At 65.7% G+C, this 114,260-nt stretch carries 101 protein-coding genes, 2 tRNA genes, 1 rRNA gene and 1 pseudogene (1 of these 105 running past the window's edge); 48 read left to right on the top strand and 57 right to left on the bottom strand.

All coding sequences use genetic code 11. The features are described 5' to 3' along the window. Positions 1-729: the 3' portion of a lauroyl acyltransferase LpxL gene (gene lpxL, locus HWX08_RS18095; protein WP_069257830.1), read on the top strand. 156 nt of this gene lie to the left of the window's left edge; only the last 729 of its 885 coding nucleotides appear in the window; its start codon lies off the left edge, out of view; its stop codon occupies positions 727-729. Positions 730-791: 62 nt separating this feature from the next. Here lpxL and HWX08_RS18090 read toward each other — a convergent pair. Continuing rightward, positions 792-1,055, bottom strand: a pseudogene (locus HWX08_RS18090) (HigA family addiction module antitoxin); the annotation flags it as partial. 420 nt (positions 1,056-1,475) lie between these two features. On the opposite strand from HWX08_RS18090, the gene dapF reads away from it, so the two are divergent. The 8 genes from dapF (at position 1,476) to hslU (ending at position 9,650) form a co-directional block, all read left to right on the top strand. Beyond that, positions 1,476-2,345: a diaminopimelate epimerase gene (dapF, locus tag HWX08_RS18085; protein WP_069257831.1), complete on the top strand. Its 870-nt coding sequence runs from the start codon at positions 1,476-1,478 to the stop codon at positions 2,343-2,345. Positions 2,346-2,382: 37 nt separating this feature from the next. Next, on the top strand, positions 2,383-3,111 hold the full coding sequence (locus HWX08_RS18080; RefSeq protein WP_069257832.1) for a DUF484 family protein: 729 nt from the start codon (positions 2,383-2,385) through the stop codon (positions 3,109-3,111). Positions 3,112-3,125: 14 nt separating this feature from the next. Then, complete coding sequence (xerC, locus tag HWX08_RS18075; RefSeq protein ID WP_069257833.1) at positions 3,126-4,046, top strand: tyrosine recombinase XerC; 921 nt, start codon at positions 3,126-3,128, stop codon at positions 4,044-4,046. A gap of 76 nt (positions 4,047-4,122) precedes the next feature. Beyond that, positions 4,123-5,337: a class I SAM-dependent rRNA methyltransferase gene (locus tag HWX08_RS18070; protein ID WP_069257834.1), complete on the top strand. Its 1,215-nt coding sequence runs from the start codon at positions 4,123-4,125 to the stop codon at positions 5,335-5,337. A gap of 202 nt (positions 5,338-5,539) precedes the next feature. Then, positions 5,540-6,613 carry a CobW family GTP-binding protein gene (locus tag HWX08_RS18065; RefSeq protein ID WP_226244298.1) on the top strand — a complete coding sequence of 358 codons (1,074 nt, stop codon included), beginning with the start codon at positions 5,540-5,542 and terminating at the stop codon, positions 6,611-6,613. A 495-nt stretch (positions 6,614-7,108) separates the two neighbouring features. Further along, complete coding sequence (gene dksA / locus HWX08_RS18060) at positions 7,109-7,525, top strand: RNA polymerase-binding protein DksA (protein WP_006477498.1); 417 nt, start codon at positions 7,109-7,111, stop codon at positions 7,523-7,525. 234 nt (positions 7,526-7,759) lie between these two features. Next, complete coding sequence (hslV, locus tag HWX08_RS18055) at positions 7,760-8,296, top strand: ATP-dependent protease subunit HslV (RefSeq protein WP_006477497.1); 537 nt, start codon at positions 7,760-7,762, stop codon at positions 8,294-8,296. A 10-nt stretch (positions 8,297-8,306) separates the two neighbouring features. After that, positions 8,307-9,650: an ATP-dependent protease ATPase subunit HslU gene (gene hslU / locus HWX08_RS18050; protein ID WP_174923006.1), complete on the top strand. Its 1,344-nt coding sequence runs from the start codon at positions 8,307-8,309 to the stop codon at positions 9,648-9,650. Positions 9,651-9,769: 119 nt separating this feature from the next. On the opposite strand, the gene HWX08_RS18045 is transcribed toward hslU, so the two are convergent. The 3 genes from HWX08_RS18045 to HWX08_RS18035 all read right to left on the bottom strand — a co-directional run bounded on the left by HWX08_RS18045 (position 9,770) and on the right by HWX08_RS18035 (position 12,060). Then, entirely contained in the window at positions 9,770-10,312 is a 543-nt protein-coding gene (locus tag HWX08_RS18045) for a response regulator transcription factor (RefSeq protein WP_021156278.1), read from the bottom strand. Positions 10,313-10,325: 13 nt separating this feature from the next. Further along, on the bottom strand, positions 10,326-11,744 hold the full coding sequence (locus HWX08_RS18040; RefSeq protein WP_175807106.1) for an ATP-binding protein: 1,419 nt from the start codon (positions 11,742-11,744) through the stop codon (positions 10,326-10,328). 91 nt (positions 11,745-11,835) lie between these two features. Next, positions 11,836-12,060: a cysteine-rich CWC family protein gene (locus HWX08_RS18035; protein ID WP_069257838.1), complete on the bottom strand. Its 225-nt coding sequence runs from the start codon at positions 12,058-12,060 to the stop codon at positions 11,836-11,838. A 318-nt stretch (positions 12,061-12,378) separates the two neighbouring features. On the opposite strand from HWX08_RS18035, the gene argB reads away from it, so the two are divergent. The 8 genes from argB to HWX08_RS17995 all read left to right on the top strand — a co-directional run bounded on the left by argB (position 12,379) and on the right by HWX08_RS17995 (position 22,468). Next, a complete protein-coding gene (gene argB, locus HWX08_RS18030; RefSeq protein ID WP_069257839.1) occupies positions 12,379-13,278 on the top strand; it encodes an acetylglutamate kinase in 900 nt (299 codons plus the stop codon). Beyond that, positions 13,275-14,066, top strand: a complete 792-nt coding sequence (locus HWX08_RS18025; RefSeq protein ID WP_069257840.1) for a pyrimidine 5'-nucleotidase — start codon at positions 13,275-13,277, stop codon at positions 14,064-14,066. The genes argB and HWX08_RS18025 overlap by 4 nt, the downstream gene beginning before the upstream one ends. Then, positions 14,033-14,698 carry a nucleoid occlusion factor SlmA gene (gene slmA / locus HWX08_RS18020; RefSeq protein ID WP_174921879.1) on the top strand — a complete coding sequence of 222 codons (666 nt, stop codon included), beginning with the start codon at positions 14,033-14,035 and terminating at the stop codon, positions 14,696-14,698. Before HWX08_RS18025 ends, slmA begins: the two co-directional genes overlap by 34 nt. A 236-nt stretch (positions 14,699-14,934) precedes the next feature. Further along, positions 14,935-17,862: an autotransporter family protein gene (locus HWX08_RS18015; RefSeq protein WP_244122774.1), complete on the top strand. Its 2,928-nt coding sequence runs from the start codon at positions 14,935-14,937 to the stop codon at positions 17,860-17,862. Positions 17,863-18,125: 263 nt separating this feature from the next. After that, positions 18,126-19,271, top strand: coding sequence for a homoserine O-succinyltransferase MetX (gene metX / locus HWX08_RS18010; protein ID WP_174921881.1), 1,146 nt, complete (start codon positions 18,126-18,128; stop codon positions 19,269-19,271). After that, entirely contained in the window at positions 19,268-19,876 is a 609-nt protein-coding gene (metW, locus tag HWX08_RS18005; protein WP_011658215.1) for a methionine biosynthesis protein MetW, read from the top strand. Before metX ends, metW begins: the two co-directional genes overlap by 4 nt. 119 nt (positions 19,877-19,995) lie before the next feature. Further along, entirely contained in the window at positions 19,996-21,417 is a 1,422-nt protein-coding gene (locus tag HWX08_RS18000; RefSeq protein WP_174921882.1) for an AmpG family muropeptide MFS transporter, read from the top strand. Continuing rightward, complete coding sequence (locus tag HWX08_RS17995) at positions 21,407-22,468, top strand: M48 family metallopeptidase (RefSeq protein ID WP_069257845.1); 1,062 nt, start codon at positions 21,407-21,409, stop codon at positions 22,466-22,468. The genes HWX08_RS18000 and HWX08_RS17995 overlap by 11 nt, the downstream gene beginning before the upstream one ends. 41 nt (positions 22,469-22,509) lie before the next feature. Here HWX08_RS17995 and HWX08_RS17990 read toward each other — a convergent pair whose 3' ends face one another. Then, on the bottom strand, positions 22,510-23,454 hold the full coding sequence (locus tag HWX08_RS17990) for an AraC family transcriptional regulator (RefSeq protein WP_069257846.1): 945 nt from the start codon (positions 23,452-23,454) through the stop codon (positions 22,510-22,512). Between the two features lie 227 nt (positions 23,455-23,681). On the opposite strand from HWX08_RS17990, the gene HWX08_RS17985 reads away from it, so the two are divergent. Beyond that, on the top strand, positions 23,682-24,734 hold the full coding sequence (locus HWX08_RS17985) for an NAD(P)-dependent alcohol dehydrogenase (protein ID WP_174921883.1): 1,053 nt from the start codon (positions 23,682-23,684) through the stop codon (positions 24,732-24,734). A gap of 129 nt (positions 24,735-24,863) precedes the next feature. Here HWX08_RS17985 and HWX08_RS17980 read toward each other — a convergent pair whose 3' ends face one another. The 5 genes from HWX08_RS17980 to gatC all read right to left on the bottom strand — a co-directional run bounded on the left by HWX08_RS17980 (position 24,864) and on the right by gatC (position 29,976). Next, on the bottom strand, positions 24,864-25,637 hold the full coding sequence (locus HWX08_RS17980) for an exodeoxyribonuclease III (RefSeq protein WP_069257848.1): 774 nt from the start codon (positions 25,635-25,637) through the stop codon (positions 24,864-24,866). 41 nt (positions 25,638-25,678) lie between these two features. Continuing rightward, entirely contained in the window at positions 25,679-26,518 is an 840-nt protein-coding gene (locus HWX08_RS17975) for a polyphosphate kinase 2 family protein (protein WP_069257849.1), read from the bottom strand. Positions 26,519-26,636: 118 nt separating this feature from the next. Further along, positions 26,637-28,112 carry an Asp-tRNA(Asn)/Glu-tRNA(Gln) amidotransferase subunit GatB gene (gene gatB / locus HWX08_RS17970; RefSeq protein WP_069257850.1) on the bottom strand — a complete coding sequence of 492 codons (1,476 nt, stop codon included), beginning with the start codon at positions 28,110-28,112 and terminating at the stop codon, positions 26,637-26,639. 4 nt (positions 28,113-28,116) lie between these two features. Continuing rightward, on the bottom strand, positions 28,117-29,607 hold the full coding sequence (gatA, locus tag HWX08_RS17965; RefSeq protein ID WP_069257851.1) for an Asp-tRNA(Asn)/Glu-tRNA(Gln) amidotransferase subunit GatA: 1,491 nt from the start codon (positions 29,605-29,607) through the stop codon (positions 28,117-28,119). Between the two features lie 69 nt (positions 29,608-29,676). Continuing rightward, positions 29,677-29,976: an Asp-tRNA(Asn)/Glu-tRNA(Gln) amidotransferase subunit GatC gene (gatC, locus tag HWX08_RS17960; RefSeq protein WP_069257852.1), complete on the bottom strand. Its 300-nt coding sequence runs from the start codon at positions 29,974-29,976 to the stop codon at positions 29,677-29,679. Positions 29,977-30,343: 367 nt separating this feature from the next. Here gatC and HWX08_RS17955 point away from each other — a divergent pair, with 367 nt between their 5' ends. From HWX08_RS17955 to rodA, 5 genes are all read left to right on the top strand, one after another. After that, positions 30,344-31,387 carry a rod shape-determining protein gene (locus HWX08_RS17955; protein ID WP_004189550.1) on the top strand — a complete coding sequence of 348 codons (1,044 nt, stop codon included), beginning with the start codon at positions 30,344-30,346 and terminating at the stop codon, positions 31,385-31,387. Between the two features lie 133 nt (positions 31,388-31,520). Continuing rightward, positions 31,521-32,552: a rod shape-determining protein MreC gene (gene mreC, locus HWX08_RS17950; protein WP_174921884.1), complete on the top strand. Its 1,032-nt coding sequence runs from the start codon at positions 31,521-31,523 to the stop codon at positions 32,550-32,552. After that, positions 32,549-33,061 carry a rod shape-determining protein MreD gene (gene mreD / locus HWX08_RS17945; protein ID WP_009687274.1) on the top strand — a complete coding sequence of 171 codons (513 nt, stop codon included), beginning with the start codon at positions 32,549-32,551 and terminating at the stop codon, positions 33,059-33,061. Before mreC ends, mreD begins: the two co-directional genes overlap by 4 nt. Before the next feature lie 114 nt (positions 33,062-33,175). Beyond that, on the top strand, positions 33,176-35,443 hold the full coding sequence (gene mrdA, locus HWX08_RS17940; protein WP_174921885.1) for a penicillin-binding protein 2: 2,268 nt from the start codon (positions 33,176-33,178) through the stop codon (positions 35,441-35,443). Positions 35,444-35,454: 11 nt separating this feature from the next. Then, a complete protein-coding gene (gene rodA, locus HWX08_RS17935; RefSeq protein ID WP_039353786.1) occupies positions 35,455-36,603 on the top strand; it encodes a rod shape-determining protein RodA in 1,149 nt (382 codons plus the stop codon). A gap of 95 nt (positions 36,604-36,698) precedes the next feature. On the opposite strand, the gene HWX08_RS17930 is transcribed toward rodA, so the two are convergent. The 14 genes from HWX08_RS17930 to def all read right to left on the bottom strand — a co-directional run bounded on the left by HWX08_RS17930 (position 36,699) and on the right by def (position 49,523). Beyond that, positions 36,699-37,475 (bottom strand): tetratricopeptide repeat protein, encoded by a 777-nt coding sequence (locus tag HWX08_RS17930; protein WP_069257855.1) that lies wholly within the window; start codon positions 37,473-37,475, stop codon positions 36,699-36,701. Further along, complete coding sequence (locus HWX08_RS17925; protein WP_174921886.1) at positions 37,472-38,257, bottom strand: HpcH/HpaI aldolase family protein; 786 nt, start codon at positions 38,255-38,257, stop codon at positions 37,472-37,474. The genes HWX08_RS17930 and HWX08_RS17925 overlap by 4 nt, the downstream gene beginning before the upstream one ends. A 312-nt stretch (positions 38,258-38,569) precedes the next feature. Next, positions 38,570-39,022, bottom strand: a complete 453-nt coding sequence (queD, locus tag HWX08_RS17920) for a 6-carboxytetrahydropterin synthase QueD (protein ID WP_011353563.1) — start codon at positions 39,020-39,022, stop codon at positions 38,570-38,572. An 18-nt stretch (positions 39,023-39,040) separates the two neighbouring features. Continuing rightward, the gene (gene queE, locus HWX08_RS17915; protein ID WP_069257857.1) at positions 39,041-39,673 is read right to left on the bottom strand and encodes a 7-carboxy-7-deazaguanine synthase; all 633 of its coding nucleotides are present in this window, start codon (positions 39,671-39,673) and stop codon (positions 39,041-39,043) included. 76 nt (positions 39,674-39,749) lie between these two features. Then, positions 39,750-40,484, bottom strand: coding sequence for a 7-cyano-7-deazaguanine synthase QueC (gene queC, locus HWX08_RS17910; RefSeq protein ID WP_107310506.1), 735 nt, complete (start codon positions 40,482-40,484; stop codon positions 39,750-39,752). A 347-nt stretch (positions 40,485-40,831) separates the two neighbouring features. Next, positions 40,832-40,907 (bottom strand) — tRNA-Phe (locus HWX08_RS17905). 61 nt (positions 40,908-40,968) lie between these two features. Continuing rightward, positions 40,969-41,670, bottom strand: a complete 702-nt coding sequence (gene esaR, locus HWX08_RS17900; RefSeq protein WP_069257859.1) for a response regulator transcription factor EsaR — start codon at positions 41,668-41,670, stop codon at positions 40,969-40,971. After that, positions 41,671-44,085 carry a sensor histidine kinase EsaS gene (gene esaS / locus HWX08_RS17895; RefSeq protein ID WP_069257860.1) on the bottom strand — a complete coding sequence of 805 codons (2,415 nt, stop codon included), beginning with the start codon at positions 44,083-44,085 and terminating at the stop codon, positions 41,671-41,673. Then, entirely contained in the window at positions 44,075-44,665 is a 591-nt protein-coding gene (locus HWX08_RS17890; RefSeq protein ID WP_069257861.1) for a DUF4390 domain-containing protein, read from the bottom strand. Before HWX08_RS17890 ends, esaS begins: the two co-directional genes overlap by 11 nt. Further along, positions 44,662-46,053: a 16S rRNA (cytosine(967)-C(5))-methyltransferase RsmB gene (rsmB, locus tag HWX08_RS17885; RefSeq protein WP_174921887.1), complete on the bottom strand. Its 1,392-nt coding sequence runs from the start codon at positions 46,051-46,053 to the stop codon at positions 44,662-44,664. Before rsmB ends, HWX08_RS17890 begins: the two co-directional genes overlap by 4 nt. A 234-nt stretch (positions 46,054-46,287) precedes the next feature. Next, positions 46,288-47,145, bottom strand: coding sequence for a zinc metalloprotease HtpX (gene htpX, locus HWX08_RS17880; RefSeq protein WP_006485774.1), 858 nt, complete (start codon positions 47,143-47,145; stop codon positions 46,288-46,290). A 100-nt stretch (positions 47,146-47,245) separates the two neighbouring features. Further along, positions 47,246-47,881, bottom strand: a complete 636-nt coding sequence (locus HWX08_RS17875; RefSeq protein WP_069257863.1) for a LysE family translocator — start codon at positions 47,879-47,881, stop codon at positions 47,246-47,248. A gap of 120 nt (positions 47,882-48,001) precedes the next feature. Further along, positions 48,002-48,985: a methionyl-tRNA formyltransferase gene (gene fmt, locus HWX08_RS17870; protein ID WP_174921888.1), complete on the bottom strand. Its 984-nt coding sequence runs from the start codon at positions 48,983-48,985 to the stop codon at positions 48,002-48,004. Positions 48,986-49,019: 34 nt separating this feature from the next. Beyond that, entirely contained in the window at positions 49,020-49,523 is a 504-nt protein-coding gene (gene def / locus HWX08_RS17865; protein ID WP_174921889.1) for a peptide deformylase, read from the bottom strand. A 185-nt stretch (positions 49,524-49,708) separates the two neighbouring features. Between def and dprA the strand changes: the two genes are divergently transcribed. From dprA to HWX08_RS17850, 3 genes are all read left to right on the top strand, one after another. Next, complete coding sequence (gene dprA / locus HWX08_RS17860) at positions 49,709-51,052, top strand: DNA-processing protein DprA (RefSeq protein WP_244122775.1); 1,344 nt, start codon at positions 49,709-49,711, stop codon at positions 51,050-51,052. Between the two features lie 36 nt (positions 51,053-51,088). Continuing rightward, the gene (locus HWX08_RS17855) at positions 51,089-51,469 is read left to right on the top strand and encodes a thioredoxin family protein (protein WP_069257867.1); all 381 of its coding nucleotides are present in this window, start codon (positions 51,089-51,091) and stop codon (positions 51,467-51,469) included. A 192-nt stretch (positions 51,470-51,661) separates the two neighbouring features. After that, a complete protein-coding gene (locus HWX08_RS17850; protein WP_069257868.1) occupies positions 51,662-54,259 on the top strand; it encodes a DNA topoisomerase III in 2,598 nt (865 codons plus the stop codon). Positions 54,260-54,391: 132 nt separating this feature from the next. On the opposite strand, the gene HWX08_RS17845 is transcribed toward HWX08_RS17850, so the two are convergent. Next, positions 54,392-55,441 carry a LysR family transcriptional regulator gene (locus tag HWX08_RS17845; protein ID WP_069257869.1) on the bottom strand — a complete coding sequence of 350 codons (1,050 nt, stop codon included), beginning with the start codon at positions 55,439-55,441 and terminating at the stop codon, positions 54,392-54,394. 429 nt (positions 55,442-55,870) lie between these two features. Here HWX08_RS17845 and HWX08_RS17840 point away from each other — a divergent pair, with 429 nt between their 5' ends. Next, positions 55,871-56,884 carry a D-2-hydroxyacid dehydrogenase family protein gene (locus tag HWX08_RS17840; RefSeq protein ID WP_069257870.1) on the top strand — a complete coding sequence of 338 codons (1,014 nt, stop codon included), beginning with the start codon at positions 55,871-55,873 and terminating at the stop codon, positions 56,882-56,884. Between the two features lie 44 nt (positions 56,885-56,928). Here HWX08_RS17840 and HWX08_RS17835 read toward each other — a convergent pair whose 3' ends face one another. After that, complete coding sequence (locus HWX08_RS17835; protein WP_174921891.1) at positions 56,929-57,795, bottom strand: patatin-like phospholipase family protein; 867 nt, start codon at positions 57,793-57,795, stop codon at positions 56,929-56,931. An 8-nt stretch (positions 57,796-57,803) separates the two neighbouring features. After that, positions 57,804-58,208, bottom strand: coding sequence for a PaaI family thioesterase (locus tag HWX08_RS17830; RefSeq protein ID WP_006477449.1), 405 nt, complete (start codon positions 58,206-58,208; stop codon positions 57,804-57,806). Positions 58,209-58,397: 189 nt separating this feature from the next. Between HWX08_RS17830 and HWX08_RS17825 the strand changes: the two genes are divergently transcribed. Both HWX08_RS17825 and HWX08_RS17820 read left to right on the top strand, forming a co-directional pair. Next, positions 58,398-58,473: transfer RNA gene (locus tag HWX08_RS17825), tRNA-Lys, on the top strand. Between the two features lie 479 nt (positions 58,474-58,952). Beyond that, positions 58,953-60,011 carry a DUF3592 domain-containing protein gene (locus HWX08_RS17820; RefSeq protein ID WP_174921892.1) on the top strand — a complete coding sequence of 353 codons (1,059 nt, stop codon included), beginning with the start codon at positions 58,953-58,955 and terminating at the stop codon, positions 60,009-60,011. Positions 60,012-60,027: 16 nt separating this feature from the next. Here HWX08_RS17820 and HWX08_RS17815 read toward each other — a convergent pair whose 3' ends face one another. Next, on the bottom strand, positions 60,028-60,642 hold the full coding sequence (locus tag HWX08_RS17815; protein ID WP_174921893.1) for a CGNR zinc finger domain-containing protein: 615 nt from the start codon (positions 60,640-60,642) through the stop codon (positions 60,028-60,030). 81 nt (positions 60,643-60,723) lie between these two features. Between HWX08_RS17815 and HWX08_RS17810 the strand changes: the two genes are divergently transcribed. Then, positions 60,724-61,539 carry an alpha/beta fold hydrolase gene (locus HWX08_RS17810; RefSeq protein ID WP_174921894.1) on the top strand — a complete coding sequence of 272 codons (816 nt, stop codon included), beginning with the start codon at positions 60,724-60,726 and terminating at the stop codon, positions 61,537-61,539. Positions 61,540-61,562: 23 nt separating this feature from the next. On the opposite strand, the gene HWX08_RS17805 is transcribed toward HWX08_RS17810, so the two are convergent. From HWX08_RS17805 to phnA, 5 genes are all read right to left on the bottom strand, one after another. Beyond that, positions 61,563-62,321 carry an amino acid ABC transporter ATP-binding protein gene (locus HWX08_RS17805; protein ID WP_069258096.1) on the bottom strand — a complete coding sequence of 253 codons (759 nt, stop codon included), beginning with the start codon at positions 62,319-62,321 and terminating at the stop codon, positions 61,563-61,565. After that, entirely contained in the window at positions 62,318-62,998 is a 681-nt protein-coding gene (locus tag HWX08_RS17800; RefSeq protein ID WP_174921895.1) for an amino acid ABC transporter permease, read from the bottom strand. The genes HWX08_RS17805 and HWX08_RS17800 overlap by 4 nt, the downstream gene beginning before the upstream one ends. Positions 62,999-63,012: 14 nt before the next feature. Continuing rightward, a complete protein-coding gene (locus HWX08_RS17795; protein WP_069258097.1) occupies positions 63,013-63,795 on the bottom strand; it encodes an amino acid ABC transporter substrate-binding protein in 783 nt (260 codons plus the stop codon). 179 nt (positions 63,796-63,974) lie between these two features. Next, a complete protein-coding gene (gene phnY, locus HWX08_RS17790; RefSeq protein WP_174921896.1) occupies positions 63,975-65,429 on the bottom strand; it encodes a phosphonoacetaldehyde dehydrogenase in 1,455 nt (484 codons plus the stop codon). Positions 65,430-65,458: 29 nt separating this feature from the next. Next, positions 65,459-66,697, bottom strand: coding sequence for a phosphonoacetate hydrolase (gene phnA, locus HWX08_RS17785; RefSeq protein WP_174921897.1), 1,239 nt, complete (start codon positions 66,695-66,697; stop codon positions 65,459-65,461). Positions 66,698-66,904: 207 nt separating this feature from the next. On the opposite strand from phnA, the gene HWX08_RS17780 reads away from it, so the two are divergent. The 5 genes from HWX08_RS17780 (at position 66,905) to HWX08_RS17760 (ending at position 73,561) form a co-directional block, all read left to right on the top strand. Then, entirely contained in the window at positions 66,905-67,960 is a 1,056-nt protein-coding gene (locus HWX08_RS17780) for a putative 2-aminoethylphosphonate ABC transporter substrate-binding protein (protein ID WP_069257877.1), read from the top strand. Between the two features lie 97 nt (positions 67,961-68,057). Continuing rightward, positions 68,058-69,149, top strand: coding sequence for a putative 2-aminoethylphosphonate ABC transporter ATP-binding protein (locus HWX08_RS17775; protein ID WP_174921898.1), 1,092 nt, complete (start codon positions 68,058-68,060; stop codon positions 69,147-69,149). Then, complete coding sequence (locus HWX08_RS17770) at positions 69,146-70,873, top strand: putative 2-aminoethylphosphonate ABC transporter permease subunit (protein ID WP_174921899.1); 1,728 nt, start codon at positions 69,146-69,148, stop codon at positions 70,871-70,873. The genes HWX08_RS17775 and HWX08_RS17770 overlap by 4 nt, the downstream gene beginning before the upstream one ends. A 48-nt stretch (positions 70,874-70,921) precedes the next feature. Then, entirely contained in the window at positions 70,922-72,052 is a 1,131-nt protein-coding gene (locus tag HWX08_RS17765; protein ID WP_174921900.1) for a 2-aminoethylphosphonate--pyruvate transaminase, read from the top strand. 120 nt (positions 72,053-72,172) lie between these two features. Continuing rightward, positions 72,173-73,561 (top strand): FAD-dependent oxidoreductase, encoded by a 1,389-nt coding sequence (locus HWX08_RS17760; protein ID WP_174921901.1) that lies wholly within the window; start codon positions 72,173-72,175, stop codon positions 73,559-73,561. Positions 73,562-73,677: 116 nt separating this feature from the next. Here the strand turns inward: HWX08_RS17760 and HWX08_RS17755 are convergent, their stop codons facing one another. Further along, the gene (locus HWX08_RS17755) at positions 73,678-74,403 is read right to left on the bottom strand and encodes a phosphonate utilization associated transcriptional regulator (RefSeq protein WP_069257881.1); all 726 of its coding nucleotides are present in this window, start codon (positions 74,401-74,403) and stop codon (positions 73,678-73,680) included. A gap of 161 nt (positions 74,404-74,564) precedes the next feature. Then, a complete protein-coding gene (locus HWX08_RS17750; RefSeq protein ID WP_174921902.1) occupies positions 74,565-76,736 on the bottom strand; it encodes a phosphocholine-specific phospholipase C in 2,172 nt (723 codons plus the stop codon). Between the two features lie 230 nt (positions 76,737-76,966). Here HWX08_RS17750 and HWX08_RS17745 point away from each other — a divergent pair, with 230 nt between their 5' ends. Further along, positions 76,967-77,884 carry a LysR family transcriptional regulator gene (locus HWX08_RS17745; RefSeq protein WP_174921903.1) on the top strand — a complete coding sequence of 306 codons (918 nt, stop codon included), beginning with the start codon at positions 76,967-76,969 and terminating at the stop codon, positions 77,882-77,884. 42 nt (positions 77,885-77,926) lie between these two features. On the opposite strand, the gene HWX08_RS17740 is transcribed toward HWX08_RS17745, so the two are convergent. Next, the gene (locus HWX08_RS17740) at positions 77,927-79,567 is read right to left on the bottom strand and encodes an L-lactate permease (RefSeq protein WP_069257884.1); all 1,641 of its coding nucleotides are present in this window, start codon (positions 79,565-79,567) and stop codon (positions 77,927-77,929) included. A gap of 637 nt (positions 79,568-80,204) precedes the next feature. On the opposite strand from HWX08_RS17740, the gene HWX08_RS17735 reads away from it, so the two are divergent. Then, positions 80,205-80,519 carry a DUF4148 domain-containing protein gene (locus HWX08_RS17735; RefSeq protein WP_174921904.1) on the top strand — a complete coding sequence of 105 codons (315 nt, stop codon included), beginning with the start codon at positions 80,205-80,207 and terminating at the stop codon, positions 80,517-80,519. A 105-nt stretch (positions 80,520-80,624) separates the two neighbouring features. Here HWX08_RS17735 and gshA read toward each other — a convergent pair whose 3' ends face one another. The 3 genes from gshA to ada all read right to left on the bottom strand — a co-directional run bounded on the left by gshA (position 80,625) and on the right by ada (position 84,745). Continuing rightward, the gene (gshA, locus tag HWX08_RS17730) at positions 80,625-82,238 is read right to left on the bottom strand and encodes a glutamate--cysteine ligase (RefSeq protein ID WP_174921905.1); all 1,614 of its coding nucleotides are present in this window, start codon (positions 82,236-82,238) and stop codon (positions 80,625-80,627) included. 459 nt (positions 82,239-82,697) lie between these two features. Continuing rightward, complete coding sequence (locus HWX08_RS17725) at positions 82,698-83,657, bottom strand: DNA-3-methyladenine glycosylase family protein (protein WP_069257887.1); 960 nt, start codon at positions 83,655-83,657, stop codon at positions 82,698-82,700. Continuing rightward, on the bottom strand, positions 83,654-84,745 hold the full coding sequence (gene ada / locus HWX08_RS17720; RefSeq protein WP_174921906.1) for a bifunctional DNA-binding transcriptional regulator/O6-methylguanine-DNA methyltransferase Ada: 1,092 nt from the start codon (positions 84,743-84,745) through the stop codon (positions 83,654-83,656). The genes HWX08_RS17725 and ada overlap by 4 nt, the downstream gene beginning before the upstream one ends. 432 nt (positions 84,746-85,177) lie before the next feature. Here ada and HWX08_RS17715 point away from each other — a divergent pair, with 432 nt between their 5' ends. Further along, entirely contained in the window at positions 85,178-85,591 is a 414-nt protein-coding gene (locus HWX08_RS17715) for a VOC family protein (RefSeq protein WP_069257889.1), read from the top strand. Between the two features lie 21 nt (positions 85,592-85,612). Here HWX08_RS17715 and HWX08_RS17710 read toward each other — a convergent pair whose 3' ends face one another. From HWX08_RS17710 to speG, 3 genes are all read right to left on the bottom strand, one after another. Beyond that, complete coding sequence (locus HWX08_RS17710) at positions 85,613-86,167, bottom strand: YaeQ family protein (RefSeq protein ID WP_069257890.1); 555 nt, start codon at positions 86,165-86,167, stop codon at positions 85,613-85,615. Positions 86,168-86,378: 211 nt separating this feature from the next. Next, positions 86,379-86,726 carry a surface attachment protein Sap1 gene (gene sap1, locus HWX08_RS17705; protein ID WP_059232871.1) on the bottom strand — a complete coding sequence of 116 codons (348 nt, stop codon included), beginning with the start codon at positions 86,724-86,726 and terminating at the stop codon, positions 86,379-86,381. 501 nt (positions 86,727-87,227) lie between these two features. Beyond that, positions 87,228-87,770: a spermidine N1-acetyltransferase gene (gene speG, locus HWX08_RS17700; protein ID WP_174921907.1), complete on the bottom strand. Its 543-nt coding sequence runs from the start codon at positions 87,768-87,770 to the stop codon at positions 87,228-87,230. Between the two features lie 139 nt (positions 87,771-87,909). Here speG and HWX08_RS17695 point away from each other — a divergent pair, with 139 nt between their 5' ends. The 3 genes from HWX08_RS17695 (at position 87,910) to HWX08_RS17685 (ending at position 89,955) form a co-directional block, all read left to right on the top strand. Then, positions 87,910-88,080, top strand: coding sequence for a hypothetical protein (locus HWX08_RS17695; protein ID WP_167375374.1), 171 nt, complete (start codon positions 87,910-87,912; stop codon positions 88,078-88,080). A gap of 157 nt (positions 88,081-88,237) precedes the next feature. Continuing rightward, entirely contained in the window at positions 88,238-88,486 is a 249-nt protein-coding gene (locus HWX08_RS17690) for a DUF2795 domain-containing protein (RefSeq protein ID WP_174921920.1), read from the top strand. A gap of 110 nt (positions 88,487-88,596) precedes the next feature. Further along, positions 88,597-89,955 carry a sensor domain-containing diguanylate cyclase gene (locus HWX08_RS17685; RefSeq protein WP_069257891.1) on the top strand — a complete coding sequence of 453 codons (1,359 nt, stop codon included), beginning with the start codon at positions 88,597-88,599 and terminating at the stop codon, positions 89,953-89,955. A gap of 403 nt (positions 89,956-90,358) precedes the next feature. On the opposite strand, the gene HWX08_RS17680 is transcribed toward HWX08_RS17685, so the two are convergent. Together HWX08_RS17680 and HWX08_RS34775 are read right to left on the bottom strand one after the other, a co-directional pair. Next, entirely contained in the window at positions 90,359-90,886 is a 528-nt protein-coding gene (locus tag HWX08_RS17680; protein WP_069257892.1) for a hypothetical protein, read from the bottom strand. A gap of 31 nt (positions 90,887-90,917) precedes the next feature. Continuing rightward, complete coding sequence (locus tag HWX08_RS34775) at positions 90,918-91,085, bottom strand: DUF6402 family protein (protein ID WP_425128494.1); 168 nt, start codon at positions 91,083-91,085, stop codon at positions 90,918-90,920. A gap of 272 nt (positions 91,086-91,357) precedes the next feature. Between HWX08_RS34775 and HWX08_RS17675 the strand changes: the two genes are divergently transcribed. Beyond that, positions 91,358-92,575: a DUF6402 family protein gene (locus HWX08_RS17675; protein ID WP_174921908.1), complete on the top strand. Its 1,218-nt coding sequence runs from the start codon at positions 91,358-91,360 to the stop codon at positions 92,573-92,575. Positions 92,576-93,070: 495 nt separating this feature from the next. Here HWX08_RS17675 and mnmE read toward each other — a convergent pair whose 3' ends face one another. Beyond that, positions 93,071-94,465, bottom strand: coding sequence for a tRNA uridine-5-carboxymethylaminomethyl(34) synthesis GTPase MnmE (mnmE, locus tag HWX08_RS17670; RefSeq protein ID WP_174921909.1), 1,395 nt, complete (start codon positions 94,463-94,465; stop codon positions 93,071-93,073). 335 nt (positions 94,466-94,800) lie between these two features. Here mnmE and HWX08_RS17665 point away from each other — a divergent pair, with 335 nt between their 5' ends. Further along, positions 94,801-95,232, top strand: a complete 432-nt coding sequence (locus HWX08_RS17665; RefSeq protein WP_069257893.1) for a transcriptional regulator — start codon at positions 94,801-94,803, stop codon at positions 95,230-95,232. Between the two features lie 108 nt (positions 95,233-95,340). On the opposite strand, the gene yidC is transcribed toward HWX08_RS17665, so the two are convergent. The 4 genes from yidC to rpmH form a co-directional block, all read right to left on the bottom strand. Next, on the bottom strand, positions 95,341-97,005 hold the full coding sequence (gene yidC / locus HWX08_RS17660) for a membrane protein insertase YidC (protein ID WP_174921910.1): 1,665 nt from the start codon (positions 97,003-97,005) through the stop codon (positions 95,341-95,343). 8 nt (positions 97,006-97,013) lie between these two features. Continuing rightward, positions 97,014-97,280 (bottom strand): membrane protein insertion efficiency factor YidD, encoded by a 267-nt coding sequence (gene yidD / locus HWX08_RS17655; RefSeq protein WP_006489939.1) that lies wholly within the window; start codon positions 97,278-97,280, stop codon positions 97,014-97,016. 75 nt (positions 97,281-97,355) lie between these two features. Then, on the bottom strand, positions 97,356-97,817 hold the full coding sequence (gene rnpA / locus HWX08_RS17650) for a ribonuclease P protein component (RefSeq protein ID WP_107310467.1): 462 nt from the start codon (positions 97,815-97,817) through the stop codon (positions 97,356-97,358). A gap of 15 nt (positions 97,818-97,832) precedes the next feature. After that, complete coding sequence (rpmH, locus tag HWX08_RS17645) at positions 97,833-97,967, bottom strand: 50S ribosomal protein L34 (protein WP_004198824.1); 135 nt, start codon at positions 97,965-97,967, stop codon at positions 97,833-97,835. Positions 97,968-98,388: 421 nt separating this feature from the next. On the opposite strand from rpmH, the gene dnaA reads away from it, so the two are divergent. From dnaA to HWX08_RS34615, 4 genes are all read left to right on the top strand, one after another. Continuing rightward, positions 98,389-99,960, top strand: coding sequence for a chromosomal replication initiator protein DnaA (dnaA, locus tag HWX08_RS17640; protein ID WP_217468052.1), 1,572 nt, complete (start codon positions 98,389-98,391; stop codon positions 99,958-99,960). Positions 99,961-100,128: 168 nt separating this feature from the next. Then, positions 100,129-101,235, top strand: coding sequence for a DNA polymerase III subunit beta (gene dnaN, locus HWX08_RS17635; RefSeq protein ID WP_174921912.1), 1,107 nt, complete (start codon positions 100,129-100,131; stop codon positions 101,233-101,235). Between the two features lie 193 nt (positions 101,236-101,428). Continuing rightward, the gene (gene gyrB / locus HWX08_RS17630; RefSeq protein WP_107313536.1) at positions 101,429-103,903 is read left to right on the top strand and encodes a DNA topoisomerase (ATP-hydrolyzing) subunit B; all 2,475 of its coding nucleotides are present in this window, start codon (positions 101,429-101,431) and stop codon (positions 103,901-103,903) included. 210 nt (positions 103,904-104,113) lie between these two features. Further along, on the top strand, positions 104,114-104,854 hold the full coding sequence (locus tag HWX08_RS34615; protein WP_279610514.1) for an HNH endonuclease: 741 nt from the start codon (positions 104,114-104,116) through the stop codon (positions 104,852-104,854). A gap of 151 nt (positions 104,855-105,005) precedes the next feature. On the opposite strand, the gene HWX08_RS17620 is transcribed toward HWX08_RS34615, so the two are convergent. From HWX08_RS17620 to HWX08_RS17590, 7 genes are all read right to left on the bottom strand, one after another. After that, the gene (locus HWX08_RS17620; RefSeq protein ID WP_174921914.1) at positions 105,006-105,452 is read right to left on the bottom strand and encodes a very short patch repair endonuclease; all 447 of its coding nucleotides are present in this window, start codon (positions 105,450-105,452) and stop codon (positions 105,006-105,008) included. 9 nt (positions 105,453-105,461) lie between these two features. Beyond that, complete coding sequence (gene dcm / locus HWX08_RS17615) at positions 105,462-106,556, bottom strand: DNA (cytosine-5-)-methyltransferase (RefSeq protein ID WP_089455288.1); 1,095 nt, start codon at positions 106,554-106,556, stop codon at positions 105,462-105,464. Positions 106,557-106,954: 398 nt separating this feature from the next. Continuing rightward, positions 106,955-107,818, bottom strand: a complete 864-nt coding sequence (locus HWX08_RS17610; RefSeq protein WP_208454954.1) for an HNH endonuclease — start codon at positions 107,816-107,818, stop codon at positions 106,955-106,957. Beyond that, positions 107,818-109,413 (bottom strand): ATP-binding protein, encoded by a 1,596-nt coding sequence (locus HWX08_RS17605; protein ID WP_174921915.1) that lies wholly within the window; start codon positions 109,411-109,413, stop codon positions 107,818-107,820. The genes HWX08_RS17610 and HWX08_RS17605 overlap by 1 nt, the downstream gene beginning before the upstream one ends. 18 nt (positions 109,414-109,431) lie before the next feature. Further along, complete coding sequence (locus tag HWX08_RS17600; protein ID WP_174921916.1) at positions 109,432-109,863, bottom strand: EcoRII N-terminal effector-binding domain-containing protein; 432 nt, start codon at positions 109,861-109,863, stop codon at positions 109,432-109,434. Between the two features lie 17 nt (positions 109,864-109,880). Further along, positions 109,881-111,410 (bottom strand): DEAD/DEAH box helicase, encoded by a 1,530-nt coding sequence (locus HWX08_RS17595; protein ID WP_174921917.1) that lies wholly within the window; start codon positions 111,408-111,410, stop codon positions 109,881-109,883. 1,195 nt (positions 111,411-112,605) lie between these two features. After that, complete coding sequence (locus tag HWX08_RS17590; protein WP_174921918.1) at positions 112,606-113,346, bottom strand: hypothetical protein; 741 nt, start codon at positions 113,344-113,346, stop codon at positions 112,606-112,608. Positions 113,347-113,556: 210 nt separating this feature from the next. Between HWX08_RS17590 and HWX08_RS17585 the strand changes: the two genes are divergently transcribed. Further along, positions 113,557-113,889 (top strand): hypothetical protein, encoded by a 333-nt coding sequence (locus tag HWX08_RS17585; protein ID WP_174921919.1) that lies wholly within the window; start codon positions 113,557-113,559, stop codon positions 113,887-113,889. Positions 113,890-114,132: 243 nt separating this feature from the next. Here the strand turns inward: HWX08_RS17585 and rrf are convergent. After that, a 5S ribosomal RNA gene (gene rrf / locus HWX08_RS17580) occupies positions 114,133-114,245 on the bottom strand. Positions 114,246-114,260: the final 15 nt, after the last annotated feature.

Here is a 114,260-nt window from a genome sequence, read left to right as displayed (position 1 = left end):
CTCTGCTTCCCGGACTGGAGCGACGCGCGGCGCGAGGAAGTCGCCGGGCAGCATTTCCGCCATGCGATCCGCAGCTACGTCGAGCGCAGCGTGCAGTGGTTCGGTTCGGAGAAAAAGCTCGCGAAGCTGATCCAGGTCGACAGCGCGGTCGATCTCGACGATCCGGACCTGCCGCCGACGCTGTTCCTCGGCCTGCATTTCGTCGGCATCGAGGCCGGCTCGATCTGGCTGAATCGTTCGCTGCACCGCCGCTGCGGGTCGCTCTACCAGCCGTTCTCGAACGCGGTGCTCGAGGAAGCGGCGAAGCAGGCGCGCGGGCGATTCGACGCGGAGATGGTCGGCCGCGCGGACAGCGCGCGCGTCGTGCTGCGCTGGCTGCGCGACCGCAAGCCGGTGATGCTCGGCGCCGACATGGACTACGGGTTGCGCAATTCGACGTTCGTCCCGTTCTTCGGCGTGCCTGCCTGCACGCTGACGGCCGTCGGCCGGCTCGCGAAGACGGGCCGCGCGCAGGTCGTGCCGTTCATCGGCGAGGTGCTGCCGAATTACAAGGGCTATCGTCTGAAGGTATTCAAGCCGTGGGATCACTACCCGACCGGCGACGACGATCTCGACGCACGGCGGATGAACGCATTCCTGGAAGAACAGATCCCGCTGATGCCCGAGCAATACTATTGGGTCCACAAGCGCTTCAAGACCCGCCCGGCCGGCGAACCGAGCCTGTACTGACCTGACGCCCGTCGGGCGAATCCCGCGGGCGCGCCGTCATGCGCGCGCCTGCGCTCTCGCCACCTTCGGCGCGCCTGCCAGAGATCGAACGCAACCTGCTGCGCGAGCCAAAGGTCGGCACGCCCGCCATTGTCTTCGCCCAGCCATGCCTCGAGACGCAATGCCATTTCCGGCGAGATGCTGGCATGGCCGTGCAGGATCCGCGACAGCGCCGCACGCGTCACGCCGAGCTGCGCGGCGGCCTCGGTGACGGACAGGCCCAGCGCCGGCAGCACGTCGTCGCGCAGCGCTTCGCCTGGATGGGGCGGATTGAAGATGCGTGTCATCGCTTGAATCACCTCAGTGGTCATCCTGGTAATTGACCAGGACGACATCGGAGCCGTCGAACCTGAACGTCAGACATCACCTTGTCAATGTGACCCGTACGAAACGTGCGTCCGGGTCGCCCTGTGCTTTTGCCGTACATCGGGCACGCATCGCCACGCCTCGCCTGGGCTGCGACAACGCCCGCCACACCGCGTCAATTTGTCCGCTCGCCGCTGACGCGACCAGTCGACCGATCGACAGATACCGCCCGTTCCTTCCCCGCCGGCGACGCGAAACGGCCGCCCGCGCGGGACGCCCCTGTCCGCTGCATGTATCATTTGCGGTTGAGATCAGCACGACGAACGACGAGGCCGCACCGCATGGCCGCCGGCCGTTCGCGTCGTGCCGACCGCCTTGTTCGCCATGGAAATCCGGACCCAGTGAAACTCTCGTTCACCAAGATGCACGGCGCGGGCAACGACTTCGTCGTGCTCGACGGCTATTCGCGCGCGTTGCCGCCGCTCACCGAAGCGCAGGTGCGTGCGCTTGCCAACCGCCACTTCGGTATCGGCGCCGACCAGTTGCTGCTCGTCGAGAAACCGACCGTCGACGGCGCGGATTTCAAGTACCGGATCTTCAATTGCGACGGCGGCGAGGTCGAACACTGCGGCAACGGCGCGCGCTGCTTCGTGAAATTCGTCAGCGACCGCGGCCTGACCGACAAGCGCAGCGTGCGCGTGCAGGTAATGAAGGGCCTGATCACGCTGACGATGCAGGACAACGGCGAAGTCGTCGTCGACATGGGTGCGCCCGGGTTCGCGCCGGCGCAGGTGCCGTTCGACGCGGCGGGCCTCGACGGCCGCACCGAGGGCCGCGACACGCTGTGGCCGCTCGACGTCGGCGGCGCGACGCGCTGGATTTCGACGGTGACGATGGGCAATCCGCACGCGGTGCAGGTCGTCGACGACACCGAAGCGTATCCGGTGCTGGAAGAAGGCCCGCTGATCGAACGCCACGCCCGCTTCCCGCAGCGCGTGAACGCCGGCTTCATGCAGATCGTGTCGCGCAGCGAAGTGAAACTGCGCGTGTACGAACGCGGCGCGGGCGAGACGCTCGCGTGCGGCACCGGTGCATGCGCGGCGGTCGCGGCCGGCATCCGGCGCGGCCTGCTCGATTCGCCCGTGACCGTGCACACGCACGGCGGCACGCTGACGATCGACTGGGACGGCGCGCGCGACGAACGCGCCGCGCTGATGATGGCCGGCCCCGCCACCACCGTGTTCGAAGGCGAGATCGACCTGCACGCCTGACCCTGCAACGTCCTTGATAACTGAACGCTCCCGCCACATGAACGATCGCGAAGTCGCCGACTACCTGCTCGCCAATCCCGAATTCTTCGCGCGGCACGCCGAGCTGCTCGCGACGATCCGTCTCGCGAACCCGCACGGCAAGGCCGCGATCTCGCTGCAGGAGCGGCAAATGGAAATGCTGCGCGACAAGAACAAGCATCTCGAGCGCCGCCTCGCCGAACTCGTGCGGTACGGCCACGAGAACGACAGCCTGTCGGCGAAGTTCAGCCGCTGGACCGCACGCGTGATCGCGGAACGCGATCCGTACGCGCTGCCGCGCACGATCGCCGACGGCATCGCCGACGTGTTCGACGTGCCGCAAACCGCGCTGCGCGTCTGGGACGTCGCCGACACCTACTCGCAGGCCGACTTCGCGCGCCAGGTCGGCGAGGAAGTCCGGCTGTTCACGAACGGGCTGTCGACGCCGTACTGCGGCGCCAACACGGGCTTCGAGGCCGCGCAGTGGCTCGTGCCCGCGCTCGCCGCGTCGGCCGCGAATGCGGCGGAAGGTGCGGAAGCCGCGCCGCCGGCCGGCGACGGCTCGGCCGCATCGGTCGCGCTGCTCGCACTGCGTGCGCCGCTCGCCGGCGCCGATGCGCCCGCGTTCGGCCTGCTCGTGCTCGGTTCGCCCGACCCGCGCCGCTTCCACGACGGCATGGCCACCGACTTCCTCGCGCAGATCGCGACGCTCGCGAGCGCCGCGCTCACGCGCCTGCTGCCGCACTGATCCGTCCGCACGCGATGACAGACGATCCGGTCGCCGCCTACCTGTCGAACCTGAAGCACGTCAGGCAGCTGTCGGACCACACGCTGCGCGGCTACACGCACGAACTCGACGAGCTGAAGAAGCTCGCGAACGGCCGGCCGCTCGAAACGCTGACGGCCGCCGACATGCGCGGCGCGGTCGCGCGCGCGCATGCGGGCGGGCTGTCCGCACGCTCGATCGCGCACCGGCTGTCCGCGTGGCGCGCGTTCTACCGCTGGCTCGCGCAGCGCATCGAGATGCCCGCGAACCCGGTCGCCGCGGTGCGCGCGCCGAAACGCGCGAAGACCTTGCCGAAGGCGCTGTCGGTCGACGACGCATCGGCGTTGATGGACGCTCCGCTTGCCGGCACGACCGAAGGCATCCGCGATCACGCGATCCTCGAGCTGTTCTATTCGTCGGGGCTGCGCCTCGCCGAGCTGATCGGGCTCGACGTGATGTACACGCAGGCCGACGGCTACCGGTCGGCCGGCTGGCTCGATCTCGCCGAAGCCGAAGTCACCGTGCGCGGCAAGGGCAACAAGGAGCGCAAGGTGCCGGTCGGCCGCAAGGCGATCGACGCGCTGAACGCATGGCTCGCGGTGCGCGGCGAATTCGTGAAGCACGATCCGCATCCGCTGTTCCTGTCGGTGCGCGGCAACCGGATGTCGCCGGGCGTCGTACGCGAGCGCGTGAAGCGCGCGGCGCTCACCGCGGGCATCCCCGCCAACGTCCATCCGCACGTGCTGCGCCACTCGTTCGCCACCCACGTGCTGCAGTCGAGCGGCGACCTGCGCGCGGTGCAGGAACTGCTCGGCCACGCGAGCGTTGCCGCGACGCAAATCTATACGTCGCTCGACTTCCAGCATCTCGCAAAGATTTACGACAGCGCGCATCCGCGCGCGAAGAAGCGCGACTGACGCGCGTCCCGTACGACCCGCCGCGCGCGGCGGCCGGCCACGGCCGGCGTCGCGCATGGCCCCTTTCGATTTCATCATGCAAACCGTCACCCTCAAGCCGTCCAAGGAAAAATCGCTGCTGCGCCGCCATCCGTGGATCTACGCCAATGCGATCGACCGCGTCGACGGCAAGCCCGCGCCCGGCGCGACCGTCGTCGTGCGTGCGCACGACGGCCGCTTCCTCGCGCGCGGCGCGTACAGCCCGCAGTCGCAGATCCGCGTGCGCGTGTGGAGCTTCGACGAGAACGAGCCGATCGACCATGCGTTCTTCAAGCGCCGCGTGCAGCGCGCGGTCGCGCACCGCACGACGATGGTGTCGGGCACCGGCGCGGTCCGGCTCGTGTTCGGCGAAGCCGACGGGCTGCCGGGGCTGATCGTCGACTACTACGTGGCCGACACCGCCGAAGCGGGCGCCACGCCGCGCGGCCAGCTCGTGTGCCAGTTCATGGCCGCGGGCGTCGAGGCCTGGAAGGATGCGATCGTGAAGGCGCTCGTCGGCGCGACGGACTGCCCGAACGTCTACGAGCGCTCGGACGTGTCGATCCGCGACAAGGAAGGGCTCGAACAGACGACCGGCGTGCTCGCCGGCGACGCGCCGCCCGCGACGCTGATCGCGAACGAAAACGGCGTGCGCTATCACGTCGACGTGCCGAACGGCCACAAGACGGGCTTCTACGTCGATCAGCGCGACAACCGCGCGCTGGTTGCGCAGTACGCGGCCGACCGCGACGTGCTGAACTGCTTCTGCTACACGGGCGGCTTCTCGCTCGCGGCGCTCAAGGGCGGCGCGAAGCGTGTCGTGTCGATCGACTCGTCGGGCGATGCGCTCGCGCTCGCACAGCAGAACGTCGTCGCCAACGGCTTCGACGCCGAACGCGCGACCTGGCTCGATGCCGATGCATTCAAGACGCTGCGCCGCCTCGTCGACGAAGGCGAGCGTTTCGACCTGATCGTGCTCGATCCGCCGAAGTTCGCGCCGACCCGCGACAGCGTCGATCGCGCGGCGCGCGCATACAAGGACATCAACCTGAGCGGCTTCAAGCTGCTGCGTCCGGGCGGCCTGCTGTTCACGTACTCGTGCTCGGGCGCGATCGACATGGACCTGTTCCAGAAGATCGTCGCGGGCGCGGCCGCCGACGCGAAGGTCGACGCGCGCATCCTGAAGCGGCTCGGCGCGGGCGTCGATCACCCGCTGCTCGCCGCGTTCCCGGAGGGCGAGTATCTGAAGGGCCTGCTGTTGCAAATCGTCTGATCGCCCCGATCTACGCGCGTAACCGTCAGCCGGCCCGCGGCCCCGCGCCCGGCGCATCCGCGCTCCCGCCTGTCGTTCGGACGACGGGCGAGGGCTTGACAGATATGTTTCAATGGATGGTTGTGCGCCCCGGCTGGTCAAGCCCCGGGGCGCGATGCACATCCTGGTTTTGACCCCGATTCACGAACCACAGGCGATTGACATGGCCACTCCCGTCACCATCCTCACCGGCTTCCTCGGCAGCGGCAAGACGACGCTGCTCAAGCGCATCCTGAACGAACAGCACGGCATGAAGATCGCCGTGATCGAGAACGAGTTCGGCGAAGAGAACATCGACAACGAAATCCTGATCCAGGATTCGAACGAGCAGATCATCCAGATGAGCAACGGCTGCATCTGCTGCACGATCCGCGGCGACCTCGCGCGCACGCTCGGCGATCTCGCCGCGAAGAAGCGCGAGGGCAAGCTCGACTTCGACCGTATCGTGATCGAGACCACCGGCCTCGCGAACCCGGGCCCCGTCGCGCAGACCTTCTTCATCGACAGCGAGATCGCCGACGATTTCCTGCTCGACGCGGTCATCACGCTGGTCGACGCGAAGCACGCGAACGCGCAGCTCGACGAGCACGAAGTCGTGCAGCGCCAGGTCGGCTTCGCCGATCGCCTGTTCATCACGAAGTCGGACCTGGTCGACGACCAGACGGTGGCCGGCCTCAAGCACCGCCTGATGCACATGAACCCGAAGGCCGCGATCAAGGTCGTGAATTTCGGCGAAGCCGAGATCAAGGAAATCTTCGACCTGCGCGGCTTCAACCTGAACGCGAAGCTCGAGATCGATCCCGACTTCCTCGCCGAAGACGATCACGCGCACCACCACCACGATCACGACCATGATCACGCCCATTGCGACCACGATCACGGCCAATGCGCGCACGATCACGACCACGGCCACCACCACCATCACCACGCGCACCACGACGACAAGATCAAGTCGTTCGTGTACCGCAACGACCGCCCGTTCGACCCGAACAAGCTGGAAGACTTCCTCGGCGGCATCCTGCAGATCTACGGCGAGCGGATGCTGCGCTACAAGGGCGTGCTGTACATGAAGGGCGTCGACCGCAAGGTCGTGTTCCAGGGCGTGCACCAGATGATGGGTAGCGACCTCGCCGCGAAGTGGCTGCCGGCCGAGAAGAAGACGAACAAGATGGTGTTCATCGGCGTCGATCTGCCGCAGGACCTGATCACCGACGGCCTCGACGCCTGCCTCGCCTGACGCGCGCGGGCCATCGCCGCGCCCCCGCCGCACGGCCGCCTCGCGGGCGGCTGCGGCGGTCGCGGGGCGCCTTTTGCAGGCAGGGTTTCGCCGTCATCGCTTTTTCGCGATTTGCGCGTTATATTTTCTAGATATTGGCGCAGCCGACGGGGATCGACCCGATACGGCGCCCGCTTGCGATTCAGTTACAATACGTGCCCGCTGGAGTACGGTAACAAACAGGCCCGGTTCTTGCTGAACCAGTTTTCCGGGCATCGCAACCGCGCCGGATCGCCCATCCGCCTCCCGGCCGCGGCCGATGCAATGTGCCGCGCAGCACACCGGTTCGCAGCGCGCGCCACTCCGCGCCAGGCCAATCCTGGTATTTGAGAACCGGTTTTCCAGAGGCTTTCGGCCCCGCGGCGGCAAATCGCAAATGATTGCAAGCGCAGTTGCGGGTAATCCCAAAGTGCAGGCAATATCTGTCGATTTGCCGCACATTGAAGAAGCAAGCAGATGACGAAGAAACTCTTGACCGAAGCCGAAATCCTGAAGATGAGCGACAAGGATTACATGAATGAGGATCAGCTCGCCTTCTTCAAAAATCGGCTCGAACAGTTGCAGGCGGACATCCTCAAGAATGCAGGCCAGACGACCGAGAACCTGCGCGAAACGGTGATCGTGCCCGATCCCGCCGATCGCGCGACGATCGAGGAAGAGCACGCGCTCGAACTGCGTACGCGCGATCGCGAACGCAAGCTCCTCAAGAAGGTTCAGCAGTCGCTCGCCCGCATCGATTCCGGCGATTACGGCTGGTGCGAGGAAACCGGCGAGCCGATCGGCATTCCGCGCCTGCTCGCGCGTCCGACCGCCACGCTGTCGCTCGAGGCGCAGGAGCGCCGCGAACTGCGCCAGAAGCTGTTCGGCGACTGATCGAGCGGCGTTCCGCTCAGACACGCTGCTTCCCGAAAGCGCGCGGCCTGCCGCGCGCTTTCTGTTTTTCCGGCACCGGTTCCCGGTCCGCCGTTTCGGCTCCCCCCTCTTGATATCCCGCCGCCCGCCCTAAAATGGAACGGACGCGCGCCGGGCCGCTTTCCGGCGCACTGCGAGTCACGCGGCGGCGCCACGCGCCGTCCGACTCTTCCCCGTTTTTCTCAAGGAACGCAGATGGAGCAATTTCACGGCACGACCATCGTTTCGGTCCGGCGCGGCGACAAGGTCGCGCTCGGCGGCGACGGCCAGGTAACCCTCGGCAACATCGTCATGAAGGGTGGCGCGCGGAAAGTGCGGCGGATCTACAACAACCAGGTGCTGGTCGGATTCGCGGGCGGCACGGCCGATGCGTTCTCGCTGCTCGACCGCTTCGAGGCGAAGCTCGAGAAGCACCAGGGCAACCTCACCCGTGCGGCCGTCGAGCTCGCGAAGGACTGGCGCACCGACCGGATGCTGCGCCGCCTCGAGGCGATGCTGATCACGGCCGACGCCACCACCACGCTCGTGATCACCGGCAACGGCGACGTGCTCGACCCCGAGGGCGGGATCTGCGCGATCGGCTCGGGCGGCGCCTACGCGCAGGCCGCGGCCCGCGCGCTCGTCGAGAACACCGAGCTGTCGCCGCGCGAGATCGTCGAGAAGTCGCTCGGCATCGCCGGCGACATGTGCATCTACACGAACCACAACCGCATCATCGAAACGATCGAGTAAGGACCGCCCCATGAGCACCATGACCCCTGCCGAGATCGTCTCGGAACTCGACAAGCACATCATCGGCCAGGCAAAGGCGAAGAAGGCCGTCGCGGTCGCGCTGCGCAACCGCTGGCGCCGCCAGCAGGTCGCCGAGCCGCTGCGCCAGGAAATCACGCCGAAGAACATCCTGATGATCGGGCCGACGGGTGTCGGCAAGACCGAAATCGCGCGCCGCCTCGCGAAGCTCGCCGACGCGCCGTTCATCAAGATCGAAGCGACCAAATTCACCGAAGTCGGCTACGTCGGCCGCGACGTCGACAGCATCGTGCGCGACCTGATCGAAATCTCGGTCAAGCAGACGCGCGAGAGCGAGATGCGCAAGGTGCGCAGCAAGGCGACCGACCAGGCGGAAGACCGCATCCTCGACATCCTGCTGCCGCAGCCGCGCGCGGTGGGCTTCGGCGGCAATGCCGATCACGCGAACGACGACAACAACGCGACGCGCCAGACGTTCCGCAAGCGCCTGCGCGAAGGCCAGCTCGACGACAAGGAAGTCGAGCTCGATCTCGAGCAGCCGTCGGCCGGCATGGACATCATGGCGCCGCCGGGGATGGAAGAGATGACCGAGCAGATCCGCTCGATGTTCTCGAACCTCGGCAGCGGCAAGAAGCAGCGCCGCAAGGTGAAGATCAAGGAAGCGCTGAAGCTGCTGACCGACGAGGAAGCGGCGAAGATGCTCAACGACGAGGAAGTGAAGACGAAGGCCGTGCAGAACGTCGAGCAGAACGGCATCGTGTTCCTCGACGAGATCGACAAGATCACGTCGCGCAACAACGAAGGCAGCGGCGGCGAAGTGTCGCGCCAGGGCGTGCAGCGCGACCTGCTGCCGCTCGTCGAAGGCACGACGGTCAACACGAAGTACGGGATGGTGAAGACCGATCACATCCTGTTCATCGCGAGCGGCGCGTTCCATCTCGCGAAGCCGAGCGACCTCATTCCCGAACTGCAGGGCCGCTTCCCGATCCGCGTCGAGCTCGATTCGCTGTCGGTGGAAGACTTCGAAGCGATCCTCGACGCAACCGACGCGAGCCTCGTCAAGCAGTACCAGGCGCTGCTCGCGACCGAAGACGTGCAACTCGAATTCGCCGACGACGGCATCCGCCGGCTGGCGGAGATCGCGTTCGCGGTCAACGAGAAGACCGAGAACATCGGCGCGCGCCGGCTGTACACGGTGATCGAAAAGCTGCTCGAGGAAGTGTCGTTCTCGGCCGGCAACCACGCCGGCGAGCGCGTGACGATCGACGCGACGTATGTCGACCGCGCACTCGGCGAAGTGTCGCAGGACGAAGACCTGTCGCGCTACGTGCTGTAACGCGCGCGGCGCCGGACGACAAACGGGCGGCCCCCTTCCGGGGCCGCCCGTTTTTTCATGGTCGTGCGATGCGACGCGCGAGGCCGCCCGGCGGATGACGCGCCGGGCGCAAACCGCGCTTACTGCCGCACCGGCTTCTTCGCGAGCTTGCGCTGCAGCGTGCGGCGGTGCATGTTCAGCGCGCGCGCCGTCGCCGAGATGTTGTTGTTGTTCTCGGCCAGCACGCGCTGGATATGCTCCCACTCGAGCCGGTCGACCGACAGCACGACCGGATTCTCGAGCGCTTCGTCGGCCTGCACTTCGGTCGCGTTGGTCTGCAGCGCGGCCAGGATCGACTCGACGTTCGCGGGCTTCGCGAGATAGTTGTCGGCACCTTCCTTCACCGCCTGCACGGCGGTCGCGATGCTCGCGTAGCCGGTCAGCACCAGAATCCGCGCATCGGGCTGCAGGTCGCACAGCGGCGCGATCAGGCTCAGGCCCGAATCCTCGCCGAGATGCAGGTCGACGGTGATGAACTGGAACTTGCCGCCCGCGGCGAGCCGGAGCGCCGCCTCCTTGTCGTGCGCCTGCTGGACCGCGTAACCGCGGCGCTCGAGGCCGCGCGCGAGCGTGCCCGCGAACACCTCGTTGTCGTCGATCACCAGGAAATTGTTCTCGCTCATGGGGTTTCTCCGTCTACGTGTTGGTTGAGGCGGCCGGCGCCGCGACGCGCACCGCCGGCAGTCGCAGCACGGCCCGCGTGCCGCGCGCGGCGCTCGTGCCGGCCGGGCGGCTGTCCGGCGCGCCGTGGGTCCGTTCGGTCACGCGCTGGCCCGCGCGCTGAGCCGAGCCTGCCGCGGCGTGACCATTCGCCGCACCGCTCGCCCGCCCGTTGCCGGCCGCCGCACGCGGCACGACATCGGACAGTTCGATCGCGCCGCCGAGCCGCGCGGCCGCACTGAACGCGAGATACAGGCCGACGCCGTGCCCGCCCTGCGTGCTGTCGACCGGCATCGCACCGAGCGATTCGCGCAGCGCGGCCGGAATGCCGGGCCCGTCGTCGCATACCTCGAATTCGATCTCGTCGGCCGTGCCGGCGTGCGCGACCTTCGCGGCCAGCGTCACGCGCTGCGGGCTCGCGCGCGCGGCGTTGTCGAGCAGGATCGTCAGGATCTGGCCGGCCGCGACCGTATCGTCGAGCGCGACGCCCGCCGGACGCGCACCGAGCAGTTCGAACTGCACGTGCGGATGCCGCAGGCGCCAGTGCTCGACGAACGTGTCGAGCCAGTCGTCCACCGGCTGGCGGCTTGCGGGCGCGCTCGCACGGATGCGCAGGCGCGCGAGCGCCGATGTGCAGAGCGTCATCTGTTCCTCGAGCACCTTCAGGTCGGCTTCATAGCGGGCCAGCCCCGGATCGGCGCGCGCCGCGTCGCGCAGCTCTTCGGCGAGCATCGCGATCGTCGACAGCGGCGTGCCCATCTCGTGCGCAACGGTGGCGGCCTGCACACCGAGCGCGACCGCCCGCTCATCGCGCAGCAGGCGCTGCTGCGCTTCGCCGAGCGCCGAATCGCGCTGGCGCAGCGCATTCGACATGCGCGCGACGAACCATGCGATCAGCCCGACGCTGACCATGAAGTTCGCCCACATCCCGGTACGGTAGTAGTCGAACAGGTTCGCGGGGTTGTCCATGTTGAGCGGCACCGAATCGAAACCGAGCGCCGCGTAGCACGCGACCGCGAACGCCGCGAGCCAGATCATCAGGTGCCACGGCAGCACGGCCGCCGCGATCGCAAGCGAAGGCAGGTACAGCGACACGAACGGATTGGTCGTGCCGCCCGACAGGAACAGCAGCGCGGACAGCGCACCGAGGTCGACCCACAGCTGGCCGAGCAGCTCGAAATTGGTCTCGGGCCGCGCACGCAGCACGCGCACCCAGGTCAGCGCGTTGAAAACGATTTCGAGTGCGATGACCATCAGCATCGCCGGCAACGGCAGATGCACGCCGAAATAGGTCTGTACGACCCCGATCGTCACGAGCTGGCCGATGATCGCGAGATTGCGAAGCCAGAACAGGTGACTGAGGTTGACGCGCCCGGTGGTGGTGATTCGTTGCATCCGAGCAGTTTACCCGTTTAGCGTGGAGCGCCTCTAGTGGGGCCGGATCGGTGCGCGTCGAACGGAACGCCCGCGTACGCGGCTGGTGCCGTCAGCCGGCCGCGCCGGCCATCCGCTGCGCGATTTCGTCGGCCAGACACTCGGGGCACCGGCAGCGCGCGCCAGCCGCGGGCGGCGTACCGCCGGGCACGACCGGCATCGACGCGCACCAGCATTCGAACGGCTGCGTGAGCGCGCCGCAGTCAAAGCTGCGCCCGCAGTGCGGGCAACGCGCGCGGCGCGGGGTGGAACGGGCGTCGGCGGCGGAATCGGTCATGGCGAAAGCGCGGAAGCGGGCGGGAAGCCGCCCTACGCGACAAGCATAGCGCGGCGAACGGATTTTGCACGCCGGCCGTTCGGCGGATGGCCATCGCGAATGCTCGCGAGCCACCCCGCCTCCACTGCCGTCGCACCGCTGCCCACACTACTGCCCGTACCGCGGCCTACATCGCGCCGCGCCATAGCCGGCGGGCCGCCGCGTGCGGCGCCCGGGCCGCGCCGCCGGCGTTCCGGCCCGCCCAAAAACCCGATGCTGCGCTGCGCCACTCCTGTACAATTCGCCGTGTTTCAACCGTTCCCAGCCTGAGCCGCCGCCATGTCCGAGCCCATCGACCTCTCGCAGATCGCCCCCACGCTGAAAGCAGAAATCCTCGCCGAGGCGCTGCCGTACATCCGCCGTTACCACGGCAAGACCGTGGTCATCAAATACGGCGGCAACGCGATGACGGAAGAGCGGCTCAAGCAAGGCTTCGCGCGCGACGTGATCCTGCTGAAACTGGTCGGCATCAACCCGGTGATCGTCCATGGCGGCGGTCCGCAGATCGATCAGGCGCTGAAGAAGATCGGCAAGGCCGGCACCTTCATCCAGGGCATGCGCGTCACCGACGAAGAGACGATGGAAGTCGTCGAATGGGTGCTGGGCGGCGAAGTGCAGCAGGACATCGTGACGCTGATCAATCACTTCGGCGGCCACGCGGTGGGCCTGACGGGCAAGGACGGCGGCCTGATCCACGCACGCAAGCTGCTGATGCCGGATCGCGACAACCCGGGCCAGACCATCGACATCGGCCAGGTCGGCGAAGTCGAGGCGATCAACCCGGCGGTCGTGAAGGCGCTGCAGGACGATGCGTTCATTCCGGTGATCTCGCCGATCGGCTTCGGCGAAGACGGCCTGTCGTACAACATCAACGCCGACCTCGTCGCGGGCAAGCTCGCCACGGTACTGAACGCCGAGAAGCTGCTGATGATGACCAACATCCCGGGCGTGATGGACAAGGACGGCAACCTGCTGACCGATTTGTCCGCGCGCGAGATCGACGCGCTGTTCGAGGACGGCACGATCTCCGGCGGCATGCTGCCGAAGATCTCGTCGGCGCTCGACGCGGCGAAGAGCGGCGTGAAGTCGGTGCACATCGTCGACGGCCGGATCGAGCACTCGGTGCTGCTGGAAATCCTGACCGAGCAGCCGTTCGGCACGATGATCCGCTCGCATTGAGCGCGCGCCGCAAGACCGCCAGCCCCGACCTGCCGGCCCCGCTGCGGCGCCGGCGCATCTCGCGCAGCCGGCCGCGTGCCGGCGCGCCCGTCTGGCTGTTCGATCTCGACAACACGCTGCACCACGCATCGCACGCGATCTTTCCCGAGATCAACCGTGCGATGACGCAATACATCATCGATGCGCTCAAGGTCGAGCGCGCCGAAGCCGATCGCCTGCGCAACGGCTATACCGAGCGCTACGGCGCCGCACTCCTCGGCCTCACGCGCCATCACCCGATCGATCCGCACGACTTCCTGCGCGCGGTCCATACGTTCGCCGATCTCCCCGCGATGGTGCGCGCCGAGCGCGGCCTCGCGCACATCATCGCCGCGCTGCCGGGCCGCAAGTTCGTGCTGACCAACGCGCCGGAGAACTATGCGCGCGCGGTGCTGCGCGAGTTGCGCATCGAGCGGCTGTTCGAGCGCGTGATCGCGATCGAGCACATGCGCGACCGCCGCACGTGGCGCGCGAAACCTGACCACATGATGCTGCGCCGAACGCTGCGCGCCGTGCATGCGCGGATGACCGACGCGATCCTCGTCGAGGACACGCGCGGCCACCTGAAGCGCTACAAGCGCCTCGGCATCGGCACGGTCTGGATTACCGGCCATCTTCCCGGCCACCTGCCGGGTACCGGCCGCCCGCATTATGTCGATCAGCGGATTCGTTCGTTAAAATCGCTGCGACTGGGCACTCGATCGGGGCGACAGAAATGCAGCCGACTCACCCGCAGGACCACGCCGTAACGGAAGACCAGGCCACGCCGTCCCGCCCGCGCCCGAAGCCGGGCGAGCGCCGCGTGATGATCCTGCAGACGCTCGCGACGATGCTCGAGGCGCCGAAACGCGAGAAGATCACGACGGCCGCGCTCGCGGCCCGGCTCGACGTGTCGGAAGCGGCGCTGTACCGCCATTTCCCGAGCAAGGCGAAGATGTACGAAGGGCTGATCGAGTTCATCGAGCAGTCGCTGTTCGGGCTCGTCAACCAGATCGTCGAGAAGGAGCCGAACGGCGTGCTGCAGGCCCGCACGATCGCACTCACGATGCTCAATTTCGCCGCGAAGAACCCGGGAATGACGCGCGTGCTGACCGGCGAAGCGCTGGTCGGCGAGGACGAACGGCTCACCGAGCGCGTGAACCAGTTGCTCGATCGCATCGAGGCAACGGTCAAGCAATGCCTGCGGGTCGCGCGCACGGAGGCGAACGCGCCGCGGGACGGCGCGACACCGCTCGTGCTGCCTGCCGACTACGATCCGGCCGCCCGCGCGAGCCTGCTCGTCAGCTACGTGATCGGCCGGTGGCACCGCTTCGCAAAGGGCGGCTTCCAGAAATCGCCCGGCGAGCAGGCCGACGCGCATTTGCGGCTGATCCTGCAGTAGCGCCGCGCCGGCCGCATCCGGCCACGCCTGCCGGTCGCGCGCATTCGACGACGGATGGTGCGGTCGCCCCGTCAAGGGGCGGCGTCGATTCGCACCTTGCCCCCCTTCTGCCAGCGCTCAATACCTCGCGCCAATTCGAACTCGTCCAATTTCATGCCGCCGCCTCACGCGTTAAATTTGTCTCGTTATAGACAAATTCAGGTGAGATGGTGAAACGCAGATTCCGACCTTCCCGGATGAGGGCAGCCCGACGCCTCGCCCATTCGGCATTGCTGGCGGGGGCGGCAGTGCCATGGCCGTCGGCCGCGCAGGTGACCAACGGCGAGCCGCAACAGGCGGACGGTGTCGTGCTTGAAATCGCACCGGGCGAATATTCGACGACGCGATTGGGCGAGGCCGTGCTTTCCGCCGTCAATGGCGGCACGCTGGTGACGACCGGCAAGACACGCGTGTTCACCACCGCCCCTCTCGCGGCGGGCGCGACTGCGCTAGGCGCGGGCTCGAGCGTCAGGCTGAGCGATACGGAAATCCGCACCCGCGGCGGCTCCAGTGCCGGCATCGACCTCCGATACGGCGGCAGTGCGACCGCGGAACGCATCTCGATCGATACCGACGGCGACTACGCGCACGGCGCGGCCGTCGACAGCGCCGGCGGCCGGCTCCGCATCGCCGACAGCGTCATCGTCACGCGCGGCAAGGAAGCGTATGGCATTTCGGTGAACTACGTGCCGGGCGGCGTCATCGACGTCACCGACACGCTGATTCGCACCAGCGGCCTGTTTGCCTATGGCATGGCCGTCAGCTACGAGGGCGTCCGTGCGACGTTGAACCGCTCGGATATCCGGACGGACGGCGGCTACGCATCGGCGCTGTACCTGCCCGGCGCATCGGCTGTCTCGTTCGCCGACAGCCGCCTCGAAACCAGCGGCGATTACGCGCTCGGCGTGGACACCCGCGAAGGGCGCGTCGAGCTCGCGCGCACGCAAGTCGTCACGCACGGCCGCAGCGCACACGGGCTGTATGCGTCGAAGGAATACGCCGACACACCGACCATCGACGCGATCGATACTGAAGTGACCACCACCGGCGCCCGTTCGATCGGCGTACTGGCCCGGCTCGGCGGCCGGGTCACGATGACACGCGGCGGCATCGTGACGACCGGCGAGCGCGCGCGCGGTGCGATGTCCGCCGGTGCGGGGTCGGTTGCGTCGCTCGTCGACGCAACCGTCGAGACGCGCGGCAACGAGGCCGCAGCGCTGTATGCAAGCGCCGGCGGCAGCATCGACCTGCTGCGCACCGATGCCCGCGCGACCGGTGACGCCGCGTCTGCGGCGAGCGTCCACGGCGGCAAGCTGACAGCCGACGGCGGCTCGCTCTTCAGCGAACGGCATGCGGCCATCGACGCGTCCGACGCCGACATCACGCTGCGGAACGGCGCCCGCGCCGCCAGCGGCACCGGCACGCTGCTGTCGGTCCTCGCCCAGTCGGGCGCGCCCGTGCGCCTGACGCTCGACACCGGCGCTCAAGCGGCAGGCGATATCGTGAACCAGCCGGCCGACGACGGCAGCCCGACTTCCGCCGTGACCGACGTCGCCCTGTCCAACGCGTCGACATGGCGCGGAGCAACTGACGCTGTCCGCACGCTGTCGCTCGATACCGACAGCCGCTGGATCGTCACCGCCGATTCGTCGGTCGGATCCGTCGCGCTGAACGACTCGACGATCGCATTCGCCGCGCCGGAGGCCGGCGCGCCGCCCACGCCACGCACGCTGGTCGTCAACGGCGACTACGCGGCCCGCAACGGCAGGCTGGTCGTCCATACCGCGCTGCGCGACGACGCGTCGCCCACCGACCGGCTCGTGATCGACAGCGGCCACGCATCCGGCCATACCGGGATCGTCGTGAAACGCACGAGCGGCGAAGGCGCGCAAACGACGGTCGGCATCCCGATCGTCGAAACCCGCAACGGCGGCACCACGGATGCCGCGGCCTTCGCGCTCGACGCAGCATCGGACGGCTACCGGCAAGGCTTCGGCACGCTGTCCGCGGGCGGCTACGACTACATGCTCAAGCGCGGCGGCCAAGCCGGCCAGGAGGACGACTGGTATCTCGTTTCCGCGGCCAAACCCGTACCGCCGCAACCGCCCGGCCCGGTGGACCCGGATCCGCCGATCGAACCCGAAACCAGGCCGCCTGCGCGCACGGCTGCCCCGGAGCCCGACGCATATCTGGCGAACGCCGATGCAGCGTCGACGATGGCGATCCACACGCTGCATCAGCGCGATGATCGCTCGCTTCGCACCGAAGCAAGCGGTCCGCTCGACAGTGCGGTTTGGCTGCGCGCCGAGGGCCAGATGACGTCGATGTCGGGCGGCAGCCGCAGCGTATCGGGCAACGGCCGTCTGATTCACGCGGGCGCCGACGTGCTCCGCTTCGACGACGGTCGCGGCGGCAGCGTACGGGTCGGCGCGATGGGCCTGTACGGCAGCCAGACGAACTGGTCGACCCGACCGCTGTGGAACGCGACCGAACAGCGCATCGCGAACGCCACCGCGCGCGGCAGCGTGTCGGGCTACAACGTCGGGGTTTACGGCACGTGGTACGGCAGTCGCGACATCCTGTCCGGCCCGTACGTCGATGCATGGTTCATGTATGGCGCTTATGCGAACAGCGTCGGCGGCAGTCTGGCTGCTGACTCGTACCGGTCGCGCACCCTCACGGGCTCGATCGAAACGGGCTATTCATTGCCGTTCTACGAGCGAGGCGACTCGCGCTTCTTCGTCGAACCCGAAGTGCAACTCGTCGTATCGGACTACCGCGCAAACGCGCACGCCGCGCCGGGCGGCCGAATCGACGGTCAAGGCGCGACCGACGTGCTGACCCGCGTCGGCGTGCGTGTGCACGGGGTCACCGCGATGCCGCATGGACGCGAACTTCGACCGTTCATCGAAGCGAACTGGTGGCATGGCCCGGGTTCGCGCGCGCTAACGCTCGACGGCAATGCGTTCTCGTTCAGCCTGCCGCGCGACCGGGCTGCCGTCCGGATCGGCGCAACCGGCCAGTTGAACCGTCGCTTCTCGGTATCGGCTAGCGTCGGCGTGGAAGGCAATCTGTCCGACTACTCGGTAGTCCGAGGGCAGCTCTCGGCAAAATACCGCTGGTAAGCCAAGCAAGCCGACGGCGGTGCGCGAAATCCGCGCCCGCCGAATTCCGCTATACTTTGCCGACTTGCCGCCTCGTTGGCGGCAGGTCGGAAGCGCGCCGATTTGCTGACTCGATTGCGGGCGCGCGAACCGGCCGGGGTGTGGATGTTGTGTCCTTGTCCCGGCGGTTCACTACAAATGCGGCTAAAGAGGTCGTCAGCCGCGCATCTCCGACTCCGCGCCTCGCCGACACCATTTAGCTGCCCAGTCATAAGGCGGAATGAATGGAATCGATCGGCATCGTCGCTCCACAGACCATGCACTTCGCCGAACCGCTGCGCTTGCAAAGCGGCAGCGTGCTCGGCAACTATCAGCTCGTCGTCGAGACGTACGGCGAACTCAACGCCGCGCGCTCGAACGCGGTGCTCGTCTGCCACGCGCTCAACGCGTCGCACCACGTCGCCGGCGTCTACGCGGACGATCCGCGCAGCACCGGCTGGTGGGACAACATGGTCGGGCCGGGCAAGCCGCTCGACACCAACCGCTTCTTCGTGATCGGCGTGAACAACCTCGGCTCATGCTTCGGCTCGACGGGCCCGATGAGCATCGACCCGTTGACCGGCAAGCCGTACGGCGCGAGCTTCCCGGTCGTCACCGTCGAGGACTGGGTGCACGCGCAGGCGCGCGTCGCCGACGCATTCGGCATCGAGCGCTTCGCCGCGGTGATGGGCGGCAGCCTCGGCGGGATGCAGGCGCTCGCATGGAGCCTGATGTATCCGGAGCGCGTCGCGCACTGCATCGACATCGCGTCGACGCCGAAGCTGTCCGCGCAGAACATCGCGTTCAACGAGGTCGCGCGCTCGGCGATCCTGTCCGATCCCGACTTCCACGGCGGCGACTACTACGCGCACGGCGTGAAGCCGAAGCGCGGCTTGCGCGTCGCGCGGATGATCGGCCACATCACGTATCTTTCGGACGACGACATGGCCGAGAAATTCGGTCGCGCGCTGCGCCGCGCGGACGGCGCGCTCGACGCGTACAACTTCAGCTTCGACGTCGAGTTCGAGGTCGAGTCGTACCTGCGCTACCAGGGCGACAAGTTCGCCGACTACTTCGACGCGAACACCTACCTGCTGATCACGCGCGCGCTCGACTACTTCGATCCGGCGAAGGCGTTCGACGGCAACCTGACCGCCGCGCTTGCGCAAACGCAGGCGAAATACCTGATCGCGAGCTTCTCGACCGACTGGCGCTTCGCGCCCGCGCGTTCGCGCGAAATCGTGAAGGCGCTGCTCGACAACAAGCGCACGGTCAGCTACGCGGAGATCGACGCGCCACACGGCCACGACGCGTTCCTGCTCGACGACGCGCGCTATCACAACCTGATCCGCGCGTATTACGAACGAATCGCCAACGAGGTGGGTGCATGAACCAGCAAGCGCTGAATTCCCTGTCCGCGCGCGCGGACTTCCGCACGATCGCGCGCTGGGTCGAGCCGCGCTCGACCGTGCTCGACCTCGGCTGCGGCGACGGCTCGCTGCTCGCGCTGCTGATGGAGGAGCTCGACGTGACCGGCTACGGGATCGAACTGAACGACGCGGGCGTGCTCGCGAGCGCGAAGAACGGCATCAACGTGATCCAGCAGAACCTCGAGGACGGCCTGCGCCTGTTCGAGGATCACAGCTTCGACATCGCGATCCTGTCGCAGACGCTGCAGACGATCCACCAGACGGCCGCGATCCTGCGCGAGACGGCCCGCGTCGGCCGCGAATGCATCGTGTCGTTCCCGAACTTCGGCTACTGGCCGCACCGGCTGTCGGTGCTGAACGGCCGGATGCCGGTGTCGAAGGCGCTGCCTTACCAGTGGCACAACACGCCGAACGTCCGGGTGCTGACGATCGAGGATTTCGAGGCGCTCGCGCCCGAAGTCGGCGTGACGATCCTCGACCGCGTCGTGCTGCACGAAGGCCAGCCGATTCGATGGGGAGCGAACTGGCGTGGTAGTCTTGCTGTCTACCGCGTCAAGCGCAGCTGAGCCGGGGAGCCGTTGACGGACGCAGACGGCCCGCACGCACGTGCGGCCAAGCCGCTGCGCGCCCCGCGCCGCCGCCCGCGCTGCCGCCGCAATCAGTCAACGCTACCCAGTTCCAGTCCATGTCGAAAACGCCACACGAGGCGCCCGCACTCACCGCTCACGAGGATCACCCCGGCTGGCGAGCCTATCTGAACACGCACATGCTGATCTGCGTGTTCCTGGGCTTCACGTCAGGTCTGCCCCTCTTCACGCTCGTCTATCTGGTGCAGGCATGGCTGCGCTCCGAGGGCGTGAACCTGAAGGAAATCGGCCTGTTCGCGCTGATCCAGTTCCCGTATACGTGGAAGTTCCTGTGGGCGCCGCTGATGGACCGCTACATCCCGCGCCTGCCCGGCTGGCGGCCGGGCCGCCGGCGCGGCTGGCTGCTGCTCACGCAGGTGCTGGTCGCGGGCGCGATCGCCGCGCTCGGGTTCGTGTCGCCGCGCGACTCGATCTGGACGGTGGCCGCGCTCACCACGCTCGTCGCGTTCTTCGGCGCAAGCGCCGACATCGTGATCGACGCGTATCGCCGCGAGCTGCTGCGCGATACCGAGCAGGGCCTCGGCAACGCGGTGCACGTGAATGCCTACAAGCTCGCCGCGCTGATCCCCGGCTCGCTCGCGCTGATCCTGTCCGACCACCTGCCGTGGGACGTCGTGTTCGCGGTCACCGGCGCATTCATGCTGCCCGGCATCCTGATGACGCTCGTCGTGCGCGAGCCCGAAGTGGTCGGCGCGCCGCCGCGCAACCTGCGCGACGCGATCGTGCTGCCGTTCCGCGAATTCATCCAGCGCGACGGCTGGGCCGGCGCGCTGCTCGTCATCGCGTTCATCTTCCTGTTCAAGATCGGCGACACGATGGCTACCACGCTGTCGACGTCGTTCTTCCTCGACATCGGCTTCACGCGCACCGAGATCGGCATCGTCGCGAAGACCACCGCGCTCGTCGCGAGCGTCGCCGGCGGCATCATCGGCGGCGTCTGGCTCGTGAAGATCGGCATCGGCCGCGGGCTGTGGATCTTCGGCGCGCTGCAGATGGTGTCGACGCTCGGCTTCGCATGGCTCGCGCAGCTCGGCCCCGGTTCGCCCGTGCTCGCGATGCTCTACGACTTCACCGTATCGACGAGCCACGCGATCGCGTCGGCGCTGTCGGTGTTCGGCATCGCCGTCATGCCGCAATTCAGCCCGATGACCGTTGCGCTCGCGATCGTCTACGGCGCCGAGACCTTCACGACCGGCCTGACGATGGCCGCGTTCGTCGCGTACATCGCAAGCACGACCGACCCGCGCTATACGGCCACGCAGTTCGCGCTGTTCACGAGCCTCGCGTCGGTGCCGCGCACGCTCGCGTCGGCCGCGAGCGGCTTCGTCGTCGCGAAGATCGGCTGGTTCGACTACTTCCTCGTGTGCACCGCGCTCGCGATTCCCGGCATGCTGCTGCTGTTCAAGATCGCGCCGTGGAACGGTGCCGCGCGCAACGGCGAGGCCAGTCGTGCGCAGTAACCGCCTGCGCCGCTTCGCGCACGTTGCGGCTTCGTTGAGCGTCGGCGCCGCCGCGCTCGCCGCGGGGTTCGCGCATGCAACCGACGCCGGCGCATCCGCTGCGACGGCCACGGGCGCCGCACCGGCCGCGGCCCCGGCGTCACCGCCCGCGACGTCGACGCCCGCCGCTGCCGCCCAGCCGGCCGCCGCGGAACCCGCGCAGCCGACCGGCGCCGCCGTATCGACGAAGGCTTATGCGCAGACGCCGCAGCAGGTCCGCTTCGGCGACGCCATCGCCTTTCGCACGCTGATCCCGTCGCCGCTGCTCGAGCAACTCACCGCGAGCGAATACGCACAGATCGTGCAGACGGCCGCCGACAGTAACCGCCTGCTGCCCGCGAGCCAGCCGCGCGTGAAGCGCTTGCGCGCGATCGTCGCGAAGCTCGCGCCGTATTCGGTGAAATGGAACGATCGCGTCAAGAGCTGGGCGTGGGACGTCAACGTGATCCGCTCGCGCGACATTCGCCTGACCTGCCTGCCGGGCGGCAAGGTGCTCGTGTACGGCGGCCTGCTCGATCGCGTCCGCCTGAACGACGACGAGCTCGGCGTGCTGCTCGCGCACGGCATCGCGCATGCGCTGCGCGAACACGCGCGCAGCAACTTCAGCGCGACGTCGCAGACGTCGCTGCGCGCGGCCGCGCTGCCGCCGCTGTTCGGCGTCGGCGACCCGCTGCCGCAGGTGCTGAACCTCGGCGAACGCCTGCAGTCGCTCCACTACAACGCGACCGACGAAACCGAAGCCGACGTGATCGGCGGCGACATCGCCGCACGCGCGGGCTTCGATCCGCGCGCGGCGATCACGCTGTGGGACAAGCTCGCGGCCGCGACACGCGGGAACAAGGCGACGGGCTTCATCTATACGCACCCGTACAGCACCGCCCGCCGCCAGGATCTGCTGAACCGCCTGCCGGATCTCATGCCGCTGTACGCAAAGGCGGTGGGCAAGCGCGTCGACGCGCTCCCCGACTACGCGGGCATCAGCGCACAGCGTCGCAAGGTCGTGCGGCGCTGAGCGCCGCGCACGGCCGATCGCCAAGCAGCCACGCCGCCGCGCTACGCATCCGCATCCGCCGCGACCGGCCGCGCGCCGCTCTCGCGCATCCAGCGCACGTCGTCACCCGGGCTGCGGCCGAACAGCCGCTTGAACTCGCGGCTGAACTGCGACGCGCTCGCATAGCCGACGCGCGCGGCTGCCGCGCCGGCACCGACTCCGTCCTGCACCATCATCAGCCGCGCCTGGTGCAGCCGCGCGGCCTTCACGTACTGCATCGGCGACGTCGCCGTCACGTGCTTGAACTGCGCATGGAACACCGCGAGGCTCATCCCGGCCTCGCGCGCGAGCGTCTCGACGTCGAGGTCGGCCTTCAGGTCCGCATGGATGCGCCGCAGCGCCTTCGCGATGCGGCCGAAGTGATGCTGCTGGACGAGCGCCGCGCGGATCGCGTCGCCCTGTTCGCCCGTCAGCACCCGATAGGCGATCTCGCGCATGATCGCGGGGCCCAGCACGCGCGTGTCGTGCGGCGACGCGAGCGCTTCGAGCAGCCGCACGACCGCGTCGGCGAGCGGCGCGTCGAGCGGCGTCGAATACACGCCGGCCGGCTCGCTGGCGGCCGCGCCGAGCGTCTCGTCGAGCAGGATCGCGAGCTCGGCGATCACCGCGAGATCGATGCGGATCGAGATCGCGAGAAACGGCTCGTCCTGGCTCGCGAAGGTCTCGCACTCGAACGGCAGCGGCACCGACAGCACGAGATACTGCTGCGCGTCGTACACGAACGAGCGCTCGCCGAGATAGCCGAGCTTGCGCCCCTGGCATACGACGACGATGCTCGGTTCGTACAACACGGGCATGCGCGGCGCCGGACGGCTCACGCGGATGAAGCGCACGCCGTCGAGCGCCGCAAGCGTGTCGCCCTCGTTCGGCGCGAGGCGCGTGTGCAGCTCGATCATGCGGCGCTGCATCCGGTCGCCCGTGTCGGCGAAAAGGGGCTGGAAGCTCATCTGCGTCGTCCTGTCCGGCAAGAGAATCTGGCTCGCAATGTAGCACCTTGAGCGTGTTTTGACGGCTGTTCGCATGCAGTTCGAGAGGAATAGGCAAATCTTCGAGACCTTCGTGTATTTCGCTGCGGCGCCGCGCTCCTTACGATGACGTCCTGCCTCGCCGCATCGCCACATGGTGCGACGGCAGTCTGTTTCGCCGGATGTTTTCCGGACAAGGAGCCCATCGCATGAGCACAACCTATGCCTACGCGGCGACCGATTCGCAGTCGCCGCTCGCCCCGTTCGAATTCCAGCGTCGCGCGTTGCGCGACCTCGATGTCCAGATCGACGTCCTCTACTGCGGCGTCTGCCACTCGGACCTGCACCAGGCGCGCAACGAATGGCGCAACACGATCTATCCGGTCGTGCCGGGCCATGAAATCGTCGGCCGCGTGACCGCGACCGGCCCGCAGGTCTCGCGCTTCAAGGTCGGCGAGCTGGTCGGCGTCGGCTGCCTCGTCGATTCGTGCCGCACCTGCGCGAGCTGCGAGGAAGGTCTCGAACAGTATTGCGAGAACGGTTTCGTCGGCACCTACAACGGCCAGGATCGCGTGACGGGCGACATCACGTTCGGCGGCTATTCGACGCAGCTCGTGGTCGACGAGGCGTTCGTGCTGCGGGTGCCCGAGTCGCTCGACGCGGCCGGCGCCGCGCCGCTGCTGTGCGCGGGGATCACGACCTACTCGCCGCTGCGGCAGTGGAACGTCGGCCCCGGCAAGAAGGTCGGCATCGTCGGGCTCGGCGGCCTCGGCCACATGGGCGTGAAGCTGGCGCGCGCGATGGGGGCGCACGTCGTGCTGTTCACCACGTCGCCGTCGAAGATCGAGGACGGCAAGCGGCTCGGCGCGCATGAAGTGGTGATCTCGAAGGACGAAGCGCAGATGAACGCGCACCTGAACAGCTTCGACTTCATCCTGAACACGGTCGCCGCGCAGCACGACCTGAATCCGTTCCTGAACCTGCTGAAGCGCGACGGCACGATGACGCTGGTCGGCGCGCCGGAGCACGACCACCCGTCGCCGCAGGTGTTCAACCTGATCTTCAAGCGCCGCCGCCTCGCGGGCTCGCTGATCGGCGGGATCGCGGAAACGCAGGAAATGCTCGACTTCTGCGCGGCGCACGGGATCACGTCGGACATCGAAACGATTCCGATGCAGCAGATCAACGCGGCCTACGAGCGGATGCTCAAGAGCGACGTGAAGTACCGGTTCGTGATCGACATGGCGTCGATCAAGCAGTAAGCGTCGACGGCGGCATGCAGGATCGCCGCCCCGAAAACACGGCGGGCCGCATGTCGACATGCGGCCCGTTCTGCATCCCGCGACCGGATGGGCGGTTCGGCAGCTGCGCGCGCGGCGCAGCGCCGGATCTCACTTCTTGTAGTCGTAGTCCACCGTCAGCGGCGCGTGATCGCTGAACTTGATGTCCTTGAAGATCGACGTGCTTTTCGCGGTGCCGGCCACGCCCGGCGTCGCGATCTGGTAATCGATCCGCCACCCGACGTTCTTCGCATACGCCTGGCCGCGGTTGCTCCACCACGTGTACTGCTCGGGGCGCGGGTCGAGCGTGCGGAACACGTCGACGTAGCCGACATCGTCGAACAGCTGCGTGAGCCATGCGCGCTCTTCCGGCAGGCAGCCCGAGTTCTTCTGGTTGCTCTTCCAGTTCTTGATGTCGATTTCCTTGTGGACGATGTTCACGTCGCCGCACAGGATCACCTCGCGCTTCTTCTTCAGCGCGGCGAGGTGCGGCATGAATTCGTCCATGAAGCGGTACTTCGCCTGCTGGCGCTCCTCGCCGCTCGAGCCGGACGGCACGTACACCGACACGACCGACAGCTTCCCGTAGCGCGCCTCGACGTAGCGCCCTTCGGCATCGAACTCGCTGCTGCCGAAGCCGATGATCACGTCGTCGGGCTCGTGACGGCTGTACACGCCCGCGCCGCTGTAGCCCTTCTTCGCGGCGTGGTGAAAATAGCTCTTGTAGCCGTGCGGCTCGACGAATTCGGCCGGCAGGTCGTCGGCCGAGACCTTGATTTCCTGCACGCACACGCAATCGGCGTTCTGCTCGCCGAGCCAGTCGAAGAAGCCCTTCTTCGCGGCGGAGCGGATGCCGTTCAGGTTGGCGGTAATCACTCGCATCATGTCGGATTCCGTTCAGTTCGATGTTTTTACAGGGTGGCAGCTTAACGGATCTTCACGCCTTCGAGCTCGGGCTTCGGCGGCGGGAATTCCAGCTTCATGTCGGTCATCGTGCGCAGCAGCAGCTCGGCGATCATCACGTTGCGGTGCGTCTTCGAGTTCGCCGGGATCACGTACCACGGCGCATGCTCGGCCGACGTCGCGGCGAGCGCGTCGCGGTAGGCCGACTGGTATGCATCCCAGTGCTTGCGCGCGTCGAGGTCGGAGATGTCGAACTTCCAGTGCTTGGTCGGATCGTCGATGCGCGCCTGCAGCCGCTCGCGCTGCTCGTCCTTCGAGATGTGCAGGAAGCACTTGACGATCGTCGTGCCGTTCTCGACCAGCATCGTCTCGAAATCGCGGATCTGCCGGTAGCGGCGCTCGCACTCCTTCGCGTCGATCAGGTCGAGCACGCGCGGCACGAGCACGTCTTCATAGTGGCTGCGGTTGAAGATCGCGAGCTCGCCCGCGGCCGGCACCTGCGCATGCACGCGCCACAGGAAGTCGTGCGCGGCCTCGATCGGCGTCGGCGCCTTGAACGACACGACGCGCAGGCCGAGCGGATCGACCTCGCGGAACACCGCGCGCACGGTACCGTCCTTGCCGCTGGTATCCATCCCCTGCAGCACGAGCAGCACGCGCTTCTTCTGCTGCGTGTGCAGGCGTTCCTGCTGCACGTCGAGTTCGGTCGACACGGCCGACAGCCGTTCGCGGTCGGCCTCCTTCGAACCGGACGAAAACGGCTTCGCGGCCGGGTCGAACGCATCGAGCGTGAATGCGGCGGCTTCCTTCTCGCGCGTGCTGTACGGCACGCGGAAATCGTCGAGCGACGGTTGTTTCGCCATTCGTTCCTCCGTTGGACGCTGTGGTGCATACGATAACGCATCCACCAAACGCAACGGGCCGCCCCGAACTAGTTCGGAGCGGCCCGTCGTCAAGCGCGGTTCAGGCGCGCGGTCATGCTCAGCCGAGCTTCTTCTTCAGCAGTTCGTTGACCTGCTGCGGATTGGCCTTGCCCTTGGTCGCCTTCATCGCCTGGCCGATCAGCGCGTTGAACGCTTTCTCCTTGCCCGCGCGGAATTCCTCGACCGACTTCGCGTTCGCCGCGAGCACCTCGTCGATGATCGCTTCCAGCGCGCCGGTGTCGGAGATCTGCTTCAGCCCCTTCGCGTCGATGATGCGGTCGGCCGCCCGTTCGTCGTCCGCCTTCTCGTCCCAGATCGTCGTGAAGATTTCCTTCGCGATCTTGTTCGAGATCGTGCCGTCGGCGATGCGCTGCAGCACGAGCGCGAGCTGCGCGGCCGACACGGGAATCGCGTCGATCTCGATGCCGTCGCGGTTCAGCTGCGACGAGACGTCGCCCATCAGCCAGTTCGCGGCGATCTTCGCGTTCGCGGCGCCCGCCTTCGCGACCACGGCCTCGAAGTACGCGGCCATCGCCTTGCTCGACGTCAGCACGCCCGCGTCGTACGCGGACACGCCGTATTCGTCGACGAAGCGCTGCTGCATCGCGGCCGGCAGCTCGGGCATCCCGGACTGCACGCGCTCGATCCAGTCCTGGCCGATCACGAGCGGCATCAGGTCGGGGTCGGGGAAGTAGCGGTAGTCGTGCGCGTCTTCCTTGCTGCGCATCGAACGCGTCTCGCGCTTGTCCGGATCGTAGAGGCGCGTTTCCTGCACGACTTCGCCGCCGTCCTCGATCAGCTCGATCTGGCGGCGCACTTCGTAGTTGATCGCTTCCTCCAGGAACCGGAACGAGTTCAGGTTCTTGATTTCCGCGCGCGTGCCGAACTTCTCCTGGCCGACCGGGCGCACCGACACGTTCGCGTCGCAGCGGAACGAGCCTTCCTGCATGTTGCCGTCGCAGATGCCGAGCCACACGACGAGCCCGTGCAGCGCCTTCGCGTAGGCCACGGCCTCGGCCGCGCTGCGCATTTCCGGCTCGGTGACGATTTCGAGCAGCGGTGTGCCCGCGCGGTTCAGGTCGATCCCCGTCATCCCGGCGAAGTCTTCATGCAGCGACTTGCCCGCATCTTCCTCGAGGTGCGCGCGGGTCAGGTTGACCGTCTTCTCGTACGCGGGCTTGCCGGCCTTTTCGTTGGCGGGCACCTGGATCGTGATCTGGCCGCCCTGCACGACCGGAATCTCGTACTGGCTGATCTGATAGCCCTTCGGCAGATCGGGGTAGAAATAATTCTTGCGCGCGAAGATGCTGCGCGGCGCGATGGTCGAGCCGATCGCGAGGCCGAAACGGATCGCGCGCTCGACCGCGCCGCGGTTCAGCACCGGCAGCACGCCCGGCAGCGCCAGGTCGACCGGGCACGCCTGCGTGTTCGGCTCGGCGCCGAACTGCGTCGATGCGCCCGAGAAAATCTTCGAGACGGTCGACAGCTGCGCGTGCGTCTCCAGACCGATAACGACTTCCCATTGCGTAGTCATGTGCTTACACCCCCGCCGGAACTTGCTTGTGCCAGCCGGTCGCGCGCTGGAACGCGTCGGCGACCTGCAGCATCCGGGCTTCGTTGAAATAGTTGCCGATGATCTGCAGGCCGACCGGGCGCTTCGCGTTCGCGCCCGCGCCGAAGCCGCACGGCACGCTCATGCCGGGCAGGCCGGCAAGGCTCACCGACAGCGTGTAGATGTCCGCGAGATACATCTGCACGGGATCGTCGCCCTTCGAGCCGAGATCCCATGCGACCGTCGGCGACGCCGGGCCCATGATCACGTCGCACGACTTGAACGCTTCCTGGAAATCGTTGGCGATGATGCGGCGGATCTTCTGCGCCTGCAGGTAGTACGCGTCGTAGTAGCCGTGCGACAGCACGTACGTGCCGACCAGAATGCGGCGCTTCACCTCGGGGCCGAAGCCTTCCGCGCGCGACTTCTTGTACATGTCGAGCAGATCGCCGTACTGCGCGGCACGGTGGCCGAAGCGCACGCCGTCGAAACGCGACAGGTTCGACGACGCTTCGGCCGGCGCGATCACGTAGTACACGGGGATCGACAGTTCCGTCTTCGGCAGCGACACCGGCACGAGCGTCGCACCGAGCGCTTCGTATTGCTTGAGCGCCGCGTCGATGGCCGCGCGCACGTCGTCGGCGAGACCGTCGCCGAAATACTCGTTCGGCAGGCCGATGCGCAGGCCGGCGAGCGGCTTGCCCGCATCGTTGCCGGCCGCCCACGGCTGGCCGATATGACGCGTGAAATCCTCGTCGTCGCGCTCGAGGCTCGTCGAGTCGCGCTCGTCGAAGCCGGCCATCGCGTTCAGCAGCAGCGCGCAGTCGGACGCGCTCTGCGCCATCGGGCCGCCCTGGTCGAGCGACGACGCGAACGCGATCATCCCGTAGCGCGACACGCGGCCGTAGGTCGGCTTGATGCCCGTCACGCCCGCGAACGACGCGGGCTGGCGGATCGACCCGCCGGTGTCGGTGCCGGTCGCGGCCGGTGCGAGGCGCGCGGCGACGGCGGCCGAGCTGCCGCCCGAGCTGCCGCCCGGCACCGCGTTCGTGTCCCACGGGTTCTTCACCGCGCCGAACGCCGAATTCTCGTTCGACGAGCCCATCGCGAACTCGTCCATGTTGGTCTTGCCGAGCGTGACCATGCCGGCCGCCTGCAGGCGGGCGACGACGGTCGCGTCGAACGGGCTCTCGTAGTTCGCGAGCATCTTCGAGCCGGCGGTCGAGCGCCAGCCGCGCGTGACGAACACGTCCTTGTGCGCGATCGGCAGGCCGGTGAGCGCCCCGCCCGCGCCGCGCGCGAGCGCCGCGTCGGCCGCTTTCGCCTGCGCGAGCGTCAGGTCGGCATCGACGTGGACGAACGCGTTCAGGTCGCTGGCCGCTTCGATCCGTTTCAAATAGAGCTGCGCGAGCTCGACGGCCGAGCATTCCTTGGCGGCGAGCGCGGCGCGCAGTTCGGTCAGGCTTTTTGCGTGCATTGAGTGGTTTTCCTGGGAATTCTGGGTGGCGCGCGGCGCGAAGGCGGCGGCGCGCTTGTCATCGAATGCTTACTCGATCACCTTCGGCACGAGATAGAGGCCGTCCTGGACGGCCGGCGCCGGGCGCTGGTTGTCGTCGCGATGGACGACTTCCGTCACGGCGTCGTCGCGCAGGCGCTGCGCGACTTCCTGGATCTGTTCGATCGGGTGGGCGAGCGGCGCGATGCCGGCGGTGTCGACCGCCTGCATCTGCTCGACGAGGCCGAAGAGATCATTGAGCTGGCCGAGCATGTGCTCGGCGTCGGCGTCGGCCATTTCGAGTCGCGCCAGGTGCGCGATGCGTTTCACATCGGTCAGGGTCAGGGCCATGCGATCACCGGAAAAACAAGGCTGCGCAGCGCATCGGATACAGCGCTGCGGCGGGGGGTTGGAGGGTGCGATCCCACCCTCAAAAATCGGGGCCGAAGCGGCAAAAATACCGCCCGTTTCGATTCAAATACCGTGAAATTATAAGGTATCATTACGCGTTCGACCCAAACCCGGCAGCCTTTTCCCGCACCGTTTCGCCCCGCTTCGGCAAGCCGTGCGTGCTTCGTGCGATCCCCGGTAGACATCACTCGCAGCTTCGTGCGCCGCGGCGGCCGCTTCCGCCACGCTTCCCGAGGCTGTTATTTTTTCCGCTGCCGCCCTCAGCGTTCGCTATGCAGGGCCGGCCCAGAGCGAAACAGGATTCTGAATGTTCGGTTTTTTGCGCAGCTACTTCTCCAACGATCTCGCGATCGACCTCGGCACCGCAAACACCCTGATCTACATGCGCGGCAAGGGCATCGTGCTCGATGAGCCGTCCGTCGTGTCGATCCGCCAGGAAGGCGGGCCCAACGGCAAGAAGACGATCCAGGCAGTCGGCAAGGAAGCCAAGCAGATGCTCGGCAAGGTGCCGGGCAACATCGAGGCGATCCGCCCGATGAAGGACGGCGTGATCGCCGACTTCACCGTCACCGAGCAGATGATCAAGCAGTTCATCAAGACGGCCCACGAGTCGCGCATGTTCTCGCCGTCGCCGCGCATCATCATCTGCGTGCCGTGCGGCTCGACCCAGGTCGAGCGCCGCGCGATCAAGGAAGCCGCCCACGGCGCCGGCGCGTCGCAGGTCTACCTGATCGAAGAGCCGATGGCGGCCGCGATCGGCGCGGGCCTGCCGGTGTCGGAAGCCACCGGCTCGATGGTCGTCGACATCGGCGGCGGCACGACCGAAGTCGGCGTGATCTCGCTCGGCGGCATCGTGTACAAGGGTTCGGTGCGCGTCGGCGGCGACAAGTTCGACGAGGCGATCGTCAACTACATCCGCCGCAACTACGGGATGCTGATCGGCGAGCAGACCGCCGAAGCGATCAAGAAGGAAATCGGCTCTGCGTTCCCGGGCTCCGAAGTCAAGGAAATGGAAGTGAAGGGCCGCAACCTGTCGGAAGGCATCCCGCGCAGCTTCACGATCTCCAGCAACGAAATCCTCGAAGCGCTGACCGATCCGCTGAACCAGATCGTGTCGTCGGTGAAGATCGCGCTCGAACAGACGCCGCCGGAACTCGGCGCCGACATCGCCGAACGCGGGATGATGCTGACGGGCGGCGGCGCGCTGCTGCGCGACCTCGATCGTCTGCTCGCGGAAGAAACCGGCCTGCCGGTGCTCGTCGCGGAAGATCCGCTCACCTGCGTCGTGCGCGGTTCGGGCATGGCGCTCGAGCGCATGGACAAGCTGGGCAGCATCTTCTCGTACGAGTGATCGTCTAGGAAAAGCAGTCCCGTTTGATATGACGCACCCGCGGCGTGGCCGGATCGCTCGTTCAGAACGAACCGCCACGCCGTTTGCGCGTCTGAGCATTATTTAACCGATCGCCACGCGCCCGGCGCCGACCATGGAATACAGTCCGCCGCCCCTCTTCAAGCAAGGTCCGCCCGCGCTCGCGCGGCTCATCTTCTTTGTTGCCCTCGCCATCGCGCTCCTCGTGTCGGACGCGCGCTTCAACACGCTCGAAATCGCGCGCGGCGTGCTCGGCACCGTGCTCTATCCGCTGCAGCGCGCCGCGCTCGTGCCGCGCGACCTGTTCATGGGCGCGGCCGACATCGCGGTCACCGGCGCGTCGCTGCGCCACGAGAACGACGACCTGCGCAAGCGCAACCTGCAACTGTCCACGCAGGCCAACCAGGCCGCCGTGCTCGCGCAGGAGAACGCGCATCTGCGCGCGGTGCTCGAGCTGCGCCAGCACATCGCGACGCAGTCGACGCCGGTCGAGATCCAGTACGACACCAGCGATCCGTTCACGCAGAAGATCGTGATCGGCCAGGGGTCGCAGCAGGGCATCCAGGACGGCGCGCCCGTCGTCAGCGAGGACGGCGTGGTCGGCCAGGTCACGCGCGTCTTCCCGCTGCAGTCCGAAGTCACGCTGGTCACCGACCGCGATCTCGCGATTCCCGTGCAGGTGCTGCGCACCGGCCTGCGCAGCGTGATCTACGGCACGCCGAAGGGCGACTCGCTCGACCTGCGCTTCGTGCCGACCAGCGCGGATCTCGTCGTCGGCGACGAGCTCGTCACGAGCGGCCTCGACGGCGTCTATCCGCCCGGGCTGCCGGTCGCGAAGGTCGTGCGCGTCGACAAGCTCGCCGATACGGCGTTCGCGCGCGTGACCTGCGCACCGGTCGCCGCCGTGCGCGGCGCGCGCCAGATGCTCGTGCTGCACTACCAGAACGACGTCCCGCCGCGCCCGGCCGAGCCCGATCCGGCCGCCGACAAGAACGCGAAGGGCAAGAAAGGCGCGAAAGCCGCCGCGAAGGGCGAAAAAGCCGAGAAGGGTGACAAGGCCGACGCGAACGCGAAGCCGGCCGCGCCGGCCAAGCCCGCCGCCACGCCCGCGAAACCTGCGGCCGGCCAATCAGGAGCCCAGCGATGAATCGCCCGCAATACATCCTGCAGCCGGTCAACCCGTACTTCATCGTCTTCAGCCTCGCCGCCGCGTTCCTGCTGAACCTGATGCCGTGGGGCCGCCTGCCCGGCGTGCCCGACTTCGTCGCGCTCGTGCTGCTGTTCTGGAACATCCACCAGCCGCGCAAGGTCGGGATGGGCGTCGCGTTCGCGCTCGGCATCCTGATGGACGTGCATGACGCGGGGCTGCTCGGCGAGCACGCACTCGCCTACACGCTGCTGTCGTACGGCGCGATCACGATCCATCGCCGCGTGCTGTGGATGCCGATCGGCGTGCAGGTGCTGTACGTCACGCCGCTGCTGGTCGTCGCGCAGCTCGTGCCGTTCGTGATCCGCCTCGTGATGGGCGCCGCGTTCCCCGGCTGGCGCTACCTGGTAGACGGCTTCGTCGAAGCCGCACTGTGGCCGATCGCGAGCCATCTGCTGCTGATGCCGCAACGCCGTCCGGTCGATCCGGACGATACGCGCCCGATCTGAGCGAAGAGCCCGCCTTGAATACCCGCCGCCTCCCCGCCCGCCGCGCGCCGCGCTCCGGGGCGGCACCTCGCCCGCACCCGCACGTCGTGCGCGGGCCAGACTGCACCTGACCGCATGACCGAATTCAACGACACCCAACAGCAGCTCTCGAAGTTCCGCCTGCGCGTCGCGGCGGCGGGCGTGTTCGTGTTCGTCTGCTTCGGGCTGCTCGCGAGCCGCTTTTTCTACCTGCAGTTGATGCAGCACGGCAAATACGCGCTGCAGGCCGAGGAAAACCGGATCTCGGTCGCGCCGATCGTGCCGAACCGCGGGATCATCACCGACCGCAACGGCGTGATCCTCGCGAAGAACTACTCGGCGTACACGCTCGAGATCACGCCGTCGAAGCTCGACGACACGCTCGACAACACGATCGACAAGCTGTCCGAGATCGTCCCGATCGACGCACGCGACCGCCGCCGCTTCAAGAAGCTGCAGGAAGACTCGAAGAACTTCGAGAGCCTGCCGATCCGCACGCGGCTCACCGACGCGGAAGTCGCGCGCTTCACCGCGCAGCGTTTCCGCTTCCCCGGCGTCGACGTGCGCGCGCGGCTGTTCCGGCAATATCCGCTCGGCACGACCGCCGCGCACGTGATCGGCTACATCGGCCGGATCTCGAAGCGCGACCAGGATCGCATCGACGCGATGAGCGACGACAACGACAGCGACCCGGAAAACTACGATCCGCGCCGCGACGCGAACAACTACAAGGGCACCGACTACATCGGCAAGATCGGCGTCGAGCAGAGCTACGAGACCGAGCTGCACGGGCTGACGGGCTTCGAGGAAGTCGAGGTGACGGCCGGCGGCCGGCCGGTGCGCACGCTGTCGCGCACGCAGGCGACGCCCGGCAACAACCTCGTGCTGTCGCTCGACATCGGGCTGCAGCAGGTCGCCGAGCAGGCGTTCGCCGGCAAGCGCGGCGCGCTCGTCGCGATCGAGCCGAAGACGGGCGACGTGCTCGCGTTCGTGTCGTCGCCGAGCTTCGACCCGAATTCGTTCGTCGACGGCATCGACCAGCAGACCTGGGACGAGCTGAACAACTCGACCGACAAGCCGCTGCTGAACCGTCCGCTGCACGGCACCTACCCGCCCGGCTCGACGTACAAGCCGTTCATGGCGCTCGCCGGCCTGACGCTCGGCAAGCGCACGCCGGGCTGGGGCTTCCAGGATCCCGGCTACTTCACGTTCGGCGGCCACACGTTCCGCAACGACGTGCGCTCGGGCCAGGGCTGGGTCGACATGAACAAGGCGATCATGGTGTCGAACGACACCTACTTCTACATGCTCGCGCGCGACCTCGGCGTGAACGCGATCGCGAACTTCATGAAGCCGTTCGGCTTCGGCCAGATCACCGGGATCGACATCCAGGGCGAGGCGCGCGGGATCCTGCCGTCGACCGACTGGAAGAAGAAGGCGTTCAAGAAGGCCGCGCAGCAGAAGTGGTTCGACGGCGAGACGATCAGCCTAGGGATCGGCCAGGGCTACAACTCGTTCACGATCCTGCAGCTCGCGCACGCGACCGCGACGCTCGCGAACAACGGCGTCGTGATGAAGCCCCACCTCGTGAAGGAGGTCGAGGATCCGATCACGCGTGGGCGCCGCCTGACCGTGCCGAAGGAAAGCGAGACGATCCCGCTCAAGCAGGCCGACATCGACGTCGTGAAACGCGGGATGGAGAACGTGATCGAGAACCCGTCCGGCACCGCGTACAAGGTGTTCCGCGGCGCGCCGTACCTCGCCGCCGGCAAGACCGGTACCGCGCAGGTGTTCTCGCTGCAGGGCTCCAACTACAAGGGCCACCTGCTCGCCGAGCACCTGCGCGACCACGCGCTGTTCATCGCGTATGCGCCGGTCGACCATCCGCAGATCGCCGTCGCACTGGTCGTCGAAAACGGCGGCTGGGGCGCGCAGGCCGCCGGCCCGATCGCGCGCCGCGTGCTCGACTTCTATCTCGTCGACCGCCAGAACCCGCAGAACGAGGCCGCTGCCGTGGCCGCCGCGGCGTCGGCGACCGAACCCGTCAACGCGCCGGTGATCGGCGACGCGAACAAGCCCGCCGCCGTTGCGGCCGGCTTCACCGCGCTGCCGCAGCCGGTCGTGCCGACCGCGGCCAGCGCGGCGGAAGCGGCATCGGCCTCGGCGGCCTCCAATGCGTCGGCTGCCGCCGCGCCGCCCGCCAGCGCCGCGGCGCCGATGGCCGCGAGCCTGCCGCCGATCCGGCGCCCGCACCGGCCGCGCCGCCCCGCCGGCGACACGCAGCCGCTCGTCGCCGCGCCGCGCGACGACAACCACCGTGCGACGGCCCCCGCGAAGGCGGCGGACGCCGGCACCGCTCATTAACGGAGAAAGGCATGCAATTCGACAAGCGCGCCTGGCTCGACAAGATCAAGCAGATGTTCGCGGGTTTCGACCGCCCGCTCGCCCTCATCGTGTTCCTGCTGCTGTGCGTCGGCATCGTCACGCTGTACAGCGCGGCGATCGACATGCCGGGCCGTGTCGAGGACCAGTTGCGCAACATCCTGCTGACGTTCGTGCTGATGTGGGTGATCGCCAACATCCCGCCGACGACGCTGATGCGCTTCGCGGTCCCGCTCTATACGTTCGGGGTCGCGCTACTGGTCGCGGTCGCGCTGTTCGGGATGACCAAGAAGGGCGCGAAGCGCTGGCTGAACGTCGGCGTCGTGATCCAGCCGTCGGAAATCCTCAAGATCGCGACACCGCTGATGCTCGCGTGGTACTACCAGCGCCGCGAAGGCGGGCTGCGCTGGTACGACTTCATCGCCGCGTTCGGGATCCTGCTGGTGCCGGTCGGGCTGATCGCGAAGCAGCCCGACCTCGGCACGGGCCTGCTCGTGTTCGCGGCCGGCTTCTTCGTGATCTACCTCGCCGGCCTGTCGTTCAAGCTGATCGTGCCGGTGCTCGTCGCGGGCGTGATCGCGGTCGGCTCGATCGCCGTGTTCGAAGAGCGCATCTGCCAGCCGGAAGTGCAGTGGCCGCTGATGCACGATTACCAGAAGCACCGCGTGTGCACGCTGCTCGACCCGACGTCCGACCCGCTCGGCAAGGGCTTCCACACGATCCAGGCCGTGATCGCGATCGGCTCGGGCGGCGTGCTCGGCAAGGGCTACCTGAAAGGCACGCAGGCGCACCTCGAATTCATTCCGGAGAAGCACACCGACTTCATCTTCGCGGTGTTCTCCGAGGAATGGGGGCTCGTCGGCGGGCTCGTGCTGCTGACGCTGTACATGGCGCTGATCGCGCGCGGGCTCTATATCGCCGCACAGGGCGCGACGCTGTTCGGCCGCCTGCTCGCGGGCTCGCTCACGCTCGCGTTCTTCGTCTATGCGTTCGTCAACATCGGGATGGTGAGCGGCGTGCTGCCGGTCGTCGGCGTGCCGCTGCCGTTCATGAGTTACGGCGGCACCGCGCTCACGACGCTCGGCATCGCGATCGGGATGATCATGAGCGTCGGGCGGCAGCGGCGGCTGATGAAGAGCTGACCGCGGCATGCACCGCACCACGAGAAACGGCGCCCCGGCGCCGTTTTTTGCGCCCGCGCATGCCGGACGCGGCCGCGCGGCGCGACGGGCGTCGCTCACTGTGGCGGTGCGTGCGACCCGCCCGGCGCCGCGCCGGCGCCCGACGCCGGCCCCTGCGCCTTCAGCCGCGCGCTCAGTTCCTTGAATTTCAGCCCGGCCGTCTCGTCGCCCTGGGCGGCGGCCGCCGCGTAATACGCGCGCGCGATGTTCAGGTTCTGCGTGACGCCGTCGCCACCGCGCTCGTAGAACGACGCGGTCACGTACTGCGCGGTCGGCTCGCCCGCGTCGGCGGCCTGCTTGTACCACGTGAACGCCTGCCGGTTGTCGCGCGGCGTGCCGCGCCCGTCGAGGAACTGGTTCGCGAGCGACAGCTCGGCCTGCACGTGCCCCTGCCTGGCCGCCCGCAGAAACCAGCGATGGGCTTCGGCCGGATTGCGCGCGACGAACTCGCCGTCGTCGAGCATCCGGCCATACACGTACTGCGCATGCGACATGTTCGCGTCGGCCGCGCGCCTCAGCCAGCGCAGCCCTTCGTCGACGTTCGCCGTCACGCCTTCGCCCGTCAGCAGCATCATCGCGTAGTTGAATTGCGCGAGACGGTCGCCGCGCTCGGCCGCGTCGTGGAACTGCACCAGCGCCGCGCGATAGTCGCCGGCGTTGTAATCGGCGACCGCCGCTTGCGTCTCGCGCGACGGATCGGGCTTCGCCTGCGGCGCGCCCTGCGCGGCCGCCGCGAGACACACCCACCACAACCCGAGCATCGCGCCCACCCGCCCGCGCACCCGGCCCCCACCCTGCGCCCGCCCGCGGCGTACGCCGTCGCCACCGTTCATGACCGTACCTCCTGCAGCGCCTGCCGCGTCGCGCGCAACAGCCAGCTCACGTCGGCCGACAACGTGATCATCCGGTAGCCGGCCTCGCGATACTGGCGCGCGGCCGCCGTATCGCCCGCGAAGATGCCGACCGCGACGCCGGCCTGCCTGCCGGCCGCGAGCACGCGCGCCATTGCGGTTTCGACGTCCGGGTGACGGATGTCGCCGAGATGCCCGAGGCTCGCCGCGAGGTCGGCCGGCCCGACGAACAGGCAGTCGACACCGGGCAACGCCGCGATCCGCTCGACTTCGTCGACGGCGCGCGCCGATTCGATCTGCACGATCACCGCTACCTGCGCATTCGCCGTCTGCAGGTAGTCGCGGCGCATCCCGAACGCCGCCGCGCGCACCATGCCCGCGACGCCGCGCAGCCCGTCCGGCGAGTCGGGCGACGGAAAACGCGTGAGCCGCACCGCATGCGCGGCCTCGTCGGGCGTCTCGATACACGGGAACATCAGCGTGCGCGCACCGGCATCGAGCGCGCGCTTCACGAGCCACGGCTCGCGCGCCGGCACGCGCACGACGGGTTCGCTCGGCAGACGGGCGGCGGCGATCGCGCGCAGTTGCGATGCAACATCGCGGCTGTCGTTCGGTGCGTGCTCCATGTCGATGCACAGCCAGTCGTAGCCGGCATGCGCGAGCGCTTCCGCGGCCGAGTCGCAGCCGAGCGACAACCACAGTCCGTACAGCGGCTCGTCGCCGTCGCGCAGGCGTTGCTTGAGGGAATTGGTGAGCGTGCTCATCGATACGGCCTCCGGGACGGAACGGCAATCGAACGGGACAAGCAACGGGCGAAGCGGAGCGCGACACGCCGCGCGGCGAAGCACGGCGGCGCCAGGAGCGGGCCCTGGAACCTTGGTCGGCCGTGGGCGGCCGATCTGACAACACGTGACGCGCGACGGCGGGCGGCCGCGATTTTCGGCGCCACGCAACGATCATAGCGCGGCGTTACGCGGAATGTGGAAACGGCTGGGAGGGCGAAGGCGGGACGAAGCCGCGGCGGGTGCGGCGTCAGGCAGCCCGCGCCGGCTGGCGGGGCTGCCGGGAAGGCGGGATCAGCGGCCGGGCTGGCGCTCGACGTCGGCCCAGCAGTTCGGCGTTTCGTACAGGCGCACGCGCTCGAGCCGCAGGTTCACGCCGTAGTGCGCGTCGTACACGTTCGCGAGGATGTCGAACGCGATCGCCGCGAGGTTCTCGACGGTCGGAATCCGGTCGATCACGACCGTCTTGTGGTCGGCCATCTGCTCGAGGAACGAGCGCACGACGTCGTCGCGCGCGTAGACGAGGAACGCGTGGTCCCACTTGCCGACCAGATGCTCCATCGCGAGCGCCTTCACGTCGGCGAAATCCATCACCATGCCGCGGTCGGGCGCCCCCTCGGTATCGACGAGATCGCCGCGCAGCGTGACTTCGAGCACGTAGCGATGGCCGTGCAGGTTGCGGCACTGGCTGCGGTGATCGGGAATGCGGTGGCCCGCGTCGAATTCGAGTTTTCGGGTAATCAGCACGATGTCAAAAGCCGGGGCTCAGGGAATGTTCAGATATTTGTGGGTCTGCATCGACAGCCGCCACTGCGGATGACGCTTGCACCAGTCGATCGCGAGCTTCGTATTGAGGTCGCGCGACGGGCCGTCCATCGGCTGGACGAGGAAATACTCGAAGTCGAGCTTCGCGTAGTCGGCCAACCGCTGGTTGTCCTGCGGGATCACGACCTTCAGTTCGTTGCCCTTCGTGACGACGAGCGGCGCATCGGCCTTCGGGCTCACGCAGATCCAGTCGATCGATTCGAGCACCGGCAGCGAGCCGTTGGTCTCGATCGCGATCTCGAAGCCGGCCGCGTGCAGCGCGTCGACGAGCGGCTGGTCGAGCTGCAGCATCGGCTCGCCGCCCGTGCAGACGACGAAACGGTGCGCCTCGCCGTCCGGCCACAGGCCGGCGATCGTCGCGACGAGCGCGGCGGCATCTTTGAACTTGCCGCCGTTCTCGCCGTCGGTGCCGACGAAGTCCGTATCGCAGAAGCGGCACACGGCCTCCGCCCGATCCTCTTCGCGGCCCGACCACAGATTGCAGCCGGCGAACCGGCAGAACACGGCCGGCCGGCCCGCGTTCGCGCCCTCGCCCTGCAACGTGTAGAAAATTTCCTTGACCGCGTAAGTCATCGTCCTTCGTCCGGCTCGCGCCGCTCGTTGTCGATCAGAATCCGTTATTCATCAAGCGCTGCCGGCGCGCCGTGCATCACAGCGGCGCTTCGGTCACCCGCTCGCCCTTCAGGTAGGCCTCGTAGCCGCGCTTGCGCAGCTTGCAGGCTGGGCATTCGCCGCAGCCGAAGCCCCAGTCGTGCAGCTCCGCACGCTCGCCCACGTAGCACGTGTGCGTCTCGACGCGAATCAGTTCGACGAGCGCTTCGCCGCCGAGCTGTTCGGCGAGCTGCCAGGTTTGTGCCTTGTCGAGCCACATCAGCGGCGTCTCGAGCACGATGCGCGTGTCCATCCCGAGGTTCAGCGCGACCTGCAGCGCCTTCATCGTGTCGTCGCGACAATCGGGGTAGCCCGAGAAATCGGTCTCGCACATCCCGCCGACCAGCACGCGCAGCCCGCGGCGATAGGCGATCGCCGCGGCGATCGTCATGAACATCAAGTTGCGGCCCGGCACGAACGTGTTCGGCAGACCGTTCGCCGCCGTCTCGATCTCGATCGTGCGCGTCATCGCGGTATCGCTGATCGCGCCGAGCACCGACAGGTCGATCATGTGATCGTCGCCGAGCCGGTCCGACCACGCGGGAAACTTGCGCTTCAGCGCTTCGCGCACGCCTTCGCGACACTCGAGTTCGACGCGATGGCGCTGGCCGTAATCGAAGCCGAGCGTCTCGACCGTCTGGTAGCGCTCGAGGGCCCATGCCACGCACGTGGCCGAATCCTGGCCGCCGGAAAACAACACGAGCGCGCCGTCTTTAGCGTCTGTCCGAATCACCGTGATACTCCGTGAATGTGTAGGCTCGCGTCGCGCTGCGCCCCAAGGCCGGCTGCCGCCGGGCGGCCCGACGCGGCCGGCCTGCGCCGGCTCGACCAGTATAGGCAGCGCGGCTGGCCGCGAACGCGGCGGCGCGCTTATACCGCCCATCGCGCGGCATCGTTGCCGCGCGCCACGGCGGCGCCACGCTGGCAGCCTGCCGTGCGCATGAAGCGATGCGCTAAGTTATTGAGCGGACACGGATTTTAGCATGCCCTCTCGAACGCTGCCGGGCATGCCGCCGATCACGCAAACCCCACCACAAACGAAAAACCCCAAGAACCTTCCGATTCTTGGGGTTTTAATTCTGGTGGCCTGGGACGGAATCGAACCATCGACACGCGGATTTTCAATCCGCTGCTCTACCAACTGAGCTACCGGGCCAACGAAGAAGAGAAAGTATATCGGCCCCTCTTCACTTGCGCAAGCACTTTCGCAAAAAATTTTATACGGCGCCTTCGGGCGGTTTCTTGCCGAGCTCGACGCCGAGCTGTTTGAGCTTGCGATACAGGTGCGTGCGCTCGAGGCCCGTCTTCTCCGCGACGCGCGTCATGCTGCCGTTTTCGCGTGCGAGGTGATATTCGAAGTACGCGCGCTCGAATGCATCGCGCGCTTCGCGCAACGGGATGTCGAACGGGATCGCCGCCGTCTGGCCCGCGAGGCCGAGTGCCGCAGCCATGTCGTCGCCGAGCGTCGGCAGCGCGGCCGCGGACGCCACCGCCGACGGCCCCGCCGCCTGCCCTGCGCCGGCCTTGGCCGCCGCGTTCGCGGACACGGGCGCGGCGCCCCGCGCGAGCCCGTGCTCGACGGACTTCAACAGCTTCTGCAGCGCGATCGGCTTCTCGAGGAAATCGAGCGCACCGATCTTCGTGGCCTCGACGGCCGTGTCGATCGTCGCGTGCCCGGACATCATGATCACGGGCATCGTCAGCAGCCCCTGCGCCGCCCATTCCTTGAGCAACGTCACGCCGTCGGTATCGGGCATCCAGATATCGAGCAGCACGAGGTCGGGCGCCTGATTCAACCGGTACTCCCGCGCGGCCTGCGCATTTTCCGCCGCCTCGACGACATGTCCTTCGTCGCTGAGGATCTCCGAGAGCAATTCCCGGATGCCCATTTCATCATCTACCACCAGGATGGTTGCCATTTACGCTGCCTTTGTCTGCTCACTTGCTTTTGTCTTGGCGGGGGCCGTCCCGTCCTGCGCGCCCGGTTCGGCGCCTGGCGCATCGCTCGCCATCTGCAGGAACAGGATCGACACCTGCGCCCCCTCGACGGTCTCACCGTGCATGCGATTGCGCAGATCGATCCGCGCACCGTGCTCATCGACGATTTTCTTGACCGTGGCCAACCCCAGCCCTGTGCCCTTCGCCTTCGTCGTCACATAAGGCTCGAACGCGCGGGTCAGGATGCGCGCCGGAAAGCCTGGCCCGTTGTCGGACACGGTAAGACGTACCGCGACGCGCGTTCTGCCCTCGGCGTCGGGATCGCCATATTCTACTGTCTTGGTTTCGATCAACACACGCGGATGCGCGGACTCCGCAACCGAATCCTGCGCATTCTGCAGCAGGTTGTGAATCACCTGGCGCAGTTGCGTCGCGTCGCCGCGTATCACCGGCAGCGCCGGCGCGAGCTCGGCGACGATCGCGCTCTTGCCTTCGCCGACACCGTACAGCCCGAGCACCTCGCTCGCCAGGTCGTTCAACTGCAGGTTCGCGAGCACGGCCGGCGGCGTGCGCGCGTATTCGCGGAAGTCGTCGACCATCCGCTTCATCGCGGCCACCTGGTTGACGATCATCGTCGCGCCGCGCTTGAGCACATCGGCGTCGGGCGGCGCGAGCTTGTCGGAGAGCTTCATCTGCAGCCGCTCCGCCGACAACTGAATCGGCGTCAGCGGATTCTTGATCTCGTGCGCGAGCCGGCGCGCGACCTCGCCCCACGCGACCGAACGCTGCGCTGAAATCACGTCGGAGATGTCGTCGAACACGACGACGTAACCGGACGTCTGCGGATCGTCGGCCTGCCCTTCGACCGTCGACACGAGACGCGTGCCGCGCACGAGCAAGGTCAGCGGCTCGGTTTCGCCCGGCATTTCGATCGCGAACTGCTGCTGCCAGTGCCCGCGATCGCCGCTGCCGCCGTCGGACGCGGCCTCGCGATCGGCGAACGCCTTGCGCACCATCGCACCGAACCCGGCGGCCACGCCGATCTGGTCGAGCGTCGTGCCGATCAGCGTATTGAACGGCTGCCGGAAGATCCGCTCGGCGCCGCGATTGGCCGTGGTCAGCCGGAACTGGCGATCGAGCACGAACACGCCGGCCGTCAGGTTCGCGAGGATGCTCTCGAGGTACGTCTTCGAGTGCTCGAGCGCGATGCGGTTCTTCTCGACCGCGAGCCGCGCCTCGGACAACTGGCGCGTCATCGCGTTGAACGACTGCGTGAGGAAGCCGAGCTCGTCGCGCGTCTTGATTTCGCGCTTCGGCGTGTAGTCGCCTTCCGTGATCTCCTTCGTCCCCTGCGCGAGCAGGAACAGCGGCCGCGCGAGCTGCTGGCCGAGCGCGAGCGCGAGCATCATCGCGATGAAGGTCGCGAGGAACAGCGCGAGCGTCAGCGTGCCGATGTACATCTTGCGCAGCCCCGTGCGGCCGAGCGCCTTTTCCTGGTACTCGCGATACGCGCGCTGCACCGCGTCCGCGTTGTGGGCAAGCGTGGGCGGCACCGGCTGCGTGAGCTGCAGGAAGCGTTCGGCCGGCTGCAGCAGTGACGTCGTCGCATCGGGAATCGGCCGCACGACGCGCAGCCGCAGCGCCCCTTTCGCGCCGTGCGCGCGCGGGTCGCCGTCGACTTCGCCCTCGATCGCCGCATACGCGCCGTGTTCGCGCGCCTGGTTCAGCATCAGCGGCGTCGGCAGGTCGTCCGGAATCAGCGCCGCGAAATTGCCCGACGCCTGCGCGACGATGTGCAGGTCGGGCGCCGCGCCCGAGCCGCCGCGGCTCGGCTCGACGATCGTCGCGTCCTGCACGCCGAACTGGTCGCGCAGCCGCAGCAGCGTGAGCGTCGTGCCGTTCGTGTTCGCGTCGACGCTCGCGAGCTGGTCGGACATTAGCCGCGCCTTCGTCTGCAGATCGGACAGCGACGCATCGAGCATCCCGCGGCCGAGATTCAGGCCGGCCGTCAGCGCCGTCTCGACGTTCACGTCGAACCACGACTCGATACTGCGCGACACGAACTGGTACGACACGATGTAAATGATCCCGCCCGGCACCACGCCGACGAGCGCGAAGAACACCGCGAGCTTCGCGAGCAGCCGCGTGCCGAACTTGCCCTTGCGCAAGCGCACGACGATCATCCCGATCAGCCCGAGCACCACGAGCAGGAACACGAGCGCGACGACGATGTTCGTCGCGTACAGCCACGAGTAGTAGCGATCGAAGAATTCGGTATTCGCGCTCGCGGCCGCGAGCAGCACGAGCAGCAGCAGCGCGGTGAGCGCGACGGTCGAGACGATCACGCGAACGAGGAGGCTCTTCCCGCTGGCCGCGCGGCGCACTTTATTTAGCACGTTCGGTCACCGTGAAGTTGAAGCGCTTCCAGTCCGACCCGAGCGTCCAGTCGCGGTTGTTCACCGCGTCGACCTGGAACGGTTTCGGCATCAGCGCGGTATCGAGCTGCATCCGCACCGACGCCGTGTAGGTTTCACCGGCGCGTACCTGGTTGCGGTCGATCACGTGCCACGACGTGATGTGCCGGATGACCGCGAGCGCATCCTTCAGCGACGGGAAGCCGAGCTGCAGGCCGCCGGTCGATACGCGGTACTCGCGCGTGAGCGGCTGGAACGACAGGCGGATCGTCTGCGTCACCGCCACCGGCTGCTCGTCGAACCAGTACCAGCGCGCGCGGCTCAGTTCGAAATCTGTCGTGAAATAAAGCGGGATGCCCTTGTTGACGGCATCCTCGAGGCTCGGGTTCAGTTCGAAATCGAAGCGGGCGTCGAGACTCCAGCCGCTTCCGTCGGCCTGGAGCGACGCGCGCTGTACGGCGATCGACTCGGCATGCGCCGGCCGGACGACAGCCAGGCACAGCGCCAGCGCGACCATCAGGACGGCCGCGAGCCGAAGTGGAAAAAGGTGTTTGATCGTCACCGTTTCTGAAACCGCGCGTAGAAAAATCCGTCGTGATCGGTGTTCTGGTCGAGCGCGCCGGCGGCCGCTCCTCCCTGCACTCCGCCCGGCAGCAGCTGGCCGGGGGCGTCCAATCGTACCGCATCTTCACAGGCCGCTTCAAACCAGCGGGCCTGCAATTCGCCTTCTTCGGGGAAGACCGAACAGGTCACGTAAAGCAGTTCGCCGCCCGGCTTCACGAGCGGCCACAACGCCGACAGGATGCGACGCTGCTCCGCGACGAGCGCCGGGATGTCGGCCTCGCGGCGCAGCCAGCGGATGTCGGGATGCCGGCGCACGATGCCGGACGCCGAGCACGGCACGTCCGCGAGGATGCGGTCGAACGGGCGCCCGTCGTACCACGCGTCGGGCGCACCCGCATCGCCGACACGCACGTCCGCCTCCAGCGACAGCCGCACGAGATTCTCGCCGATGCGCGCCGCGCGTGCGGCGTCGCTTTCGAGCGCAACGACTTCCACGTCGGCCAGTTCGAGAATATGGCCGGTCTTGCCGCCGGGCGCCGCGCAGGCGTCCAGCACGCGCATGCCGTCGCGCGCGCCGAGCCATTCGGCCGCGAGCTGCGCGCCGGCGTCCTGCACCGACACGACGCCCTCGGCGAATCCCGGGATGCGATCGACCGGCAGCGCCGACGCGAGCCGCACCGCATGCCGGCCGATCGCGGCTGCATCGATCCCGCTTGCGCGCAACGTTTCGAGATACGCGTCGACGCTCGCGCGACGCGCGTTCACACGCAACGTCAGCGGCCCCTGGCGCTCACCGGCCGCGAGGATCGCCTGCCATGCGTCGGGCCAGGTGCGCCGCACCGAATCGACCCACCACGCGCGGTAGTTCCAGCGCGCGACCGGATCGTCCTGCATCGCCGCGACGAGCGCGTCGCGCTCGCGCAGGAAACGGCGCAGCACCGCGTTGACCATCCCCTTCGCGAACGCGTATTCGCGGCGTGCGCCGATCACGGTCACGGCCTGGTCGACCACCGTGAACGCCGGATAGGCGGCGACGTCCGCCGGGTCGAGCAGCAGCGCGAGCGCGCCGGCCAGAACGGCGTGCACGTGGGCGGGCGGCGCCTTGCTGGCAAGTTTGCCGATCAGCCAGTCCGCGCTGCCGAGGCGGCGCATCGTCCGGTAGGCGACGTCCTGCGTCGCCCCGCGCGCGAGTGCCTGCGCACCGGGCACCATGTGCGCGAATACCGCCGAAAGCGCCGCCGGCAGCGCGGTGCCGCGCCGCACCGCGTCGACCGCCTGCGCGGCCGCATCGAGTGCGAAGCCGAGCGATTCGGGCGCGAGATGCAGCGCGGACAGACGCGCCGTGCGGCCGGAAGTAGACGGAGCGGTAGAACGGGTTCGTGTCATCGGAGCAAATTGGGCAAACAAGCGCGCGGCAAACGGGTACGGCAAACCAGCGCGGCAGACGGCGGAATCGCGGCGACCACGGGCCCGGCGATCCCAAACCGGGCATTGTAGCGTGCGACGCCGCAGCCCCTTTGGCCCCTTTACGGCGCGCACAAATGAAACACCCCGCAGCGCGAAGCGTGCGGGGTGGCGTGGCGGCGCCCGGCGGCCAACTGCCGCACGGTATGCCGCGGCTTAATCGAAACGGCCCGTTCGCGCCATCTCCATCAGGCGCGCGATGCGCTCCTCGGTGGCCGGGTGCGTCGAGAACAGGTTCTGCAGGCCGCCGCCGTGCAGCGGGTTCATGATCATCATCTGCGCGGTGGCCGGATGCGCTTCGGCTGCCTGGAACGGGATGCCCGCCGCATAGCGATGGATCTTGTCGAGCGCGGTCGCGAGCGACTGCGGATCGCCGGAAATCTGCGCGCCGCCGCGGTCGGCCTCGAATTCGCGTGCCCGCGAAATCGCCATCTGAATCAACGCGCCGGCGATCGGCGCGAGCAGCGCGACCGCGATACCCGCGATCGGGTTGGCCGGCCGGCCGTTCTCGTCGCGCCCGCCGAAGAACATCGCGAAGTTCGCGAGTGCCGAGATCGCACCCGCCATCGTCGCGGTGATCGTCGAGATCAGGATGTCGCGGTGCTTCACGTGCGCGAGTTCGTGCGCCATCACGCCGCGCATCTCGCGCTCGGACAGCACGCGCAGGATGCCCGTGGTCGCGGCGACCGCCGCGTGCTCGGGGTTGCGGCCCGTGGCGAACGCGTTCGGCGCATCCTCGTTGATCAGGTACACGCGCGGCATCGGCAGGTTCGCGCGCGTCGCCAGCTCGCGCACCATCCGGTAGAACTGCGGCGCCGTGTTCTCGTCGACTTCCTGCGCGTTGTACATGCGCAGCACCATCTTGTCCGAGAACCAGTACGAGAAGAAATTCATGCCGAGCGCGAACAGCAGCGCGATCGTCATGCCGCGCGAGCCGCCGATCATCCCGCCGATCACGATGAACAGGGCCGTGATCGCGGCCATCAGCATCGCCGTTTTGACCCAATTGAACATACCCACTCCTTATCCGTCAGGGGACCCGCCGCGCATCACAGCACGCGACGGAAAATTGTAAGCGATTTGTTAGATAAGGTCTTGCCGGAAAAATTCAATCTCAGCGTTGCGATGCGGCAAGACGCAGGCCGAGGCCGACGAACGCACTGCCGACCGTGCGGTCGAGCCACTTCTTGACACCCGGCTTGCCGGAAAAGCGCTCCGTGACGCTGCCCGCGACCCACGCGACGAGGCTCGTCCATACCGTGCTCATCGCGACGAACACGCCGCCGAGGGCCAGGAACGCCCATGCCTTGTGCGGGCTGTCGGCCGACACGAACTGCGGGAAGAACGACACGAAGAACAGCACGACCTTCGGGTTCAGCACGTTGGTCCAGAAACCCTGCATGAACAGCTGGCGCAGCGGCTTCGCGGCCTGCGCGGCCGCCGTGCCCGACGGCTCGGCCGCCTGCTTCGCGACGATCATCCGCACGCCGAGGTAGATCAGGTAGGCGGCGCCGACCAGCTTGATCACCGTAAACGCGGTGGCGGACGCCGCCAGCAGCGCGGTCAGGCCGAACGCGCACGCGAGCGCATGGACGCAGCAGCCGGTCGAAATGCCGAACGCCGACATCAGCCCCGCGCCGCGGCCCTGCGCGACGCTGCGGCCGACGATGTACGCCGTATCGGGGCCGGGCGTGATGTTCAGCAGAAAAACCGCGAACACGAAGAAGCCGAAATGGGTGATGCCGAACATGAAAACCTCGAAATCGGAGAGCGCCAGGAAATTCTACGCGCGCCTGCCGCGCCGTGCGACTCGGCCGTCCGGCCAGTTGTGCCCGGCCGGCAGACCGTGTGGAATGGCAGTCAGGCCGTGTCAGTCAAGGTCGGGCAGCGCGAAACGCTGGCCCGCGGCCAGCGGCGAACCGGCCAGGAATTCGCGGGCGGGCAGCCGCTTGCCGCCCGGTTTCTGCAGCTGCGTGACGCGCAGCGCGCCGCTGCCGCAGGCGACGACCACGCCTTCCGGCGCGGCTTCGACGATCGTGCCGGGCGCCGCGTCGCCGCGCGCCGCCACGGGCTCGGCCGCCCACAGCTTGATCGCCGCGCCGTCGAGCGTCGCGACGCCGCCCGGGAACGGATCGAACGCCCGCACCTGGCGCGCGAGCACGTCGGCCGGCTTGCGCCAGTCGAGCGCCGCTTCGTGCTTGCCGATCTTTTCCGCATAGGTCACGCCGTCGGCCGGCTGCGGCGTCGCCGGCAGTGCGCCGTCGCGCTCGAGCCGCACGAGCGCATCGACGATCAGGCGCGCGCCTTCGGCAGCGAGCCGGTCGTGCAGCGTCGCGGTCGTGTCGTCGGGGGCGATCGCGACGCGCGCTTCCTCGATCATCGCACCGGTGTCGAGGCCGATGTCCATCTGCATCAGCGTGACGCCCGTCTCGGCGTCACCGGCCTCGATCGCGCGGTGGATCGGCGCGGCGCCGCGCCAGCGCGGCAGCAGCGACGCATGAATGTTGATGCAGCCGGCGCGCGGAATGTCGAGCACTTCCTGCGGCAGCAGCAGCCCGTATGCGGCGACCACCATCACGTCGTGCGGCGTCGTGCGCAGCAGCTCGATCGCGTCGGCCGCTTCCGCCGGGTACTTGCCCGCGCGGCGCAGCGACGGCGGCTGCGCGACGGGCATCCCGTGCTCGACCGCGTAGCGCTTCACCGCGCTCGCCTGCAGTTTCATCCCGCGCCCGGCTGGGCGGTCGGGCTGGGTGAGCACGAGCGGCACCGGAAAACCGGCCTCGTGGATCGCGGCGAGGGCGGCCGCGGCGAATTCCGGCGTGCCGGCAAAAACTACGCGCAACGTATGGGTCATGACAGCGTTCGGGGTCGGGCTGGGCGAACGCGCGTCACATCGCGCGTTCGAGTTTCTTCATCTTCGTCTTGATGCGCGTCTGCTTGAGCGGCGACAGGTATTCGACGAACACGCGCCCCATCAGATGATCCATCTCGTGCTGCACGCACACGGCCAGCAGCCCGTCGCAGTCGAGCTCGAAGGTTTCGCCCTGCTCGTTGAGCGCGCGCACGCGCACGTGGTCGGGACGCTCGACTTCGTCGTAGATGCCGGGCACCGACAGGCAGCCCTCTTCATAGACCTGCTTCGCATCGCTCGACCACACGATCTCGGGGTTGATGAACGCGCGCAGCTCGTTCTTTTCCTCGGAGACGTCGATCACGATCACGCGCTCGTGCACGTCGACCTGCGTGGCCGCCAGGCCGATGCCGGGCGCCGCGTACATGGTCTCGGCCATGTCGGCGACGAGCTTGCGGATGCGGTCGTCGACCTTGTCGACGGGCTTCGCGACCTTGTGCAGCCGCTTGTCGGGGTAATGAAGAATATTGAGTAAAGCCATGGTGTTCGGTATTCGGTGTAGCGGCGTGCCGCATCGGCCATCCGGCCAGCTGGCGGTGCCGCCGGGATGCAATGAAGATGAGGCGGACGCGCGGCGAATCAATGCCGCGGATCACGCCTCCTGCAATTGGCCGGGCGCCTGCGCGCACGGCCCTGTCGAGTATTTCGGATGATGAAAATTTTATCATGGCGCCACGCGCTCCGCTGGCCGCCGCATTCGAGGGCCGCCTCGTGTCGCCGCAAGCGCTGACCGCCTCCGCCGTGCGCGCGTGGCTGCAGCTCGCGCATGCGCCCGGTCTGCCCCCCGCCGTGCTGCAGGCGCTGCTCGATGCGTTCGGCTCGCCGGACGCGCTGCTGCGCGCGTCCGCCCCGGCCATCGCCGCCGTCACCAGCCCCGCCGCCGCGCTGGCCGTACGCGCGAGCGAGCGCGGCGATCTCGGCGCACGTACCGATGCCGCCCTCGCGTGGCTCGACGCGCCGGGCAACGCGCTCGTCACGCTCGACGATCCGGCCTATCCGCCGCGGCTGCGCGACCTGCACGATCCACCGCCGCTGCTATATGTAAAGGGCCGGCTCGACCTGCTGCACGCGCGCGGTCTCGCCGTGGTCGGCAGCCGTCATGCGACGCCGCAGGGGCTCGCCGACGCAACGCGCTTCGCACGCGAGCTGTCCGACGCCGGGCTTCCGATCATATCGGGCCTCGCGCTCGGAATCGACGGCGCCGCGCACCGCGGCGGGCTCGACGGCCGCTCGGGCACGATCGCGGTCATCGCGACCGGCGCCGATCTCGTCTATCCGGCGCGGCACCGCGCGCTCGCCCACGAAATCGCCGCCCATGGCGCCATCGTGTCGGAATGGCCGCTCGGCACGCCGGCCCGCGCCGCGTACTTCCCGCAGCGCAACCGGCTGATCGCCGCGCTCGCGATCGGCGTGCTCGTCGTCGAGGCCGCGCCGCGCTCCGGCTCGCTGATCACCGCGCGGCTCGCGAACGAGCTCGGGCGCGACGTGTTCGCGATGCCGGGCTCGATCCACGCGCCGCTTGCGCAGGGCTGCCACGCGCTGATCCGCGACGGCGCGAAGCTCACGGCCACGCCGCTCGACGTGCTCGACGAATACGGGCTGGGCGAACCGAAAGGCGGCGCGGCGGGCACGAGCGCCGGCGACCTCCGCGAATCCGAAGCCGCCGCCCCGCGTGCCGCTGCCGGTGCCGGTGCCGCTGCCGGCGTCGTGCGGGCTGACAGCACCGCTGCGGGCACCGCGCCCGCTCGCGACGATGCCTCGTCGCCGTCGCCCGCCCACCCGCTGCCCGACAGCCCGTCCGAACAGGCCCTGCTTGCCGCATTGGGATACGGCCCCGTCACCTATGAATGGCTCGCCGAGCACAGCGGCCTGTCCGACGACGTGCTGCACCGCGCGCTGCTTACCCTGGAACTGGCCGGCCGCGTCGCCAGCCTTCCCGGCGGACGCTTCGCGCGGCTTGACGCGGCGCGCACCCCGCCCGTGCATGGCGTGCTACATTTCCCCGCATAGGAGCGGCCACGCCGCCGACGCAATCCAAGGAAACCCATGCCCGCGCTGAATCTCGACACCGATGCGGATCGGATCGCCGAGCGCCTCGCCGATCCCGGCACGTTGCTCGTCGCCTGCCTGTGCGCCGAGTGGTGCGGCACGTGCCGCGACTACCGGACGGCCTTCGACCAGCTCGCCGACGCGCATCCGGACGCCTGCTTCGCCTGGATCGACATCGAAACGCATGCCGACCAGCTCGACGACCTCGACGTCGAGAACTTCCCGACGATCCTGATCGAAGATTCCCATACCGCGCGCTTCTTCGGCACGGTGCTGCCGCATGCGGCGATCGTCGAGCGGATGCTGTCCGACCTGAGCGCGGTACCCGGCGCGCCGCACGCCCCGAAATTGCGCAACGTCCTGGCCGTCGAAGCCTGAATTCGCGGGCCGGCCCGGTGATTTGGCGTGCGTTTGCACGCGCCGCCGCGCCGGGCGCTTGCCGCCGTTGCGCCCCCCCTCTATGATGAGCCGCTTTTTACACGCTGGGCCGCCGTCGCTTCGGCGTGTGCTATAAAGCGGTCGTAAAAGGGACCCACACCGGCGAACCCGGTCTACCAACACACACCTGTCATGTCCAAAGCACTGATCATTGCGGAAAAGCCTTCTGTCGCGAACGACATCGCACGCGCTTTGGGCGGCTTTACCAAGCATGACGAGTATTACGAGAGCGACGATTTCGTCCTTTCGTCCGCTGTCGGCCACCTGCTGGAAATCGCCGCCCCGGAAGAATACGAGGTCAAGCGCGGGAAATGGAGCTTCGCGCATCTGCCCGTCATCCCCCCGCATTTCGACCTGAACCCGATCGCAAAAAGCGAGTCGCGCCTGAAAGTGCTCACGAAGCTGATGAAGCGCAAGGACGTCGACCGCCTGATCAACGCATGTGACGCGGGGCGCGAGGGCGAACTGATTTTCCGCCTGATCGCGCAGCACGCGAAAGCGAAGCAGCCGGTCCAGCGCCTGTGGCTGCAGTCGATGACTCCGCAGGCGATCCGCGACGGTTTCGCGAACCTGCGCAGCGACACCGACATGCAGCCGCTTGCCGACGCCGCCCGCTGCCGCTCGGAGGCCGACTGGCTCGTCGGGATCAACGGCACCCGCGCGATGACCGCGTTCAACAGCAAGGGCGGCGGCTTCTTCCTGACGACGGTTGGCCGCGTTCAGACGCCAACGTTGTCGATCGTCGTCGAACGTGAAGAGAAAATCCGCCGCTTCGTCCCGCGCGACTACTGGGAAGTGAAGGCCGAATTCGCGTGCGCGGGCGGCTTCTACGAAGGCAAGTGGTTCGACCCGAAATTCAAGCGCGACGAATTCGATCCGGAAAAGCGCGACTCGCGCCTGTGGAGCCTGCCGGCTGCCGAAACGATCGTCGCCGCGTGCCGCGACCAGGTCGGTACGGTCTCGGAGGAATCGAAGCCGTCGACGCAACTGTCGCCGCTGCTGTTCGACCTGACGAGCCTGCAGCGCGAAGCGAACAGCCGCTTCGGCTTCTCCGCGAAGAACACGCTCGGTCTCGCGCAGGCGCTGTATGAAAAGCACAAGGTGCTGACCTACCCGCGTACCGACGCGCGCGCGCTGCCGGAGGATTACCTGGCGACGGTGCAGTCCACGCTCGAGATGCTCAAGGAGAGCCACAACTACCTGCCGCATGCGAAGCAGGTGCTCGACAAGGGCTGGGTGAAGCCGAACAAGCGGATCTTCGACAACTCGAAAATCAGCGACCACTTTGCAATCATCCCGACGCTGCAGGCGCCGAAGTCGCTGTCCGAGCCGGAGCAGAAGCTGTACGACATGGTCGTTAAGCGCTTCCTCGCGGTGTTCTTCCCGGCTGCCGAATTCCGCGTCACGACGCGGATCACCGAAGTCGCCGGTCATCACTTCAAGACCGAAGGCAAGGTGCTCGTCGAGCCGGGCTGGCTGCAGGTGTACGGCCGCGACGCCGAAGGCGCGGATGCGAACCTCGTGCCGGTGCAGAAGAACGAGAAGGTGAAGACGGACGAAATCGCCGCCGTCGCGCTCGTCACGAAGCCGCCCGCACGCTACTCGGAAGCGACGCTGCTGTCCGCGATGGAAGGCGCGGGCAAGCTCGTCGAGGACGACGAACTGCGCGAGGCGATGGCCGCGAAGGGCCTCGGCACGCCGGCCACGCGCGCGGCGATCATCGAAGGCCTGCTCGGCGAGAAATACCTGGTGCGCGAAGGCCGCGAACTGATCCCGACCGCGAAGGCATTCCAGTTGATGACGCTGCTGCGCGGGCTCGGCGTGAAGGAACTCACCGCGCCCGAGCTCACCGGCGAATGGGAATACAAGCTGTCGCAGATGGAGCGCGGCAACCTCGGGCGCGAAGCGTTCATGCAGGAAATCGCCCGCATGACTCAGCAGATCGTCAAGCGCGCGAAGGAATACGATTCCGACACGATCCCCGGCGATTACGCGACGCTCGAGACGCCGTGCCCGAACTGCGGCGGCCAGGTGAAGGAAAACTACCGCCGCTTCGCGTGCACGAAGTGCGAGTTCTCGATCTCGAAGATCCCGGGCAGCCGGCAGTTCGAGATCGCGGAAGTCGAGGAGCTGCTGCGGGAGAAGACGATCGGCCCGCTGTCCGGCTTCCGCAGCAAGATGGGCCGCCCGTTCTCGGCGATCCTCAAGCTGTCGTTCGACGACGAGACGAAGAACTACAAGCTCGAATTCGATTTCGGCCAGGATACGGGCGGCGAGGAAGGCGAGGCGCCCGACTTCTCCGCGCAGGAGCCGGTCGGTGCGTGCCCGAAGTGCAAGGGCCGCGTGTTCGAGCACGGGATGAGCTACGTCTGCGAGCACTCGGTCGCGAACCCGAAGACCTGCGACTTCCGCTCGGGCAAGGTGATCCTGCAGCAGGAAATCACGCGCGAACAGATGGGCAAGCTGCTTGCCGACGGCCGCACGGATCTGCTGCCGAACTTCAAGTCGTCGCGGACGGGCCGCAACTTCAAGGCATTCCTCGTCAAGCAGCCGGACGGCAAGATCGGCTTCGAATTCGAGAAGAAGGAGCCGAAGGCCGCCGCCGCGAAGAAGACGGCGAAATCGGCGACGAAGGATACGGAAACCGTGACGGAAGGCGCCGAAGAGAAACCGGCACCGGCTCGCAAGACTGCCGCCCGCAAGACGACGGCGCGCAAGACGGGCTCGTAACGCTCCGGCAGCCGGGGTTCTCCCCGGCCACGCCAGGCGCCGGCGCGCAGCCGTAAAAAAACGCGGATCGATTGCTCGATCCGCGTTTTTCTTTGTGCCGGCGGCGGCAACCGCCGCGCGGGCGTCGCGCCGTTACAGCGGCGACGGTACCGCAACGCGCGTGCGCGGCGAACGCGGCAGGCGCGGCGACAGGTTCGGGTCGGCCGATTCCGGCTGCTCGGCACGCGTCTCGACACCGATCGGCGCGAGCGCGGAACCCTGCGCGGCCCATTGCTCGCCCATCGTCGCGTCGGTCGAGTGGCTGAAATGCTCGACGAGGTGGTCGATGAACGTGCGCACCTTCGCGGGCAGATGGCGCCGGCTCGGGTAAGCGATGTTGATTTCGACCTGCGGCAGCCGGAAATCCGGCAGCAGCCGCACGAGCGCGCCGCGCGCGATGTCGCCGCCGATCAGGTAGCTCGGCAGGATCGCGACGCCCATCCCGAGCAGCGCGAACTGGCGCAGCATCGCGGTGTTGTTCGCGACGATCACGTTGGTCGGGCGCACGCGCACTTCGCCGTCCGGCCCCGTGAACACGCGCTCGTCGCCCCAGTATTCGGTCGGCAGGCTCAGGCTCGGGTGCTCGGCAAGATGCTCCGGATGAGTCGGCACGCCGTGCTTCTCCAGATAGCTCGGCGTCGCGCAGACGGTCATGCAGCCGGTGGTCAGGCGCCGCGTGACGATGCTCGCGCTGCGCATCTGGCGCGTGACGACGATACCGACGTCGAAGCCTTCCTCGACCAGATCGACCTGCCGGTCGACCAGCGTGAGATCCGGCACCACTTTCGGGAAATTCTCGGTGTACGACTGCAACACGGGCGCGAGGTTATGGAGCCCGAACACCACCGGCGCGACGATGCGCAGCGTGCCGACCGGCTCGTGATTGCGCGCGACGACCATCTGCTCGACGTCCTCGAGTTCATCGAGGATCTGGCGAGCACGCTCCAGATAGACCTGGCCCGACTCCGTCAGGGAAAGGCTGCGCGTGGTGCGGTTCAGCAAACGCGTGCCGAGCCGGCCTTCCAGATCGGCGACGTGACGCGTCGCGACCGCGTTGGAGATATCCATTGCACTCGCGGCCCGCGCGAAACTGCCGAGATCTGCAACCTTGACGAATACACGCATCGACTGCAAATGATCCATAAACGACTCCTGCCGCTGTTACAACTTCAAAAAGATGAAGCAAATGCGTAATTCTCCTACGACAGCGGAAATGATGCAGAGTTGCTCAACAAGGGGCCGGTTGACGATAAAAATAGTCAAAAATCCTCGGCTTATGCGGATAGTTGATCCAATTATTCTGATTGGAGCAACAATTGGGTGAACCTCGTCGAGGAAGCGGCCGAATCAGGAAGGACGTATTTGATGCGACACAACAGCGCACCCCTGCGCACGTCGCGCGAGCGGCACCGGGTCAGGCTGCCGCCGATTGCGGCGGAGCGTAACAACCTGTTAAAAAGACACCAAAAAGGCGGCCGGCGTAGCATCATGTCGGCCCCGGCCGGGCGGGACGGGCGCGCAACGTGCGCCGCCGCGACCGCCGCCGCTTTCAACGTGCGACACCCGCTCACCATGAAAATTGCCATCCTCGACGACTACCAGGACGCCGTCCGCAAGCTGAACTGCTTCGACATGCTTGCCGACCACGACGTGAAGGTCTTCAACAATACGGTGCGCGGGTTGGGACAACTCGCGAGCCGTCTGGCGGAAGTCGAGGCGCTCGTGCTGATTCGCGAACGGACGCCGATTTCGTCGCAACTGCTCGCCAAGCTGCCGAACCTGCGCATGATCAGCCAGACCGGTCGTATTTCCAGCCACATCGATCTCGAAGCATGTACCGAACGCGGCATCGCGGTGCTCGAAGGTACGGGTTCGCCGGTCGCCCCGGCAGAGCTGACCTGGGCGCTCGTGATGGCCGCGCAGCGCCGCATTCCGCAGTACGTCGCGAACCTGAAGCAGGGCGCGTGGCAGCAGTCGGGCCTGAAGACGTCGGCGATGCCGCCGAACTTCGGTCTCGGTCAGGTGCTGCGCGGCCAGACGCTCGGCATCTGGGGCTACGGCAAGATCGGCCGGCTCGTCGCCGGCTACGGCAAGGCGTTCGGGATGAACGTGCTGATCTGGGGCCGCGAGCATTCGCTGGAGGCCGCGCGCGCCGACGGCTACACGGCTGCCGACAGCCGCGAAGCGCTGTTCGAGCAGAGCGACGTGCTGTCGCTGCACCTGCGCCTGCACGACGACACGCGCGGGATCGTGAAACAGGAAGACCTGATGCGGATGAAGCCGACGTCGCTGCTCGTCAACACGAGCCGCGCCGAGCTGCTCGAGGAAAACGCGCTCGTCAACGCGCTGTCGCACAACCGTCCGGGGATGGTCGCGATCGACGTGTTCGAAAGCGAGCCGATCCTGCAGGGCTACAGCCTGCTGCGGATGGAAAACGTGATCTGCACGCCGCACATCGGCTACGTCGAGCGCGAAAGCTACGAGCTCTACTTCAGCGCGGCATTCCGCAACATTCTGGCGTTCGACCAGGGCGACATGTCGAGCGTCGCCAACCCGGAAGCGCTGGCGCCGCGCCGCGTGCGCTGAGCGCTGCGGGCCGCGCGCGCGGCCCCGCTTCCCGACTCCCGTCTTCAGGCGGCCACGCGGCTGCCCGTCATCGCGCCGACGCGCGTGAGGAAATGCTCGCCGTCGCGCCGCCCGAGATCGTATGCATGCCGCATCTGCGACGGGCTCGTGTAATCCCAGCTCGAAATCGGCACCTTGCTCGACGGCTGCACGTACAGCCGCCGCTGCTCGCCATGCGCGACCGTGAACATCTGCGGGCGCGGATACAGCCGCGTGACCAGCACCAGAACGTCGCCGGGCGTCGGGTCGAGCGCGTCGACCGGCACGTTGTCGACCATTCCGCCGTCAAGCACCGGCCGACCGCCGCGCCGCAATACCGGCGTGAACGGCGGCGTGCACGACGACTGCAGGATCAGGTCGGCGAGTTCGTCGACTTGCGTGCAGGCCTGCGCCCGCACGAATTCGGGCCGGAAACCGAGCGTGCGCCCGAGCGTCGGATGCAGCGTCTTGCGCACGTACTTCTCGATGTTGTACGCGACGAGGCCGGCCGCGACCGCGCTGCGCGCGCCGAGCCAGCGCGGCACGTGCGACACGCCGATGCGGATCTCCGGCGCCGTCGCGAGCTTCGCGAACGGCTCGCCGTAGATGTCGAGCAGCGCCTGACGGTAGATCCGGTAGTGCGGAAACACGGGCTCGCGGCCGAACAGGTTGCCCCAGTACGCGTTCTTGCGGTTGTGGCGCAGCGCCTCTTCGTAATAGCGCATCACCCATGCGGCATCGCGTGTATACAACATGCAGGCAGTCGCCGCGCCGGCCGAGATGCCGGTGATCACGCGCGGGCGCAGGTCGAGGGCCGGCTGCGCGACGTCCCAGAAGCCGGCCTGCCACCAGCAGCGGTTGCCGCCGCCCGCGAAGACGATCTGGTCGAACATCGCGCTGCTCAGCTGACGAGCGCGTAGGTCGACGTCGCGTGGACGGCCATCTTGCCGTCCTCGTCGAACAGCTCGACTTCGCCGAACACGAGGTTGCGCCCCATCCGCAGCACGCGCGCGGTGACGAGCACGTCGCCCTTGCGCACGGGGCGCATGAAGTTCGTGTTCAGCGATACCGTCGTCATCGGCCGGAATTCGCCGAGCGCGGCCGAGATCGCGACCACCATCGCGGTATCGGCGGCCGCCGTGAACACCTGCCCGCAGATGATGCCGCCCGAATGGCGGAACTCGCCGGAAAACGGCAGGCGCAGCGTGACGCTGTCGTCGCCGATCGACACGGGGACCAGACCCAGCGAGCGGACCCACGGGGCCAGCAGGCGATCCAGCAATTCGCGGACTGCGTTTTCGTCCATCTTCGAATGTCCAGAAAACGTTGCGCGACCGCCGCGCAACAGTTGGACGTCATCATACCGGGAGCGGGCCAACTGCGATCGCTCGTCATCCTGCCGACAGCCGCCGTTGTCGCGTCGAAATATTTCGACGAAATTCGCAGAAAAGGCTTGCCAAGGTCGAAATACCCGTGCATAATCTTTCTTCTGTTGGGGGCGTTAGCTCAGTTGGTAGAGCAGCGGACTCTTAATCCGTAGGTCGAGTGTTCGAGTCACTCACGCCCCACCAGGAATTTCGAAGCCCGGTCAGCGAAAGCTGACCGGGCTTTTTCCTTTGTCCGGAGTCTTTCGTTCCGGTCGATTGCGTCGGCAGGGCTCTGTAGGCGGCGCCTCCATCAGCGCACGGCGTCACGCGACGCTCCCGCCCCGATCTTTCCGGCCACCTCCCTCACCGCGTCCCATTCGGCAGTTCCACCGCGATTGCCGACAATACATCGCCATTGCTCTACCAGTCGCTGCTGAACATTCACACGAAGCGATTCCTCGGGAACCGCCCTTCCCTATCCAGCCCCAAACCCATCACGCATCCCAAAGGCCAGCCGGCGAAAACCGACCGGCCTTCTCGTTACCCCACACCACCCTCGCGGCGCAGATCCTGTCGCCACGCGCCACAACGCGCATGTTGCGCACGGTTTCCGCTAGAATCGTCCGACAAATATCACACGACCGGCGCAGGCACTGCCGCTTGCCCGCCGGCACTGAGAGAACATGGGACGTCAGACATGGAAGCATGTAATCGAGACGCGACCGTTCGGAGAGCCAGGTCGCGCCGGCATCGGCCAGTCCGTCGCGACGAGCCGCTCCCCCGATCACGCCGACATCCGCCGTGCGACGCACGAACTGGCTCAGGCCATGCCGGGTAAGGACGCGCTCGTCGCGATGGTGCTGGGCGTCGTGTTGCTCGTGCTGGCCGGCATGCTCGCCGTCACGGCCAGCCAGGCGACCGGTCAGCTGGTCCGTACGCCGGGCACGGTCGTACGCATCGTGCAGGACAGCGACGCGCTGCGCGCGTATCGGCCGATCGTCGCGTATCTCGCGAACGACGGCCAGCGCCGCGAAGTCGCCGGCAATACCGCCTCGCCCGTCCCCGCCTACGACATCGGCGAGAACGTCGAGATATGGCTCGACCCCCGTCACCCCGAACGCCCCGCGCTGATCGACGATTTCGCGCAGCGCTGGCTGCCGGCCGCCGTGTCGGCGCTGTTCGCGATCGTCGCGTTCTCGATCGGCGGCCTCCTGATCGGCAGCGCGCGCCGCCGCCGCGCATCCGCGCCGCCGCCGGCCCACCCCGCCCACCCCGCCCGCAAGCGCGCGCGCGGCCGCTGGGACATCGCGATCGTGCTGATTCCGATCGCGATCGGCACGGGCTTCGTCGCCGGCGCCGGCGCGGCCGGCCTGCGTCAGTGGCAGATCGTCCATCACTACGCGCGCTCGACCGGCCATGTCGTCGAGATCGCCCAAACCGCGCGCACGTCCCGCTCGCGCACGTCGCCGTATTCGGCGATCGTCGCCTTCACGACCGACAGCGGACGCCAGGTCACGTTCGCCCAGGGCTCGGCGTCGTCGCATCCGGGCCTGCGCGAAGGCGACGCGGTCAACGTGCTGTACGACCCCGTCACACCGGAGCGCGCAGTCGTCGACCGCTTCTGGGATCACTGGAGCCTCACGGCCATCCTGTTCGCGATCGGCGCGCCGTTCCTCGCGGCCGGGCTGTTCATCGCCGCGACGCTGTGGCCGGAACCCCCGCCGCACGAAGCCGCCCACTGACTCGACGACGCGCGCGTCACCGCTCCCTGAACGCCTCTACCTTCGCGCGATTTCCGCACGTGCGCATGTCGCACCAGCGCCGCCCGACGCCGCGGCCGCGATCGACGAAGAACCACGTGCACCGGCCGCACTGCCGCACGCGCGCGAAATCGTCGCTGCGCAGCAGTTGCTCGAAGCCGAGTGCGGCCGCATCGACCCAGCGCGACGCGGCGCGCGCATCGGGCCGCCACGCGAAGCGGCCGTCGACCGCATCGAACGCGCTGCGCCCGATCGCGTCGCGAATCGCAGCGGCAAGCCGCTGCGCCGCGCGCGCGCCGGCCGTGCCGCCGCCTCCGGCCGTCAGGTACGCGACCGCGGTGTAAGCGTCCTCGCGAAAATCGTGCAGCGCCGCCAGCGCATCGGCGTCGTCCTGCCGCGCGTGACGCAGCAGCCGCGCCAGATCGGCCGGCGCCAGCAGCCCCGCTCGTTCCGCCCATGCATGCACGTGCGGCCAGTCGACGAGCTTGTCCGCATCGCGCGTCTTGCCCGTGTCGGCCACCGTGTTGAGGAAGTCGAGCGCAGGATGGCCGCCGACGAAATCGGCTGCCGTCCATTCGTGCGCAGGTGGCACGGGCGCGTGTCGAGTAACCATTTATTTCCACCTATAGGTTTCAATCCCGGGAAATCCGGCGTAACCTGTTAACAACCAAAACAGGTTAGCACGGAGATACCGATGCTCGAACTCGCCAACCGCTTCATTTTCGAAGGTCACCGGATCGCGTGGGGCACGATCGGCGAAGGCCCCCCGCTCGTGCTCGTGCACGGCACGCCGTTCTCGTCGCAGGTGTGGCGCCGGATCGCACCGTGGCTTGCGCGGCGTCATCGTGTGTTCTTCTATGACCTGCTCGGCTACGGTCAATCCGACATGCCCGACGCCGACGTGTCGCTCGGCCGCCAGAACGGACTGTTCGGCGCGCTGCTCGACGCATGGCGCATTTCGCGTCCGCGCGTGCTCGCGCACGACTACGGCGGCGCGACCGTGCTGCGCGCGCACTTCCTCGACGGCATCGCGTATGCGGACCTCACGCTCGTGAATCCGGTCGCGATCGCGCCGCAGGGTTCGCCGTTCGTGCGCCACGTCGCGCAGCACGAAGCCGCATTCACCGGATTGCCCGCGTATGCGCATCACGCGCTCGTGTCGGCCTATCTCGGCAATGCGGTCGCCCGGCCGCTGAGCGACGACGCGCTGTCGATCTACCGCGCACCGTGGCTCACGCCGGCCGGTCAGGCAGCGTTCTATCGCCAGATCGCGCAGATGCGCCAGCGCTACATCGAGGAAGCCGAGGCCCGTTACGCGCCGCCGGACTTTCCGGTGCGCATCGTGTGGGGCGAGGACGACGCGTGGATTCCGCTCGAACAGGGGCAGGCGCTGGCCGATCGCATCGCGAACGGCCGGTTGATCCGGGTGCCGCGCGCGGGCCATCTGGTGCAGGAAGATGCGCCGGAGGCGATCGTCGCGGCAGTGCTCGACGGGGCAGGGCAAGGCTGACGGCCGCCGTACCGCATGCCGCGTCAGAACACCGGCACGCGCTGCGCGAGCGTCGAGATGAACTTCGCGGTGCGCGGATCGCGCGGGTCGCCGAACAGGTCGCGCGACGCACCGGCCTCGACCACGCGCCCCTGCGCGAGAAACACCGCGTCGTGCGCGATCGACGCGGCGAGGCGCAGGTCGTGCGTCGCCATCAGCATCGTCGTGCCTTCGCGCGCGAGCTGGCGCAGCACTTCGACGACCTCGACGGAGAGCTCCGGATCGAGCGCCGACGTCGGCTCGTCGCACAGCAGCACCTGCGGCGACGGCGCGAGCGCACGCGCGATCGCGACGCGTTGCTGCTGGCCGCCCGACAGCGTGCCCGGCCACGCGTCGGCCTTGTCCGCGATGCCGACCTTCTCGAGCAGCGCGAGCGCGCGTTCGCGCGCCCGTTCGCGCGGCCAGCGCTGCACGGTGACGAGCCCTTCCATCACGTTCTGCACGACGCTCAGGTGCGGAAACAGCTGAAAATTCTGGAACACCATACCGGTCTGGCGCCGCACCGCGAACACCGCGTCGCGCGGCGGCCGGTGCGCCGGCGAGAAATCGATACGCGTGTCGCCGACCGTCAGCGAGCCCGCCTCGGGCACTTCGAGCAGGTTCACGCAGCGCAGCAGCGTGCTCTTGCCGCTGCCGGACGGCCCGATCAGCGCGGTCACGCTGCCGGGCTGCAACGCGAGGTCGATCCCGTGCAATACACGCTGCGCGCCGAACGACTTGTCGATGCGTTCGAGCCGGATCATCGCCACTCCGCCTGGAACATCGCGTGACGGCCGAAACGGGCTTCGAGGCGACGCTGCAGCGTGGACAGCACCGAGCTGAGCAGCAGATAGATCAGCGCGGCTTCCGTATAGAGAATCATCGGCTCGTAGGTCACGGCCGCGATCCGCTGCGCGGCCTGGAAGATTTCCGGTACGGTCAGCACGGCCGCGAGCGACGTGTCCTTCACGAGCGAAATGAACGAATTCGACAGGGCCGGCAGCGCAACGCGCGCGGCTTGCGGCAGGATCGCGCGGCGCAGCGCCTGCGCGCGCGTCATCGCCATCGAGTATGCGGCTTCCCACTGCCCCTTCGGGATCGATTCGATCACGCCGCGGATCACCTCGGCGTTGTACGCGCCGACGTTCAGCGAGAAGCCGATCACGGCGGCCGTCAGCGGATCGAGCACGATGCCGACGCTCGGCAGGCCGTAGAAAATCACGAACAGCTGCACGAGCAGCGGCGAGCCGCGAAACAGCCAGATATAGCCACGCACGACGGCCTGCGCACAGCGCGGCCCGAACAGCCGCACGAGCGCCGCGCCGAAGGCGAGCAGCAGGCCGATCGCGAACGACGCAAGCGTGAGCGGTACCGTGAACACGAGCCCCGCGACGAGCAGGGGCCGCAGCGATTCCGCCATCAGGTGAAGCCAGGCCGGCATCGTTCAGCCTCGCGTCACGGCTGCGACACGTCGCGGCCGAAATACTTCTGCGAGATCTTCGCGTACGTGCCGTCGGCCTTGATGTCCGCGAGCGCCTTGTCAATCGCGGCCACCAGCGCGGGGCTGCCCTTGCGCAGCAGCACGCCCGATGCGTCGCCGGCGCCGCCCGTGTCGGTCGCCGCGATCTTCAGTTTCGCGTCCGGCTTGTGCTTGCGGAAATCGAGGTACGACAGCGAATCGTTGATCGTCGCGTCGACGCGCCCCGAGCTCAGCAGGTCGATCGATTCGTTGAAGCCCTGCACCGGCACGACGTCCGCGCCGTGCGCGGCCGCGAGCTTGCCGAAATTGCTGGTCAACGTGTTCGCGGATTTCTTGCCCTTGAGGTCGTCGAACGAGCGGATCGTCGTGTTGTCCGCGCGTACGATCAGCACCGCGTGCGACGTGATGTACGGCGTCGAGAAATCGTATTTCGCCTTGCGCGCATCGGTGATCGACACTTCGTTGACGACCGCGTCGTAGCGGTTCACGTCGAGGCCCGCGATCAGCCCGTCCCACTTGCCTTCGACGAACTGCGGCTTCACGCCGAGACGCTGCGCGATCGCGCTGGCGATATCGACGTCGAAGCCCGTCAGCTTGCCGGTTTCGTCGTGATACGTGAACGGCGCGTAGGTGCCTTCGGTACCGACCCGGAACACGCCGGACGACTTGATCTGCGACAGGTCGTCGGCGGCGAGTGCGCTCGTGACCGCAACGGCCTGCAGCGCTGCGACGACCAGGATGGAGCGAAGGAATTTCATGGTGCGGACCCCGAATGATTGGAGGGAATGATCCCGCGGCACGTGCATGCCGTTCGAGAGGTCCGCGAATTCTACCGACGCGTCGAGGCCCGGCAAAAACGCAAATCGGCTAACGATATGAGCCGATCGAATAACGCGCGCACCGGCCGAGAAACCGGTGCGCGCGGCTTATGCCCCACTTACCACGGCAGCGAATACGTCTTCGTATTCGTGAAGCTCTTCATCGCTTCCTGCACGCCTTCCTTGTACCCGAGCCCCGAATCCTTCACGCCGCCGAACGGCGTCAGTTCGAGCCGGTAGCCGGGCACCTCGCGCACGTTCACGCTGCCGACTTCCAGCTCGGTGATGAAGCGCGTGATGTGGTCGAAGCGATTCGTGCAGACCGACGACGACAGCGCATAATCGGTGCTGTTCGACATCCGGATCGCGTCGTCGATGTCGCGAAAGCGCATGATCGGCGACACCGGGCCGAAGGTCTCGTATTTCACGACCGGCATGTCGGGCGTCACGCGGTCGATCACCGTCGGCGCATACAGCGCGCCGTCGCGCACGTTGCCGACCAGCAGCCGCGCGCCGCGCGCGATCGCATCGTTCACCTGCTGTTCGCAGAACTTCGCGGCCGCCTCGTCGATCACCGTGCCCATGTCCACTGCCGGATCGGACGGGTTGCCGTACGACCACGCGCGCGTCTTCTCGACCACAAGCTCGGTGAAGCGATCGGCTACCGACTCGTGCACGAGCATCCGCTTGATCGCGGTGCAGCGCTGCCCCGAATTCTTGTACGAACCCGACACCGCGAGCGTGCTCGCTTCGTCGAGATCGGCGTCTTCCATCACGATGATCGGATCGTTGCCGCCGAGTTCGAGCACCGCGCGCCGGTAGCCCATGCGCGACGCGATCGACTTGCCGATCGACACGCCGCCCGTGAACGTGATCAGGTCGATCGCCGGGTTCGTGATCAGTTCGTCGGCGATTTCCTTCGGGTCGCCGGTCACCACCTGCAGCATCTGCGGCGGCAGGCCGGCTTCGTACAGGATGTCCGCGAACAGGTAGCACGACAGCGGCACCTTCTCCGACGGCTTCACGACGATCCGGTTGTTGGTCGCGACCGACGGCACGATCTTGTGCGCGACCTGGTTCATCGGATGGTTGAACGGCGTGATCGCGGAAATCACACCGAGCAGCGGGTCGCGCTGCGTGTACACGCGGCGCTTCTTGCCGTGCGGGGTCAGGTCGCACGAGAAGATCTGCCCGTCGTCCTTCAGCACTTCGCCGGCGCCGAACGTCAGCACGTCGGCCACGCGGCCGGCCTCGTACGTCGAATCCTTGATGCACAGGCCGGACTCGGCGGTGATCAGCGCGGCAATCTCGGCGGTGCGCGCACGCACGATGTCGGCCGCGCGGCGCAGGATCGCCGCGCGATCGTGGCGCGTGAGCGTCGGCCGGTACGCACGCGCGGCGGCGAATGCGCGCCGCACGTCGTCCAGCGTCGCCTTCGGCACGGTGCCGACCAGCGCGCCGTCGTACGGGTTGCGCACTTCGATCACCGCGTCGCGATGAATGCGCTCGCCGTCGATTCGCAGTGCTTCGCGTCGGATGTCGGTGGCGGCCGTCGGTTCTGCAATGGCGTTCATGAGTGTGTCCCCTCGAGGGTGCAACTGCATCACTGCAGATGGTTGAGCGCGATGTCGATGATGTCGAAGTTGCGCAGCCGCGCGCGGCCCGTGACGTCGCTCGCGACCGGCTTGCTGAAGATCAGCGGCACGATCTGCTCGGAGATTCCACCGTGCGAGCGCAGCGGCACGTCGAGGCCCGACAGGTCGTGCTTGATGCGGCGCGTGCCGAGCACGACGTCCTGCTTCGAGATCACGATCAGGTCGCCCATCCGCGCGGGCGGCAGCTCGAAGCGCGCGCAGCCCTCGGCGCCCGTCAGCACGACCTCGATGCCGTCGACCGCGGCGAGCCGTGCGCGCAACGCGTCGGCATCGGCCGTCGCCGGCACGTAGACGGTCGCGAACGAGCCGAGCGCGCCGTGATGCACGACGTACGGGTCGGTGATCGGCAGGATCACGCGCGCCGCGTCGTGGCCGAGCCATTCGTCGAACAGCTCCTGCAGGTAGATCACGTTCGGCTCGCCGGTTTCATCGTCGTGCTTCGCGTTCATCCCGTGGTCGGCCGTGATCGCGACGATCGCGCCGAGCTCGTCGAGACGCTGCAGGTACGTGTCCATCATCGCGTAGAACGCATTCGCGCCTTCCGTGCCGGGCGCGCACTTGTGCTGCACGTAGTCGGTGGTCGACAGGTACATCAGGTCGATCGGCCGCGTTTCGAGCAGCCGCACGCCGGCCGCGAACACGAATTCCGACAGGTCCGCGCTGTACACGCTCGGCACCGGCTTGCCGACCAGTTCAAGCACGTTGTCGATGCCGTTTTCCTCGATGCTCGCCTCGTCGGCCTTTTCCGACGAGAAGCAGATGCCCTTCAGCCCCTTGCCGAGCAGGCGGCGCAACTTGTCCTTCGCGGTGACGACCGCGACCTTCGCGCCCTGCTCCGCAAAGGTCGCGAGCACGGTGGGCGCGACCAGGTACTTCGGATCGTTCATCAGCACCTCGGCGCCGGTGTCGCGATCGTAGAAGTAGTTGCCGCTGATCCCGTGGACCGCCGGCGGCACGCCGGTCACGATCGACAGGTTGTTCGGGTTCGTGAAGCTCGGCACCACGCACTCGCCCTTGAGCGCCGTGCCCGGCTTCAGCAGCGTGCGCAGGAACGGCGCGACGCCGGCCTCGGCGGCTTCTTCCAGATATTCGTATGCGCAGCCGTCGACGCACACGACCACCACCGGCCGGCTCATCCAGTTGTAGCGGCGGCCGTTCACTTCCACGGATACAGGCGTTTCAGTCATGACGTTCATTCCTTTCAGGTCGAAGGGTAGAGCCGTCGGCGCCCGCGTCGCGCCGAAGGAGGTGTTTTCCATGCTTGACATTAAAATTGATGATTTGTAGATTGTCAACAACATGCAGAGAACAGAAAGCAAAACAACGTAGCAGCAAGAGGGCTGGTCTCCACTCATCCGCCGTGTGCCGCGGCGCCACAGTCAAGGGGTCTGAAGATGAACGAAGTGCCGGTAAACAAGCGTTTGAATGCATGGGCGGCGGGTGCCGTGCGCGTCGCGCTGGCCGCGGCGGTCGCGCTCGGCGCCGCGCAGGCGGCGCACGCGAAGACGTCGCTGCTCGTCTATACCGCGCTGGAAGACGAGGCGATGAAGCCCTACAAGGACGCGTTCGAGAAAGCGAACCCCGATATCGAGATCCGCTGGGTGCGCGACTCGACCGGCTCGGTCACCGCGAAGCTGCTCGCGGAGAAGAACAACCCGCGCGCGGACGTCGTGCTCGGCCTCGCCGCGTCGAGCCTCACGCTGCTCGACCTGCAGGGCATGCTGCTGCCGTACGCGCCGAAGGGCTTCGACCAGCTCACGCGCAAGTACAGCGATGCGAACACGCCGCCGCACTGGGTCGGCATGGACGTGTGGGGCGCGACGATCTGCTACAACCGCGTCGCCGCACAGGCGAAGGGCATTCCGAAACCGACGTCGTGGGAAGACCTGACGAAGCCCGTCTACAAAGGCGCGATCGTGATGCCGAGCCCGGTTTCGTCCGGCACCGGCTATCTCGACGTGACAGCATGGCTGCAGACCTTCGGCGACGACAAGGGCTGGAAATTCATGGACGCGCTCGACAAGAACGTGGCGCAGTACGTGCATTCGGGCTCGAAGCCCTGCACGCTCGCCGGCACCGGCGAATTCCCGATCGGCATCTCGTTCGAGTTCCGCGGCCACGAGTTGCAGTCGCAAGGCGCGCCGATCGATCTCGTGTTCCCGAAGGAAGGGCTCGGCTGGGACATGGAGGGCACGGCGATCATGAAGACGACGAAGCAGCCCGATGCCGCGAAGAAACTCGCCGACTTCATGGCGAGCAAGGACGCGAACCAGATCACCGCGCGCTGGTGGGCGATCGTCGCGTACCCGGGCGTCGCGCGCAAGCTCGCGGGCATTCCCGACAACTACGCGGACCTGCTCGTGAAGAACGACTTCGTATGGTCGGCGAAGAACCGCCAGTCGATTCTCGATACGTGGCAGAAGCGCTACGGCGCGAAAGCGCAGCAGTAATGCCGCGACCGGCAGCGGGGCCGCGCCGCGCGCCGCCCCGCGCCCCCCTTTTCTTCGTGGAATCCGGCCCCCGGGCCGCCCCAGCATGGAGGCGCGCATGGCACCTTATCTGAGCGTAGAACGCATCGAGAAGCGGTACAACGACACGCAGGTCCTCACCGACATCAACCTGAGCGTGATGAAGGGCGAAATGATCTGCTTCCTCGGGCCGTCCGGCTGCGGGAAGACCACGCTGCTGCGGATCATCGCGGGGCTCGAGACGCAGAACGCCGGCCACATCATGCAGGACGGCCGCGACATCTCGCGTCTGCCGCCGCAACTGCGCGACTACGGGATCGTGTTCCAGTCGTATGCGCTGTTCCCGAACCTCACCGTGTACGACAACGTCGCGTACGGGCTCGTGAACCGCAGGATGAAGCGCGACGCGATCCACGAGCGCGTGCACACGCTGCTCGCGCTCGTCGGCCTGCCCGACAGCCATCGCAAGCATCCGGGCCAGTTGTCCGGCGGCCAGCAGCAGCGCATCGCGCTCGCGCGCGCGCTCGCCACCTCTCCCGGTCTGCTGCTGCTCGACGAGCCGCTGTCGGCGCTCGATGCGCGCGTGCGCGTGCGGCTGCGCCAGGAAATCCGCGCGCTGCAGCAGCGGCTCGGCGTGACGACGATCATGGTCACGCACGACCAGGAAGAAGCGCTGTCGATGGCCGACCGCATCGTCGTGATGAACCACGGCGTGATCGAGCAGATCGGCACGCCGCTCGAAATCTACCGGCAGCCCGCGTCGCCGTTCGTCGCGGACTTCATCGGCCGCGTCAACACGATTCCCGCCGAAGTCGCGCAGGACGGCACGCTGCGCGCGGGCGCGGTCGGCCTCGACTGCCGCCACGACGCGACACGGCCTGCGCAGGGCGCGGCGGTATCGGTGTACGTGCGCCCCGAGGACCTGCGCATTCGCGTGCCGGGCGAGACGGCCGACAACGTGCTGGCCGGCCGTGTCGAAAAGCTCGAATTCCTCGGCGCGTTCTGCCGCGTGAGCTTCCGGATCGACGGGCTCGACGGCCAGGAAATCGTCGCCGACCTGTCGTATCACGACGTCGACCGCACCGGCGTGCAGGCCGGCGCGCGCATCGACCTCGCGCTCGATCGCGAGCATGTCCGCGTGTTCCCGAGCGCGAAGGAGCGACTGCAATGAGCACCGTCCTCACCGAGCGCCGCCGCGGCGCCTGCGCCCCCGCCGACGTGCGGCAGATCACGCACTGGCACGACCGCATCGCGCAGCTCGCGCTCGTCGCGATGGCCGCGCTGATGTCGACGTTCCTGCTGCTGCCGCTCGCGCTCGTCGTGCAGAAATGCTTCGTCGACGCGGACGGGCGTTTCGTCGGCGCGCACAACTTCGTCGAGTATCTCGAGGACAGCGGCGTGCTGCGCTCGATGCTGCATTCGCTGACGGTCGGCGCGCTCGTCACGTCGATCGTCGTGCCGATGGCGTTCACGTTCGCGTATGCGCTGACGCGCTCGTGCATGCCGCTGAAGAACGCGGCGCGCACGATCGCGCTGCTGCCGCTGCTCGCGCCCACGCTGCTGTCCGCGGTGTCGTTCATCTACTGGTTCGGCAACGCGGGGCTGCTCAAGCCGCTGCTGCACGGCCATTCGATCTACGGGCTGCCGGGCATCGTGCTGAGCATGGTGTACGCATCGTTCCCGCACGTGCTGATGATCCTCGTCACCGCGCTGTCGCTCGCCGACGGCCGGCTCTACGAGGCCGCCGACGCGATGGGCACGCGCCGCATCCGCAAGTTCTTCACGATCACGCTGCCCGGTGCGAAGTACGGGCTGATCAGCGCGACGATGGTCGCGTTCACGATGTGCATCAACGACTTCGGCGTGCCGGTCGTGATCGGCGGCTCGTACAACGTGCTGTCGACCGACATCTACAAGCTGATCATCGGGCTGCAGGACTTCAACCGCAGCGCGGTCGTGAGCCTGATGCTGCTGTGCCCCGCCCTCGTCGCGTTCGGCGTCGACTTCTTCGTCCGCCGTCGCCAGCAGTCGCAGCTCGGCGCGCGCTCGACGCCGTACCAGCCGAAGCCGTCGCGCGGCTTCGACGCCGCGATGCTCGCGTACTGCGCGCTCGTGTGCGCGTTCTTCGTCGCGGTGGTCGGCATCTCGGTGTTCGCATCGTTCGTGAAGTTCTGGCCGTACCAGATGAGCGTCGGGCTGCAGCACTACGAGATGGGGCTGATCGGCGCCGGCATCTTCGATGCGTACAAGAACAGCCTGCGGATGGCCGCGACCGTCGCGCTCGGCGGCACGATCGTCGTGTTCGGCGGTGCGTACCTGATCGAGAAGACCCGCGGCGCGCGCTGGCTGCGCGGCTTCATCGCGCTGTGCGCGATCCTGCCGATGGGCGTGCCGGGGCTCGTGCTCGGCATCAGCTACATCTTCCTGTTCAACGCGCCCGGCAATCCGCTAAACGGGCTGTACGGGTCGCTGTGGCTGCTCGCGATCGTCACGGTCGTCCACTACTACGCGTCGAGCCACCTCACCGCCGTCACCGCGCTCAGGCAGATCGACAGCGAGTTCGAGGCCGTGTCCGCCTCGCTGAAGGTGCCGTTCTACAAGACCTTCGTGCGCGTGACCGTGCCCGTGTGCCTGCCCGCGATCCTGCTGATCGCGCGCTACCTGTTCGTCAACGGGATGACGACAGTCTCTGCCGTCGCGTTCCTCTACTCGCCCGACACGCAGCCCGCATCGGTCGCGATCCTGAACCTCGACGACGCGGGCCAGATGGGTCCGGCCGCCGCGATGGCCACGCTCGTGCTCGCGACGTCGTCGTTCGCGTGCGTGCTGTTCGCGTGCATCTCGCACCGTCTGCTGCGCCGCACGCAGGCGTGGCGCCACCCGCATCGCCGTTGATTTTCCGACCGTATTCACGTGACGTCCCGACTTCATCGAGGAGACACCATGACGCTCGCCGCCCAGCCCATCCTGCTCACCCCCGGCCCCCTGACGACCTCCGACACCACGCGCGACGCGATGCTGCGCGACTGGGGATCGTGGGACAGCGACTTCAACGCGATCACCGCGCGGCTGCGCGAACGCCTGCTGCAGATCGTGCACGGCGCAGGCACGCACGAATGCGTGCCGCTGCAAGGCAGCGGCACGTTCTCGGTCGAAGCGGCGATCGGCACGCTCGTGCCGCGCGACGGCCACGTGCTCGTGCCGAACAACGGCGCGTACTGCGCGCGCCTCGCGAAGATCTGCCGCGTGCTCGGCCGCACGCTGACGACGATCGACTACAGCGAGGACCGCCGCGTCGAACCGGCCGACGTCGAGCGCGCGCTCGCGGCCGACCCGTCGATCACGCATGTCGCGCTTGTGCACTGCGAAACCGGCGCCGGCGTGCTGAACCCGCTGCACGACATCGCGCAGGTCGTCGCGCGGCACGGCCGCGCGCTGATCGTCGATGCGATGAGCTCGTTCGGCGCGATCGACATCGACGCGCGCACGACGCCGTTCGACGCGGTGATCGCGGCGTCCGGCAAATGCCTCGAAGGCGTGCCGGGCCTCGGCTTCGTGATCGCGAAGCGCAGCGCGCTCGAACGCTGCGAGGGCAACAGCCACTCGCTCGCGATGGACCTGTACGACCAGTGGGTCTACATGCAGCGCACGACGCAGTGGCGCTTCACGCCGCCGACGCACGTGGTCGCGGCGCTCGATGCGGCGGTTGCGCAATACATCGACGAAGGCGGGCTCGCCGCGCGCGGCGGCCGCTACCAGCGCAACTATCGCGCGCTGATCGACGGGATGCGCGCGCTCGGCTTCCGGCCGTTTCTCGATCCGGCGATCCAGGCGCCGATCATCGTCACGTTCCATGCGCCGGACGATCCGAACTACGACTTCAAGCGGTTCTACCAGGAAGTGAAGCAGCGCGGCTACATCCTGTATCCGGGCAAGCTGACCGAGGTCGACACGTTCCGCGTGGGCTGCATCGGCCACTTCGGCGAAGCCGGGATTCCCGGTGCGGTCGCAGCGATCGCCGATACGCTGAACGCGATGGGCGTGCGCCGCGTGTCGGCCGAAGCGGCCGCCTGACGTCACGCACGACGACATGACGTGACGTGACGTGACGTACCCCGCCGCATGCACGTTCGCATGCGGCGGCCCGTGTTGGCGGGCCGTGCGCGGCACGCCCCCTTTTCGACGAACTCTTCCATGCGACCCTTCTGGATCGAACACGCGTTGTTCAACGACGGCGATCTCGCCCCCGCGCTGCAAGGCGAGACGCGGGCCGACGTGTGCATCGTCGGCGGCGGCTTCACCGGGCTCTGGACCGCGATCCAGACGAAGCAGCAGAACCCCGCGCTCGACATCGCGATCGTCGAGGCCGACCTGTGCGGCGCCGGCGCGAGCGGCCGCAACGGCGGCTGCCTGCTCACGTGGTCCGCGAAATTTTTGACGCTGCGGCGGCTATTCGGCGAAGCCGAGGCGATCCGGCTCGTGAAGGCATCCGAAGCGGCCGTGCAGCACATCGCCGATTTCTGCCGCACGCACGACATCGATGCCGAGCTGCGGCTCGACGGCACGCTGTACACAGCGACGTCGCGCGCGCAGGTCGGCACGCTCGCGCCGGTGCTCGACGCGCTCGCCGCCTGCGGAATCCACAGCTACGAGCCGTTGCCGCCCGCCGAAGTCGCGCGCCGCTCGGGTTCCGCGCGCAATCTCGACGGCGTCTACTCGCCGATCGCCGCGACCGTGCACCCGGGCAAGCTCGTGCGCGGGCTGCGCCGCGTCGCGCTCGCGATGGGCATCCGGATCTACGAACGCACGCCGCTGCTCGACTTCACGCCCGGGCAGCCGGCCGTCGTGCGCACGCCGTCCGGCAGCGTGCGGGCGGGCAAGCTCGTGTTCGCGATCAATGCGTGGATGGCGAGCCGCTTCCCGCAGTTCGAACGCACGATCGCGGTCGTGTCGAGCGACATGGTCATCACCGAGAAATGCCCGGAGCTGCTGGAGCGGACCGGGCTCGTGGACGGCATATCGGTGCTCGATTCGCGGATCTTCGTCTACTACTACCGCACCACCGCCGACGGGCGGCTGATGCTCGGCAAGGGCGGCAACACGTTTTCGTGGCGCAGCCGCATCGCGCCGGTGTTCGACCGTCGCTCGCCATACGAGGCGCAGCTCACGCGGAGCCTGCGCGAATTCTTCCCGTCGCTTTCCGGTGTGCCGATCACGGCGAGCTGGAACGGGCCGTCGGACCGCTCGGTGACGGGCTTCCCGTTCTTCGGCCGCCTCGACGACGCGCCGAACGTGTTCTACGGCTTCGGCTATTCGGGCAACGGCGTCGGGCCGACGTATATGGGCGGGCAGATCCTGTCGTCGCTCGTGCTCGGCCTCGACAACGCGTGGACACGCAGCCCGATCGCGCGCGGCCCGCTCGGATCGTTCCCGCCGGAGCCGATCCGATATGTCGGTGCGCACGTGGTGCGGAACGCGATCCGCCGCAAGGAGCGCGCGGAGGACGAGAACCGGCAGCCGGCGATTGTCGATAGGTGGCTCGCGAAGTTTGCGAGTGCGGCGGGGAAGGCGGATAAGGCTTGAGGTGTGATGAGACGGACTGGATGTCGTCGAGACGGTTGTCGTGACGCTCGCTTCGGCGCAGCTATCTGCCCGGCGAACCAGTGTCGTCTATGTGCGGCGACAACGCACGCGGTGACTCACGCCCCCGCTTTCTCCCGCGCCGCCTTCCCCGCCACCGGCAGCCCCTGCTCGTGCGTGCGGCGCATCCGCGCGAGGCCGTGTGCGACGTGCTCGCGCACGAGCGCGACGGCCTTTTCCTCGTCGCCGGCCGCGAGCGCCTGCACGATCTTGTCGTGCTCGGCCGCCGACACCGCGATCGCATCCTCCTCGGCCTCGATCGCCGCCTGGCGCAGCAGCCCGAGCTGGCGCACGAGCCGGCGATAGGTATCAGTGAGATGCGTATTGCCGACGCCGACCACCATCGCGTCGTGAAACTGCACGTTCAGCTCGGTATAGCGCGTGACGTCGTGCGTCTTCGCGGCGTCCTTCATCGACTGGATGATGCCCTTCAGCACTTTCAGCGTGTCGGGCGAGATGCGCTTCGCGAGCGCGCGCGCGACCGACTCGTCGAGCATCGCGCGCACTTCGTAGATCTCCTCGGCCTCGCGCAGCGGCACGACGCGCACGGTCACGCCGCGGTTCTTCTCGTTGCGCAGCAGCCCGGCCTGCTCGAGCGCGCGGAATGCCTCGCGCACCGGGCCGCGCGACACGTTCAGCTTCGTCGCGATATCGACTTCGTTGAGCTTCTCGCCGGGCGCGTACTCGCCTGACACGATCGCCCGCTCGAGCATGTCCTGGACGATCATCGCGAGCGACTGGCTTTGCAGGAGTTCGATGGCGGTGAGTGCGTTCGGGGCGGTCATGGTCGGGCAGGCAGCGCAGCTGCGGTGAAAACGAGGGCGCCATATCGGCGAATGATCGTTGTATACCCTCGCCCGACCAGATTGTCAACAGTTTTCAGTTTCCAAAGTTCAATCGCGCGGCCGGCGCGCACACGCCGGACCGCGCGATCTCGGCCTCCTCGTCAGGCCGTCTGCTTCACCGGCCCCGGATCGCTTTGGCTCGGCCGGCCGGTCTCGACGTGGCCGGCGAAGCGGCGCACGACCTTGTCGTCGTCGCCGCGCAGCGTCGTCGCGGTAATCGTCAGATCGTACCAGCCGTGACTCGACGACAGCTCGAAGTGCCCCTCGACGCGCTCGCCCGGCTCCAGCGTGTAGGTGCGCGCAGGCGCATGGCTGTATGCGTTGTCGACCGTCACGCGGCACGTCGCGCGCCCGCTGTTGCGCAGTTGCAGATACACGTGGCGGTTGCGCACGTCGTAACCGATCTTCGCCTCCGGGTTCGCGTGGCGGCCGTCCACGGCGAGCCGCGTGTTGCCCTGGAACTCGCACAGATAGCCGTTCGGGCCGTATGCCGCGAGATGGTAGTCGCCGCGCGCGGCCGACGTGTTCCACGTGTCGACGAAGCGGTCGTGCGCGGACACCGCGTAGCGGCGCGGCGGCGTCGCCGGGTTGCGGCGGTCGTACACGTAGAACGCCGCGCCGGCGTCGCCGGTGTTCGCGAAGTCGAGCGACACGGTGTCGTCGTGCCCGCTCACGCGGCTGTGCACGAACAGCTCGTACGGCAGCGCACGCGCGGGCCGCGTGCCGGGCTCCTGCACGGGCATCGACTGCTGCGCGGGCACCTGGTACGCGTGGCCGGCGGTGGCGATGTGCTGCGGCACCGTGAAGCTCACCGTGCGCGTATCGGGGCGCGCGGAGAAGTCGAACGCGGACGTCAGGTCGCCGCAGATCGACCGGCGCCATGCGCTGATGTTCGGCTCCTTCACGCCGAAACGCGCTTCGAGGAAACGCAGCACCGACGTATGGTCGAACGTCTCCGAGCAGACCCAGCCGCCCTTCGTCCACGGCGAAATGATGATCAGCGGCACGCGCGGCCCGAGGCCGATCGGCTGGATGCCGCCCGGGTCCGCGCCCGGCACGAGCGGGCTCATTTCGCCCGGGTACTTGTTCAGGTCGAGCAGCTCGTCGCCGAGATTCGACAGCAGGTTCGACGACACGATGCCCTGGCCGCCCACGCCGCTCGTGACCGGCGGCACCGGCGGCACCACGTGGTCGAACAGCCCGTCGTTCTCGTCGTAGTTGAGGATGAACACCGTCTTCGCCCAGACCTCCGGGTTCGACGTCAGCGCCTCGAGCACCATGTTGATGTAGAACGCGCCGTCGGTCGGCGACGCCTGCGGGTGCTCGCTGTACTTGTACGGCGCCACGATCCACGACACCTGCGGCAGCCGGTTCGCCTGCACGTCGGCCTTCAGTTCGGCGAGCGTGTGATCCGACGCGCCCTTGTCGACCAGCGGGCCGCTGGCGCCTTCCTTCACCTGGAAGCGCTTGAAGAACATCAGCGAGTTGTCGGTGTAGTTGTCGGTCGGATCGCCCGGGATGCCGGTGCCGCCCTGGTACACCTTCCAGCTGATCTTCGCGTTCTCGAGGCGTTCCGCATAGGTCGTCCACGTGTAGCCGTTCACGTCGTCGCGCTCGCCGATGCCCGGGCCGTTCGGCGGGTTGCCGTAGATGTTGCGCGAGTCGACCGTGCCGGTCCACAGGTAGATGCGGTTCGGCGCCGTGTCGGCGTGCGCGGAACAGAAGTACGAATCGCAGATCGTGAACGCGTCGGCCAGCGCGTAGTGGTACGTGAGGTCCTGGCGCTTCAGGTAGCCCATCGTCAGCACGTCCTGCTTCTGGTTCACCCACTGGTCCCACTGGCCGTTGTTCCAGGACAGGTGGCCGCTGCTCCAGCCGTGGTTGGTGCCCGGCTGGAATTCGGTCGTCTGCTTCGGATCGAGGTAGAACGGCAGCACGTACGGCGCCGACGGATCGAGGCCGCGCGAATGGTAGTTCTTCGTGAACACCGACGCCGGCGGCTGCTGCCACACCGGCGCGCCGCTCGGCAGCAGGTGCGGGCGCGGGTCGTTGAAGCCGCGCACGCCGCGCAACCCGCCAAAGTAATGGTCGAACGAACGGTTTTCCTGCATGAAGATCACGACGTGTTCGACGTCGCGGATCGTGCCCGTGCGATAGGCGGCCGGCATCGCCAGCGCATTGCGGATCGCGGGCGGGAAGCCCGCGTAGGCGGCCATCGCGCCGGCCGACTGCGCGGCGAGGCGCAGGAAATCGCGTCGATTGTTCGAGGACATGAAGAGAACCCTGTTGTCGGTAGAAGTGGGGGCGCCGGTCGAGCGGGGCCGGCGGTGATGCGTTGCCCGTTATTACCCCGCACCGGCATGTCCCGGCCGTGACCGGTTACCGCAGGTTTCTTTGGGTGACCCACAGGAATTTTTTCGAAGCGGCGCACGACGCGCCTTTCATCCGGCGGTCATACGCGTGCGCTACGCTGACGCGCGATACAGAGGGGAGAAGCCGAGTCGTGTTCGATCAGCTGAAGGCGTTCCACGCGACCGTCCGGCAGGGCAGCATCACGCGCGCCGCGCGCCACCTGGGCGTGAGCCAGCCGACGATCGCCGCGCAGATCCGGCAGGTCGAGCAGGTGTACGGCGTCGAGCTGTTCTACCGCAGCGGCCGCAAGCTCGAGGTGACCGACACGGGCATCGAGCTGCTGCCGCTCGTCGAGAAGATGATCGCGCTCGAAGCGCAGGCCGACATCATGCTGCGCAATGTCGGCGGGCTGTTCGAAGGCCACCTGCGGATCGGCGCGACGGGCCCGTACTACATCATGGATGCGGTCGGCCGCTTCTCGAGTGCGCATCCGTCGATCGCGCTCACGTGCCGGATCGGCAACTCCGAGGAAATCCTGCAGGCGCTGCAGGAGTTCCGCATCGATCTCGCGGTGTCGTCGCAGCGCAATGATGCCGACGGCCTCGAACGCAAGGTGATCTCGACCGATCCGCTCGTGCTGGTCGTGCATCGCTCGCATCCGCTCGCGCGTTTCGACGCGATCGAGCCGGCGCAGCTCGCCGACGTACGGCTGCTGATTCGCGAGGAAGGCTCGGTCACGCGCCGCTGCACGGAGACGATTCTCGAAACCGCGGGCGTTTCGGCCGTATCGGTCGCCGAAATCGGCAGCCGCGAAGCGATTCGCGAGGCGATCCTGCATGGCGTGGGCGGCAGCCTCTTTCCGCTCGGCGAGGCCGAGCGGCATCCAGACCTGCGCGTGATCGTGCTGCGCGGCGTCGATACGACGATAGACGAATACGTGTACTACCTGAAGGCGCGCCGCCAGAGTCCCGCGATCGACGCGTTTCTCGCGTGCATCCTGCCGGACGGCAGCGACACCGCCGGTGCCGATGAAGCCGGCCCCACGGCACGGCGGGCGAACGCGCGCTGAACTGCCGCGCGTTCGCCGGTTCCGTGCGTCGTTGCGCTCACGTCATTTCGGCAGTGCCGGAATCATCCACGTCAATACGTGCTGCTGCAGGAACACCAGCACGCCGAGCAGCAGCGTGAGGATCACGCTGTGCCAGAACGTGCGGGCGAACACGACGCCCTCCTGCCCCTTCAGGTCCGTCGTCGATACGCCCGTGGCGATGTTCTGCGGCGAGATCATCTTGCCCATCACGCCGCCCGACGAGTTGGTCGCGGCCATCAGCACCGGATCGAGGCCGAGCTGGCGCGCGGCGACGACCTGCAGGTTGCCGAACAGCGCGTTGCCCGACGTGTCGCTGCCGGACAGGAACACCGCGATCCAGCCGAGCGACGCGGAGACCAGCGGGAACAGCGCGCCGGTCGACGCGACGCCGGTGCCGAGCGTGTAGCTGATGCCCGAATAGTTGAGCAGGTACGCGAGCCCGACGATCATCATCACGGTGACGATCGCGATCCATGTTTGCCGCCAGGTCTTCACCACGCATTCGAGGAACGCGCCGACGCCGGTGCGCGTCAACGCCGCCGTGACGATCGCCGACACCAGGATCGCGGTGCCCGTGCCGAGCGGCTGGAAGTCCCAGATCGCCGCATACGGCTTGTGGTACAGCGACACGAACACGGCATTGTGCAGCCCTGGCCACTTGATCTTCACGTCGCCGATCGCCGCGATGTTCGCGTGCACCCACACGATCACGACCACCGACACGACGAGCCAAGGCAGCCAGCCGCCGAAGCCCGCGCGCGCGGCGCCGGCCGCGGCCGGCACGCTGCGCGCGAGCGCGTATTGCGGATCGGGCTGCGGCTTCCACACCTGCAGGAAGCCGATCGTGACGATCAGCGACGTGAGCGACGACAGCACGTCGGTGAGCTGGTAGCCGAGGAAGTTCGACGTGACGAACTGAGCGAGCGCGAAGCTGGCGCCCGACACGAGCAGCGCAGGCCATAGCTTCGAGATGGAGCGCAGCCCACCGTATGCGCCGACCACGTAGAACGGCAGCAGCAGCGCGAAGAACGGCAACTGGCGGCCGACCATCTGCGCGAGCGTCGCGGGCGGCAGCGACGTGACCGCGCCGAGCACGGTGATCGGCACGCCGAGCGCGCCGAACGCGACCGGCGCCGTGTTGAACAGCAGCGTATAGGTGAGCGCTTCGAGCGCGGGAAAGCCGAGCGCGATCAGCAGTGCGCTCGTGATCGCGACCGGCGTGCCGAATCCCGAGATCCCTTCGAGCAGGCAGCCGAACGAGAACGCGACGACGAGCAGCACGAGGCGGCGGTCGTCGGGCAGGTTGTCGAGCATCCACTGCCGGAACTGGTCGAAGCGGCCCGATTTCACCGCGATGTTGTACAGCAGCAGCGCGTTGAAGACGATCCACATGACCGGCACGACCGCGAGCGCCATCCCCGCGCCGACCGCGTTGAACGCGAGCCCGGCCGGCATGCCCCATGCGCCGATCGCGACCGCAAGGCCCGCGACGAGGCCGGCGAGCGACGCCTGCCACGCAGGGCGGCGCAGCACGCCGAGCGCGATCAGCGCGACCACGATCGGGAGGGCTGCGACGAGGAAGGACAGAAGCAGCGAATGGGCGACGGGCGTCAACGGCTGCGCGAAGACGATGCCGGGCGGTAGGGCTTCGGTTGGGTTCATCTTGTCTCCTGTCGACCAGAGTTAGCGCTTTAGCGCTTACTCTGGTCCCATGGCGTGGCTGGGTGGAGTTAGCGCTTCAGCGCTTACTCCACCCCCACGGCGGTCGGCCGGAGTTAGCGCTTCAGCGCTTACTCAGCCCCCATGCCGTGGTTAGGTAAGGTAAGCGCTCCAACGCTATCTCTGATCCCACACCTCATTCGAGCAACCCGAGTTAGCACTTCATCCTCCCCGGATTCGCGTCACCTCCTCACTCTCCCATCACGACCCCGGCCGGGCGCTTGCGCACGCAACGACGTTGCGCGGCCAACCGATCGGTCGCTTAAAAGAGGTTAGGAGGCGTGCGGCGCTTGTACAAGGGGGACAAGCCCGATGCGTGACGACCCGATACGGATCGGCCGCACATGCTGACCGGAACCTGTCCGGCCGCTGTCGCGCCCGCCATGCAACCCGTCACCCGCGGCATGCCGGCGGCTCACCGGCGAAACCCAACGTCGCCCCCCGCGCAATGTTGCGCATGCGGCAAAGGTGCGTGACGACCCGCGGGATGTTTCGTTTGGCGTCCGAAGCCTAGACTGGTCGCATCGATTCCGCCCGCGCCGGCCACGGCGCGGCACCGGAATCTCACGGAGCGAACACGATGAAGACGATCAAACTGGCGACCTGCGCCTGCGTGCTGATCGGCGCGGCCTTCGCCGCCCATGCGCAGGCCGCGTCGACGCTGACGCGTGCCGAGGTTCGCCAGGAACTCGTGGAATTGCAGGCCGCCGGCTACCGGACGAGCCTCGCAAGCAGTCCCGACTTTCCGGACAACATGCAAGCGATCATGCGCCGTGCCGCACAGGCACGCGGCGACCGCGCCGGCTACGGCAGCGAAAGCGCGGCGGCACACGTGGAATCGGGCAAGCCCGCGCTGCCGCCCGCGATCGATCGCGACACGTACGCGCATCACTGACGACCGATCGAACCGGCTCGAGCGCACAACGGCGCGCCCCGGCCGGCGACGGGAGGCACGCATCGCCCACCGCGCCGACCGGCGCGATGCACGATGCGTGATGCATCACACGCTGAAGCGGTTCAGCGTATACGCACGATAGGCCGCGACGAACGCGTCGAACGATCCGGCCTCCTTCGCTTCGAGCTCGGCCTGCTCGGCCAGCGACTTCGCGGCGAGCGCCTGCTCGGTGCGCAGCGTGTCCGCCGACGGCGGACGCGCGCGGAAATGCGCGGCATGCGCTGCGCTCTGCGCGAGACCGAACGCGAGGAACGACTGGCCGTTCTCGCGCATCGTGCGCAGCACGCGCGCGGACGGCGTGCGCTCCGGATCGGCGAGCTTCTCGCGCTGCGCGGCGATCGCGCGCGCATGCTCGTCGCCGCCGCGAATTTCGTCGAGACGGCGGCCGACGGTTTCGATATCGGCCATCAGTTCGTCGGCCCACGCCTGCAGGGTGACCGGCTGGCCGTCACGCGTGAGCGTGAGCCCCGGCTTGCGGCCTTCCATCGTCACGCTGCCGAAGTTCGCGTTCGCTTCCTTGTACGCGGGACAGTCGAGCGCCGGGCTCTCGTCAAGCGCGCACGCGAGCAGGAACGCGTCGATGAAGCGTGCGGTTTCCAGCGCGATGCCGGTCGGCTCGAACGGATCGATGTCGAGACAACGCACTTCGATGTACTGCACGCCGCGCGACGCGAGCGCATGCAGCGGCCGCTCGCCCGAATACGTGACGCGCTTCGGCCGGATCGTCGAGTAGAACTCGTTCTCGATCTGCAGCACGTTCGTGTTGATCTGGATCCACTCGCCGTCGCGATGCGTGCCGATCGCCTCGTACGCCGGATACGGTTCGCTCACGGCTTTCGACAACGCGTCGAGATAGCCGGGCAGCGTGTTGTAGTCGACGTGCAGCGCGGCCTGGGCGGTCGTGTTCGAGTAGCCGAGATCGCTCATCCGCAGGCTGGTCGCGTGCGGCAGGTACAGCGTATCGGCGTCGAACGTGTCGAGCCGGTGCGGCTTGCCGCGCAGGAACTTCGTGTCGAGCGCCGGCGACGCGCCGAACAGGTACATCAGCAGCCAGCTGCGGCGGCGGAAGTTGCGGATCTGCGCGAGATAGCGCTCCGACTGGTAGTCGACGAGCGTGGCCGTCGAGCCTTCTTCCGCATGCAGGCGCCGCCACACTTCCTCGTGCAGCGAGTAGTTGTAGTGGATGCCGGCGATGCACTGCATCGTGCGGCCGTAGCGATACGCGAGACCGCGCCGGTACACCGTCTTCAGGCGGCCGATGTTCGACGTGCCGTAGTCGGCGATCGGAATCTCGTCGTCGGCCGGCAGCAGGCCCGGCATCGAGTCGTTCCACAGCATCTCGTCGCCGAGCGACGCGTACACGTAGCGATGCAGATCGTCGAGGCGTTCGAGCGTGATCGCGGCGTCGCCTTCCGCCGGCGTGATCAGTTCGATCAGCGCTTCGGAATAGTCGGTCGTCAGCGCCGGATGCGTGAGCGCCGAGCCGAGCGCGCGCGGATGCGGCGTGAACGCGATCATCCCGTCGCGCGTCACGCGCAGGCTTTCCCTTTCGATGCCGCGCAGGCCGTCGGGCAGATGCTGCCGCGTCGGGCCCGAGCTCAGCGCGTCGAGGCGTTTCAGCAGCAGTTCGGACTGGCGGTGAGTCATGGTGTTCGACATGGAGACGCAAGTGCGTGACGGCCGCGCGCAGAATGCCGCGCGCGACCGGCTGGATTGTTGGTCGCTTCGTTGGTAGCGGGCACTTTAACATCTCGCCGAAACCCGCGCTTGAGGTGGCTCCGGGCAGCGTGCGCGGGCCGCAGCGGCCCGCCGGACGGGCCGGTCGCGGCGCTCGCCGCGTCTGCCACCGGTTCCATGCGGCGGCAACGGGCATGCCGGTCATGCGCATTCGTCCGACGGAACGCGATGCACAAACGGACGGCGACAGGTGCAACCGTGCGGCGTGATCGAGCGGAGAATGACGGGGATGTGTGCGTCGCCCGGCCGGTTTTCGACGGGCGATGGGTGCGCTGAATGGCGCGGGCGGCCTGCGGATGTCGGCACGACCTGCGCAACGGGTTGCATCGCGGCCTCGTCAGGTCGCACCCGGCCGCGGGCGTCGACGATCGCCCGCCTCCGTCACCCGCCGCGCGCGGCACCCGCCCGGTCGGCCACGTCGTTCCACAAATGCAGCGCCGCGTAGGCGCGCCACGGCCGCCAGCCTTCGGTGCGATGCTTCTGGGCCGTGAGCCGGTCGAGCGCCGGATCGCGCGCGGCGATCGACTGCATCAGCACGAGATCGGACGCCGGCCACGCGTCCGGATCGCGCCAGGCACGCATCGCGATGTATTCGACGGTCCACGGGCCGATGCCGGGCAAATCGAGCCACGCGCTGCGCAGCGTCGGGAGATCGGCATGCTCGCGATCGACGGGCACGTCGCCGGCCGCCACCGCGCGTGCCACGCCCGTCAACGCCGCCACCCGCTTGCCGGGCATCCCGATCTTGTCGAGGTCGCACGCGGCCAGCGCGTCGGGCGTCGGGAAGCGCCACGCGGGCGCGCCGTCGTCGTCCGGAATCACACGCTCGCCGGCCCGCTCGACGAGCCGCCCGACGATCGTCGTCGCGGCCTTCACGCTCACCTGCTGGCCGACGATCGCGCGCACGGCCAGCTCGAACCCCGACCATGCGCCCGGCACACGCAGCCCCGGCGCGGCCTCGACGAGCGGCGCGAACCACGGATCGCGCGCCAGCCCGCTGCCGATGGCGGCCGGATCGGCGCCGAGGTCGAACATCGTCGCGACGCGCATCGCGAACGCGTCGTCGACATGACGCACGATCGCGCCTTCGACCGTCGCGACCAGGCAATGCTTGCGCGGATGTTTCGCGACCGTGAGCCGGCCCGCGTCGCCATGCAGGTCGACGATGCGGCGATACACGCCGCCCGCCACCTGCTCGACGCCCGGAATCGCACGCCCGCTGAAGAAGCGCAGCACGCGCGCCCAGTCGTAAGGCGCATTGAAGCGCAGTTCCATTTGCGCGGACGGCGGCACAGGGCCGCCGTTCACGATGGATGTAATCGTCGTTTTTGCGATGCTCAAACTGCGCTGCCCTCCACTACGGATTCGGTTTGATCGTCGTGCACATGACGCGCTTCGGACGCGAGCAGCGTCGCCTTGCGGCGCACGCCCCAACGATACCCTGAAAGCGCGCCGCCCTTCTGTACGACGCGATGGCACGGGATCGCCAGCGCGACCGGGTTCGACGCGCAGGCCGACGCCACCGCGCGCACCGCCCGCGGCGCACCCAGCGCCTCGGCGATCTCCGAGTAGCTGCGCGTTTCGCCGTACGGAATATGCGTCAGCGCTTCCCACACGCGCTGCTGGAATGCGGTCGGCGCGATGTCGAGCGGCAGGTCGAACGCATGCCGCGTGCCGTCGAGATACGCGCGGATCTGCTCGACGAACGGCGCGAGCCGCGCGGGCGCCTCGACCAGCTCGGCGCGTGCGAACGCGTCCTTCAGCTCGCCGACGAGCGCCGCCGGTTCGTCGCCGAACGCGATCCGGCAGATGCCTTGCCCGGTCGCGGCGACGAGCACCGTGCCGAGCGGCGTCGCAGCGGTCGCATAGTCGATCCGCAAGCCGGCCCCCTGGCGGCGAAACGCGGACGGCGCCATCCCGAGTTCGCGCGGCACCGACGCATAGAGCCGCGACGGCGAGTTGAAGCCCGCGTCGACGGCCGCCTGCGTGACCGGCTGCCCGCTTTGCAGCGCCTGCCGCAGCGCGGCGCCGCGCTGCGCGGCCTGGTACTGCCGCGGCGACACGCCGACCACCCGCTTGAAGAGCCGCTGCAGGTGAAACGGGCTCACGTGCACGGCATCGCTCAGTGCCTGAAGCGTAATGCGTTCGGCATGCGCATCGAGCACCGCGCACGCGCGGTTGACGATCTCGAGCTCGCGCGGCAGCCCTTCCGGCTGGCAGCGTTTGCACGGCCGGAAACCGGCTGCGCGGGCGGCCGCCGGATCGGCGAAGAAGGACACGTTCTCGCGACGCGGCAGCCGCGACGCGCAGGTCGGACGGCAGAACACGCCGGTCGTGCGCACCGCATAGAAGAACGCGCCGTCCGCATGCGGATCGCGCTTGGTGATGGCGCCCCAGCGGGCATCGTCGGTCGGATAGGCGGTTTTCATCGGAACCCTCGCACTCTGTAGTGTAGATGGTGCCTACTCTAGACATCGGCACGTGCCGTCGCGCCCTGAATCTTGCTCTGTGATTCGCCCGGGATAATCAGGGGCGCATCCACTGAAAATAAATCCGGCAAAACGCGCGCGCCGGCTGCTCCGGCGCCGTTTTCGTCATCGTCCCGTCACCATTTTGCTGCACTGCGGATGCGACAAATCGCCGTCCTGACGTTTTTTTGCATTCGGAATATTGCGTCGCACCATCGCCGTGTGTATAGTTGGAACTGTCTCCTCCATGTCTCCTCCTGATATGGATTAAGCCCGTTCCGCTCTGCGTGAACGGGCTTTTTTTCGTCCGTCGATCGTGCCACGGGCCGGCCGGCGGCGCAGGCGCGATGCGGCTACACTCGATGCTCGTCGACTGCGAAGGAGTATCCGTTCATGAAGCCCACCATCCGCGGGATCGATCACATCGTGCTGCGCGTGACCGACATGGCGGCGATGACGCGCTTTTACTGCGACGCCGTCGGCTGCCATGTGGAGAAGGAGCAGCCCGATCTGGGCCTCGTGCAGTTGCGCGCCGGCGACGCGCTGATCGACCTGCTGACGGTCGGCGGCCCGATCGACCGGCCCGACAGCGGGCCGCCCGGCACCGGGCGCAACCTCGATCACCTGTGCCTGCGCGTCGAGCCGTTCGATCCCGACGCGCTGATCGCCCATTTCGCCGCACACGGCGCCCGGCCGGGCGCGCCCGCGGAACGCTACGGCGCCGGCGGCTACGGGCCGTCGATCTACCTGTTCGACCCGGAAGGCAACATGGTCGAATTCAAGGGGCCGCCGGCCGCCGTCGGCTGAGCGCGGCCGGCGCGCGGGCCGTTACGCGTCCGCGCGCGCCTTCAATACCGTCCATTCGACCGCCACCGGATCGTGGTCGGCGCTCGAGATCCACGCGGCGCCGTCCTGCACCGTGCACTGCAGGCGCATCGTGCGCTCCGCGAGCCGCCCGAGCGCGGCCGCGACGCCGTCGCCCAGCGACAGCACCTGCACGTTGCGCAGCCGCTCGACCTTGCTGCGCACGCCCTGCCACCAGATCTCCGACGTCTTGCCGCCGTACGCGATCACCGTGACCTGCCCGGCGCGGCCGGCCGCCTTCGAGATGCGCCGTTCGTCGGGCTGGCCGGCCTCGATCCACACGTCGATCGCGCCCGTCAGATCCTTCTGCCACAGGTCGGGCTCGTCGACGTCCGACAGCCCCTTGCAGAATTCGAGCCGCTCGTGCGCAAAGAGCGCGAACGCGACGATGCGCACCATCATCCGGTCGTCGGTTTCCGACGGATGGCGCGCCACCGTGAGCGCGTGATCGGCGTAGTAATGCCGATCCATGTCGGCGATTTGCAGTTCGGCTTTATAGATCGTGGATTTCAGCGCCATGCGGAGTCGGCCCGGGCGGGCATTCGGTTCGGTCGGGCCGTGATGATACCGAATGCGCGCCGTCCGGCGCGTGTCATGTGCGCCCCGGCGCCCCACAGCGCAACGGCCCGGCATGGGCCGGGCCGTGTTCGGTTCGCGCCGCCGGCCGATCGGGCCGGTGCGCTCGCGCGCGTCGTGCGACGGCGCGATGAACGGACAGTCGCTGCTCGGGTTACTGCTTGACGAAGCGCGAATCGGTCCAGAGACCCTGCTGGTCGCTGTTGTCGGCACTGACGAACTGCACGTCGCCCTGATCGACCGACACCACGCGGAAGCGCTGGCCTTCCGGCACCGACAGGCAACGGTAGTCGTCGAAGTATTGCTGCTTCGCCTGCGACTTGCCGTCACGCTCGTGATTCAGTACGGAGTCCAGATTGTCTTTCGACAGGCAGCCCCATGCGTTCTTCGTCAACTGGATTTCCTGCTTCGGCTTGACGGCCGAATCGCCGCCGGCTTGGGCAATCGACACCGCGCAAAATGCGCCGACGAGGGCAAAAAGGATACCGGTACGCTTCATCATGTTCTGTCTCCAGGCTTGCGGGCACCAGGCTGGGTTAGCTATGCGTTTAAAGATGATCGTGAACCCGCGTTTTTCACTTTAGAAGACCGGCAAGCGATAGCAAGCACATTTGTTGTGCGACCGCAATAGCGGCGGATTGTCGCACCCCGTGCGCAGCCCGTTTTTTGCGCGATGCGCCCGCGCATCGATGCGGGCCGTATAGCCGAAGGGCCCGCGCCGCCGGTTGGAAAGCGTTGCCCAGCAAGGCTTTCATCAAATTTACAACGGGGCAATTGAACGGTTTGGATAATCCATTTCGCTATCCGGATCATTTTGATGCGTTGCACATAAAGTCATCCGAAACGATTCGACTTTACCGCAACGCGGAATCGCATTTACCTGATACAAGAAAAATGCCAGGTATAAGCGAATCAGTATTTATCCGTACTTCCCCGCATGCATCCGGTGCCCATGTAAGCCCCGCCGCGGGCGGCATTCATCGATGTTTTTTACCCGGCGGATTCAGGCGGATTGCTCGCGCTCGAAATAATCGCGCTGAAAAATGCACATCCGAAAAGCGTTGTGATACGCGCCGTTTCCGAAAAATTCTTCCTTCAATTCGGCCTCGTGCTGGAATCCGCATTTCTCGTACACGTGAATCGCCGCCGCGTTCGACGTGTCGACGATCAGGTACAGCTTGCGCATGTTCAGCACCTTGAACGCGTACTCGATCGCGAGGCGCGTCGCCTGCCCCGCATAGCCGCGCCCCTGGCACTGCGGCGCGATGATGATCTGGAACTCGCCGCGTCGATGGATGTAATCGAGCTCGATCAGCTCGACGAGGCCGACCAGCTCGCCTTGCGCATCGACCGCGACGAAACGGCGCTCACGCTGGTCGTGCACGTGGCGGTCGTACAGTTGGGACAGTTCCGAGAAGGTTTCGTACGGCTCCTCGAACCAGTAGCGCATGATCTTGGCGTCGTTGTTCAGTTCGTGGACGAAGCGCAGGTCCTGGCGCTCCAGCGGCCGCAGCGCGAGCGTGTGGGTATCGTTCTGGAGTTGCATGTTCATGTCCTTTTTTGATGCCGGCGCACGGGCGGCACGGCCGCATCCGGGCCTGTTCCGCGCTGTAAGAAATTGAACGCGGGCGAAGTTCAGAGCCTAGAATGGGAGCAAGGGTTCCTGCCACCGCAAGGAGGCTATCGTGATCGAGCAAGTGATACTCGGTATATTCCTCGTGCTGCCGCTCGTGATCGTCGCGGCGCTGTTTTCCGACGAGCTTTGGCAGGAACATCGGCGCCAGCATCCGCGCGACGACAATGCACCGCATATCGACTGGAAGCATCCGTGGCGCCGCGTGCGACGCGGGCATTGAGTCCGGGCACCGTTCATCCGCACGGTGCGCCGGCCCGGCTGCTTCGGCACGTGAACGCGTGACGCGCGCTGTTGCGCGCCCCATTCCGCACCCGGATTCCGCCTCGATCCGTTACCGGTTCGACCTGCTCAACCCGCTCACTCCGCGAGACGCCGCCGTGAACGACCAGCCCGACCCGCCGCCGCACGACATTCCTAGCGAAACGATCGACCTGCAGATCGCCGACGTGCTGGCAGCCGTCCGCTATCCGGCCAACAAGGACGCGATCGTCGATGCCGCGCGCGACGCCGGCGCCAGCAACGACGTGCTGTCGATGCTCGACGGCCTGCCCGAGCAGGACTACGGGGACGTCGACGCCGTCACCCGCTGGGTCGCCGGCAACTTCGGTCCCGGCCTCGGGGTTTGAGCGCGCACCCATAACGCGATAGGATCAGGCCGCACCGGTCGCATCGCGGCCGGTTGCCTGTCGCCCGACGCAAAGATCGGGCGTTTTCGCCTACGTGACCGGGGAACGCCATGGAAGGCATCCTGATCCAGCACACGACGCAACGTCAGCTCTGGTTCGGCGCGCTGACGGCGCTCGTCATCCTGCTTGCGCTCGGGATCGCCGCGCCGCACGCGAACGTCGCGCTGCCGGCCGTCGAGCCGTTCATGCCGATGTGCGCGCTCACCGTGTTCACGACCGCGAGCATCGCGGCATTCTTTCTCGGCGCGCAGTTCACCGTGACGCGCCAGCCGGTGCTCGGTGCGCTCGGCGGCGCCTACGCGTTCACTGCGCTGGCCGTCGCGCTGCAACTGCTCACCTTTCCCGGCGTATTCGCGCCGCACGGGCTGTTCGGCGCGCAACCGCAAAGCGCCGCGTGGATGTGGATCTTCTGGCACGCCGGCTTCCCGGGTTTCGTGATGGTTGCGCTGCTTGCGCGCGAGCGGCTGGCGCGCGCCCCGATCGGCGCGCGGCAGACACGCTGGTGGACGCTCGCGCTGATCGGCGGGCCGGCTGTCGCCGCCGGGCTGCTGTGCCTGTTCGCGCTGAACGTGTCGCTGCCGCCCGCGTTTCATCCGCCGGGCGACGCGGCGCTGCTGCCCGTCAACGGCGTCGCGCTCGTCGTGTGGCTGCTCAATGCGCTGGCGCTCGTCGCGGTGCTCGCCACCGGCCGGCTGCGCACGACGCTCGACCTGTGGCTCGCGATCGCGGTGCTTGCATGCCTCACCGACACGACGCTGAACCTGATGAGCACGAATCGCTTCACGGTCGGCTGGTATCTCGCACGCGTGTTCAGCATGTTCACGCCGGGCGTGCTCGTGTGCGTGCTCGCGTGGGAAGTGACGATGCTGTACCAGCGGCTGTTCGAGGCGCACGCGACGCTGATCCGTTCGTCCGCGCGCGACGGCCTGACGGGCGCGTTCAACCGCAGCCACTTCAACGATCACTTTCACATGCTGTTCCTGCAGGCGCGACGGCAAGGCGAACCGCTGTCGCTGCTGATGGTCGACGTCGATCACTTCAAGGCATACAACGACGCGTTCGGTCACGTGAAGGGTGACGCATGCCTGATCGCGGTCGCGAATGCGCTCGCGAGCGCGGTGCGGCGGCCCGCCGACATCGTCGCGCGTTACGGCGGCGAAGAGTTCGCGATCGTGCTGCCGAACACGGGCGCGCGCGGCGCGCGGGTCGTGGCCGACGAAGCGCGCGAAGCCGTGCTGCGGCTCGATCTCGCGATGCCCGACTCGCCGGCTGGACGCGTGAGCGTCAGCGTTGGCTGCGCGACCGTGTCGGCCGACGACCTGTCGACGCCCGATGCGTTGATCGAAGCCGCCGACGCCGCGCTGTATCGTGCGAAGGATGCGGGGCGAAACCGGGTCGTCGTCGCCTGAAATGTCTGCTGTTTGGCTAATTGTTACGGTCATTGTGACCGGAATAATCCGCCGTTACGGATTGCGGAGCAGGGAAACGATCGCTTACAGCCGGTGTTGCGGGCGCTCGCTATGCTGGGTTTCACATTGAACCCGTGCAGGTGGACGCGATGAAGAAAACCCTTTTGCTGATTGCCAGCGTCGCCGTGCTATTGAGCGGCTGTATCGTGGTGCCGGACGGCGGGTACTACGGTGGTGGCGGGTATTACCATCACCATCATTGGGATTGAGGCGGATGGGGGTCCGGATGGTTTGATTGGCATGCTCGCCCATGCTGGATCGATGATCCGGACCGCAACTCAATCAGGCGTCCCCTCCCTTGAGCGCGATGTGCTGGCGAAGCATGGGCGTCGAACGTGATCTGCTAGGGAAGCCGCGCCATCATCCGGTCAAGAAGAGTCGGTGGCAAACTGATTTCGCCAAATGTTTCGCCGAACTCGAGCCCTTGGGGGTACATCAATGCCTCCTTCGCCCAATGAAGCTCAACGGGTATGCGAGACCCGTCCCGATACGTTCGCTCGGCAACGAGACGCTCGCCCTCCCTGTCGTAAAGCCTGAGAACGATCGTATCTCCAAAATAGCAGTATCGTGCCCAATAGCCTCCGTGCGGGGAGCGTTCGATTTTTTGCGTGCGTGAATCGCAAATCGCGCGCAGTTGTACGTCTTTCCAGTAGCTCCAGCCAAACCCGAGGACAGTGACGACGGCAGCCGAAACGAATGCGCGTCGAATGAAAATCCAAACCTCCTTCGCAACAACATCAGCCCAACTTCCTGAGCCAGACAAGAAAGAGTTTAGCAACCGCACTATCGAAGCGAGCACGATAACGGGCAATACTATCGCCAGAAGAGCGAGCGCCAACCATATGCCCGACTCATTAATATTCACATTCATGCGAATCGAAGCCTAATGGGTTCTCGCAACGTTATATAGCGGTGATCTGAAAAATAACGAAATCGCCACCTCGACGATGACGTTGCTGCCACTCGCGAAATGAATTATTCCGAACCGGGTAATAGACATTCCCCGCGACTCGTACATCACCCACCGCAACGGGATATTCTACCCATGGAATATCCGCTGCACCGGCCACCGTTGGCACCAGGACAATGATAGCTAACGCCCGACCTGCTACCTTGGCGAGAAAAATAAAAAGTCACAACCCCTTTGAGTATCTGCACACCTATCGACGGCCTCAAGATCCCGGTGCGCTTAGACGACCAATAAAACCCCAGGAATATTTGACCCAAAACTCAGTCACATTAGCAACGATTTCGAACTAGTCCGATTGATTTTACGGGTGCGGTCACGCTAGCGTAACAGGCATCGCGCATACCACCCAACATCACCGGATCCCAAATAGAAATGGCATCGAACAATGAAAAAATTCCCTATTTCACGATAAATAAAATTTTCTGGAAGTGGAAACTTCACGATGGCGCCGATGGATGCAAGATTGTTCCAAATATCTCGTTATCCATGGATAAACCTGCGTCGCCGCTTCCGGTGCAACAAAAATCGAACGCAACCGAACTCAAACATTCCTCCGCCACGCCCAAGCGCGACTCGCTTGACAAAATGGTTGATGACTTGGAAAAGGCCGGCAAGGCGCTGGCACGCTTTCAAGTTTGGCTAAATGCCTCCGCCCCTCCCAAACCCGCCATCGTGAAACTAAAAAAGAGCGATTCTGTACCAGCGTTCGATATTCAAGAGATTCCCGCAGCAATGCGTAAAATGTACCTCCCGACATCTGCCAAACTTATGGAGCGATGGTTCTCTGGAAAGTTAAATTATTCACGGACTTCCTCGGATGAATCGCTAGAAATCAATCAAGATGGAAAACCATATCCATCCGACATGTATGACATGTCCACTATTAAATTGGATTGGATTATGCGCTTCCCCCGAGCGAAGCGGCAATTCGACCACCTTATTAATAAAATGATTCGCTCATCCAAATCCAGAGTCGAGCTTTACAAACTATTGATCCCGCATAAAGACTGCGCAGCGCGACTCTACACCGACGACATATGTGGCAATGATCTTCGGGATTTGCACCGAAGATTCCAATTTCAATACTCAAAAGTAGACAGCACGTTTGGGCAAAAAATCGAAACTCAATTAGATGCACAACTTCGCAACAATGGTGTGCCTGACGACCTATCCGGAGCACTCGGATCCTTCAATATCTATGCGGCGCTCGGAAGCGCGCGCTTCTCGTGGGACGTGGATTCACACAGAACAATAGCTGAAGTGACCGGAGTGTGGGTATATGTGAAAGACAACTATACATTCACCGACAAATCTCATGAGCGATCCCAATACTTAGGGCATTGGAGTAGCGACGGCGTCATCATTGTTCCATATAGTGGAATCGCTGCATTCTCGAACTCCGAGCATATCCCATATGTCAAATATGCCGTCGCCAGAGGTGATTCACTCGTCAAGGAAAACGTCCACTATCCGGTAGAAAATATTGATTTTAGAAAATGGTCCGAGATACATGGCAGAGGCGGAGACTTTATCATCTACTCTGACAAAAAATTCATCCCAATCTCCCCTCCCATAGAAATTTCACTATGATCAAATTCAACAATAAATCATGACAATTTCTTTGAAAATTACTTATACACTGCTCGCCACGGCACTGATTGGCACCTTTGCCTTTGACAGAACGCCTCGAGGGGAAGAGTGCAGAACGTCGATATCTCCGGATGGAATGTATCTTGCCGACCTGTGCCTTTTAGATTGGGTTCCAGGTGGAGATTCACGGTATGTTGGCCGCGTATACATCGCACAAACTGGGAGGTTAATAGCCCAGCACACATTCAGTACACCGACTCCCGCAATTTCCTGGAATAGTTATAGCGAGGCCTACGTCTCATTTTCAAAAGGTGACGGCGGAGATGATTCTGTATATGTGTCGCTGCCGCCATCGTTTATCGATCGGGTGCTAGCGGCCCGTCCGCATCTGTAAAACCACAGTGTCAATCTGACTGGCAGTCGTCACGCGGATGCAGGCACGTTCTATTGCCGGGCGATAGCTGTGCCATTCCCGCCCCGCAATCCTTTTCGCTTCTATTTCCCGATACAAAACCTGCTGAAAATCACCCCCAGCAGATCGTCCGAAGTGAACTCCCCGGTAATCGCATTGAGCTGTTCCTGCGCGAGCCGAAGCTCCTCGGCAAACAGATCGAGCGACTGCGCGCGCTGATCAGCATGATCCGCCGCCTGCGCCAGATGCTCCTGCGCGGCCCGCAACGCGATCAGATGCCGCTCGCGCGCGAGATACACGCCTTCGGCCCCCGCCTGCCACCCGGCGATCCGCAGCAACTCCGCACGCAGCATGTCGATCCCGTCACCGCGCTTCGCCGACAGATGCACCTCCGTCAGATCGCCTTCCGCGGCCGGATGTTCGACACACGCCGCCACGCCGGTCAGATCCGTCTTGTTCAGCACGCGTACCACCGGCACGCCGCCCGGAAACCGCGCCGCGATCGTCTCGTCGTCCGCCGTCATCCCGGTGCGCGAATCCAGCAGATGCAGCACGACGTCCGCACGCTCGATCTCGCTCCACGTGCGCGCGATGCCGATCCGCTCGACCTCGTCCTCCGTCTCGCGCAACCCGGCCGTATCGATGATGTGCAGCGGAATCCCTTCGACCTGGATCGTCTGCGCAACCTTGTCGCGCGTCGTGCCCGCGATCGGCGTGACGATCGCCAGTTCCGCACCGGCCAGCGCATTCAGCAACGACGACTTGCCGACGTTCGGCTGCCCCGCGAGCACGACCGACAACCCCTCGCGCAACAGCGCGCCCTGCCGCGCATCGCCGAGCACGTGCGCGAGTTGCGCGCGGATCTTCGCGAGCTTGCCGCGCGCGTCGGCCGCTTCCAGGAAATCGATCTCTTCTTCGGGGAAATCGAGCGTCGCCTCGACCAGCATCCGCAGCGTGATCACGTCGTCGACGAGCGCATGGATCTGCCGCGAAAACGCCCCGTCGAGCGAACGGCCGGCCGAACGCGCCGCAGCTTCGGTGCTGGCTTCGATCAGGTCGGCAACGGCCTCGGCCTGTGCGAGATCGAGCTTGTCGTTCAGGAACGCGCGCCGCGTGAATTCGCCGGGCTCCGCGAGCCTGAGCCCGAAGCCGCGACCCGCATCGAGGCAGCGCTGCAGCAGCAGTTGCATCACGATCGGCCCGCCATGCCCCTGCAACTCGAGCACGTGCTCGCCGGTGTACGAATGCGGCGCCGGGAAATACAGCGCGATCCCGCGGTCGAGCGGCGCGCCGTGCTCATCGAGAAACGGCACGTAGCTCGCATGGCGCGGCGCGAGCTTCTGTCCGCACAACGCGTCGATCAGCGGCAACGCGGCCGCTTCGCCGCCGCGCCCGAACGACACGCGGACGACCCCGATGCCTCCGCGGCCGGCAGCAGTGGCAATAGCGACGATCGGATCGGAATCGGTAGCGAGCATGGGAATCGGATGAATCGGGTGATCGGAGAATATGGTGCGCCCGCGCAACAGTTCGTGCATCGGAACGCCGGCATTGTAGCGTGCCGGCACACGCGCCACCGGCCGCCGCACGGGATTCGGACGCGCCCGAATTTATCCCGCCGGGGATAAGCCAGACATCAGTCGAGCGTCATTTCGCAGCCCCCGTTTCGGACGAGTATGGCTGCTGGAGCAGCCCAACGCTACGCCCCTCAATTCCACTCCCAACCTGATCAGGACCGGGATTCGTCTGAACGAGCTATGTTTATCCTAAACGGTTGTCTGAAACGCGCCGGTAGAATTGCACAATCTCCCCCATGCCGACACCCGAAGAAAAAGCCGCGTTCTCGGAACGCCTGAAATTCGCCCTGCGGCGCAGCCCGGAGAAGGTCACCGGCGCGACCGAGCTGGCGAACCGATTCAATCTGCGTCACCGCGGAGCCCAGCCCGTTTCGCCGCAAACCGCGCATAAATGGCTGACGGGGCGGACGATTCCGACATCGGACAAACTCGCAACGCTCGCCGAATGGCTGCGCGTCGAACTTCACTGGTTGCATTACGGCCCGTCGCCGAGCGTGATCGAACACCCGACGCCGCAACCGCTGCCGCGCGACGCACGCTATCCGCCGACACCCGAGACGATCGAACTCGCGTCGAAGATCGAAGCGCTGGCGCCGCATCATCGTTATCTCGTGCAGGAACTGGTCGAGGAGTTCTACGGCGACGCGAGCGACGCGAAGAAGGGCTGAACCCGCACCGCAACCGCGGCAGGCAAAAAGCAAAAAGCCGCATGGGCGAACCATGCGGCTTTTTTTCGTGCGTCGCGGGCGGCGAGCCGCCCGCGAGCGCAACGGGCGTCAGGCCGGTTTCTTCTTGGCCCCGCCGAGCTTGCGCGTGATGTAGTACTGCTGTGCGATCGACAGCACGTTGTTCACGACGTAGTACAGCACGAGGCCGGCCGGGAAGAAGAAGAACATCACCGAGAACGCGATCGGCATGAACTTCATCATCTTCGCCTGGACCGGGTCCGGCGGGGTCGGGTTCAGGCTCGTCTGCACGTACATCGACACGGCCATCAGCACCGGCAGGATAAAGAACGGATCGCGCTGCGACAGGTCGTGAATCCACAGCACCCACGGCGCGCCGCGCATTTCGACCGATGCGAGCAGCACCCAGTACAGTGAGATGAACACCGGGATCTGGATCACGACCGGCAGGCAGCCGCCGAACGGATTGACCTTCTCAGTCTTGTACAGCTCCATCAGCGCGGCGTTCATCTTCTGCGGATCGCTCTTGAAGCGTTCGCGCAGCGCCTGCATGCGCGGCGTGATTTCCTTCATCCGCGCCATCGACTTGTAGCTCGCAGCCGACAGCGGGAAGAACACGGCCTTGATCAGGATCGTCAGCAGCACGATCGACCAGCCCCAGTTGCCGATGTAGCCGTGGATCTTCTCGAGCAGCCAGAACAGCGGCTTCGCGATGATCGTCACCCAGCCATAGTCCTTCACGAGCTCCAGGCCCGGCGCGATGCCTTCGAGCATGCGCTCTTCTTCCGGACCGGCGAACAGGCGCGCCTGCACGTCGGCCGACTGGCCCGGCGCGATCGCGGCGACCGGCTGCTTCACGCCGACGCGGTACAGCGTCGGATCGATCTTCTCCGCGTAGATGTCGCGCTTCACGCCCTGCTGCGGAATCCACGCCGACGCGAAGTAGTGCTGCACCATCGCGACCCAGCCGTTGTCGGCGGAGGTCACGTAGTCGGCCTTGTTCTTGTCGAGGTCGCTGAAGTTGATCTTCTGGAAGTGCTTCGCGTCGGTATAGACCGCCGGCCCGAGGAACGTGTGCGAGAACATCGGCGTTTCGACGGCCGTGTTGTCGCGCACGAGTTCCATGTAGACCGTCGGCGTGACAGGCGTCGTGCCGACGTTGTCGATCTTGGTGTCGACGCCGATCACATAGCTGCCGCGCGTGAACGTGTAGGTCTTCACGACCTTCACGCCGCCCTTCACCGGCGATTCGAACGACAGCTTCAGCGCATTCTGGTCACCCGTCAGCGACGTCGAGCCGGGGTTCAGCTGCGTGTAGACGTCGTTGTGGTTCGGGAAATCGCCGCCGAGCAGGCCCGAGCGCGCGAGATACGTGTGGCCGGCCGTGTGGTCGAACAGCGTGATGTACAGGTCGGGCTGCTTGCCGTCGCCCTGCTTCTTCAGCGTCAGCTTCGCGAGCGTGCCGCCGCGCGTGTCGATTTCACCGTCGTACACGTCGGTGGAGAACTTCACGAGCTGCGCCTGGGCGGCCGGTGCCGTCGTCGACGGTGCGGCGCCGGCTGCGGCGGCAGGCACTTCACCTGCGGTCGTCGTCGCGCCCGTGCCCGATGCACCGCCTGCAGCGGCCGCGGGGGCCGATTGCGTGGCGCTCGGGAAGAACATCGACGGGCGTCCATGGGAGCGCTGCCAGTTGTCGTACAGCATGACAGCTGACATGAAGAAGATCACCCATAGGACGGTGCGTTTGATATCCATGCGTTGTCTCAGAGTCGATGGGACCGCGCGTCGGCTTCGCCGCGAGCGCGAGTGTCGGAGTTGGGCGGCGGGACGAGGTCGATGCCGCCCGCGGAAAACGGATGGCATCGGCACACGCGCCTGACGGCGAGATACGTGCCGCGCGCGGCGCCATGATACTGGATTGCCTCGCGCGCGTAATCCGAACAGGAAGGATAAAAACGGCAACGGTTGCCGAGCATCGGGCTCACGGCAACCTTGTAGAAGCGCAGCAAGGCGATCAATACCGTTTTCATACCTTGGGCGGCGCCGTACGACGCCGCGTCAAAACCGGCCGGACGGGCGCGAACGCCGCGCCGGGCACGGATGCGTCACTCGGACGCGGGCTTCGACGCGCGGCGGGCGATTTCCCGGACTGCCCTGTCGAGCAGTTCGCGGATCTCGGCCGCGCACATCGCCGCGAGCGGGGCGGAAGCCGCGCTCGGCAGCGCTTTCTTGTCGAAGCGCGTGTGCTGCCGCAGCAGCAGGTCGTAACCGGCGAATTCGGCCCGGCGCAGGCGAAACGCATCGCGCGCCAGCCGCTTCACGAGATTACGGGTTACCGCTCGCGGCGCATACTTCTTGCCGATGACGAGCCCCAGACGTGCAGGCTGACCGGTCGGCTTGCCGTAAATCACGAAGTGCGCGGAGCGCCGCCAGGGGCGCAAACGAAAAACGGATGAAAATTCATCCGTTTTCAGAAGTCGCGCAGCTTTCGGGAAGGCGGCTTTCGTCTGCGACGGATTCGCACCCGGCTCGACGGCACCTTCCGCACCACTGCGGACGGCGGACACAGCGCGCAACCTGCCTTAGATGGCGAGGCGCTTGCGGCCCTTCGCGCGGCGAGCGTTGATGACCTTGCGGCCACCTGCCGTCTTCATGCGGACACGGAAGCCATGGGTGCGCTTGCGGCGCGTCACGGACGGTTGGTAAGTACGTTTCATGATGTTCTCACTTGTTCGAGAATGTCGAAATTCAGGGGACCGCGTGCCCTTAACCGGAGGCATTCGGGCGAACGCAATCGCCGGGAATACAGGATTGGTTTTCGCGGAACCCGCTATTTAAACCGTTTTTCTCTTGACGGTCAATACTTTACGCGTCACGCGCCTGTGCCGGCCCGCGCCGATCCGGCCCCGCGACCCACCCTTCCGGCCTGTGGATAAGTCCCGCTGTGGCCGCGTTTGGCGTTAGAATCTCGCCTTATCTCCAAGAATCCCGCACGCCGCTTCGGCTCCCGCCTGCCTCTCCACGACTGTGACGCAGGCGTCCGAGGCACGCTCGCACGACCGCTTCGGGCCTTGTTGCGTGACCGCGACAAGGGCGCCGGCGAGCCGCGCTGTGCATGCAAAAAACGACAGCTACTTGATGAACGATTTCTGGCAACACTGTTCCGCACTGCTGGAGCGCGAGCTGACGCCCCAGCAGTACGTGACGTGGATCAAACCCTTGGCCCCGGTGGCCTTCGATGCGTCGGCGAACACGCTGTCCATCGCCGCGCCGAACCGTTTCAAGCTGGACTGGGTCAAGAGCCAGTTTTCGGGTCGGATCTCCGATCTGGCCCGTGAATTCTGGAACACGCCGATCGAAGTCCAGTTCGTCCTCGATCCGAAGGCTGGCATGCGCAGCGCCGCACCGAGTGCAGGCGCGCCGCGTGCGCCGCTGCAACCGGGCGGCCCGGCCGCCACGGTGGCCGCGATCGCCGCGAACCTGACCGCGAATGCCGCGACTGCGCCCGCCGCGCCGGCCGACGTGCCGATGACGCCGTCGGCAGCCGCCGCGCATCACCTGAACGCCGACGACGCCGACATCGACCTGCCGAGCCTGCCCGCGCACGAAGCCGCCGCCGGCCGCCGCACGTGGCGGCCGGGCCCCGGTGCGGCGCCCGCGAACGGCGGCGAAGCCGATTCGATGTACGAACGCTCGAAGCTGAACCCGGTGCTCACGTTCGACAACTTCGTGACCGGCAAGGCGAACCAGCTCGCGCGCGCCGCCGCGATCCAGGTCGCGGACAACCCGGGCATCTCGTACAACCCGCTGTTCCTGTACGGCGGCGTCGGCCTCGGCAAGACCCACCTGATCCACGCGATCGGCAACCAGCTGCTGCTCGACAAGGCCGGCGCGCGAATCCGCTACATCCACGCCGAGCAGTACGTGTCCGACGTGGTGAAGGCGTACCAGCGCAAGGCGTTCGACGACTTCAAGCGCTACTACCACTCGCTCGACCTGCTGCTGATCGACGATATCCAGTTCTTCTCCGGCAAGTCGCGCACGCAAGAGGAATTCTTCTACGCGTTCGAGGCGCTGGTCGCGAACAAGGCGCAGGTGATCATCACCAGCGACACGTATCCGAAGGAAATCTCGGGCATCGACGATCGGCTGATCTCGCGCTTCGACTCGGGCCTCACCGTCGCGATCGAGCCGCCCGAGCTGGAAATGCGCGTCGCGATCCTGATGCGCAAGGCGCAGTCGGAAGGCGTGAACCTGTCGGAAGACGTCGCGTTCTTCGTCGCGAAGCACCTGCGCTCGAACGTGCGCGAGCTCGAAGGCGCGCTGCGCAAGATCCTCGCGTATTCGAAGTTCCACGGCCGCGAGATCTCGATCGAGCTGACCAAGGAAGCGCTGAAGGACCTGCTGACCGTGCAGAACCGGCAGATTTCGGTCGAGAACATCCAGAAGACCGTCGCCGACTTCTACAACATCAAGGTCGCCGACATGTATTCGAAGAAGCGTCCCGCGAACATCGCGCGGCCGCGGCAGATCGCGATGTATCTCGCGAAGGAACTCACGCAGAAGAGCCTGCCGGAAATCGGCGAGCTGTTCGGCGGGCGCGATCACACCACCGTGCTGCACGCGGTGCGCAAGATCGCCGACGAGCGCAGCAAGGACGCGCAGCTCAACCACGAGCTGCACGTGCTGGAGCAGACGCTGAAGGGCTGAGCGCGCGGCGCGCTTGATAATTCGGCCTCCGCCCCAATTTAAGGGGGGCGGTTCGGTTTTGAGGCACAATACTGGTTTGACCGCCCCGGTGGTGGCGGGCCAAGAGCCCGGCTGGCGGGGCGCTGCGAGGCTGCTGCGCTGCAGGCCGTTACTCAACGAAGGAACTCTATGCAACTGGTCAAGACCGAACGAGACACCCTCCTCAGGCCGCTGCAAACGGTCAGCGGCATCGTCGAACGCCGCCATACGTTGCCGATCCTCGCCAACCTGCTGATCACCAAGAACGGCCCGGACGTTTCATTCCTGTCGACCGACCTGGAGCTGCAGATCACCACGCGCGCCGATTTCGGCGTCGGCGGCGAGCAGGTCGCGACCACCGTCGCAGCGCGCAAGCTGCTCGACATCCTGCGCGCGATGCCTGACGGCCAGGTCACGCTGTCGCTCGCCGACAAGCGCCTCACCGTTCAATCGGGCAAGAGCCGTTTCGCACTGCAGACGCTGGCGGCCGACGAGTTCCCGACCGTCGCGCAGGCGAAGGATTTCGGCGCAACCCTGACCGTCCCGCAGAAGTCGTTCCGCCAGCTGCTCGGCATGGTGCACTTCGCGATGGCGCAGCAGGACATCCGCTACTACCTGAACGGCATGCTGCTCGTCGTCGACGGCGACCAACTGATGGCCGTGGCCACCGACGGCCACCGCCTCGCGTTCTCGTCGATGAAGCTCGAAGGCGGCACGTTCGGCCGCCAGGAAGTCATCGTGCCGCGCAAGACGATTCTCGAGCTGCAACGCCTGCTCGAAGACATCGACGACACCGTCACCATCGACATCGCGCAAACCCAGGCCAAGTTCACGTTCGGCCAGGTCGAGCTCGTGTCGAAACTCGTCGAGGGCAAGTTCCCCGACTTCCAGCGCGTGATTCCGAAGGCGCACAAGAACACGTTCGAGATCGGCCGCGAAGAACTGCAGCGCTCGCTGCAGCGCGCGGCGATCCTGACCTCGGACAAATTCAAGGGCGTGCGCTGCATCATCGCGCCGGGCCAGCTGAAGATCATGTCGACCAACGCCGATCAGGAAGAGGCGCAGGAAGAACTGGAAATCGCCTACCAGGGCGATACCGTCGACATCGGCTTCAACGTCACGTATCTGCTCGACGTGCTCGCGAACCTGAAGGTCGACACCGTGCAGGTGAGCCTCGGCGACGCCAGCTCGAGCGCGCTGATTACCGTGCCCGAGAACGACGAGTTCAAGTATGTCGTGATGCCGATGCGCATCTGACGCGCTCGACATCGCGACACACACCAGGGGGCGGCAAGCCCCTTTGGCGTTTTTATGGCGAACCGACAACCCGTCCCTTTGGTGCCCTGACGGCACCTCGGACGGGCCAGGAAACTGGAGCGGCCCGGCGATTTCTCTCGCTGAAACGCACCGCGCCGCCACGAGAGTGGCCTCGCAGAACCGGAAGATATCCATGAGTGAACAGCACAATTCGCAACCCGATAACAGCAGCTACGGCGCCTCGTCGATCCAGATCCTCGAAGGGCTGGAAGCGGTGCGCAAGCGCCCCGGGATGTACATCGGCGACACGTCGGACGGCACCGGTCTGCACCACCTCGTGTTCGAGGTGCTCGACAACTCGATCGACGAAGCGTTGGCCGGGTACTGCAACGACATCCACGTGACGATTCACGCCGACAACTCGATTTCCGTGACCGACAACGGCCGCGGGATTCCGACCGACGTGAAGATGAACGACAAGCACGAGCCGAAGCGCAGCGCCGCGGAAATCGTGATGACCGAGCTGCATGCCGGCGGCAAGTTCGACCAGAACAGCTACAAGGTGTCGGGCGGCCTGCACGGCGTGGGCGTGTCGTGCGTGAACGCGCTGTCGAGCTGGCTGCGCCTCACCGTGCGCCGCAACGGCAAGAAGCATTTCATGGAGTTCCATCGCGGCATCGCGCAGGACCGCGTGCTGGAGAAGGTGGACGGCGTGGAAGTGTCGCCGATGCTCGTGACCGGCGACACCGAGAACCGCGGCACCGAAGTGCATTTCATGGCCGATCCGACGATTTTCGGCACGGTCGAGTATCACTACGACATCCTCGCGAAGCGGATGCGCGAGCTTTCGTTCCTGAACAACGGCGTGCGGATTCGTCTCACCGATCTGCGTTCGGGCAAGGAAGACGATTTCGCGTTCGCCGGCGGTGTGAAGGGCTTCGTCGAGTACATCAACAAGACGAAGACCAACCTGCACCCGACGGTGTTCTTCGCCAACGGCGAGAAGGACGGCGTGGGCGTCGAAGTCGCGATGCAGTGGAACGACAGCTACAACGAGAACGTGCTGTGCTTCACGAACAACATTCCGCAGCGCGACGGCGGCACGCACCTGACCGGCCTGCGGGCCGCGATGACGCGCGTCATCAACAAGTACATCACCGACAACGAAATCGCGAAGAAGGCGAAGGTCGAGACGACCGGCGACGACATGCGCGAAGGGCTGTCCTGCGTGCTGTCCGTGAAGGTGCCGGAGCCGAAGTTCAGCTCGCAGACGAAGGACAAGCTGGTGTCGTCGGAAGTGCGCGCTCCGGTTGAAGAAGTCGTCGCGAAGGCGCTGGAAGAGTTCCTGCTCGAAACGCCGCTCGACGCGAAGATCATCTGCGGGAAGATCGTCGAAGCCGCGCGTGCGCGTGATGCGGCGCGGAAGGCGCGTGAGATGACGCGCCGCAAGGGCGTGCTCGACGGCGTCGGCCTGCCGGGCAAGCTCGCGGACTGCCAGGAGAAAGACCCGGCGAAGTGCGAAATCTACATCGTCGAGGGTGACTCGGCAGGTGGGTCGGCGAAGCAAGGGCGTGACCGGAAGTTCCAGGCGATCCTGCCGCTGCGCGGCAAGGTGCTGAACGTCGAGAAGGCGCGCTACGACAAGCTGCTGTCGTCGGAACAGATCGTCACGCTCGTGACCGCGCTCGGGTGCGGGATCGGCAAGGACGATTACAACCTTGACAAGCTGCGCTATCACCGCATCATCATCATGACCGACGCGGACGTCGACGGTGCGCACATCCGGACGCTGCTGCTCACGTTCCTCTATCGCCAGATGCCGGACATGATCGAGCGCGGGTACGTGTACATCGCGCAGCCGCCGCTTTACAAAATCAAGGCGGGCAAGGACGAGCGGTATCTGAAGGATGATGTGGAGCTGAACGCGCATATGCTGCGGTTGGCGCTGCAAGGGTCGGAGCTGGTGCCTGGGGAAAATGCGGCGGCGATTTCCGGCGATGCGCTTGGGGAGCTGGCGCGGTCGTATCTGCTGTCGCAGAGCGTGATCGATCGGTTGAGCCGGTTGTATGACCCGGCCGCGCTGGAAGCCGTCATGGATGGGGTGGTGATCGATCTTTCCAACGAGGCTTCGACCGAGGCTTCGGCGAAGGCGCTGCACGCTGCGTTGCATGACGAGGCTTTGAAGAACGAAGTCCGTGTCGTGCCTTCGTATGACCCGGTTCGCGAACAGCGGGCGCTGCATGTTGAGCGTACGCATCACGGCAACGTGCGCGTTTCGGTCATCGATCAGGAATTCCAGCACACGGCGGATTATCAGCAGCTCGTGACCACCGCGAATACGTTCAAGGGGCTTATTGGCGAAGGTGCGGTTATCAAGCGCGGTGAGCGCAGCATGGCCGTGGCGGACTTCAAGAGCGCGATGAAGTGGCTGCTGGCGGACGCTGAACGTAACGTCTCGAAGCAGCGCTATAAGGGGCTCGGCGAGATGAACCCCGAGCAGCTGTGGGAAACGACGATGGATCCGGCGGTGCGGCGACTCCTGCGTGTGCAGATCGAAGACGCGATTGCTGCGGATGGGATCTTTACTACGCTCATGGGGGATGATGTCGAGCCGCGGCGGGCGTTTATCGAGTCGAATGCGTTGCGGGCGGGGAATATTGACGTTTGAATCTGCATTTTCGGATGTCACAGAAAGTGAAAACTGTGCTGGACAAGTGAAAAATTGCTTCCGCAGTCGGTGAAAAATCTGACTGCCGCTGAGAATCAAAACGCCCGGGACACCGGGCGTTGTCTTTGGTGAGCAGGAGGCGCCGTTGGCGACGCCGGTAGGCGCGCACCCTAAGAACAACAGGCTGAGGTTAGCAAGGAGAGAATGGCAATGGATTGGGGCAGCATCTTTGATACTTACGGCACAAAGACGGTTACGGCAACAGACAAGAAAAAGAACGCATACGTACCAAACAAGGACCAGCGCGCGGCAATCGAATCATCTGGCATCGAGCCCGCTAAAGGGCGGCCAGCGCCGGAATTCGTCATCCTCGTACTGTTCGACACGAACGTCAAATCAATTAAGTCGTCCTACTACTATGCCGAGCGCTCGTCCGCAGCAGATCGCGCTCCCGAAGCACGTATGGGCCACGAAATCATCAGTTCATGGCTCAACCAAGGTGACGAAGTTGTCATTGGGAGTGTCGGGGCGCAACTGTTCGCAATTAAGACCAAAGCCGCACCAAAATCCGTCACAGCTATAACAGCCGAGGTAGTGGCGCGCGCAGACAAGAAGACCGTCCTCGAGCGCGCAAAAGAGGCAAAGGGGAAACCAGAAAAGCAAGAGATACGGCGAAATGACTTCGCCCGAAACCCCTACGTTGTACGAGGCGCGATACTGCGCTCAGCGGGAAAGTGCGAGATGCCGGGGTGCAAATGCGAGTTGTTCGAGAAAGAAGACGGCGCCACATACTTGGAAGTACACCATGTGACCCCATTGAGCGAAGACGGCGACGACACTATGGCCAATGCGGCCGCACTATGCCCCCGCTGTCATCGCGAGCTCCATTTCGGAAAGGAACGGCTCGCCCTCCGAAACAAGCTTGCGACCCATATTGCCGCGATGAGCTGAGCGCGATGGCAACTGCAAGAGCCGTAGCCCCTCCGTCAGGTTTCGGGGCACTAACGCTGTTCCAAAGATAGGGTGCCGGGCACACGGTGGGGCATCAAAAGATACGTTGACGATCCGAGCCGGTCAGCGGCGTTGTTTCACCCTAGCGCATTTAAAGCTCAATTGAGGTCAACTCTTGGGCTTTTATCCAGTCGGCAAGTCGATTGAAAAAGCTCTCGTCATTTGACTTGATGGCTGTTCGCAAGGAGCATTCCCACACGACAGCAATCCTCCAACCGTCTTGCAGCAGCTTAGTCATGTGTTCACGGTCCCTCTCCCGATTCCGGTCCAGTTTCTCCCTCCAGAACTCTGGACGAGATGATGGCATCTTGAATAGAGCACAATTGTGCCGATGCCAGAAGCACCCATGGACGAATACGACTGCTTTGTAGCGCGGGAAGACGAGGTCAGGGGTGCCGGCCAGACTGCGGACATGCAGTCGGTAGCGAAGACCCCGCTCGTACAATGCCTTCCGGACAACCAGCTCGGGTTTTGTATTTTTACCCCGAATACCTGACATCATCCGACTACGCGTCGCCACGTCTGTGATGTCCGTCATACCCAATACCTAAGCCACTACTGGAATTTTAACGGGCCGCGACGGCAGGTTCGGGGTACCCTTCAGAATTGCCGCTGGCTTCTCGGGGGTCTTTGCCACACCCGAGGCCTTCCCGTTCATCTTGAGAGCCAGCCTCAGATAGGGTTCCATGGCACTGGCGACCGCCTCGACTGCGGGTACAACCACGGAATTGCCAAATTGTCGATACAACTGAGTGTCGGAGACAGGCAACACAAAGCTGTCCTCAAAACCCATGAGTCGTGCGCATTCACGAGGGGTAAGGCGACGTGGATTGAGGCCTGGGCCACGATGCACGAGAATCTCTGAGCCGTCCTTATGATAGCGGGCCGACAGGGTCCGGGTCGTCTCGTTGCGCGTCACAACAGAACAACCAAAACCATTACCTGCCTTGGAATGCTTGTCCCGATAGGCCTGCAGGTAATTCCAAAGCTTGTCGGTGAGGATATATTTCGCGTCGACTTTTTCCTCCGGCTCCAAGATGGAACCCAACTTGACAGAACCCGGTTCTGGCCATGCAGACTCATCGGGCCATTCGAACCCAACATCCTCACGAAAACCCACGATATAAATCCGCTCACGATGCTGCGGCGTCCATCGCTTGCCATCGATGACCTTCCAACTGATGTGATAGCCAAGTTCCTTTTCCAGCACGTGCTGAATGACACGGAAGGTATGTCCCTTGTTGTGGGAAACGAGGTTCTTCACGTTCTCCAGCATGAAGGCTGCTGGACGTTTTTCCTTCAGAATTTCAGCAACACGGAAAAATAAGGTGCCTTGCGCGTCACAAGCGAATCCATGAGTCCGACCCAGCGCGTTCTTCTTCGAAACGCCAGCCAGCGAAAATGGCTGACAAGGGAACCCGCCCACCAAGACGTCATGGTCAGGAATGACGTCAAGCGGAACAGACCAGATATCCCCTGCGATGTCTGCTTCCGTCTCGTTATGGTTGGCTGCGTAGGTAATACGGGCAAATTTGTCCCACTCGCTGGTAAAGACACACTTTCCGCCGATATATTCAAATCCTCTTCTGATGCCACCAATGCCGGCAAAGAGGTCGATGAAGGTGAATTTTGGAACTGCCATACGTAGCTTTCAGTAGTTGTTCATCGCCTGGAGCGTGACAAAATAATTCCCCAGGATTCCTGGCGGCCACTTGGCAAAAAAAACAAATAGCCTGTCCGGACGCCTCAAAGAACCTGCACTTCCAACTGGCCTCGCCCTGCCAACGACAACGTTCTTCACGTGCCAGACATCCGCATCACCCAGCCCACGGCGACGGCGCCGGAATGCGTACTGCTCCATATGGAAACAAGAGACATCTATCCTGTCTGCGATACCCACTTTCATGACGCTGAAGCAGCCGGCTGATTCGCTCTCCCCACGGCTGCAACCGCAAAGGCGCGTCCCAGCAAGATTTTCCTAGAAGTTTGCATCACTTTACCAGGTCCTGCTCCAGTTCGCCAGGAATCCGACAAAAAGCTTCAGTGGCCCTGCGGCCTCGCGGCTTTGCGGGCATCCAGCTGGGCACGCAAGTCCTCCACGACTGTTGGAGGGTCCGTCCGGTGGACCATGGCGTGACAGTTGCCGCACAGCGGCACCAAGTCCCTGACGGGGTCGACAACGTAATCGTCTCCCAGTTTCGAGACAGGCGTGCGATGGTGTACCTCAATGTAGCCGTCCCCCAAGTCGCCGTAGAAATCCGCGAAATCGAAGCCACAGCACTGACATCGGAGTCCGTAGTGCTCGATGCAGGCAGCCCGATTGACGGGGCTGCGCTCATAGCGGTTTACCTCAACCCGGAGCTTGGCACCCTCTGGCAAACCCTTGACGGCGTTATCCGGGGCCACATCGGTCTCTTCGCCAATACCTGTCAAGGCTAAAACAAGTGCGAGGCAGGACGAAGCGACGTGGAAGGCCGTTGCCACTATTTCGTCTGCCGTCTTGCCTGAACGAAATCGGCTAGAGACGTCAATCTCCACTCGGGTCCAAGAGTCCTTCCGAGTAAGGTAGCTCTCGTCATCGTTGCCGTTAATGGCCACGTAAACCTGCGCCCCTGAAGCCTCAGCAGCCGCTCGGGCACGAAAGAACGCCTTTTTCTGGCCGTCACTGGCCTCCGACATGCCGCGCAGAAGCGCGCCGGCGAAATTGTCGGCTTTGAAAGATGCCTCAAACTGCCTATGCGTTCTGGAGAGGAGAATGGCGAAGCCATTGCCCTGCTCCAGCTCCACTGGACGCAACGCATCGAAGTCCCCGCCATCAACAGTCTCTGACTGAGAATACAGAGCAACTTGGAACCTACCTTCGAGCTTGCGCCGCAACACCTCAATATCAAGCCCTTCCGACATCAGCTATCCTCGTTGTCGACCGGGTCCGGCAAATCGGCCACCAGCTTCTTGAGATTGCGCGAGACTTCAATACGAAATTCTTCAAATGCCTCCTGGTTGTCCGGATTGATATTGTTGAGTTCGGCTTGAGCAAGCGCCCAAAGCAGGTAGTCCATGGCCTGAACGACTGTACTATTGGCCTTGTTGGGCAAATATGCTTTTGTGTAGAAGGGATGGCCCGTGTTAAGGGCTACCGCCGCCTTGCTGTTCTTGCCAATGGTGGGCTCCCAAAGTACCCCATGCTCGAGAGTTCCGTTGGTAACCACGTGGGCACTGCCAATGTCATCCGAATTCAGCAAGCGAACCGTGGTCGTGGTCACGCCCGAATTGTTGTTGACCGTAACCATGCCGGTCTTTTCGTCAACCTGAGCGACCGCTGCAGTCTTGAGTGCGGAGGCCTTCTGCTCGATGACGTTGCTGGCCGGGGTGTGGAGCAGAACAGCCGCCCCCTTAGCAACTCCAGCGGCCCCCTTGCGGTACCGGGTTTCCGCTTCCCGCCGCGGCCCCGCAAGAAATTTGTCGCGCAGCCATTCGTAAAGACCTGAATTCAGCTCGATACGGGATTTCTTGATGTCCACCTGGAATGCGTTATCAAGCGAGTGGTCAAACGACAGCTCGACACGGAGCAAGGAGTAGTGGGGTTCCTGCTTAAACATGTTCATCCAGTCAGGACCGTGAATGAGCCGGTTTTCCCGGTAGATGTATAGCCCCTGACGCTCATTCGAGATACGCGCCGCGATGCGATTCGCATCAGACGAGAACTCTTCTTTTCGCGGTAGCACGAAAGCTCGAACGATGAACGAGGTCTGCGTTCCATCTGGCAGCTGCACGTCCATCTTCTTTTCCGCGATTGATTCCTTGGTTTCTACAATGCAAAACGGGTCCCATGCGGCAATAGGCTCACCATTGAGCTTGATATGAACGTTTCGCTCACGAACATCATTGGCGTCAAGGAAGCGCTGAAAAACAATCGCGATGTGGTCGCGAAGAGCAGTTTCCAGCTTTTCAACGGTCTTCCGAATAGGTTGCCCCTCAGGTGCAGCGATTCGGTCAATATTCTCCCAAAGCACAACCGTACCAGATGCTCCCAGCGCAACCTCATCAAGCAGTTGATTGTGAGCTGCATCAGCAGCGGCAATTTCGAGGTTCCAGCTATTCGAAGCTGCCATGTCATCAAGGTCCCACGTGGCCCGCAGCACTGGAGACTCGCCTGAGTCACGTGAGATAACCGACAGACGCCGACAAAAGGCCGTTGAAGCCGTCTTAAGCCCCAAACCAAACTTGCCAAGGCTCTTGGTATTCGCTCGCTTGCTGGAGCCGTACTTCATGGCGTTGACGAGACCTTCTTCGTTCATGCCGTGGCCGTTGTCCATGATGGAAATCACGACGCTATCTGCGAAGTCGACTTCTAGTCGAACATGAATCTTATCTGCACCTGCTGCGATCGAATTGTCGAGGATGTCCGCGACGGCAGCATTGAAATCGTACCCAGTATCTCGCAGGCCCTCGCTGATACGGGCCACGTCAGGCGGTACGCTGATATGTTTTTCTGTCATAGGATGCTCTAAAATCTGTTAGCGCGACTGGATAATCGTCCAGCCTCCACCCAAAACAAGGGTGTTGCCGTCTATTTCCGAACCATATGACGCGTTCGACCGGATGATATTCACTTCAAAGGAAGCGTTTTCGTCGCGGGAAAAGACAAGTACGTCATCGACCTTGGCGTCAATTGCACGCATGAACTTAGTCATTCCAGTAAGGCGGTATTCGTTGCGCGTGCCCTCTTTGAACAGCTTGTTGTTGTAATATATAAAGTTAAATTCCCATCGTTCGCGATTTTCACGCTCAAATACGACAAGCTTCATCCGCGGATTTTTCACCGACTTGTCGAGCGCGGGAAGGAACAAGAGAATATGCTCTTCCTTGGGAACCAGAATACCCGCCTGATGGCCACCGGTAGTCCCAACGTCGTTGGGACTGAGCTTCTTTCGAATTTCTGCTGTCATTGGTCACAAATCCCTTTTTAGGTCAGCGGCGAAACGTGCAGCGCCTGCGCAATGGCCATGGGGTCGATGTCTCCCTCGTGACCAGTTACAGCTTCACGGGCAAGGTCTTGCTTGAAGGCCGCCGCGCTTCTAATCACATCCTCTACCGTCTGGACGTAGAATAAATGATGAATCGTCACTGGCCTTGTCTGCTTTCTTCTGTAGGAACGCGCCGACGCCTGAGCTGTTAGTGCTGGGTTCCACTCAGGGTTATAGTGAATCACGTGGTTGGCCGTCGTGATATTAAGGCCGGACCCAGCTGCCTTCGGATTTAGGAAGAGTACGCCATACCCCCGGTGCTCAAAGAACCGGTCGACGACGGCCTGTCGCATAGTCCCCTCGACCCGCCCATCGATAAAGTCAAGGAATGCCTTCGGAAATCGCCTCGGCATATCAGACATAAAAAGGTTTGCCATAGCCTGATATGTAGAGAAAATGAGTGCTTTCTCCCCTCCACTAAAGATTTCCTCTAGAAGCTCCACCGTCCGCTCGTATTTAGGCATTTCGATGGACGGATCCGCGTGCCAGCTACCAACAAGTCGAGGGTGGGCGCAGAGCATGCGAAGCCTTGTCGTTGCGACCAGTCCCCCCGTCGGCCCAAACTCCTCCAAAGTCCGCTTACGCAGAGCCTCATATACCTGAGCAAGGTGCAATGGCATCTGCAAGGCCTGTGGCACTTCAATTCGCTCGGGCAGGTCCTGCGCAACGTCCATCACCTTGCGCCGCAACAGCATCGGGGCAACAATGGGCGCTAACCGGACAGCGTCCTCTATCTCGTTGCCAAATTGGGAAAGGAATGCGTTCCGTCCACCCAGTAATCCGGGCATCGCAAAGTCCGCCAAAGACCATAGGTCATCAATGCGGTTCTCCAACGGCGTACCGGTTACGGCAATCGAGACCCTGCGAGGCAGCCGCTTTACGGTAACTGTCCGTTGTGCCTCGGGGTTCTTAATAGCTTGTGCCTCATCAAGTACGATGACGTTCCACGCTATCTGGCTGAGTATTTCCTCGTCGCGCATTGCTGTGTCATAAGAGACAAGAATGATGTCAGTGCCCTGTAGCCGGGCGGATATGCCGGCCCGGTCTGCTCCAGCGTGAAGCGAGACAGTGAGCGTAGGCGCAAAGGACGCGAGCTCTCTCCGCCAGTTTTCGAGTAGTGTTGCTGGAGCAACGACAAGGGCCGGCCCACGCCCAGCATTCTTCTCAATCTGCAGCAGCGCAATAACCTGCGCGGTCTTACCCAATCCCATCTCGTCACCAAGGATGCAACCAACGCCCTGCTCAGCCACAAGGGACAGAAAGGCAACGCCCGACAACTGGTATGGGTAGAGAGCTCCGGAGAAGCCCGTAATCGGCGCCCGCGGCTCATCAATGACTGATTTCGCAGCGTCGAAGACTACTTCATCGAATACCGTAAACGGCGTCTCCTTTTGAGCTCGCAGGGCGACTAGATCACCAACGGTGATGAGCCCATCGGGCTTCACTCCCGCAATCTCCAGCCAGTCCAAAGCCGACTGCAGTAGGTCCGCCCTGATGGGGTACCAGCGACCGTCGTGAACGAGCTGGTCGCTCTCGCCATGTACTCGAACAAAGCCCGCGTCCGTAGCGTAACCAAAAGTGAGTCGGAGGTTACGGCCATCACTCCCCGAAAGACGAACTGCCGGCTGGGCCGGCGCCCGTGAGAACGTCAACGAGGAAATGTCGTCTAGAGGGCTCCGGACAGCCTCATCGGCACAGACACGCAGACGGCCGAAGACTGCCCTGAAAATGTCAATCGCTGGGGGAACCACGCGCTCTCCCGATGCCTTCCTAAGGAGAATTTGGCAGTTTTCAACCACCCACGTTGCAGTATTCATGCCAGTGATTTTGAGTCCTGTAATAAATTCGCGCGAACGTGGTTAACATTTCCCACATTCGGGTCCCAGCGTACCCGCTATTGTATGTGTGAAGATGGATGTTAGCCGATGTAGAGATCGAATTACTTGTCCTCCATAGCTAGCGTCCAAGTCGCGCAGCTTACTGATCTGGTGCAGTTGCATTCGAGTCACGGCGGAAGGCCGCGCAAAGCAAGCTACAGGATGGTCTGTTCGGGCACCGGCCGGTCGAGCAGCAGGTCGAAATGTGCGGCAACGCTGGACCCGTTTTCGGCAAGTACGTCGGCCGACTCGCTCGTAGGCCAGTGCACCGGACAGCGCCGTGGTCAGCCGCGAGTGTTGCTCGGCCTGCAGATGGCCACACTAGTTCAACCGGCCGCACGACCGCATCGGTTCATCGACTTTCGCAACGATGCGGAGTTGCTTGCCCGTTTTGCTAAACGATCTGTGCGCGGCACCTCTCGATATCGATCGCCCCTCGTTCGAATCACGTCGAGCCAGTCCGCCCGCTCCCCGTCGTTCAAAGGGACGCCGCCCCGGCACGCATTAATAAAATCACCAAACATTGTCATCAAGATCGACACTGCAGCTTCTCACCACTTCTCAGCGATGTCCCTTCTTGAGATAGAACCGTTTCATTGTTTTTGGCTTTATTTTATTGGTTATAAGAAGTCGTATTGTTACCATCATCAGCAAACCATTGGACAGCAAACAGCTTCGGGCATCCCCGAATACGACGGCCATCAACCTGCCATTGAATCGATCCCGACAGTCGCCCGTCACCGGTTGATGTCACCCGGCTGTCACTCGCGTGCCAATTGGCCGCAACTCATCGCCCATCACCGGGGTACTCGATCCTCAACCTCTCTCGATAACGAGCGTCCCTCGTTCGAATCGCATCGATCCATTCCACCCACTCCTCCTCGTTCAGATAATCACGGGCTGATGATCTCCGTTCGTCGATAAAAGCATCCTGCTCAGCCAGACTCAGACTCTCCCAATACCGATCCCACACATTCTCATACCAATACTGCGCATCGCCCTGCAGGTTGTATATCAACGCGCCGAGTTCATACCACGCGAGCCATGGCGGTGGCGGATTGAATCCGGCTGCCGAAACTAAGCGGACAAGCTCGACATCGTTCGACAGCAAGTTGACCTGCTTTCCGGAGTAGCGATCGACACCGGAAAAGAATGCATGAATTGCCCCGTCTCGCGCGAACTGGCGTGGCCCCACTCGCTCCCTGCCTGCGACGACAAGATCAGCGAAGGCAGGGAACTGCTCGACTTCGACATCCTGCGTCACGCAGAACGCTTTGACGCCAAGGCCCCCAATCCATACCGCCCCGGGATAGTCCGGAAACGACTCCGATTGAAGTGTCTCCGGCGTTCCTACAAACGTCTCGCGCAAGTACGTCAGATCCACCTCGAAAAGCCCCTCAATTGCCATCCGCTGCTGCTCGAACGCTTCTCGCGACGCACGCCCGCTCTGGCGCCCATCCATGAAGTCGCCAAACATTCTCTTCAAGTTCGACACATCAATTCCCGTCATTTGTCGACGATCTAGCATCTACCGTTCGGCTAGTTCGAAGCCGCGCTGATTTATGAGATGGATTACGAACTAAACTTCCTATTGCGCCAGCGATAGGGAAGATCGTTTCCCTCTGGAGTGCAAATCAGAAGGTAAACCGAAGAGAGCAAAGCAGTAAAAGCGCGGGCCGCATGGGCTGCCACCCATACGACCCGCTGACCACAACCAACTCACACCAGGAGTCGGAAGATGGCTAACGCCTATAGTAAGTCACGTCCCAAGAAGCTCAAACAGTATCCCGAGGTTGAGCTGACCCTCGACAACAAGCCTGACCTCCCCCAGGAAGGCCAACCGTACATGCCATGGATGCGCGCCATCGACGCGCACTTCGAGATGTTCGGATTCAAGCCGGGTGATCGCGTCTATCTTCGGTTCAACTTTGATTCCCGAAGGGTCATCATCATGCCCGACTACAGCGCACTGAACTGGCGAGAACAGCCCTATGGTGCAGCTGCCCAAGAAGAGGATAAGGAACTGGAAGACGCAGCGCTGGCCCCTTTGCGCCGCCCTATTGTCTGGTGATGGCCCGGCGTGAAGCACTTCGGCACGCGCCTTGATGCAAATGGTCTGCGGCGGCGCTTCAAGTAACGTCAACAACCGTCACAACAGACGAAAAGTTGCGTTCCGCTCTCTCGGCATTCGACGGCATCGCGAGCATCAGCGCATGCAGCACCACAAGCATCCATGCTGAGTACTCCATACGCATTTCCATCGCCGAAATGCAAAAACCCCCGCCTGTTCGAGCGGGGGTTTCTGGCTTAGGGAGCCTGACGATTACCTACTTTCACACGGGAATCCGCACTATCATCGGCGTAGAGTCGTTTCACGGTCCTGTTCGGGATGGGAAGGGGTGGGACCGACTCGCTATGGTCATCAGGCAAAGAGGGTTGTTG

It is taken from the genome of Burkholderia metallica (assembly GCF_902832845.1).
GTDB classification, from domain to species: domain Bacteria; phylum Pseudomonadota; class Gammaproteobacteria; order Burkholderiales; family Burkholderiaceae; genus Burkholderia; species Burkholderia metallica.
The sequence above is the reverse complement of the archived record's forward strand: the minus strand, read 5'-3'. Positions and strand labels throughout refer to the sequence as shown.

Excerpts from the sequence above, each read along its gene's own strand:
- HWX08_RS17760 (WP_174921901.1), top strand. The coding sequence starts at position 72,173 with ATGCGACCCTTCTGGATCGAACACGCGTTGTTCAACGACGGCGATCTC.
- HWX08_RS17680 (WP_069257892.1), bottom strand. The coding sequence starts at position 90,886 with ATGAATGTGAATATTAATGAGTCGGGCATATGGTTGGCGCTCGCTCTT.
- rsmB (WP_174921887.1), bottom strand. The coding sequence starts at position 46,053 with ATGACACGAACCCGTTCTACCGCTCCGTCTACTTCCGGCCGCACGGCG.
- speG (WP_174921907.1), bottom strand. The coding sequence starts at position 87,770 with ATGCAACTCCAGAACGATACCCACACGCTCGCGCTGCGGCCGCTGGAG.
- HWX08_RS17795 (WP_069258097.1), bottom strand. The coding sequence starts at position 63,795 with ATGAAATTCCTTCGCTCCATCCTGGTCGTCGCAGCGCTGCAGGCCGTT.
- HWX08_RS17845 (WP_069257869.1), bottom strand. The coding sequence starts at position 55,441 with ATGGATCATTTGCAGTCGATGCGTGTATTCGTCAAGGTTGCAGATCTC.
- HWX08_RS17735 (WP_174921904.1), top strand. The coding sequence starts at position 80,205 with ATGAAGACGATCAAACTGGCGACCTGCGCCTGCGTGCTGATCGGCGCG.
- hslV (WP_006477497.1), top strand. The coding sequence starts at position 7,760 with ATGGAGCAATTTCACGGCACGACCATCGTTTCGGTCCGGCGCGGCGAC.
- HWX08_RS18040 (WP_175807106.1), bottom strand. The coding sequence starts at position 11,744 with ATGCAACGAATCACCACCACCGGGCGCGTCAACCTCAGTCACCTGTTC.
- HWX08_RS17780 (WP_069257877.1), top strand. The coding sequence starts at position 66,905 with ATGAACGAAGTGCCGGTAAACAAGCGTTTGAATGCATGGGCGGCGGGT.
- gatA (WP_069257851.1), bottom strand. The coding sequence starts at position 29,607 with ATGCACGCAAAAAGCCTGACCGAACTGCGCGCCGCGCTCGCCGCCAAG.
- mnmE (WP_174921909.1), bottom strand. The coding sequence starts at position 94,465 with ATGCTCGCTACCGATTCCGATCCGATCGTCGCTATTGCCACTGCTGCC.
- HWX08_RS17775 (WP_174921898.1), top strand. The coding sequence starts at position 68,058 with ATGGCACCTTATCTGAGCGTAGAACGCATCGAGAAGCGGTACAACGAC.
- HWX08_RS17585 (WP_174921919.1), top strand. The coding sequence starts at position 113,557 with ATGGCTAACGCCTATAGTAAGTCACGTCCCAAGAAGCTCAAACAGTAT.
- HWX08_RS17840 (WP_069257870.1), top strand. The coding sequence starts at position 55,871 with ATGAAAATTGCCATCCTCGACGACTACCAGGACGCCGTCCGCAAGCTG.
- HWX08_RS17855 (WP_069257867.1), top strand. The coding sequence starts at position 51,089 with ATGCCCGCGCTGAATCTCGACACCGATGCGGATCGGATCGCCGAGCGC.
- gyrB (WP_107313536.1), top strand. The coding sequence starts at position 101,429 with ATGAGTGAACAGCACAATTCGCAACCCGATAACAGCAGCTACGGCGCC.
- slmA (WP_174921879.1), top strand. The coding sequence starts at position 14,033 with ATGCAGCCGACTCACCCGCAGGACCACGCCGTAACGGAAGACCAGGCC.
- dnaA (WP_217468052.1), top strand. The coding sequence starts at position 98,389 with ATGAACGATTTCTGGCAACACTGTTCCGCACTGCTGGAGCGCGAGCTG.
- mrdA (WP_174921885.1), top strand. The coding sequence starts at position 33,176 with ATGACCGAATTCAACGACACCCAACAGCAGCTCTCGAAGTTCCGCCTG.
- HWX08_RS18045 (WP_021156278.1), bottom strand. The coding sequence starts at position 10,312 with ATGAGCGAGAACAATTTCCTGGTGATCGACGACAACGAGGTGTTCGCG.
- HWX08_RS18065 (WP_226244298.1), top strand. The coding sequence starts at position 5,540 with ATGGCCACTCCCGTCACCATCCTCACCGGCTTCCTCGGCAGCGGCAAG.
- argB (WP_069257839.1), top strand. The coding sequence starts at position 12,379 with ATGTCCGAGCCCATCGACCTCTCGCAGATCGCCCCCACGCTGAAAGCA.
- dnaN (WP_174921912.1), top strand. The coding sequence starts at position 100,129 with ATGCAACTGGTCAAGACCGAACGAGACACCCTCCTCAGGCCGCTGCAA.
- HWX08_RS17715 (WP_069257889.1), top strand. The coding sequence starts at position 85,178 with ATGAAGCCCACCATCCGCGGGATCGATCACATCGTGCTGCGCGTGACC.
- metX (WP_174921881.1), top strand. The coding sequence starts at position 18,126 with ATGGAATCGATCGGCATCGTCGCTCCACAGACCATGCACTTCGCCGAA.
- HWX08_RS17710 (WP_069257890.1), bottom strand. The coding sequence starts at position 86,167 with ATGGCGCTGAAATCCACGATCTATAAAGCCGAACTGCAAATCGCCGAC.
- HWX08_RS17600 (WP_174921916.1), bottom strand. The coding sequence starts at position 109,863 with ATGACAGCAGAAATTCGAAAGAAGCTCAGTCCCAACGACGTTGGGACT.
- yidD (WP_006489939.1), bottom strand. The coding sequence starts at position 97,280 with ATGAAAACGGTATTGATCGCCTTGCTGCGCTTCTACAAGGTTGCCGTG.
- HWX08_RS17975 (WP_069257849.1), bottom strand. The coding sequence starts at position 26,518 with ATGGCGAAACAACCGTCGCTCGACGATTTCCGCGTGCCGTACAGCACG.
- hslU (WP_174923006.1), top strand. The coding sequence starts at position 8,307 with ATGAGCACCATGACCCCTGCCGAGATCGTCTCGGAACTCGACAAGCAC.
- HWX08_RS17830 (WP_006477449.1), bottom strand. The coding sequence starts at position 58,208 with ATGGACGAAAACGCAGTCCGCGAATTGCTGGATCGCCTGCTGGCCCCG.
- HWX08_RS18000 (WP_174921882.1), top strand. The coding sequence starts at position 19,996 with ATGTCGAAAACGCCACACGAGGCGCCCGCACTCACCGCTCACGAGGAT.
- HWX08_RS18080 (WP_069257832.1), top strand. The coding sequence starts at position 2,383 with ATGAACGATCGCGAAGTCGCCGACTACCTGCTCGCCAATCCCGAATTC.
- HWX08_RS34615 (WP_279610514.1), top strand. The coding sequence starts at position 104,114 with ATGGATTGGGGCAGCATCTTTGATACTTACGGCACAAAGACGGTTACG.
- HWX08_RS17750 (WP_174921902.1), bottom strand. The coding sequence starts at position 76,736 with ATGTCCTCGAACAATCGACGCGATTTCCTGCGCCTCGCCGCGCAGTCG.
- gatC (WP_069257852.1), bottom strand. The coding sequence starts at position 29,976 with ATGGCCCTGACCCTGACCGATGTGAAACGCATCGCGCACCTGGCGCGA.
- HWX08_RS17850 (WP_069257868.1), top strand. The coding sequence starts at position 51,662 with ATGTCCAAAGCACTGATCATTGCGGAAAAGCCTTCTGTCGCGAACGAC.
- fmt (WP_174921888.1), bottom strand. The coding sequence starts at position 48,985 with ATGACCCATACGTTGCGCGTAGTTTTTGCCGGCACGCCGGAATTCGCC.
- htpX (WP_006485774.1), bottom strand. The coding sequence starts at position 47,145 with ATGTTCAATTGGGTCAAAACGGCGATGCTGATGGCCGCGATCACGGCC.
- HWX08_RS18070 (WP_069257834.1), top strand. The coding sequence starts at position 4,123 with ATGCAAACCGTCACCCTCAAGCCGTCCAAGGAAAAATCGCTGCTGCGC.
- esaR (WP_069257859.1), bottom strand. The coding sequence starts at position 41,670 with ATGGCAACCATCCTGGTGGTAGATGATGAAATGGGCATCCGGGAATTG.
- HWX08_RS17985 (WP_174921883.1), top strand. The coding sequence starts at position 23,682 with ATGAGCACAACCTATGCCTACGCGGCGACCGATTCGCAGTCGCCGCTC.
- HWX08_RS17740 (WP_069257884.1), bottom strand. The coding sequence starts at position 79,567 with ATGAACCCAACCGAAGCCCTACCGCCCGGCATCGTCTTCGCGCAGCCG.
- ada (WP_174921906.1), bottom strand. The coding sequence starts at position 84,745 with ATGAAAACCGCCTATCCGACCGACGATGCCCGCTGGGGCGCCATCACC.
- dprA (WP_244122775.1), top strand. The coding sequence starts at position 49,709 with ATGGCGCCACGCGCTCCGCTGGCCGCCGCATTCGAGGGCCGCCTCGTG.
- HWX08_RS17605 (WP_174921915.1), bottom strand. The coding sequence starts at position 109,413 with ATGACAGAAAAACATATCAGCGTACCGCCTGACGTGGCCCGTATCAGC.
- HWX08_RS17810 (WP_174921894.1), top strand. The coding sequence starts at position 60,724 with ATGCTCGAACTCGCCAACCGCTTCATTTTCGAAGGTCACCGGATCGCG.
- sap1 (WP_059232871.1), bottom strand. The coding sequence starts at position 86,726 with ATGATGAAGCGTACCGGTATCCTTTTTGCCCTCGTCGGCGCATTTTGC.
- xerC (WP_069257833.1), top strand. The coding sequence starts at position 3,126 with ATGACAGACGATCCGGTCGCCGCCTACCTGTCGAACCTGAAGCACGTC.
- HWX08_RS17765 (WP_174921900.1), top strand. The coding sequence starts at position 70,922 with ATGACGCTCGCCGCCCAGCCCATCCTGCTCACCCCCGGCCCCCTGACG.
- HWX08_RS17610 (WP_208454954.1), bottom strand. The coding sequence starts at position 107,818 with ATGTCGGAAGGGCTTGATATTGAGGTGTTGCGGCGCAAGCTCGAAGGT.
- HWX08_RS17980 (WP_069257848.1), bottom strand. The coding sequence starts at position 25,637 with ATGATGCGAGTGATTACCGCCAACCTGAACGGCATCCGCTCCGCCGCG.
- HWX08_RS17875 (WP_069257863.1), bottom strand. The coding sequence starts at position 47,881 with ATGTTCGGCATCACCCATTTCGGCTTCTTCGTGTTCGCGGTTTTTCTG.
- metW (WP_011658215.1), top strand. The coding sequence starts at position 19,268 with ATGAACCAGCAAGCGCTGAATTCCCTGTCCGCGCGCGCGGACTTCCGC.
- HWX08_RS17620 (WP_174921914.1), bottom strand. The coding sequence starts at position 105,452 with ATGACGGACATCACAGACGTGGCGACGCGTAGTCGGATGATGTCAGGT.
- HWX08_RS17800 (WP_174921895.1), bottom strand. The coding sequence starts at position 62,998 with ATGCCGGCCTGGCTTCACCTGATGGCGGAATCGCTGCGGCCCCTGCTC.
- HWX08_RS18035 (WP_069257838.1), bottom strand. The coding sequence starts at position 12,060 with ATGACCGATTCCGCCGCCGACGCCCGTTCCACCCCGCGCCGCGCGCGT.
- gshA (WP_174921905.1), bottom strand. The coding sequence starts at position 82,238 with ATGTCGAACACCATGACTCACCGCCAGTCCGAACTGCTGCTGAAACGC.
- dcm (WP_089455288.1), bottom strand. The coding sequence starts at position 106,556 with ATGGCAGTTCCAAAATTCACCTTCATCGACCTCTTTGCCGGCATTGGT.
- def (WP_174921889.1), bottom strand. The coding sequence starts at position 49,523 with ATGGCTTTACTCAATATTCTTCATTACCCCGACAAGCGGCTGCACAAG.
- mreC (WP_174921884.1), top strand. The coding sequence starts at position 31,521 with ATGGAATACAGTCCGCCGCCCCTCTTCAAGCAAGGTCCGCCCGCGCTC.
- HWX08_RS17805 (WP_069258096.1), bottom strand. The coding sequence starts at position 62,321 with ATGATCCGGCTCGAACGCATCGACAAGTCGTTCGGCGCGCAGCGTGTA.
- HWX08_RS17685 (WP_069257891.1), top strand. The coding sequence starts at position 88,597 with ATGGAAGGCATCCTGATCCAGCACACGACGCAACGTCAGCTCTGGTTC.
- HWX08_RS17925 (WP_174921886.1), bottom strand. The coding sequence starts at position 38,257 with ATGAGCACGCTCACCAATTCCCTCAAGCAACGCCTGCGCGACGGCGAC.
- rodA (WP_039353786.1), top strand. The coding sequence starts at position 35,455 with ATGCAATTCGACAAGCGCGCCTGGCTCGACAAGATCAAGCAGATGTTC.
- HWX08_RS17835 (WP_174921891.1), bottom strand. The coding sequence starts at position 57,795 with ATGTTCGACCAGATCGTCTTCGCGGGCGGCGGCAACCGCTGCTGGTGG.
- HWX08_RS17755 (WP_069257881.1), bottom strand. The coding sequence starts at position 74,403 with ATGACCGCCCCGAACGCACTCACCGCCATCGAACTCCTGCAAAGCCAG.
- yidC (WP_174921910.1), bottom strand. The coding sequence starts at position 97,005 with ATGGATATCAAACGCACCGTCCTATGGGTGATCTTCTTCATGTCAGCT.
- queE (WP_069257857.1), bottom strand. The coding sequence starts at position 39,673 with ATGACTTACGCGGTCAAGGAAATTTTCTACACGTTGCAGGGCGAGGGC.
- phnY (WP_174921896.1), bottom strand. The coding sequence starts at position 65,429 with ATGAACGCCATTGCAGAACCGACGGCCGCCACCGACATCCGACGCGAA.
- gatB (WP_069257850.1), bottom strand. The coding sequence starts at position 28,112 with ATGACTACGCAATGGGAAGTCGTTATCGGTCTGGAGACGCACGCGCAG.
- HWX08_RS17590 (WP_174921918.1), bottom strand. The coding sequence starts at position 113,346 with ATGCTAGATCGTCGACAAATGACGGGAATTGATGTGTCGAACTTGAAG.
- HWX08_RS17955 (WP_004189550.1), top strand. The coding sequence starts at position 30,344 with ATGTTCGGTTTTTTGCGCAGCTACTTCTCCAACGATCTCGCGATCGAC.
- HWX08_RS17990 (WP_069257846.1), bottom strand. The coding sequence starts at position 23,454 with ATGAGCTTCCAGCCCCTTTTCGCCGACACGGGCGACCGGATGCAGCGC.
- phnA (WP_174921897.1), bottom strand. The coding sequence starts at position 66,697 with ATGACTGAAACGCCTGTATCCGTGGAAGTGAACGGCCGCCGCTACAAC.
- dksA (WP_006477498.1), top strand. The coding sequence starts at position 7,109 with ATGACGAAGAAACTCTTGACCGAAGCCGAAATCCTGAAGATGAGCGAC.
- HWX08_RS17665 (WP_069257893.1), top strand. The coding sequence starts at position 94,801 with ATGCCGACACCCGAAGAAAAAGCCGCGTTCTCGGAACGCCTGAAATTC.
- HWX08_RS17770 (WP_174921899.1), top strand. The coding sequence starts at position 69,146 with ATGAGCACCGTCCTCACCGAGCGCCGCCGCGGCGCCTGCGCCCCCGCC.
- mreD (WP_009687274.1), top strand. The coding sequence starts at position 32,549 with ATGAATCGCCCGCAATACATCCTGCAGCCGGTCAACCCGTACTTCATC.
- HWX08_RS17820 (WP_174921892.1), top strand. The coding sequence starts at position 58,953 with ATGGGACGTCAGACATGGAAGCATGTAATCGAGACGCGACCGTTCGGA.
- HWX08_RS18015 (WP_244122774.1), top strand. The coding sequence starts at position 14,935 with ATGAGGGCAGCCCGACGCCTCGCCCATTCGGCATTGCTGGCGGGGGCG.
- HWX08_RS17930 (WP_069257855.1), bottom strand. The coding sequence starts at position 37,475 with ATGAACGGTGGCGACGGCGTACGCCGCGGGCGGGCGCAGGGTGGGGGC.
- HWX08_RS17675 (WP_174921908.1), top strand. The coding sequence starts at position 91,358 with ATGGCATCGAACAATGAAAAAATTCCCTATTTCACGATAAATAAAATT.
- rpmH (WP_004198824.1), bottom strand. The coding sequence starts at position 97,967 with ATGAAACGTACTTACCAACCGTCCGTGACGCGCCGCAAGCGCACCCAT.
- HWX08_RS17815 (WP_174921893.1), bottom strand. The coding sequence starts at position 60,642 with ATGGTTACTCGACACGCGCCCGTGCCACCTGCGCACGAATGGACGGCA.